The following is a 115,343-nucleotide window of genomic DNA, read 5'->3' as shown; positions in this document are numbered from 1 at the left end:
TTGCGGACCCAGCTCCGTAGCTGGGGCCGCAAGTTCCTCAACACCTAATCACTCGGGCTTGTGAAAATGCACATCCATTTGTGGGTATGGAATGCCGATGCCGTTGTTGTCTAGGGCGAGCTTGATTTCGCGCATTAGATCCCAGTACACGCCCCAGTAGTCGGTGCTTTTCACCCATGGGCGCACGATAAAGTCTACAGATGAGCTGTTTAGTGCATGTACTTGGATGTTCCAAGCGGGGTCTTTCAGCAGACGACTTTCAGCTGCCAGTACGCTTTCTAGCACTTCTTTGGTTTTGTGCAAGTCGGCGTCGTAGCTCACGCCAATCAGCAAGTCTACGCGGCGGGTGTCTTCGCGGCTGTAGTTGGTGATGGGCTGGCTGGTGATTTGTGCGTTTGGCACAAACACCACTTTGTTGTCTGGGGTTTTGAGCACCGTTTGGAAAATATTCACTTCGTTGACGGTACCAGATACACCACCGGCGTCGACGTATTCACCGGCGCGGAATGGACGGAATAAAATAATCAACACGCCCGATGCCATGTTCGATAGCGAGCCTTGCAGCGACAAGCCGATGGCTAAACCGGCGGCACCCAAAATAGCGATGAACGAGGTGGTTTCAACCCCTACTTGCGACAATGCCATTAAAATCGCGGCAATAAAAATCACCGATTTGACGATGGCGCTTAAGAAGCTGATCACCGCTTTGTCGGTGCCGCGCTTCTCCATGCCTTTGCCCATCATTTTTGCGACTGAGTTGGCAATCATTTTACCGACAATCAAAATGATGATGGCGACGATAAATTTCACGGTGTAGCTTAAAATCAGCTCTTGATTCTCGCTAATCCAAGTGACCACTTGATCCATACGTTACTCCTTGTTGCAGTTGTAAGGGCTGTTACTGTATTACTGCTGGCATACGCCTTACCAATTAAACGGAATGCGCCCCTGGCTATCCGGTTGACCGATAAAACTCACCAGTTCTGCCACCGGCTGTGGCGCCTGCGACGTGGGCTTGATGCTGCCCGTGACAGTTACTTGAGGGCGTTGCATTGAACCCGTTACTTGGGCGTCGACGATAAGCCCTAACCAATTGTTATCCTTGATTGTAGCAGAGATAGCTTGGTTAGTGGTACAGCCCAAGTGTAAGCGATAGTCGCCAAGAGCGTGCCAAGCTTGATTCAGCCGAATTTCGCTGGAAGTCCAATCTAACCTGCCTTGCATGCTGTCGCAGAAGCGACCGCTCGCCGCGTTACGATTACTGTACTCATCGAGCTGCAACTGCCACTCGCCCGCCACCGTCAACGGTACCGGCAAGCGCAATTGATTCACCGCCGCCTGCACGTTGCCCGCCAGCTCACCGCTGAGGTGAAGGACTTGCAGACCCACCTCCGGACCCCGCTCCGTAGCTGGGGCTGCAAGTTCCTCATCGGCGCTAACTGCAACTAGCTGCACTTGGCCTTCGAAAACGTTGCCGGCGGGGATGCTGAGTTGTAGGTCGAGTTTGCCCAGCAGCAGCGCCAGTGGGCTGAGCTGCCATGCTACTTGCTCGAGGTTGAGGCTGGCACCGGTGGGCAGTTGCGCCTGTAGGTTCATGGTGCCGCGCCACAAGGTACCTTGCAGTGGTGTGATGTGGGTGCCGGCTGGCAGCGCATCATTAGCAAGGCTGAGCCAACGCGCTGGGGCAGTGGCGAGTAAAATAATCAGATACAGCGGCAGTAACCACCACCATAATTTAAATAACTTCATCTTGGGCTTAAGCTCCACTTACTTGTAAACGTCGCACTCGCACCACACCTGGCTCATTCGCCGCCACCGCATCTACTTGCTCAACGGTTAGGCCGGCTTGGCTTTGCAATTGTTCTATCAGGCGCAGCAGGGTGTTAAATTCGATGCTATCAATCACCACAATCAGGCTGTTGGATTGCGGCTGCATGCGGGTGATTTCAATTTGATTGCGACTGGCCAATTGTGTAACTCGCTCGCTTAAACCGCCGCGGATGCTAGCGTTACTTGCGGTGTTAGCTGTAGTGCTGGACGCTTGGCCTTTAGCGGCCAGATAGCGACCGGTGTTTTCACGTACCCATTGCAGTAGCTCTTGATGCGCTTGAATCTGCAATTGACGGTCGCGCTTGCCATCGACGATCGGTTTATAGGCCAGAAAATACAGCAGGGTGATGAGAAATAAGGTACCGCAAACCACCACCAGCAGCCGCTCGCGCGAGTTCAGCTGGTGATAACGTTCTTGCCATGGCGCTAATGTCTTGTTGATAAAATCCATAGATGTTCCTGTGTTGCTCTTAGCCTGCACGTTTGATGGTGAGGTTGCCGTTAATCGCGCCATCTTGGTTACTGGTTGGCCCCTGCTCTACGCTTACCTGGCCGCCTTGGTTGGCTACTTTTCTAAAGTTTTCGAGGCTGGCAAAGCTTTCGGCACGTACTTGCAAGCGCAAGGTGTTGGCGTCGTAGCGCACCAACTCTAGTTTAATGTCTTGCTGTGCGTTAAAGGCGGGTTCGAGTGCTTGCAGCAAAGTAAGTGGTGACTCACTTGCGCCCTGACTACCGATACCACTGAGGTGTTGATTCAGCTGGCTACGTACATTGACGATACGGGTTTCGTTCGGGAACACGCCTTTATAAGTGTCTTCAATGGCTTGTTGCAAGGCGGTGGATTGCTGCCCTAATTGCACGTATTCAATCACTTGGCTGGTATAACCTAGCACCACCAAAATGCCGGCGGCGATGGCGGCTGATTTGTATTTAAAACTGCCGCCGCTGCTCTTTTTGCGTACCGGCTTGTAGCTGTGTTGACGGAGGTTTATCGGAGCGATTTGGCGCTGATAACGTACGCTGGCTTTCTTTTGATCAGCACTGGCATCAGTGCTGGCATCAGTGGCGGCATCAGTATCGTTCAGTTGATTATTGTAGGTCAGTGCCATCAACGAGAGCGGATGCTCAAGGTTGGCTGTTGGATCAATCAACGTGGCTTGTTGCACGCCTACTAGCTGGTCAAGCAACATCTGCGCGATGGCAGGCTCGGCACTAAAACCGCTGTATAGCCCGGTGCGCACCAGCTGCTCTTTGCCGAGTGGCCCTTCGATAATACAGGTGGTGATGATGGCTTCGGGCGTTGCTGCCACCGGCAGCATAAAGCTGTCGGCGTACATGGCATCGACGCTTAATCCCTGTGCTTCAAATGCCGCCAACCATTGCTCCATCTTGTCGTGGGCAACCACGTTTACCGGTATCGGCCCTTGGTGCTTGCGCGCTAGGCTTGGCCAGCAAAAATGCAGATCAGCGATATCCTGTGCTAGTTCGTCTTCTAAGGTGTTGGGGATAACCTGCGCCAGCATGCGCATGGCCGAAGCCGGCAGTTCTACTTGCGTTTGCAGCACTTCGGTGCTGGGCACATAGGAAATCACCCGGCGGTTGCGGCCCTGCTCGGTTAATTGGCTAAGCTGGTCGTTGTGGCTGATTTCGCCGCTGGCAATCAGCTCGCTCTGGCTGGCGTTCCAGCATAACCACTGCGCGCCCAGCAGAGGCTCGGCGCTGGGGGCGTTAGCACTAAGGCGAATAAATAGCTGTTCCATTACGGCTCTCCTAACCCGCGATACAGTACTTGGGTCTGCTCGTTGGTAATTAATAACTGGCTATGCGCATCTATCTCAAGGTCGCCGACCGTAATGCGGCTATGGACCTCAAAATATTTGCTTTTTACATCAAAATCTTCCAGCGCCCCACCCAACTTCTCGTTGGTTACACTGGGGTCGCGTGGTCCGCCACCAAAGTTTGGCCGAATTTGCCCTTGGGCGGCGTTATTCAGTACGCCATTGCCCTTAGCGTCTTCCACCGATTCATAGCCGGCTTGCGGACGATTATTAATAAAGCTTTTCGCATCTTCAAGGCTGAGCGCGCCTAAGCTGACGGCATGCAGCAAGTTCGCTTGCTCTGACGATACCGTATTAAGATTAATCTTCAAGCTGTTATCCCGTGGGATAACGCATACGTACGGCTTGATTTTGTGGTACAGCGGTGCGGTTACCCCGCGCACTAATCTAAATTCACTGATATGGTTCAGCCATGTATTACCGGCATTGTGCGGAAACTGCTGACTCTGGTAGTCACTGGTTTCGGCGCCATAGGTACCGCTACCACCGGTACCTATGTCATCATCAGGATCTAACCAATCGGCCAGTGAATCCACTATCACATCCGCTGCGTAGGCCTCCATGCTGTCGTCGATTGCCATCAGCAACATGCGCAGTTGCGCTTTACGCCGTACTAAGCGTATTTTGGTGGCTTCATCTAGCGCGCTGCCGTCTATGCCGCCGGGGTTGTTATTATCATTACTAGTGACCATGCGTAAAGAGTTCAGGTTAAAGCAGCTGTGTAAATCTTTAATGCGCCCGGCAATGCTGCCTCCCACCACGGGAAAGGCCACGCCGTTTTGGCTTTGCTGATACCACACTTGGTCTTGGCTGGCGATGCCTTCGCTATCGGCTAATTCGCGTTGTAATAATTCTCGTACCACTTCTTCGGCGCTTAAGCTGTACCAATAAGCTTGCTCTGCTTGTTGTAAATTTCCGGTGCGTAGAACGCTGGTTTGTAAGCGCCCACTTAAGCTAATAGCCAGCACGCTCACTAAGGCGACTACTAATAGCACCATTAACAGCGCTACTCCGCGCTGGCGTGAAGGAAGCTGCGCCCTAACTGCCCTAACCATTGTCGTCACCTGGTTGTTGCTGCTGCTCGGCCTCGCGGCGCTGAGTTTCTTCTGCTTCGCTCATTGGCGTCAGTAACAACACCCGTTCGATCACGCCCCAGCTGTTGGTGTGCACGCGCAGCAGCAGTGCTGGCGGTAATTCGCCGCTGGCTCGTTGGCTTTGAATATTGCGGCTACTACCAAACTCGTTGGCCTGGTCATTGAGTTCTTTGCTGTAGCCTAAGAACTCGACCTCTAGCGCAGTGACACCTTTCAACATCGGCCGTTTGGTAAAGGAGTCTTCGCCATCGGCTACATCCACAAAAATCGCTGATTGCCGCCACAAGGTATCCTCTTCAATGCGGTAGACAACCGGCTGCAATTCGCTGCGCGGAAAGATGCCAGCGGGGTTAAACCAACCGCTGCGGACAAAAGCTAACAGGTTTTCTTCGGCTAAGAGATAGAAATCGGTGCTGGTTTGGCGCGGTACTATGTGGCGGATATCTTGCTCAATCAGCAGCATGGTGTATTGCAGTTGTTCTAATTGGGCAATGGCTTGTTCGCTTTGCTCGCTGGTGCGCATCATGGCGTTCACCACGGCAGCGCTGGCTAGCCCGATTACCGCCATAATGGCAACGGTAACCAGCACTTCAACTAAGGTAAAACCAGCGCGGCGCATCAGTCGTCCCACTCGTTACTATTCACCGAGCGTTGATCGGTGGCAGATTGGGGGCCTAAAAAGCGTGCTAACTGATGCAACTCGCGGGCATCTGCAGACGGGCCACTAATCACAGAGCTTTCTTGGCGCGGCTCGTACACACTCACCACTACTTGATAGACGCCAGCAGTGGCGGTTTTGCTGACACTGGCGCGCCACGGCCAATACTGGTCAGCGATCAGCTCACTGCCGCTGTCACCATTCTCCGGTGGATAAGTTAGGGTCATGCGAGCTAACGCATTAGACGCGGCTAAGCGCGCCATAGTTTTTTCTTGCATGTAACTGAGGTTGCTCAGATGCTGACTAGAGGCCATCACCGCTGCCGTTGCTGCGAGCGCAAAGATGCTCAAGGCAATCATTACCTCCACCAAGGTGAAGCCGCGTGCTAACCTAGTCATCACGTACTCGCTCGAGGCTTAGCGCTAGGCCATCGCTGCTGTGAATGCGCCATGCGGTACCGGCGCGCAGCGCAAAATCATCCTGCAGCACCAGCTCAAAGGGCTGCATCTCGCCACTGCCAAAAATCATCAGTTGCGGCATTGGCTCGCTTTTGCGGCTTGCTCGCGCGCCTCGGCCCGCTTCATCGTCACCCGACTGTAATACATTGCCCCGAGCACTGCCATTGCTGGAATTACGATCCCCACTAGCAGTACTAGTAGATGAACTGGCGAAAGCGTCATCTTCAACTCCAAAAATATCCACTAAATCTATGTCTTCTTGCTCAAGTAGAGCAAGCTCGGTACTACTAATTTGCATCGAAAGCTGTTGATCTAACTGATGCGGACGTAACCCACGTTCGTTGATGTTCTGCCAAATGCCATCGCGGTACTGCACAAAGCGATAGCTGATGCCGTCATCAATACGTAGGCCTAAAATGGCATGACGCACCAGCGCATAGTCGCGGGCGTAATTTAACCTTTGATACAGCATCCGCGCTTGGTCTTCGACACTGGTATCACGCCGATCGGGCACCACAAAGCTGACGGTAAGGGCCAACATGGCAATAACCGCCAAAGTGACCATCACTTCAATTAAGGTAAAACCGCGGCGGCGCTGCATTCCCATCAGTTACTGGTATCCGCTACTGATCAAGGTTCCAGTTGCCGATATCGTCATCGGTACCAGGTTGACGATCTTCGCCGGCTGAAAAAATATCGATATCGCCATTCTCGCCTGGGCTAAGTAAGAGATAATCGCTGCCGTACGGGTCTTTCGGTAGGCGTTTAATGTAGCCACCACGGCGATAGTTACGCGGCGCTGGCTCGCTGGTTGGCTCGTTCACTAAAGCCTCTAAGCCTTGCTCAGTGGTAGGAAACAAACCGTTATCTAGGCGATACTGCGCTAAGGCATTCTCGAGCGAGATAATATCGGTTTTGGCTTTTTGGCGGTTGGCCTGTTCGCCGGCACCTAACACGTTGGGCAAAATCAACGAGGCTAAAAGACCCAAGATGGCGATAACTACCATCACTTCGATAAGACTAAAACCTGTTTGTTTTTTCATCGGATTCACCTCTAATAACAAGAATAATTACAAGCCGACGCTTTGATTAAGCGCCAAAATCGGCTGAATAATAGCTAGTACAATTAATAAGACCACGCCGGCCATGCCAACGATCAGTGCTGGCTCAAATATTTTTAGCGCAACGTTCATGGTGGTCTCAAAATCACGGTCTTGGTTATCCGCAGCCCGCCCGAGCAATTGCTCGAGTTCACCGGATTTTTCACCGGCCGCAATCATGTGCAGCATCATCGGCGGAAACAGTTTGCTCTGCGCCAAGGCGGCGCGCAAGCTACTGCCCTCGCGTACGCGGTCGCAGGCTTCGTCGATGGCGATTTGCATAGCGCGGTTGGTCATCACCTTGCCAGTAATTTTTAGCGCATCTAACAAAGGCACCGCCGACGCCGCTAAGATACTAAGGGTGCGGGCAAAACGTGCGGTATTCACGGCCTTGATCACCCGCCCCACTAACGGCACTTTCAATACAAACGCATCAAATTTATCGCGCCGTTCAGGTTTGCGCAGCAATTGTCCGCCCACTGCTAACCCGAGCAAGATCATAATCAAGGCGATCAGCCCATAGGCTTGTAAGAATTCGCTGGCCGCCAGCAAGAACCGGGTGGTAGCTGGCAAGGCTTGGTCTAGGTCGCTGAATTGTTCCACGATTTGCGGCACCACGCTCACCAATAAGAAGATAACCACGCCTATCGCCACTAAGGTCATGATCGCGGGATAAACCAGCGCTTGCACCAACTGCCCTTTGAGCCGGTTGCGTTGCTCAGTGTAATCAGCTAGGCGATTAAGCACCTCGCCAAGATGGCCCGAGCGTTCGCCAGCGGCCACCATTGAGGTGAATAACTTATCAAACACATGGGGGTATTCCGCCATGGCTTCGGCCAGCGAATAACCCTCAACCACTTTGGAGCGCACTGCCATCAAGAGTTTTTGCAGGCGGGCTTTGTCGGTTTGCTCGGATACCGCAAACAACGCCTGCTCCAGTGGTAACGCTGCACTTACTAAGGTGGCCAACTGGCGCGTGATCAGCGCCAAATCGCCGGCACTTACCCCACGCGTCTGCAACCTGGTTAATAGCGAGGGACTTGCAGACCCAGCTCCGGACCCGGCTGCGGAGCGAGCTCCAGAGCTGGGGCTGACAGTTTCTCCACGGGCGCGGCTGCGCCCTTGCTCGGCGAGCTCAACACTGACCGGGATCAGCCCTTGCTCGCGCAGTTGCGAGCGTACTTGGCGCTCGGTATCGGCTTCAATCACGCCTTTGGTTTTTCGGCCACTGGCATTCAGTGCCTGAAATGCATATGCTGCCACGCCCTACTCCTCGCGCGTTACCCGCAACACTTCTTCTAAAGTGGTGCGGCCTTGCAGCACCTTAGCTAAGCCGTCGTCACGGATGCTGGGAGCGTGTTTGCGGGCATATTTTTCGATAGCTTGTTCACCATGTCCGCTGTGGATAAGTTCACGGACTTTCTCGTCCACCACTAACAGCTCATGGATACCGGTACGGCCGCGATAGCCGGTGTGATTACACTTGTCGCAGCCCACCGCACGATACAAGGTTGCGCCTTTTTTCTTTTTAATCTCAAAGGCATCAGCCACGTAGGCCAGTTCGTCTGCGGTGGCGTCGTAGGCTTCTTTGCAGTCGTCGCACAGGGTACGTACTAAGCGCTGCGCCAGTACCGCCAGTAACGACGACGACAGCAAGAAGGGCTCCACGCCCATGTCTTCTAGCCGCGAAATAGCGCCAGCGGCGGTGTTGGTGTGCAACGTAGAGAGTACCAAGTGCCCGGTTAACGAGGCCTGTACACCAATTTGCGCGGTTTCTACGTCGCGGATCTCACCCACCATCACCACGTCTGGGTCTTGCCGCAAGATAGCACGCAAACCACGGGCAAAGGTCATATCAACTTTGGCATTTACCTGCATTTGGCCGATGCCTTCGATGGAATATTCAATCGGGTCTTCAACGGTCAAAATATTTCGGTCGCGCGAATTAATTTCCATCAAGCCGGCGTACAAGGTGGTGGATTTACCCGAGCCGGTGGGTCCGGTCACCAAAATGATGCCGTGTGGTTTGTTGATCAACTGCGAAAAGACCTTGCGGTTGGCTTCGGTCATGCCCAGTTGTTCGAGGTTCAAACGCGCATTGTTTTTGTCGAGCAAGCGCAGTACTACCCGCTCGCCATGGTTAGATGGCATGGTTGATACCCGCACATCTACGGCACGGCCGGCAATCAGCAAGCTAATACGGCCATCTTGTGGCACCCGCTTTTCTGCGATATCAAGCTGCGCCATGACCTTGATGCGTGACACCAACAGCGAGCTTAACTTGCGATTGGGGCGAATGATTTCGCGCAGTACGCCGTCTATCCGAAAGCGCACCAACAGTTCTTTTTCAAAGGTTTCGATATGGATATCTGAAGCGCCTTCTTTGATCGCCTCAGACAACATGGCGTTGATAAGCTTGATGATGGGCGCATCGTCTTCGCTTTCTAATAAATCTTCGGTTTGCGGTAGCTCATCGGCTAACGAGAACAGGTTGCTTTCGTTACCTATATCTTCCATCAGCTGTTTCGCTTCAGACGAATCGCGCTGATAGGCTTGGGTGAGGATGGCCTCAAACTCGTCGTTAGGGTGATACTCAATGGCAAAGCTACGCCCGAGCACCCGCCGTACTTCAAGCAAGGTGTGGGGGCTAACGCCCTGGCGCGCATGCACCACCGGCTTACTCGTGACCTCGGTGGATTCGTCGGCGGCTACATCAGTATTGTCAGGCGCGGACGCCGGCATGGCCACTATCACTCCGTGACGTTTGGCAAACGCAAACGGCAACCGCTTCGGTGCCACTTGCGCGGCAACATCAGCGATATCAGTCATTGTTATCCTGCTCCCCTTCCTCCAAACCCTGCTCCCAGTTCGGTGGCAAGATCAGCTCATCATTGTATTCTGGCAAGCGCGGCTGTGAGGTGAGTGGCATCAAGGCGATGCCCTCTTCGTCGCGCTGCAATTGCTGGGCCCGAATAAAGTTGTACTTACGGCTGGAGATCTGGCTTGCTACGCCACTATCGCGCACAATGCGGGGCCGTAAAAATACCATCAGGTTACGTTTTTGACGGGTGGTTGAGGTGCTCTTAAAGAGGTTGCCCAACCAAGGAATATCGCCCAACAATGGCACTTTGGAGACGGACTCTTGCACGTCTTCGTCAATCAGGCCGCCCAGCACTATGGTTTCGCCGTCTTCGGCCATCACCACGGTGCTCAGCTCACGTTTGTTGACAATGATATCGACGCTGGTAGCCCCACTGATGCTGGACACTTCCTGCTCAATCACCAATTGTACGGCGTTACCTTCGTTGATTTGTGGGGTGACTTTAAGCTTAATACCTACGTCTTCACGCTCTACTGTCTGAAACGGATTGTCGTTATTAGAGCCGGTGGTTGAGCCGGTAATAGTAGGTACCGATTGGCCCACCAAAAACGAGGCTTCTTCGTTATCCAAGGTCATGATGCTGGGCGTGGCCAAGATGTTCGAGTTGGTGTTGCTGCTCACCGCTTGAATGATAGCGCCCCAATCGTTACGCAATACGCCAACCATCATGCCGTTCACGTTACCTAATACCTGCGCCAATAACGAAGCATCGCCGGGAGTGTCCGGCTGACTGGTGGTTAATGGGTTGCCGGCATTGTCTATCTGGGTGGTGGTGGTTCCTTCACGCTCGCGCGCCATGTAAGCACCCAAAGCGAGCTGACCGATAGGCGCTTGGCGACCGTTGTTGTACTGCACCATGCCGCCGTCTTCGCTAATCCATTGCAGGCCTAAATCGATACCATCGCCTTCCATGATTTCTACGATAATGGCTTCTACATGCACTTGGGCGCGGCGAATATCTAACTGCCGAATCACGCTTTCTAGGCTAGTCAGCAAATCAGGCGCAGCGGTAATGACCAACGAGTTGCTGGCTTCGTGAGCGCTGATACTGATTTCGGCGCTGCTGCCACCGGTGCGGCGCGCGGCGGCTGCCGGCACGTTGCCACCACCCGAGGCAGCTTTTTCGGCTTGTAAGCTTTGGCTCACGCCTTGCAATACGTCCACTAAATCAGGCGCCTTAGCATATTTCAGGTAATAGACGCGGGTGTTACCTTCGGTTTTCAAATCTTGATCGAGCTGGTTGATGAGTTTCACCACTCGCTCGCGGGCGCGCGGCTCACCACTAACCACCACGCTGTTGGTACGTTCGTCGGCAACGATTTTAGGGATCAACAACGCAGGCGAGCCATCGTTGGTTTTTTCAAACAAAGCCGAGGCAATCCGCACCACCTCTGAGGCCGACGCGTACTCGAGTTTAATCACTTCAACGTCTTGGTTTCCGGCACGGTCGACGCGCTCAACAATCTCCACAATACGCTGCACAGTCTCGCTGCGGCCAGTAATGATCAGCACGTTCGACGAATCGTAGTTGACCACGTTGCCGCCGCCGGCTTGGTCATTGAGCAACCGCAATAATGGCGCTAGCTCTCGTACGGCCACGTTTTGCACCGGCACCACACGGGTGATCAAGGTATCGCCACCTAACGAGTTATCGTCAACTACCGGAATGGCACCGTTGCGTGCGTCTTTGTCGCGCATCACTTTAATCACCCCAGACTCCATGGTGACCGTGGCAAAGCCGTGCACTTCTAAGATATTTAAAAAGAACTGCCAGTATTGCGATTCGGTCATCACATCGTAGCTACGCACATCAATGCGGCCGCGCACGTCGGGATCGATGATGATGGTTTTGCCGAGGTTACGGCCCACCACCTGAATAAACTCAGTGATTTCGGTGTTTTTAAAGCTGGCCGTATATTCCACCGGTTTATCTTGAGCCTGCCGTGCAGCTTGCGCGAAGGCTTGCTCAGGAGCGGTGTAGGCAGCGCCGAGCGCGAGGCCCAAGGCGATAGCGACCGAAAGTGAGGTTTTACGCATACGGGTTCCTTTCATTACTCTTCACCTTGCGGTAAATCATTGATATCTAATCGCAAGTCGATGTATTCAGTGCCGCGCACCACGGTGACAGTGGCAGCGGTCATGGTCGCCAACTCATTAGTTAGTTTGATGGCGGTGGCGATGTTGGTTAAATCTTGGCCATTGATGGCCACGGCTAAATCGCCGCTTTTAAACCCGGCTTGGTTAAACAGCGCGGGGTTGGCTCCGGGCGATAGGCGATAGCCTTTTAAGCCGCTACCTTCGCGCACCGGCGCTATCCGAATAAAAGTAAGCAAGGCTTGCGCTTTGGCTTGGGCGGCGCCTTCAAGCTGTGGGCCTGGGTCAGTGGCGGGCACGCCGCGGTCGGTTGCCGTAGGCGGTAAGCCACCGGCGACGGGCCCGGCCGCAACGTTGGCGCCGGCTTGATTATTGTTACGCTGCATGTTCGCCATGGTTAGCGATAAGCCTTCGCTTAACTCACCTATGCCTTCTAGCTCTAAGGTTTCTAAGCGACCGTTGTTATCTAGGATCACGCGGTCGGCGTAAATTTCGTGAATACCCACCTGCGTGCCCGATAGTTTTTCGCCCACCACATAGACTTCTTGTTTACCGGTACGTTCAATGATGGCGGCCGAACGGCCGGGGTCAGAGGAGGCTGACACCCCTAACAGGCGCACATTCAAGGTGGTTTTGGGGGCGTTCTGAGCGGCCACTTGCGGCTGTTGTTTGACCTCGGCGCTGCCAAATAATTGCAGCCGCACGAGGCCACTGATGCTTGGCGCAACGTTGCTATTGGCACTGGCTGGCTGGCGAATCGGGCCGGTTGGCACCTCCGCGCGAGGTGTGATCAGCTGCCAGGTGAGCTGGGCGGCAAACCACACGGCAACGACGGCACATACGGCGGTAATAAGGCTGTTGCCGTAACGCTGCAACAGGGCAACGGCTTGATTATTCTGTATCTGCATGGATGATTAATGCGCTTTCGTTATAATTTTGTGACATCTGCATGGTTAGGTCATTCTAGCTTGCTCTGCGCCAAGTGAACAGATCAAAATTGCGGAATCTGGTATAATGCCTACAACTTCTTACATTAATATTACTGTTGTGGATGAACCTATGAATTACCCAACCGATCAGCTGTTACGCTACACCTTTATTGACCAAGATGTGCGCGGCGAATTAGTGCAGCTTACCAGTAGCTACCAGCGGATGCTACAAGGACATGATTATGCGGCGCCAGTACAACGCCTGTTAGGCGAATTGATGGCGGCCACCTCGCTGTTAACGGCAACCTTGAAGTTTGAAGGCCATATTGCGTTGCAGCTGCAAGGCGATGGCCCGATTAACTTTTTGGCGGTGAATGGTTCGCATCATCAGCAACTACGCGGTATCGCCCGCGTGCGTGAAGCCATCAGCGATGAGCAGACCGGGCTGCGTGAGTTGTTGGGCAAAGCGGTGATGGTGATTACCCTAACCCCACTTGAGGGCGAGCGCTATCAAGGGGTAGTGAGCGGTGATGGCGATAGCATTGCGGAAATTATTGAAAACTATTTTATGCAATCGGAGCAGTTAAACACGCGCTTGTGGTTGCACGCCGATGGCGAACATGCAGCGGGGATGCTATTGCAGGTGATGCCGGCGGCTGGCAAAGATTTGACTGGGTTTGAGCACTTGCAACATCTTACTGCCACCATGACCGCTGCCGAACTCTACAGTTTGCCTGGCACTGAAGTACTGCACCGCTTGTATCATGAAGAACAAGTAGAAGTGTATCCGCCAATGCCGGTTAGTTTTGAGTGTGGTTGTTCGCGTGAGCGTACGCTAGAGGCGTTAGCCACGGTAGAGCCAAGCGAGCTGCATGAGATTTTAACGCAAGATGGCGAAATCGTGATGACCTGCGAATATTGCAACGCACAATATGTGTTTAGTGAAGCCGATTTAGTGGGCTAAGTGCCGCCGAACATAACAACGCCGCTGTTATTGCTGTTTGAACTTCAGCAATTGGCGGCGTTCTTTTTTGTCGGGTTTGTGGTCGGGGTGCGGATTATAAAGCGCATTCATTTTGCGCAGCTCGGCTTCTTTTTCGCGCCGCTCGATGCTGGCTGGGGTTTCTCGGTAAAGCTCTTGGGCCAGCGGAGCACTGAGGCGGTTTTCGCTCAGACCTAACACTTCAACTTCAAATAGATCATGGCCGCGCGGGGCTTTGATCAGCTGCCCCACGTTGACCATTTTGGCTGGCTTACACTTCTGGCCATCTACCGATACTTTACCGGATTGCACCATTTGGCGTGCTAGCGAGCGGGTTTTGTAAAACCGCGCTGCCCATAACCATTTGTCGATGCGCACCATAGGCTACACCTACTTTCTCTTTTTAATAAACTTCATCAAGCGCTTACGTTTGCGCATTTGGGTCATGGTGAGTTTATTCTTGCGGCCGGCAAACGGGTTTACCGACTCTTTAAACTCCACCTTGATGGGGGTACCCATCACCGCTAAGCTCTTGCGGAAGTAGTTCATCAGATAACGCTTGTACGAGTTAGGCAGGTGATCCACTTGGTTGCCGTGTACGATTATACGCGGTGGGTTGTAGCCACCGGCGTGGGCGTACTTGAGTTTCACCCGACGTCCGCTCACCAACGGCGGCTGATGGTCATCGACAGCGGCTTCTAGAATACGGGTAAGTTTTGCTGTACCTACGCGCGCTGACGCCGAGGCGTAAGCTTCTAGTACCGACTCAAACAAGTTGCCGACGCCGCTGCCATGCAGTGCGGAGATAAAATGCACTCGCGCAAAATCAACAAAGCCTAAGCGACGGTCTAGCTCGCGTTTGATTTCTTCGCGCTGATCGTTCGAGAGGCCATCCCATTTGTTCACCGCAATCACGATCGAACGACCGGCATTTAAGGCAAAGCCAATCAGGTTCAGGTCTTGATCTGAAACGGTTTCGCGCGCATCCATCACCGCAATCACCACGTTGGCGTCTTCGATGGCTTGCAGGGTTTTGATGACCGAGAATTTTTCTACGGTTTCATCAATGCGGCCACGGCGACGTACACCGGCGGTATCAATCAAAATATATTGGCGACCATCGCGCTCCATCGGAATATACACCGAATCGCGGGTGGTGCCTGGCATGTCATACACCACCACCCGTTCTTCACCAAGAATACGGTTGGTTAGGGTCGATTTACCCACGTTAGGCCGACCGACAATGGCAAGTTTCAGCGGCAGTGCATCGTAATCAATTTCGTCGTGATCACGAGTACCCAGCTGACCGATGATGTTGCCTTCATGGTCAATAATATGGCCGTCGGCATCCACGATATTGCCTTCCGGGTCATAAATATTGCCATCTTCGTCGGGCTCAACCACGGCGCCTTCGGCATCAATCAGATTACCTTCAGCGTCGATATCTACCGCTTCGCCACTGGCAGCAACCGGAATTTTCACCTCGGGGTAAGCTTCTAATAACGGGTCAAAGCAGCCTTGTAGCAAGGCCTCTACGCCGCGGCCATGAGCCGCAGCAATGCCATACACTTCGCCTAGGCCTAGCTCGTAGAAATCCGCCCGTGCCGCGTTAGCGTCGATACCGTCGATTTTATTAGCAACCACGTAGGCCTGTTTGCCAATGCGACGCAAGTGTGCGGCAATGCCCATATCGGCGGCTGTGATACCATCGCGAGCATCCACCATAAATAGCACCACGTCGGCTTCGTCGATGGCCCGCAAGGATTGCGCCGCCATCTCCGCATCGATGCCTTCTTCGTCGCCGTGCACACCCGCGGTGTCCACCACAATAAATTGGTACCCGTCGTAGTTCGCCTGGCCGTATTTGCGATCACGCGTTAGCCCAGGAAAGTCCGCCACTAGCGCATCACGCGTGCGGGTTAAACGATTAAACAGGGTTGATTTGCCCACATTGGGGCGCCCGACCAGGGCCACTACGGGTAACATATAGGTTTAAATCCTTACCGCGAGTAACGTGCCGTCGCGTAATTGTAAATACAAGGTATCGCCATCGGCTACCGGCGCCACATAAACGCCTTCGCCTACTTCTAAGCGGCCCACGGTGTCACCGCTTAATAAATCTAAAAAGTGCAGGTAACCTAAGCTGTCACCCACCACAATGTAATTGCCAAAGCGCACCGGTGCGGTTAAGCCACGGCCGGTATAATCGGTGTTCGACCAGATCTCTACGCCGCCATCAGTGTTCACTGAGCTCACGGTGTCTTCATGGTCGGTTAAGAATAATCGGCCACCCGCCATGATCAGGTTTTGAAACGACGAGTATTCGCGCGTCCATACGGTACGGCCGGTACGCAATTCGATGGCTGCTAATTGGCCGTTGTAAGCTACGTTATAAGCTAAGCCACCCGATACCACTGCGGCCGAATCTAAATCCACCATGCGCTGTAATTCGGTATTGCCTTTAGGTACCGCTAAGCGCGCCTCCCAGGCTGGTTGGCCGTTTTCAGCGATAATAACCATCAACTTACCGGTCGCGGTGCCAACAAACACCCCGCCTGCGGTCATAACTGGTGCCGCCGTGCCACGAAGACTTAAGGCTGGCGATTCGGTGACCATGTCCCACACTTGCTCGCCGGTTTCTGCATCAAGCGCAATCACCTCACCGGTAGCGCCTTTGACAACCACCAAACCGTCGCCCACGGCCGGATCGGCTAAGATTTCACTATCAACTTGGGCATGCCAAATCAGCTCGCCGTTATCGGCATTTAGCACCACCACATCGCCATTCTCACTGGCTAGGTACAAGCGCCCTTCTGCTAAGGTCAAGCCGCCGCTGATTCGAACTGGTTCGCCGCTGCTCCAAAAACCGCCGCTTTCTAAACCTAACATATCCAGCAGGTTTACTTGCCAAATGGTTTGGCCGTTAGCTTTGTTTAATGCGGCTACTACGCCTTCGCGGTCGGCGGCAAAAATACGTTCAGCATCGGTCACCGGGTTTAGGTGCGAGAAAAAATCGCCCACGCCACTGCCTACCGACTCTTCCCACACTACCCGTGGCTGCACTTGCTGATCAAACGGCTGCAAGAACTTATAGGTAGGTTCTTCGTCGTCAAATATCGAGCACCCTGCTAGCACTAAACCAGCCAAGGCTACTGCGGTGAGTTTTGCTGTTACTGCTAATTTCATGATGCCGCCGGAATGCTTTTAAGTTTTAAATCAGCCAAGCTGTTCGGATTAGCCGCTACTGCTGCTTGATAGGCTGCACGCGCGCCGGCTAAATCGCCTTTAGCTTGCAACACATCCCCTTTAATTTCAGCTGCGATGGCCTGAAAACCTTCCATAGTTTCTGCGGCTTGCACGGCTGCTAAAGCTGCGTCATATTGCTCTTGGGCGAACAATAAGCGCGCCTGACGGATATCAGCAACGGCTTTCAAAGCGCCTTTGGCTTGGTCGCGCACGCTTTGCAACGCGCTTACTGCGGTAGCTAAATCGCCTTGTTTAGCTGCGGCACCAGCTAGTTCTAACGCCGCCAAATGGGCGTAGGTGCTGCCGCTGTTGGCGCTCATAAATTCTTGTGCCGCTACCGAGGCTTGCTCATCTTCGGCGGTAAGCTTAGCAACGATTTGAGCATAGTCGCTCGATTGCTGCTCTTGCTTGGCGATGGTTTGCGCATCGTAATAGCGCCATCCGTAAAACAGTGCAAAACCAATCACTAAGCCAGCAACGATGCCTTTACCGTGATCTTTCCAAAACTGTTTGATTTGTTCGACTTGTTGTTCTTCAGTTTCCATGTTTAACCTCGTTGGTAGGTTGTAAAAACCTAGCTGTTAGCTGTTAGCTATTGGATATTACAAAACCCGTTGCCGCAGCTGCTCGTGCCTAATGTCTAATAGCTAATGTCTAATAGCTCTTTTGCATTTCACCCAATAAATCCGGGATGGCGGCGGCGGTGACCGGCTCGGCATCACGGTTACGCAAATGCTTTAATTCATAATCGTTATCGCGTACGACTAGCGCAAAGGTGGCTCCAGATTTGTCCGCTTTGGCTAGCTTCTTCTTCATGTTCTGCGCGCCGCTGTGCAGTTGTACCATCAGTTGCGGCTGCAGGTTACGAATGGTTTCGGCAACGGCTGGGGCGTTAAGTTCCCCAGTTTCGGTAGCGCCCATCACGTACACATCAATGCTGGCAGCTGGTGGAATTTTACCTTGTGATTCCAGTAATAACACCAAGCGCTCCATGCCCATCGCAAAGCCCACAGCTGGGGTTGCTTTACCACCAAGCTGTTCAACTAAGCCATCGTAGCGACCGCCGGCACACACGGTGCCTTGCGCGCCAAGTTCGGTGGTGACCCACTCAAACACGGTGCGGTTGTAGTAATCTAGCCCACGTACCAAGCGTTCGTTCAGGCTGTAGTTAATGCCGGCAGCATCTAAGCGCTGGCATAAACCGTCAAAGTGCGCGCGTGATTCGTCATCCCAGTACTCGGATAAGCGTGGCGCGTTGGCCAAAATAGCTTGAGTTTCTGGTGACTTAGAATCCAATACCCGCAACACGTTGGTGTCTAAGCGACGCTTAGAATCTTCGTCGAGGTGCTCTTCGTGAGCGCGCAAAAACTCGCGTAAGGCGTCGCGATAACGGGCACGTGCTTCGTTGGAGGCTAATGAATTAAGCTGCAGCTCTACCTGGTCAGCAATGCCAAACAGTTGCCACAGACGGGCCGATAGCAAAATGATTTCAGCATCAATGTCTGGGCCTTCCATGCCAAACGCTTCAATACCAAACTGGTGAAACTGGCGATAACGACCTTTTTGCGGACGTTCATGCCGGAACATAGGGCCTAAATACCACAGCCGCTGAGTTTGGTTGTAGAGCAAACCATGCTCGTTACCCGCGCGGACACAGCTGGCCGTGCCTTCTGGCCGTAACGTGAGGCTATCGCCGTTGCGGTCATCGAAGGTGTACATTTCTTTTTCTACGATATCGGTAACTTCGCCAATTGAGCGCTTAAACAGGTCGGTACTTTCGAGTACCGGCATACGAATCTCTTGATACGAATACTGCGCCGCCACTTGTCGCAATACGCCTTCTACGTACTGCCAAGCAGGCGATTGGCTGGGCAAAATGTCGTTCATGCCCCGAATTGCTTGTATGTTTTTAGCCACGGTTATTCTTTCGCTTTCGTCGTAAACAGATAAAAAATGGCGCCTAGTATACCCTAGCTTTAGCCTTGCTTCACGGGAATCTGTTCGGCCGCTGCTCGTTTTTGCTGGCGTTCCACTTCAGACCGAATATGCTGCTCTAATCTGTCTACTAAGTTATTGTTATCTAAACGTTCTTTTTGGCGTTCGCCATTAAGGTAAAAACCACTCTTATTCTTGGCGCCGGCCAAGCCCACGTGCGAGATCAGCGCTTCGCCCGGCCCATTCACCACGCAGCCAATGATAGACACGTCCATCGGCGTGGTAATGTCTTCTAGCCGTTGCTCAAGGGCATTCACCGTTGCTATCACGTCAAATTCCTGCCGTGAGCAGCTCGGGCATGCAATAAAATTAATGCCACGGCTACGAATTCGCAGCGACTTCAAAATATCAAAGCCCACTTTCACTTCTTCTACGGGGTCTGCTGCTAAGCTGATCCGTAAGGTATCGCCGATACCCTCGGCGAGCAGCATGCCCAAGCCAATAGATGACTTTACCGAGCCACTACGCAAGCCGCCCGCCTCGGTGATACCCAGGTGTAATGGCTGCTCGATTTGCTTGGCCAATAAGCGATAACTTTCTACCGCTAGGAACACGTCTGACGCTTTCACACTTACTTTAAAGTCTTGAAAGTTTAGCCGGTCTAAAATGTCCACGTGGCGCATGGCTGATTCAACCAAAGCGGCCGGAGTGGGTTCACCGTATTTTTCTTGAATTTCTTTTTCGAGCGAGCCACCATTCACCCCAATGCGAATAGGAATGCCGCGGTCGCGCGCTGCATCAACCACTGCTCGAATGCGCTCTTCGTTACCAATGTTGCCTGGGTTAATGCGCAAACAATCGACACCGTACTCCGCTACTTTGAGCGCAATGCGGTAATCAAAATGGATATCTGCCACTACCGGAATGGGGCTTTGCTGCTTGATTAACTTAAAGGCTTCAGCAGCATCCATGGTGGGCACACTAACCCGCACCAAATCAGCACCAGCATTAGCGATGGCCTGAATTTGCTTCACCGTTGCTGCCACATCGGTGGTCTCGGTGTTGGTCATGCTCTGAACCGCAATCGGGGCGCCGTCACCAATAGGCACGTTGCCAACGTAGATACGGCGTGATGGTCGACGTTTTATTGGATTGTGATGCATGGGTTACCTATTTGAGTTCAAATTCGATAGTTAAAAACAAAAGCGATGTTAGCTATTGGATATTAGGGCTGCCGGCTCCTAGCTGATCGCTGTTGGTTGTTATTCGATGGTCATGGTAACGCTACGATTGCGGCGGTAGTTGCTTAGATCTACGGGCGCATCGTTATAGGTTATGGTGACCGCTTCGGGTTTACACAAAATCAAGTCGAACGGCGCATTGCCGGTAAGTGGCATGCGATAGCCGGGTTCTTTGACGCCAATGGCGATGTCGTTGCCGCCGGCTTCGGTTACTTTCACCCAACAGCGCTGACTGAATTCTAAGACTAGGGAGTCTTGGCCGGCGGTGGTGCTACCGGTGTTGCCGGAGCTGCCGGTATTGCTACCTGTGGTGCCGCTGGTGCTGTCGCTGGTATTTTCGCCAGAGGTGCCATCGGTGTTGGTTCCGCCGGTGCTATCGCTGGTACTTCCACCGCTGTTGTCGCTGGTAGTATCGCTGGTGCTTCCGCCAGAGGTGCCACCTGTGTTGCCACCGGTGCTATTGCTAGTGCTTCCACCGCTGTTGTCGCTAGTAATATCGCTGGTATTTCCGCCAGAAGTGCCACCTGTGGTGCCTCCGGTGCTATCGCCAGTGCTTCCACCTCTGTAGTCGCTAGTAATATCGCTGGTATTTCCGCCGTTACTGTCGCTGTTACTACCGCTGGTGCTGCTACCTGCGTTGCCGCTACTGGCATCGTTGGTGCCGATGGTGGTGCTGCCGGTGTCCAAGGGGACCGTGGTGGCGCGGCGGGCGTTGCCTTCAGGGCTGTTGGTTTCGGTGACTTCGCTGCGAGGCTCAACTTGCGCGTCGCTGTCGTTATTTTGTGAATCTTGCCACCACCAAGCTATGGCCATAGCAATCACAAGTGCGATGATGATGTAGCTAATGAGCATCAGACGGCTGTCATTACGCTCGCGGACTTTGCGGCGTGAGAAACTTTGCATTTTCAGCTCGGCGGCAGGCGCTTCACCAAAGCCTTGGGCTTGGTAGGCGGCAAAGACTTTGGCGGAGTCGACGTCGAGAGCTTTGCTGATGGAGCGTAAATAGCCACGTACGTAGGTGGCGGTGCCGAGTTTTTCAAAATCATCGGCTTCGATGGTTTTGATGACAATTAAGCGCAAGCGTAAGCTGTCGGCTACTTGTTGTTCGCTAAGGCCTTTGGCTTCGCGGGCGGCACGCAAGATTTGTCCAGCGGTTTCGCCGCTGTAGGCTGCTTCGCTGCTGCTTTGAGACTCGGTTTCTTGGCTGTGCTCTTGCCCGGCTTCTGAGCCGGTTTCTGGGCCAGAGTCTTGCGCGGCATCCGCAGGCGCGGTGCTTGCGCCAGCGTTAGCATCCTTGTGCTCGTCGGCAAAGATGTCGTCGGTTTGTGGCTTGGAGTTATTTGATTTCGATTGCTTATTTGTCATGCGGTGCCACTACTTATTAAGTTGTTGATAATTGCGCGCTTGGTCCGATTGCGGAAAACGCGACAACAAGAGCGCGCCAAACTCATCGCGTTTGTTATTGTTTCTTTGAGCGTGAGCTAATTGCACTTCTAGCCATAAATAACTTGCTGAAAGCTGAGGAAAATCAGCGCGTTGCGCGATAACCTCAGCAGCTTTGGGGTAATTGCCCTGAGCTAATAAAAAGGTCGCATAGCTTTCTAACATGGCAACGCTGCCGCCACTGTGGTTCAGCGCTAATTGATAATATTGGTCGGCTAATTGCCACTGCCCAGCTAGATTAGCACAGCGCGCTAAGTTCTCATATGTTCCTGCGACTTTAACGTAGCCAGGTTGGTCGATAGCCCGCAGAAATTGCTGTTCAGCTTCGGCAAAGCGGCCTTGGTTGCAGAGGAGCACGCCTAGGTTGTTGTAATTATTACCATCGGTAGGTTGCAGTTTGAGTGCTTGGCGGTAATAGGATTCAGCTTGCTGGGGGTCTCGCACCTGCTGATAGTAGAACGCAAGGCCCGTATAAACATCTGGATTATCAGGGGTATAGCTGAGGGCGCGCTCTAAATTGGCTTTGGCTTGTTCAAAGTTGCCGCTGCGCAAATACTGCAGGCCAAGGGCCAAGCGCGTTTGTGCTGCTTCTTGCGCATCAAATTGTTGAGCCGGCTGCGATTTGCCGTCTAGGGTACGCTGACTTACGCAACCATTGGCTAAGACCAGGCTGACGATCGCAATAAGCAGTGTGTACAGCTGTGTGCGCATGTAAATTCCCCCGTAAAGACAGCTATCTTAACCCGATTACCTTTCAGGTCAAGCGACAGCGCACGGTCGCGGGCTTATTTACAGCGCCTTGACATCGATGCCATCGCCACCGCGTTGGGCTTGCTGCTTTTTCAGAATCCGTTTGGTGCGGTCAATCACATCGCCGACTAACTGGCCGCAAGCGGCATCAATATCATCGCCACGAGTACGACGGACGACGACGATGTAGCCTTTTTCCATCAGCACTTTAGCAAAACGGTCAATGCGTGAGTTGCTGGAGCGCCCGTAATCAGAGCCTGGGAATGGGTTAAATGGGATCAGGTTGATCTTGCTCGGGGTATCTTTCAATAACTCGGCAAGTTCCGCGGCTTGTTCCATCGAATCGTTGATGTGGTCTAGCATCACGTATTCGATGGTGATGTTTTTGTTGGCTTTAGAGCCGTCGATGTAATCGCGGCTAGCTTTTAAAAACTCTTGAATATTGTACTTTTTATTGATGGGTACGATTTCGTTACGCAGCTCATCGTTGGGCGCATGCAAAGAAATCGCCAAGGCCACGTCGATTTGTTCTTTGAGCTTATATAAAGCCGGCACCACGCCCGAGGTACTCAGGGTGACGCGACGTTTGGACAAGCCAAAAGCGTTGTCGTCGAGCATCAGATCCATGGCTGGCACCACATTGGTCAGGTTGAGCAAAGGCTCGCCCATGCCCATCATAACTACGTTCGTCACGGCTTTCACGCCGGTATCGCCAAAGGCACCTAACAGTTTGTTTACCCGCCACACCTGGCCAATGATTTCGGCCACGCGCAAGTTCCGGTTGAACCCTTGCTGCGCCGTTGAGCAGAAAGTACATTCTAGTGCACAACCTACCTGCGAACTCACGCACAAAGTGGCGCGGTCACGATCTGGGATCCAAACCGTCTCCACGTCTTGGCCATCAAACAAGGTCATCGCGAACTTGATGGTGCCATCGGCGGACTGCTGTTGCAGTCGAACTTCCGGGGCACGCACCTCAGCAACTTGCTTAAGTTTTTCACGCAACGCCTTGTTAAGGTTGGTCATTTGGTCAAAATCATCGATGCAGAAATGATACAACCACTTCATCACCTGATCAGCGCGAAATGGTTTTTCGCCCAATTCTTGAAAGAACTCACGCATTGCGGCGCGGTTCAAATCGAGCAAATTCACTTTTTTATCAACTGCATTCATTTAATTAAAACCTTAGTGCGATATTGGATATTAGCTATTAGATATTGGGCCTGCCGATTTGGGCTCCTACTAATATCCAATAGCTAATAGCTAACAGCTCAGAGGCTCGGTAGGAGCCTCTGATGACTTACAAAATTATTAACGAGTACGAGCGCAGATTTCTTCGTCGCTGAAGAAGTAAGCGATTTCACGTGCTGCTGATTCTACTGCGTCAGAACCGTGTACTGCGTTCTCGTCGATAGATACAGCATAGTCTGCGCGCAAGGTACCTGCCAGTGCGTCAGCTGGGTTGGTAGCACCCATGATATCGCGGTGACGTTTAACCGCGTTGTCGCCTTCAAGTACTTGCACCATGATTGGGCCAGAGGTCATGAAATCTACCAACGCGCGGAAGAAAGGACGCTCTTTGTGTTCAGCGTAGAAGCCTTCTGCTTGCTCGGTGCTCAGGTGCATCATTTTAGCTGCAACGATACGGAAACCAGCAGTTTCGAAACGGTTGTAGATAGCGCCGATGACGTTTTTGCCAACAGCGTCTGGCTTGATAATTGATAAAGTGCGCTCTAAAGCCATGATTTTCTCCAATCAAGTTTAAAAGTTAAAGGGTCAAAATTTTAGTCGCGCGGATTATACATGAACGCCGCTGGCGCGGCTAGTGCGGGAGGAACTTGCGGACCCAGCTCCGGAGCTGGGTCCGCAAGTCTTTCAAGATTACTGCAATACGCGTGGGTAGTTTTGCAGTGGTGCCTCAAACTTCATTGGCTCTGTTGGTTCGATGGGATTGACCACTGGGTCTGGTGATACTCCGATCAAGGTTTGTAATTGATAGGACGTTTCTATGTAGCTAGGTACGCCAGCACTTTCCACTAAGTATTTCGAGGATTGCAGCACAGTATGAACACCAAGATCTTCGAGGCTGTCTAAGACCTGGTAATACCGGCCGGGGCATACTTCGGTGTTGGGGTTACAAGTTGCGCCGCCAACAAAGATAGCTGTGCCTGCGCGTTGCCACGGAGTGGTTGGCGCTAACGGCTGCCATATGTATTGGTCGTCAAGACACTTCGCGACGGTTTGCTCGAGTTCATGTGCTGATATAAAGTTTTCGCAAGTGAGCCGATGGGTAATAGCCACATTATCGCTAGAAAAGAGGTAGCCATCTGCCGGCGCGTTATCGTTGGGTACCCGTAGCAAGTTTGAGTAAACCATTCCCTTGTTGGCATCCCACAAATTTTGATGCGTACCAAGCATGTAGTTTATGACTGATGTTTCGCTAGTTGACAAGAGTACATCTGAGCTAACATTCTCCCCTGGCAACACTGCTGCTCGGCTTAAGATGTGCTGTTGTTTTGGGGTTCCGTATGAGTCAAAGTTAAACTCAGCGATCATGTCTTGAGCGTAGTCATCAAATTTACGCCAAAACAGTTTCGCTTCAAGGGTTGCAGGTACGGCACTAGGCGTGGTGTATGGCAACAATAGGGTTAGTTCACGCTGGTCGGCGGATAAGCTCCAACTGAACTCAACTTCACCCATTGTTGCGCGACCATTTTCATGCAGTGTCACCTCTTGCAAGGTCCCCAAGTTTGCGATGCCAATGCCCTCATTGGTACTGATTTGAGCCAGCGGTATTAGCAGTTGATTCATGCTGCTGATAGCAAACACAGGAGCTTGTTCGCGCAAGGTTGCCATATTCGCAAATACCAACGGATTTTTTTGATTGGACAGCACTACCGGAGGGAAAACGATATCTCGCTCTAGCAGAGTGGATGCAACCCGCTTTTCTTTCGTTGAATGACGAAAAGAATTAAGCACAGTGATAGAGCTTTCATCAGTGCTTAGGAGACGAAAATCGTGCTCGAAGATGGTTAAAAGATCGACGCTATTGGAGCCAAATTCCTCTTGGTAGGCGCTTATTTCTTCCGCCGATAGACCGAACTGTTCTAGGTCAACATCCAAGTAGATAGAATAAGCCGGCTCATCATCAGGCAATGCCAACACGCGACCATCTTCTTCGATAGCCACCGGAGTAAAGCCCTCTTTCATGAAGCCAGTTAATGCCACTTGCCCTGCTTCGAGGTAAAGCTTCAAGCGGTTATCTGCATCGCCAGTTTGCGGTAAATAGAATGCAGTAGGCTCTAGCTCGATGTATTCGCCTTCTAGGTTGGCCCAGTTAGCGTCGCCTAAGTAACTCGGGTCTTCGATGAGTAGCTGAACGCGTGCGGCAAGCTCATCCCCGTCCAGATCACCAAGCAGGCTGGTGTATAAATCAACGTTTAAGAGGATTTCTAAGGTGGTGAGATCAGCTGCTGCTAAGTCCTCCAGAAAATCTGCAATCAAGAGCTGTACCATTGCGGCCATTTCTAACTGCAACCAAATATCTTGCTCTTGTTGAATCAGCGCCAAAGTACTTGCGTTAATAGGCATGTCGCGGCTTAAGATCTGAATTTGCGCATCTCTGGCGGTGGTGAAAGCACCAATATTAACTTGGGCTAGCTCACTGGCATCGAGCACCCGATCCGACCCTGCCAGCTCAACTAGATGAGACAAGCCAACGAGGCGCGAACTCAACACCACCGGTGCCCAATCGTCTTGACCTTGCACTAAGAGCTGCAACGCAGTTTCAGAATCAGCTTCAACAGCACTGGCTGAAGAGGCCGTGGATAACACCAGCTCATAATAGCCATTGCCATCGATGGAACTACTGACAACACTGTCACTGTATGGCATCACCGTCAGGTTTGCATCGGTGCCGACGGGGTCAAAAATTTGCCCACGAATGGTTAAGGTTTCAAGGGTTGTGCAAACAATCGTTAAGTCATCGATATCAGCATCACTAAAAGTGAAGCTTGCCGCAGAAGTGATTTCACATGTTTGCGTCGGCGGCTGACTGACGATAGCCACATCGACTTCGTCTCCAGAACTAAATTCCGTAACAAAGGTGATATCACCATTTTCGGTTACGCTGAGTTCTTCGGTATTGGCGCTAATCACCAAGTCACCAGCTAAACCACTGACCGTTCCGCTCAAGCTATAAGTTACCGGCGGTGGCGGTGGTGGCGGCGGTGGTGGCGTAGGAATATCGGGGCTGCTATTGCCCCCACATGCTGCTAAGAACAAGGTCGCTGCAGTTACTGCCAAAGGCGGCAGAATTCTCAAGGAAGGCTTCATAGTCAAACTCCGTTTTTGTCAAATGACTTCTTTAATATCTAATTTAGTCATTGCTAAATCAATATGCATTTGGTGGTATTTTGTTCAGCGTTGTAAGCGTTTTGACCCCTTCTATCGTTACAACGTGAGCGACTTGCTTGAGGAACTTGCGGACCCAGCTCCGGAGCTGGGTCCGCAAGTCTTTCAAGAGGAGGTGGTAAAATAGCTGGTCGGTAATTCACGGCTGAGTGCAAAAAGCACGGCAGTGGCGGGATGTGGTTGCTGATAGGGATTGTTTGGTGGTGGGTGAAGCTGAGTGATTGGCTGCTTGTTGCGGCTGAATTTACGGTACTGGGGCGCTTACGGTTGTAGGTGGTTTGCGCCAATTACCGGCGCAGTTTGGCGGACATTGTGGCTTGTTACTAACTTACACCTGCACTTTTTATCATTAGAATAAGGATGTTATCTATGCATGGTTTAGGACGAGTTTTGGTGGTTGGAGCGCTGGCTTTGGCGCTGCAAGGGCTGGCTAGCGGCACTGCACAGGCACGCAGTTACGGCTATCGACCGGCGCCGCCACCTGCGCCCTCATTTGATTATGTGAGTGCCGGCTTTGCCAGTGCTAAATGGGGCGATGACTGGGCCAACGGCGCGATTGTGGGCGCATCTTTTATGTTGACCGATGCTTGGTTTGGCTACCTGAATGCGGACCGCGAGAGTTTGGATGACGCCTCCATGACGAGCCTTAATGCGGGCTTGGGTTACGCTCACAGTTACCGTCAGAACACCGTGATTTATGGCGGCTTTGGCTTTATTCAGGGGCGGATTGATTGGGGTGACCAAGCCGATGCTATTGGGGCGGTGACCGAGTCTGGCTACGAACTCAATGTTGGCGTGCGACATCGGGTGAATCAGCAGTTGGAGCTTGATGCGCGCTTTGGCCATGTGGATCTCGGCGCCGGAGACCAAAACTTGCGTTTGCTTGGGCGCTACTATGTGAATCAACGCTGGGCGGTGGAGCTCGGCTACACCTTTGTTAATTCCGACAGTGCTTTGGCGCAAGTCGGTTTCAGCTATCATTTTTAATTGGGTTTGATGTTTTCTACCGGTTGCGGTCGTCAGCACGACGGCCGCAGTTTTAAGTTTAAGCTCAGTTATAAGTTGAAACGTAACTGTACTTGTAAGCCACCGAGATGGCTAGGTCCCAAATGCATTTCCACGCCATACAAATGCGCCAGCTCGGCCGCAACCGTTAAGCCAATTCCACTACCCTGCACCGACATGTCATGACGTTTGCCTCTTGCTAAAGCTTGCTGGCACTGCTCGTCGGTCATGCCTGGGCCATCATCATCGATTTGTAGCAACAGCGTTGGCGGTGCTGCCGTGGCATCAGCCACGCCTTTAACGTTGCCAGTGACTGTGGCAGCGGTAGTGGTAGAGATAGTTGCGCTGAAACTCAGTTGCTGCTGCGAATATTTCAAGGCATTTTCTAACAGGTTGCCGACGATTTCTTGTAGATCCGGAGCCGCAACGCGTACGGCAATGGCAGTTAGCTGCGGCTGGTCAAGCTGGCTGTAACTGAACTTGCGTTGGCGCTGTTTGGCCATGCTGGCGATGGCTGCGAGGATCGGCTGTAGCGCTGCTTGCAGATTCGCATGAGCCGCAAGCTGGTGAGTACCTACTGCGGCTGCCCGCGCCAAGTGGTGCTGTACCACTTGGTCCATACGATGGATTTCTCGAGTGAATTCAGCAGCAAGCTGCGGCGGTAGTTCGGCTAGTTGGCTTTGCATCACCGCCAACGGCGTTTTGAGGCTATGGGCTAAATTCGCAGCTGCGGCGCGGCTGTGTTCAAGCAGCTTTTCATCGCGCTCAAGCACGTCGTTAAGTGCCTCAGCTAACGGTTTGAGCTCACTGCTTAGAGCGGCGCTATCGAGCCGCGATGAGGGACTTGCGGACCCAGCTCCGGAGCTGGGTCCGCAAGTTCCTCCATGGCGGAGCCGCTGCAGTTGGTGGCTGAGGCTGGCGAGGGGGGCGAGTACCCAGCGCAGTTGGACGGCGAGAAATAGTAGTAAGACGGCGGCTAGGCCGGCTAAAGCAAGCCACAACACTTGGTTAAAGGCGGCTACTTCGCGGTCTATTTCGGCCACGGGGCCGCCCACCATCACATGAATCGGCTGTTCGAGCTGAGCGAGCAAATAATCTCGTTCAGACACGCGTAAGGCTTGCTGCTGTGGGCCAATGCCGGGGCGCAAGATCAAGTTATTCACAACGCCATCAACGCTCGGTTGCAAGCGTTGGTCCCACAGCGATCGCGACAGCGCGAGGGTTTGTTCGGCACTGCTAATCTGCCAATACCACCCCGAATAAATCTCATGAAAACGATGGTCACCTAACTTATCTTGAACTTCTAACTCGCCCATGGCGTTCACTTCTAAGGCAGCCACCAGCACGTTTTGCCAAGCGGTGAGGCGAGCATCGAACGACGCGGTAACGGAGCGTTCGAAGGCATGACTGAGGGCCCATCCTGCGCTAGGCAGAGCTACCAAGAGCAACACCAGGCCTGCGATTATCGTGCGCTGACGTATGCTGATAGGTGGTACCGTGCGAGTCGCTTTTGGCATGTTAATCAACCGCTGGGGCTTGCACCCGATAGCCTTGGCCACGAATGGTTTCGATAAAATCACGGCCGAGTTTTTTGCGCAGCCGGGCAACTTGAACATCGATAACATTGGAGTCCGGCTCTTCGTCGCGGTCGTACACGTGGTCGTGTAACTCGGTGCGACTTACGATGCGACCGCTGGCATGCATTAAGTAGCTGATCAGCTTGGTTTCTTGTGCGGTAAGCTTAACCGGCATGCCCTGTTTACTGAGCTGATTGGTGAGGGTGTCGAAGACCACCTCACCAACGGTTAAATGTGGGTGAGCTTGGCCGTAACTGCGGCGGATAAGCGCCTTAACGCGCATTAATAATTCAGCCACCGCAAAAGGTTTTACCAAGTAGTCATCAGCGCCAGCATTAAAACCGCTAGCCTTATCAGCCCACGTGCCGCGCGCGGTTAAAATGAGCGTGACGATACCAATGCCAGCTTGACGCCAGCGCTGCAACCAATCGCTGCCTTGGCCGTCGGGGAGGCCCAAATCTAAGATCAGCAAATCAAACACTTCGGTGCTTAACAAATAGTCAGCCGCGGCGCCGGTACCGGCGTGGTCGACGTTATAGCCGGCCTCGGTCAGCACCTTGGTGAGGTTTTGCGCTAATTTGATATCGTCTTCCACAATCAAAATTTTCATGCAAGTTACTCATAACCGATGGTTCCTAGCTGATGATTTATAGCTGATGGTTCATAACCGATGGTTCCTAGCCCATCATTCATGGCCGATAACTCATGGCTGTTTGCTCATGGCTTTTAACTGACGCCCTTCTACGCTCATTAGCTCGCCAGTACGGGCGGCAAATTCAAACTCGGCCCGTTGCCCTTGGGGGCCGATCATCTCTATTTCGTAGACGAGCATACCATCATCGTCTTCTAATTCTATCTCCACGATTTCGCCGTCATAGCGCTCGCGTAAATACGCCAAGATCACTTCTAACGACACCACCTCGCCCGCTTGCACTTGTTGGTACAAACGTTGCTGTTGCTTGTTGTCGGGCCAGACGCCGGCGGGCGCAGCCAGAGCCGCTTGCAGGCCCCAACTAAGACTGGTGACAAAGATGAGATAAGATAACTTGTTCATGGTGCTAAGCTTACCCGAAAAACGGTTCACAAACATGAACCAAACATGAACGAGTGGTTCATACTAGGCTCATTGATAGGCTGATAGGATAGCTGCAACATCAACAAAGGAGTACAGACTATGACAAACAAAAGCTTGGTAGTAAGTTTAGCAGCCGTATTACTAATGGGCACAACTGCCGTAGTTGCAGCTAACTCAGCAGTTACCGCCAACAGCCAAATGGAGCAGTTGCAAGCGCTTAAGAATTACGGCTATACCCATATTAATGAGCTGGAGTGGGATGATCATCGCCCGCAACTGGAAGTGGAAGGTTGGCTAGCCGACAACTGGTTTGCCGAAGTGACGTTTCAGGGTGCCGGAGCCGCAGCTGAAGTAAAGCACGAGCGCAAAGAAAGTAAGATCGTACAGCCGTGGGGCTTGACCTTGGCGCAAGTTGAACAAGTGATGCAACAGGCGAATAGCCAAGGCATGGCGGTGTTTGAAGAGATCTCAATTGATGATAGCGGTCGTATTGAGATTGAAGGTGACAACGCCAACGGTCGTGAACTAGAGCTGCGTTTTCATATCCGCGAGCTGTAACTAACGCCCCCCTCTCAGCAACGATAACAGCAACGATAACAAACGGGTGGCCACGTGCGTGTGGTCGCTCGTTTTTGTTGCTGTGGCTTGATCAGAGGCTTTACAAACTATGGCTGCAGGCGTAAAGTAACACCATCTAATACAGGCATCTAGACGTCTATTCGTGGGATGTCTTTTCGTTCTTTTGCGACGGAGTTTACAAGTTATGACGCAACAAATTACGTTAGGCGGCGGTTGTTTTTGGTGCCTTGAAGGCGCCTTCAAGCAAGTGCGTGGGGTATTAAAGGTGCAATCGGGTTATGCCGGCGGCCATAAAGCCGAACCTACCTACGAAGAAGTCTGCAAGGGCGATACCGGCCACGCTGAGGTGGTACAAATCACTTTTGAGCCGACCTCGCTGAGCGTGCGCGAGATTTATGAGATCTTTTTTGCACTGCATGACCCCACTCAGGTCAACCGTCAAGGTAACGATATTGGCAGCCAGTATCGCACCTCGATTTTCTATCAGACCGATGAGCAGCAGCGTTTGGCGCAAGAAATCATTGCGGAAATGGAGCGCGAGCAAACCTGGGATGCGCCTATTGTGACCACCGTTGAGCCGCTGGAAAAATTCTGGCCGGCGGAGGAATATCACGACAACTACGTGGAGCGTAATCCTGAAAATGCCTACTGCCAAGCAGTGGTACATCCTAAGTTGGCGAAGTTTAAGCGGACTTTTGCTGAGAAACTTGACGGTTAATATTTGCGGTTAATATTTGCAGTTAATAAAAAAAGGGCTTACCCGATGGGTGAGCCCTTTTTGCTTTCCAACCTATTTTCCTAGTTGTTTTCCAAGCCTTTATTTCTCAGTTACTTCAGCAAACGGCTTGGTTAACCGCAGCGGGTCTGGCGTCCAGCTTGAGCTGCGCTGATAAGCTGCGGTTGGCACTTCAATCAAGCTAGCTGCAGCAACCGGTACCGGTTCTTCACCGGTTTCGCTGGCTTTGTAATAAGTCATTCCACCTGCCATAAAGTACATTTTGCCTGGCTCAACGTAAATATTGTAAGGACCAGTACCGTACGGGAACTTACTACTCGATAGCAGCGCCATCACACCATTATCGTAGCTCGCCACAAATCGACGGAAGCTACCACCACATTGGTCTTGATAGCAGCTCTTACCCACTAAAATACTATTGCCATCAACATCTTCCCAGTTCCCAGATGGCAAGCTACGTGGCTCGATGCTAGCCGAGAGGCAGTCGTCCCACATATCACCACCCGGTGCGACTTCATCACACTCAATATCGACGATATAATAGTTACCATCGCTGCTGTATCGATAGCCACCACCACCAATGCGAGCGGTTAATGGCGTTAACTTACCCTCGCCATTAACGCCATCCCAGATGGTCTTATCGGCAATCATGTTGGCGGTATCCAAGCTGTGATCGATGCTAGGCATATTGTTTGTATTCCAATTCTCACCGCCGTTTTTAAGATGACGCTTGGTAAGCACAATTTGCGCATGCTCTTGGTCGTCTAACAGATACAAATCTTCAGCGTAGTAATTCATGTTCGGATCGTTATAGGTGAGCGTTAACTTCGTTTTGTCTGGGCTTAACTCGTAGCTACCACCTTCGAGCACGTCGCGATCAAAAGTACCGCTAAATTCAGACGTGGGGTAAAAACTATAAGCCATGCGGGTAAAGTAATACACATCGTCGGGCAAACCATCAAACGTCAAGTTATTGTATCCGTAAAACTCACCGTAGTAGGCATATTCCGTTGGCGCTGATAGATCAAACGTGAGATCTTTAATCAAACTTTCAGCTCGCGTGTAGGTGTTGGTGTATGCACTCCCCTCGGGTGACACCGCAGGTAGTTCTAATTGCTCACCTTCGTATTCAAACGGAATAGGTGCCAACTCGAGTTCATACGATTCATAGATAGTCAGACTCGCACCCACTACACTTAACGGCATCGCTTCTAGATAACTACTCACAGTTAATGGCACACTGCCAGCGGTGGTTGAGCCTTCTTGGCTGGCTACAAATTTTGCTAGTAAATCAGCATCATAAAGATGGCCATAATTATTCACAAAGGAGTTTAATGGGATGAATCGGGCTGTTGTTTGCAACGGACCAACCCACTTACCATCAACAAAAGGCACATGCTCTGATTCACCATCATAAATGCCCTGTCTAAAGAGCGCGCCGTCTTCATCGATAGAGTAGCTGACATAGTTTTGGTGAGCATTGTAACGGTGGTAATTGTAGAACAGCATGTAAGCACCAGCGAGCTCGGTTGGATCAATGGCAGGTACTAATTCACTATCGGCTGCGGTGGCAGCAATCATGGCTTGTAAATCACCAGCGGCATCGGCCTGTGCCAACAACGTATTGTAGGCATCGGCATCGTTTAAAAAGTCAGCGATACTCGTGAAACCTTCCGGCAAACTATAATTTTCGTCATCGACTAACAGCTTAATCAGTGCTGCCATCTCCATGGTTAAGTAACCATCAAGTTGCATCAGCAACTCATTGAAATTAGCCGCTGTGATCTGAGCATCCTGCGCCAATACTTCTAATTGCTGGTTGATGGCAGTAGTGACGTGGGTGATCACCACGTTGCTTGATTCTTCCGCCGACAACACGCGGTCATCTCCTGCGAGCGCCAGGAGTTCAGCCACTGTGGTTAACCGCGAGTTCAAGGTGACATACTCTTGCTCACCGGCGCCGGTGGCAGTGATTTTAAGTACGGCATCGCTGCTTAAATCCAATAGTTCTAAATCTAAGCTGAAATAACCATCTGCATCGGCGGTGGTGGTGAACGTTTGCTCACCCACGGTTAAGGTGATGGTGGCATTGGCAATCGGCGAGTCAATAGCGCGACCAGCAATGGCAACCGTTTGCGCAACAGTCACAGTAACGCTGCCGGTGCCTTCGGCCTCACCGTCGGTACCTGTGTAGGTGAAGGTATCGGTGCCAGCAAACCCTGCAGCTGGAGTATAGACGATTTTGTTGTCTACAATTTCAGCGGTGCCGTGCTCAGGCTCGGTCACGCTGGTGATTGCTAACGCCACGTCCAGTTCGCTGCTATCGTTTGCTAACACATCGATGGTAACGGCCGTATCGTTACTGGTGCTGGCACTATCATCGGCCGGGGTATACAGCTCAAGATCTCGGCATTCGATGGTTAAATCATCAATATCAGCGTTGGCGAAAGTAAAGCTACTAGCTGAGGTGATGCTGCACGATTGCAACGTGGGAATAGCACTTAGTTCGACCGCTACTGTGTCACCACTATCGAATTCGCTGGTGAATTCGAAGCTTCCGTCGGCGCTTATGGTCAGGGTCTCATCAGCGGCGGTAACGCCTAGTTCGCCGTTAAGTCCACTCACGCTGCCGGCCAGAGTAAAGGGGCCTTGCTCTTCAAGAATGGGTGGATCGACATCATCGCTACTACTGCCGCCACAGGCGGTAAGCAGTGAGATACAGATAAGCGATAGTGCGAATTGATTGGTTTTTTTCATTTTTGCATTCCTATTGCCGGATTGATAACTGTTGTTCGTTGCTTACTATGTAGCCGTGTTAACAAGTTGTCAACCAATTAGTTACAAATAATTATATGCCGCGTAATAAATCCAGTTTTGCTGCTAGTTATAGCGACATTTGCCATCTTCACTAGGTGATTGATTTTTATCGCAGCTGATTAAAAAGCAAGCAAACCTGTCGGTTTTCTCGAACTCTTCAATCGATCTTTTCATGAGCTTGAATGCTTACATACATACACGAATGTATGTAAAATAGCGGCATCTCTAATCCTTGTTGCTATCGTTTGTTTTGAAGGATTCAACACCATGAATAAATTAAGAAAAACCCTATACAGCCTGCTGTTATTAGCAGTCTTTGCCAGTACCATGATCCTCCCCAAAAGTTATGCCGATGAACTGCATGTAGCAGTCAGTTATTCTGCTAGCAATATTGATGGCCTGCGTCTTGGTTATCGCTGGACCGATGCTTGGCAGCCGTTGCCAGCCAGCTGGTTAGCTGCGATAGGGTCGCCTCGGGTTCACTATGAGGCAGCCATCAACAGTTGGGAAAACACGCAAGAATCAAGCGAGCGTATCAATGCCCTCACCTTCAGTCCAGTCTTGCAATGGCGATTAACCGATTGGAAACAGCCACTGTATCTCGAAGCTGGCATTGGCGTGTCGCTATTTGATGAGCAGCATTTGGCGGGCCGTGAGCTTTCAATTTCATTCCAATTTGAAGATCGGATTGGTTTAAGTTGGGAATACGACCAAGAATCTAAAGCCCGGGTAAGTTTGGGCTACTCTCATTATTCCCAAGCGGATTTGGCGAAACCCAATGATGGCTTAGACTTATGGGTGCTCAGCTGGCATGTGCCGTTGTAGCTTGCTGGTGCTTGCAGCCCTACAAAGATAAGGCCGCCCATGGTGTCGAACCTATTCAAGCATACCATGAGCGGCGCCAGTGCCGTTACAGCCCATACTCCGCTGGGTCGACATACTTAAACAAGTGCAAACCAAAGGAATCATTCACCCTGGTGCCGAACGGCCGCACCGCAGGGCCATACTCCTCGGTACCAGCTGGGCTTTCGTCATGAAGATAGACCGCCACCAATTGTCGTTCGGGACTTACTCCGACTACTTGCCACAACTCACCACCGCAGCGGCCGTTAATACAATCGCCATTAAACAGTACCCGTGGCTGCTGATCGGGTAACTCGGGATCTTGATAACTGTGCCAGGTATCGCCCATGTCACTTGAAACTAGCTTGGCTTTAGTACAGGTAAGATCGTCTGTTGCTTCGGCGCACATCACACTAATAAATGGCGCATGATTATCTGCTCCCAATAAATAGACCTTAAGAAAACTGGATTGCTGCTCTAGAGGGGCTATATTTCCATCCTCATCTGTAACTAAAAAAGTATTTTTAAAGAGTAACTTGCCTTGCAGGGCTGCCACGCTATCAAGATTTTGCACCGCAGGCCAATAAACATCTACAGTAGGTTGCCAGATGGTGCCATCAGCCAGTTGCTGGATTTCAGTAATAAAAACTTTCGGTAAGCTTGGGTCATCACTGATATACCTTAATTGGTAGCTCACCGCAGACACGCTTGGGTCATCAAATTGTAGCGAGAGGATAGTTTTATCGGCATTCAGTTGATAGGTCCCCGAGTCTAAATGGCGACGGGTAAAGCTACCTGCGAACTCTGTTTGTGGATGGAAGGTTGCCAATAATGGGGAATACAGCAGCTCGCCAGCATCTGCAAGGGGGTCTTCGTTATTGTTGTACTCCCAAAACACACCTGGTATGACAAACTGACTCCCCTCGCTGATGTCGAAGGTTCGCGCTGATGCAAACATCGCCGTTGCTACGCCGTGCTCGATATAGGTGGTAGGGGGATTTACGGTTAATCGTGGTAGTTCGTAAGACACCCCCTGATAAGTGAACGGAATAGGTTTGAATTCACTCAGTACCTCAAACACCGCATAGATATGCCCGTTCTGGTATGACACAGGGCGGATTTCAACTCGGTCATCATCGATATCCTCAAGTGGTGTTTGCGGATCTAAGCTTGCTACGCTCTGCACAAACAAGTCGAACAAGGCCGGATCGTACTGATGAGCATGGTCGTCGATAAAGTTGGCAATGGTTCGGCTTACGTCAAAGCCAGCATACCTGAGCGTCCAGCCATTGCTCGTCCAATCAGCAAACCAGCCATCTGTGGGGAAATAGGTAAGGCGCTGGTGCTCATCGATGAAATAATAGAAGCCATTAAAATCAAAACCTTCATCTTGGCTACTTGCCATACGTACGTAGGTATCAGCCAAGTGGTTGATCTTATCCATCGGGATGGTGGGTGCAGTCATTAAAGATGCAGTTAGGGCAGGACCAAAATCATTGTGTTGTTTCGCCTGGGTCAATACTTCCGTTAACGCCTCAGAATCCGTGAAATACATGTACCAGGATGAATATTCGGGTGGCAGCGGGTAGTCTGGATGGGTACATAATAAATAAATTAACCCGGCTAGCTCGCTTAGTTGAGTGATATCAGAGTTATTCAGGGCGGTAGTGAGTTGCTGCAACGTATAGCTACTAGAGAAATCACTGGCCTGATAATACTGCTTAACCTGCATGCTTAGTGCGGTGCTCAACGGCGTGATAGCGAGCCCCGGCAATAGCTCTTGATTCAAGGTCGCGCCGGTAATGCTAGCGGCAGAATCGGCAAGCGTAACCTTGCCGGTGACGGCCTGTTGAAAGAGTTCGCTGATGGGAGCCAGCCCGGAAGCTAACTGTAAGGTCTGCCCCGCATGCTGGTCTGTGGCGAAGCTGGCTACCACTTCGACCATCTCTGTGGTCGCCAACTCGTTTGGCATACCGCCGTCATTGGCATCTGCCGTGCTTGGCAGGTAACCAATCAATAACTGATAATTACCCTGGGCATCGGCATAGCTACTAAAGCGACGACCATCGATCATGCTGCTGACTTCAACCGGTACAGACCCAGCCGTAGCCAAATTAGCTGGGCTAACAGTACCGCTCAATTGCAGGCTATCGAGCAAGGTTAAGGTGACTTTGGCGCTTACTTGTTCAGTGCCATCGCTCACTTGGTACCAGATTTCTTCAACGCCAACAAAATCGGCAGCTGGCGTGTAGTGTAACTGGCCACCGATAATCGTTACGGCACCCTGCAGCTGTTGCTCTGGTGCTGGGCCCGCTGCGACAAGGGTTAACTCGGCATCGCGTTTACTGCTGTCGTTAGCAAGCACATCTAACGATAACGGCTGTTGAAATAAAATGTCAGCGCTATCGCTGCTGGCATGGATAAGTTCACCACTGCCATCGCCGCTGTTACCGCTGCTGGTTTCATCTTCTGCACTACTGCAACCTGTCAAAATACCGACCCCGATTAAAATCGCCAGCAAGAATGTTGCTTTGTTCATTCGCCACTCCGTTTGTTTTAGTCTCTACTAGCTGAGCTAACTGCCGCTCCAACGGCGTTTGCGCTAAACCAGGCAAGCCCAAGGTTATGCTTAACTGAGATGGCAAGGTGCCAGCATCCTTGCTAGCTAGTGATTCTCGTCCTTGCTCTGCAGTTACCGCAACAGAAGCTGTACTTTTACTAACTTTGCTAAGGGGGTCAAAAGGATGTAAGCCATGCCGCGGTGCACCCATGAGTGCAGCGGCAATTGTTTAGGAGAGGTTCAGCAAGCTCATGGCAACTGCCCATAAATAGCAGGTAGAGCTTGGCTTGGCTGAGGTTTGGCTACGACAGGTGCGAGATGAAGCGGCTGGCTAACGGACAAACGACGGGGACAAAAAAAGCGCCATAACCAGCCGATAACGACCACCTATGTGCGCTTTTTCAGCAGCTGCTATCAGCCGCCAGTTCTTTGCAGCCAGCTATCCGCCGTCAGCTAATGATTTTCTTTGGCGTGGTTGATGCTGTATTTGGGGATCTCGACCACTAAGTCTTCGCCGTGCACTCGTGCTTGGCAGCTTAGCCGCGACTCTGGCTCTAGGCCCCAGGCTTTGTCGAGCATGTCATCTTCGTTTTCTTCGATATCATCTAACGAGTCGTAGCCTTCGCGCACGTACACGTGGCAGGTGGTGCAAGCACAAACTTTCTCGCAGGCATGTTCTATGCCGATACCATTGCGCAGCGCTACGTCTAACACGCTTTCGCCTTCGCTAGCTTCAACTGCAGCGCCTTCTGGACACAGCTCGTGGTGCGGTAAAAAAATAATTTTCGGCATACTGGTTAAACCTCAATTTCGTTATTAACTACTAGCTATTAGATATTAGCTATTAGAGACTCACAGCTCGGTGGCCTTTTTGCCCGAGAGCGCTTTGCGAATACTAGCATCCATACGACGGGCAGCAAATTCATCACTGGCTTTGTCGACCGCAGCAATGGCTTGTTCAATGGCCGCAGTGTCGGTGCCGTGGCGGGCTTCACGTAAGACGGCCATGGCGCTATCCAAGGTGGCGCGTTCGCTAGCTTCGAGCAACTCAGCATCGGCGGCTAGCGCACTGCTAAGTGCTTCCAACACACGGTCTGCTTCTACTTGTTGCTCGCGCAACATGCGTGCGGCCATGTCTTCTTTGGCGTTGCTCATCGAGGCCTGAATCATTTTAGTGATATCGTCATCGCCTAAACCGTACGACGGCTTTACCTGGATGGACGCACTGACGCCCGTAGATTTTTCCATTGCGGTGACGTTCAACAAACCATCGGCGTCCACTTGAAAGGTCACGCGTATATGTGCGGCGCCGGCGGCCATCGGCGGGATGTCGGTGAGCACAAAGCGGGCCAGGCTGCGACAATCATCAACCAGCTCGCGTTCGCCTTGCACCACATGAATCATCATCGCGGTTTGGCCGTCTTTAAAGGTGGTAAATTCTTGTGCTTTAGCGACCGGGATGGTGGTATTACGGCTGATGACCTTTTCGACCAAGCCTCCCATGGTTTCTAGGCCAAGAGATAATGGAATCACATCCAACAGCAACATGTCAGAATCGGGCTTATTGCCAGCAAGAATATCCGCTTGAATAGCCGCACCGATAGCCACCACTTGGTCAGGATCGATGGAGGTCAGCGGCTCGCGGGCAAAATACTCACCTACGGCTGTGCGTATTCGTGGTACGCGGGTTGAACCACCTACCATCACCACTTCTTGGATCTCATCCGCACTCACGCCAGCGTCTTTCAGAGCACGGCGACAGGTGGTCAAAGTACGCCGCACCAGCGGCTCAATCAGTTCGTTAAATAGGTCTCGGGTTAGCGTTAGCTGTTGGCTCGCAGCGGCGCTGCTAGCCTCAGTTTCAGCTTGCACCTGCACGGTGCCGGCGGCTGGCGAATCGGCTTCGGCCTGCCACGTGAGCGTCACTTGTTGGTGCTCGGTAAGCTGTTCTTTTGCAGCTTTGGCGGCATTGATCAGCTCGCGCTCCGTGCGCGCATCTACCGCACTCGGCAATTGCCATTGCTGTTTTAACCACTGCACTAGCAACTGATCAAAATCATCGCCGCCTAAGGCGCTGTCACCATGGGTGGCCAACACTTCAAAGACGCCGCCTTGCAGCCGTAAAATCGATAAATCGAAGGTACCACCGCCTAAATCGTACACGGCGATCAGGCCTTCGCGACCGGTATCTAAGCCATAAGCGACTGCGGCAGCGGTGGGTTCGTTGAGCAAACGTAACACGTTTAAGCCCGCGAGTTGCGCAGCATCTTTGGTGCTCTGGCGCTGAGCATCATCAAAGTAGGCAGGCACGGTGATAACGACGCCCGTTAACTCGCCGCCAAGAGAGGCTTCAGCGCGCGCAGCTAAGGTGCGTAAGATATCAGCTGATACCTCTACGGCGTTTTTCTCACCGGCAGCGGTGTGGAAAACCGGGACACCGTTGTCCGTTTCGCTCATGCGATAGGGTAAGTTACTGAAATTTTTCTGAACATCAGCGATGGTACGACCAATAAAGCGCTTCACCGAGACGATGGTGTTTTCAGTAGCGATGGCCTTGTCTTGGTGCTTGGCTATAGCGTCATAACCGGTAGCAATGGTGTCGGCACCGTAATACACCACCGATGGTAAAATCGCACGCCCGTGCTCGTCGACTAATACTTTAGCAGTGCCACTACGGACACTTGCCACCAATGAATTGGTTGTACCTAAATCGATACCAGCGGCGAGCCGATGCTGATGCGGTGCCGTGCTTTGGCCGGGTTCCGCAATTTGTAATAATGCCATGGGGCAACCTCAAATTCGTTTATCGTTATTCGCTTTTTTCTTCTAGCTCGTGTTCTAATTTTAACATGAACTTAAGCTTGCGAATGCTGTTGGCAGCGGCCTCATTCTGTTCGGCGTTAATGTGCTGCTCTAGCTCGGATTGTAAATCTCGACTTTCTACTGCTAATTCGCGCAAGGCGGCGTCAATTTCTTCCCAGTCGTTAAGCTCAGCGATACGCTCGCGCCATTCCATTTGCGCCATTAAAAACTCAGGATCTTGTAGGGTCGTTTGCTCGTGCGCTAGATCTAGCCCGCGCAGTTGCAGGATATACTCGGCCCGTAGCAGCGGGTTACGCAGGGTTTGATAGGCATCATTTAATTGTGCCGTGCGCTGCACCGCTAGCAATTTGTCACGTTGACTGCCATTGGCAAAGCGATCTGGATGCAGGGTTTGTTGCAACTTACGATAGCGCTGTTGCAAATCCGCCGCATCAAGATTGAATGCGGCGGGTAAATCAAATAGCTCAAAATGGTTCATGGTTACGCTTAACCTTTTACCGAACATGGGGGCAGCCACTAGCGGCTACCCGGCACTAAGGTGGGTTAGACGTTGAAGCTTTCGCCGCAACCACACTCACCTTTAGCATTGGGATTACGGAACTCGAAGCCTTCGTTGAGGCCTTCTTTAACGAAGTCGATTTCAGTGCCATCTAAGTACACTAAACTCTTGCCGTCAATAATGATATTCACGCCTTTATCTTCGATAACTGTGTCGCTGTCTTCTATCGAGTCAACGAATTCCATCACGTACGCGAGGCCAGAGCAGCCGGTGGTTTTAACGCCTAACCGGATGCCTACGCCTTTACCACGTTGTTCCAGAAACGCACGGGCGCGTTGCGCCGCCGCTTCGCTCATGCTAATTGCCATGCTTGAACCTACTTATTAATTTGCGTGTTTCTTTTTGTAATCTTCGATTGCCGCTTTAATGGCGTCTTCGGCCAAAATAGAACAATGGATTTTTACCGGTGGCAACGCTAACTCTTCAGCAATTTGGGTGTTCTTTAACTGGGCTGCTTCTTCAATTGATTTGCCTTTCACCCACTCAGTGACGAGCGAGCTAGAGGCAATGGCTGAGCCACAACCGTAGGTTTTGAACTTAGCGTCTTCGATGATGCCGCTGTCGTTAATTTTTAACTGCAACTTCATCACGTCACCACACGCCGGAGCGCCGACCATCCCGGTCGCAATAGAGGGATCGTTTTTGTCAAACGCACCTACGTTGCGCGGATTTTCATAATGGTCGATTACTTTTTCACTGTATGCCATAACTTGTTACCTCTGTTAGTGTGCCGCCCATTCAACCGAGTTCAAATCAACTCCGTCTTTAAACATTTCCCAAAGGGGCGACATGTCGCGCAAGCGACCAATTGATTTATTAATTTGCTCAATGGCGTGGTCAACTTCTTCTTCAGTGGTAAAACGACCGAAGCTGAAACGAATTGAGCTGTGCGCTAATTCATCGTTACGCCCTAGCGCACGTAATACATACGACGGCTCTAAGCTGGCGGAGGTACAAGCTGAACCTGATGATACGGCCAGATCTTTGAGCGCCATGATCAAGCTTTCGCCTTCAACAAAGTTAAAGCTGATGTTGAAGATGTGTGGTACGCCCTGTTCTTGGCTACCGTTGATGTACACTTCTTCGATATCTTTCACGCCGTTCCATAACCGCTCGTGCAGTTGTTGGAAACGCTTATACTCGGCTGCCATTTCTTCTTTGGCAATGCGAGCTGCTTCACCAAAACCTACGATTTGGTGCGTTGGCAAGGTGCCTGAACGCATGCCGCGCTCGTGGCCGCCACCATGCATTTGTGCATTTAAACGAACCCGTGGCTTACGGCGCACATACAAGGCGCCGATACCTTTCGGACCGTACATTTTGTGGGCCGAGAAGCTCATTAAATCGACCGGCAGACGCTCTAAATCGATATCGATTTTGCCAGCACTTTGGGCAGCATCGACATGGAAAATAGTTTTGTTCGCGCGGCACAAGTTACCGATGGTTTCGATATCTTGAATTACGCCGGTTTCGTTGTTCACGTGCATCACGCTAACCAACACTGTGTCTTCGCGTAAGGCGGCTTTGAACACATCAAGGTCTAGCAAACCGTCTTCTTTAACGTCTAAATAGGTGACTTCAAAGCCTTCGCGCTCCATCTGACGCGCAGTGTCTAGCACAGCCTTATGTTCGGTTTTCACGGTGATGATGTGCTTACCTTTTTTGCTGTAGAACTCAGCAGCACCTTTAATGGCCAGGTTATCTGATTCAGTTGCACCTGAGGTGAACACGATCTCGCGTGGGTCTGCGTTGACTAATTCAGCAATCTGATTACGCGCAATATCTACCGCTTCTTCAGCTTGCCAGCCGAACCGGTGCGAACGTGATGCAGGGTTACCAAACTGCCCGTCTGGCGTTAAAAACTGCATCATTTTCTCGGCTACCCGAGGGTCGACCGGGGTGGTTGCTGCGTAATCGAAATAAATCGGTAATCTCATCAGTGCTACTCCTTGGTTGCCATACAGCAAGCCGCTAAGGCTTATTGGCTTTGCAATGCAATGTTGTATTCGCGCTTTTTCTGCTCGCTCACCATCGCTGTTTGACGCTGAGCAACGCGGTTAATATCTTCTTGGGTGACCAGCTCCGCTAAGGTGATGCTGGTTAGAAAGTCTTCTATCCGTTCACTTAAGCCTGTCCAGAGCGAGTGGGTTAAGCAACGACTCCCACTTTGGCAGCCCCCTTTCCCCTGACAGCGCGTGGCATCGATGCTTTCATCAACGGCTTGAATCACCGCACTGATGGAAATATTGCACGGCTCTTGGCCCAATCGATAGCCACCACCAGGCCCACGCACACTGCTGACTAAGCCTTGTTTACGCAAGCGCGAGAATAATTGTTCAAGATAGCTCAGAGAAATGCCTTGGCGCTCAGAAATATCTGCCAAAGACACAGGTCCGTGAGCTGTATGCAAAGCTACGTCGAGCATTGCGGTGACCGCGTAGCGGCCTTTTGAGGTTAAGCGCATAGCCTTTCTGCCTCCTGTTAATTCTGGAAGCAATTTTGTCATACCCGAGTATTTTAGTCAAGTATTCAACAGGCCATTATCGGCACCGTCAGCAGGGCCCCAATAACAGCCGTGACGTTACTTCATCTTCTTGTCTACTGAGGTTAAAATGCCGCGCAAAATATTCAGTTCGGCCGCCTCAGGACGAGCACGGGTAAACAGCCGCCGCAACTTGGCCATCACTTGGCCGGGATGCTGCTTAATGATAAAGCCGGTGGCTGAAAGGGTCTGTTCTAGGTGCGTGTAAAAGCGCTCTAAATCCTCAACTAACGGGTATTCTACAACTTCTGCGGCAGGGTCCGTTGCTGCTTGCTGGCCTTCTAAAAACTGCATGCGAATTTCGTAGGCCAGGGTTTGCACGGCCATGGCCAAATTCAGTGAGCTGTAATCTGGATTAGAAGGAATATGCACATGGTGAGTACACTGCTGCAGCTCTTCGTTAGTTAAACCACTACTCTCGCGCCCAAACACCAGCGCAACAGGGTAGTTAGGCGCTTCTTGTAGCACTTGCGTGGCGGTTTGGCGCGGGCCTAATAACGGCCAGTCGAGCGTACGGTTACGTGCGCTGGTACCTACCACTAGCCCACAATCGCTAATGGCTTCAGCTAAGCTGCCAACAATCTTGGCGTTAAACAGCACATCGGTAGCACCAGCGGCTAGGGCCGATGCTTGGCTATCAGGCGCTTGCACCGGATCAACCAACGTCAGCTGCGTGAGCCCCATAGTCTTCATGGCACGAGCAACCGAGCCGATGTTACCGGTATGGCTGGTGTTGACTAACACAATCCGAATGTTATCTAGCATGGTTTTAAACCCCAACTTCGATATTAGCTATTAGCTATTAGCTATTGGATATTAGGTAGCGCCGGAGCGGCGCTAATGTCTAACGTCTAATATCGTGTTTGCTTTCCTACCGAAGTGATTCAGGTAAATGCGGACGCGCTTTGGTCAGAAGGTGCTGCACCACTTTCGGGTTACCTGCAACGGTGTGACCGCTGGTCATAAAGCTATGGCCACCAGCAAAGTCCGCCACAAGACCACCTGCCTCACGCACAATCAGTTGTCCGGCGGCAATATCCCAAGGCTTCAAACTGAATTCCCAGAAGCCATCGATGCGGCCTGCGGCAACATAAGCTAAATCAAGGGCGGCGGCACCATTGCGACGCATATCACCCACGTGCTCAAACAAGGCTGCGAATACCGCTAAGTATTCTTTGGTCATGTCTTTGCGTTTGAATGGGAAGCCGGTAGCTAACAAGGCACCGTTAAGGTCGCGCTGAGCTTTAACGCGTAACCGTTTGCCGTTTAGCTGTGCACCCGCACCTTTGGTAGCGGTAAAGAGTTCTTCGCGCAGCGGATCGTAAACCACGGCAACTTGTACCTGGCCTTTGTAGCTGTATGCGATAGAGATAGCGAAGTGAGGGATACCGCGCAAGTAATTGGTGGTGCCATCTAATGGGTCAATAATCCATTGATGATCAGCATCTTTACCCATCACTTCTCCGCTTTCTTCTGCTAAGAAGGAGTGATCTGGGTAGGCCTTTTGAATGGTGCGAATGATGGCACTTTCAGCGGCTTTGTCTAACTCAGTTACAAAGTCGTTCTGACTTTTAACTTCTACGTTGAGGTCAACTTCTACGCCGAAGTTTTTAACTAAGATTTTGCCGGCGGCACGCGCTGCGCGCACACCGATGTTTAACATGGGATGCATACCAAATTACCTGTGCTGTAAAAGAACGATTGTGGCCGCGGATTATACGTGGATTTGGGGTTTAAGACAAGAGCGCTATTGGCTATTAGACATTAGCTATTAGCTATTAGCTATTAGCTATTAGTAAAGGCGAGTGCGTGGACGGCACCAATATCTAATATCTAACAGCTAACAGCGCCTTTGCTTTTACCTGTTCACATTTCCATCAAGCCGTGTTATAAAAATGCTGCGCTACAAGTACAAGAGTACGATTCTTGTGCAAATTATTAGAACAACAACCAACAGAAAAGCCGGAGTGTCCCATGGATCATTCACAAGAGCTACAGCAAGTTGAATCTAAGTCTAGTAAACGCAGTGCCCCTCGCAAATGGCGAGAAATTGAAATGTTGAAGGAGAAGTATCGGTTACGCGATGAGCTTCGTGACATTGATTTCGATTTCGACGCCGATCTCGATGAATTGTAAGTAAGAGCAAATACGCTATTGGTCATTAGTCATTGGATATTGGTGCCGCCCGTGCACCATCCTTTGCTTTTGCCAATAGCTAATGTCTAACGGCTAACTGCGCTCTTGCCTTTGCTTTTGCTCTTGCCTTCGCTTTTGCCAATATCTAATGTCTAACAGCTAACAGCGCTCTTGCTCTTACTCAAGCAAATAACTCGGGGCCGGAGCGGTTGAGGAGTTTTGCTGTGGTGGCAAAATGCCCTGCGGTGAAGAAGCCTCGATGCGCTGATAACGGCGACGGATGAACGGTTTGCAGAATGGTGTGACGCGAGTCATCTATGAGCGCAGCCTTCTTCTGTGCGTGGGCGCCCCACAACATGAATACTACTCCTTCGCGTTGCGCTGATACGGCCTGAATAGCGGCGTCGGTGAAGTTTTCCCAGCCCCACTTGGCATGGGAGTGTGCTTTGCCATGCTCGACGGTGAGTACGGTATTTAGCAATAAGATTCCACGTTTGGCCCAGCCTTCTAAGTTGCCGCTAGAGGGTATTTGATAGTCGGCAAAATCATGTTTGATAGCTTTATAAATGTTACGTAGCGACGGTGGTATGGCGACGCCGTCGGCCACAGAAAAGGCTAAACCATGGGCTTGGCCAGGTCCGTGATACGGGTCTTGTCCGATAATGACCACTTGTACTTGGCTCAATGGCGTGAGCTCAAAAGCGCGCAACACTTGCGCTGCGGGCGGATAAACGAGGCTCTGTTGACGCGCTGCCTGTACCCGTTGTTGCAACGGTGGCCAATAGGCTTGCTGTTGTTGTTGCGCTAACCAAGGTTGCCAATCGTTGTCTAACGTAAGCTGCATAAGCCTTCTCTTTACTCTTTATTAGTAGTTATCGCACGTCATTATACGTAATTTAACTTGCAATTAACTGACTATTTTTACTGTCTAACTGGCTATAATGAGGGCCACAGCAAGCCGAAGACTTATCGAATCACGACAACTAATGAGGACGCTATGACAGCTTCTGCACAACAGCAACCCAACTACCCGCCCTTAAGTGTCTTTGTAATCACCTTGAACGAGGGTGAACACTTAGACGAGGTTCTTAGCAGTGTGGCTGGGGCCGATGAGATTGTAGTGGTGGATTCCGGCTCGACCGATGCGACCTTAGAAATTGCCAAGCATCACGGGGCGCGTATTGTCCACAATGATTGGCCTGGCTACTCCAAGCAAAAGGCTTTTGCTATTACCCAATGCAGCCACAACTGGATTCTGAACTTAGATGGCGATGAGGTGATGCCAGAGGGTGGCTTGCAGATGATTCGCGAACGGATTGCACAGGGCGATATCAATGGCATTTGGATTCATCATGATGACATTTTTATGGGGCATAGTCTGAAGAAGGCGCGCCATCATAAGTATCGGCGGGTGTATCGTCGTGATAAGAGCAAGATGGATACCAGTGTGATTGTGCATGAGCACATTGAGGTAGAAGAGCCGACCGCCTATTTGCCGATTTATTTAAAGCATTACGGTTACGATACCGCGCACGGCTATATGGACAAGCTGAATAAATACTCGTTGCTAAAAGCCAAGCAACGGCTGGAGCAAGGCCGGCCCTGCAGTTTGCCGCGTTTGCTGCTGATTTTTCCGTTGATGTTTTTAAAATTTTATCTGGGTCGACAAATGATTTGGTCGGGTTGGCGTGGCTTTATCAAAGCCAATATCGATGCCTTTCATTTTTTCTTAACCGAGGCCAAGCTCTACGAGATGGCGTACCGCGCGAAGCGTGAACAAAACCCAAAAAGTAACAAACCGTTAGAGAAATAACCCTATGCAGCAGTCGTTATCTGCACAGATTTTAGTGATTAATCTTAAGCATTCTACCGATAGATGGTTGAACGTGAGTAAGCAACTTGACCAATTAGGCATGCCCTATACCCGCATCGATGCGGTATGGGGCAAAGAGCTTACTCAGGAGCAACTATCGGCCGTCATCGATACCTCACGTAGTCAGCGCGAGTTTCATTATCAGTTAACGGCTGGTGAAATTGCCTGTTATTTATCGCACCTCAAGGCTTGGCAATACATTGTTGACCATCAACTTGATTATGCCGTGGTGCTAGAAGACGATGTTTGTTTTAGTTCGGACTTCAAAGACATCCATGAGGCTATTGCAGCAGTGTCTGAGCCGTGGCACGTGTTAAAACTTGCCGCTCCGTTTAAGCAACAGCCCGCTATTACAACCCGTGCTATCAAGCAGTTTGATTTGGTGCGCTATCGTAAGCCACCGATTGGTGCTTGTGCACAAGTCATCAGCTTGGCCGGAGCCAAACGGCTATTGGCCCAACGCCCACCTTTATTTCGCCCAATTGATGTAGATATGCAGTGGCAGCATGAACTGGGGTTACAGGTTTATGGATTATTACCGTACACGGTAGACAATACTCACACTCATGGCAGCGATATTAAGTCTGTAGCCGATCGGCGTCAGGTGAAACGTCACCCATGGCGACGATTAAAACATCAGCTGTTGCTTTACTTAGATGGTCGTAAAGCAGCAGCCGAGTTTGAGCACACTAATTAGCGCTTGGCTGGTGTTGCTCGAACCAATGCAGGATGTACGCTACTTTGGCCATTAGATTCGAGGGTCTGGCGTAGATGCCGTGAGGAGCATCTGGCACCCGCACCATAGCAGTTTCGACACCGGCTAATTTCAGCGCTTGGTAATATTGCTCAGATTCTGAAATCGGCGTGCGATGGTCGGCTTCACCGGTTAGCAACATGGTAGGCGTGGTCACGTTACCGACATAGCTGATAGGTGAATACTTCATGTAGTGCTCTTGGTGCTCCCAGGGCTTACCAGGGAACCAATACTTGCTGAAATAGTTATACATATCAGCAGTTAACACAAAGCTGTACCAGTTGATAACAGGTTTAGCTACTACTGCCGCAGCAAAGCGATCCGTATGCCCGACAATCCATGCGGTGAGCACTCCGCCACCGCTACCACCGGTAACATATAAACGTTGCTCGTCGATAAAGCCTTTGCTGATCACTGCATCCACACCATCCATGAGGTCGTTATAATCATGGCTTGGGTAATTGTGGTGAATTTCTTGGGCAAACTTTTCGCCATAGCTGGTGCTACCGCGCGGGTTGGTATAAAGCACCACGTAACCTTGCGCCGCCATTAACTGAATTTCTGCGGCAAAAGACCCTGCATAAGCTGTATGTGGGCCGCCATGAATTTCCAGAATCAGCGGGTATTTCTTGGTTGGGTCAAAGTTTGGCGGATAGGCAATCCAACCTTGAATTTTATGGTCATCGACGCTGCTGTCGTACCAAATTTCTTCGATACGCGCCAAGGTTTTATGATTCAACAAGTCATCGTTAAGCGCGGTCAGCTTACGAGTGATTTTACTGGTTTGTAGCACTAAATCGGCAGGACGATTGGCGCTCGCTAAGGTATAGACTAAATCACCGCTGCTGCTGACATCGAACTGACCGCCGCTATAGGGCCGAGAATAGCTTAAGCCTCCCATGCTATCCGTTAGCACGCGGCGTTTGCCGTTGAGATTCTGATAGGCTATGTGGCCCTTACCTTCGCGATCGTAGGCAAAATACAAGCCACGGCTGTCATCAGCCCACTTCACCTGCCCTACGCTGTAATCAAAATCTTGAGTTAACAGCTTAGGTGACTGGCCAGAAAGGTCCATCACGTATAGATGAGTGAGCTGATAGCTCTTGTAGGTATCATCGTAGCCTAACCAAGCTAACTTTTTGCCATCGGGGCTTATCACCGGTGAATGATCGGGCCCTTGACGATCGGTCAGTTGTTGAATATCACCGGTTGCTAGGGTGAGCTGATAGAGCTCAGAGTTATTGGGTTGCTCGAACGCATCAGCATGAGCATTAGCGGAAAAGATCAACTGCTTGGCATCGGCGCTCCACGCCAACGCGCCACCATGGTTGTAATCACCAAAGGTTAACTGTCGAGGTGACCCTCCGGTAGTAGGTACCACATAAATTTGGCTGTAACCATCTGGAGTGTAGCCAGCTCCGTCGGCGCGATAATTATCTTTATCGATGTAACGCGGTGGCTCAGCCCAATTAGCGCCTTGCGGCTTGCCCGGTAGGCTTACGGGCGCAGCTTTGTGCTGCGGCGTGAACATAGTAAAGGCCAACCATTTACCATCCGGTGACCAAGATAGGTTACTGGGGCTGCTGGTTAGGCGGGTAATAGGTGCATGCTCGCGTGTATCGGTCCAGTACAGGTGAATTTGGTTGCTGCCTGAGCGATTAGACACAAACGCTAATTGTTTGCCATCGGGAGACCAAGTGGGCGAATGGTCTTGCGCATCACCACCCGTTAGTGGCCGTAATTCGCCTTTGTTGTTTACCCTCCACAAGTTTCCTTGTTTGCGATCTGCCATGATGTTCATGAAGTTACGCACAAAGACTGTGTAATCGCCCGACGGGTGAATAGCTGGATTGCTGGCGTATTCTAATTGAAAGACATCTTCAAGTTGGAGCAACTGCTGTTTACTCTGCGCCTCACTATTGGCGGCTTGCGCTGGTGCGTAAACCAGAGCGCTGGCAACCAGGGCAAGGGCTGTTGTCATTATCGTTTTCATTGTTCACCGACCCTAACTGTTGGACTTTTATTGAACTAAAGACTACTTAGAAAAAAACCCGCCGAGGCGGGTTTTTGATTCATGTTGCTGTAGCCCGCTTGCTTAGAAGCTGTAGCTGAAGCTAATGGCTGCGAAATCACGGTCAGAAGCTGGCTCGTAATCACCGCCGGTATTGATGTTGTAACCAATACCAATTTTGTATGCGCTTAAGTAGCTGAAATCAACACTCAAACCGATGGTTTTACGACCTTCGATAAAGTTTGAGTTAGCTGAATAGCCTTTCACGTCGTGGCCTAACGCCAACGTTGGTTGCATGTTCCAACCCGCAAACACGTTGTTGTAGTCACCGACGATACGAGCACGATAGCCCCACGAGGTGCTGGTGACAAAGCCTTCACAGTTGATATCGCCCGCTGGAGCCGGGTTACCCAACTGCATTTGGTCAGCTACGCTCAAGCATTTGCCGTACACTGGGTTACGGCCGTAACGCTGTTCGTCTAAGCCGGCTAAACCGTGCACCTTGCTGATCGCAACTTCACCGATGAAGGTAACGCGGCTGGCACCTAACACGTTGTCTAGGAAGCGAATACCTGACATCTGCCACTGCGAGACATCGTATTCATCGTAACCGTGTTGCAGTTCGCCTAGGTTAGTAATCAGACCGTTTTCATCGCGTTGAATACGGTTGCTGAAAGTACTAGGAACACCTGCACGTAAACCGGTCGACAAAATCTCAGTGGTGTTGATTTGCACTGGCATATCGATGCGATAGCTCATTTCACCACCAACAGACCAGTCGCCTAAGGTAGTTGCTACACTGGCACCGAAGATTTTGGTGTCTTCAGGGAACTCAAGCACGTAATCAGGACCAGCAATTGGAATACCATCTGGGTGACTTAGCGCCGGAGTTGGCTGCTTGGTCCAGTTGTATGCTGAGATGATTGGCGTTTGTGTATGAATGTTCATGAAGTACAAGCCAAACTCAACGTCAATGTCGGTAGCATAGTGACGCATCGCGAAACCGTACTGGCCGCCATCGTCTGGCTCGATATCTGGCGCCCGCTCTAAGTAGGTACCGTACTGTACTGACTCAAGATCGCTTAGGTTAGAGTCTGGGTCACCAGGCACTAATTGCGGGTTCAGGGTCACTTTGTTACAGCCTGGGCCACCTAAAATATCAATGGTAGAGAAGAAAGTACCACAACCATCTAGTTTGTAGTCATCCCACTCATACTGATAAAACATATCTAAGCTGGTTTCGTCAGTTAAACCTATGTTTAGGTTCACCATGCCTACTGGCAACAAGGCTTCTTTAATTTCCACTCCTGGTCGACGAATTGCGTTCACGTCCACCGGGTTAATAGCGTTCACACCATTGAAGATAAAGGTACTTTCACCCCAGCTCAATACCTGACGGCCAACCCGCAAGTTAGCTGGCATATCACCGATATCAAAATAGGCGTATGCGAACGCATCTAACAACTCAAAACCAGAACCGGTTGAGTAGTCATCTAATGCATCGTTGTTCAGAGTAACATCTGAGAAATAGTTGGTACCCGTATGACCATGAGCTACGTTATTGTTCTTGATAACATCGTCATACCAGTATTTGAAACGGAAGAAAGCGCCGTAATCGCCGCCATCAATACTTAAATCGTGAACGCCCTTGAAAACTGACGACACCATGTCGCCTTTGTCGTAGTTCAAGTTACCGTCGTCGGCGACGCCAGATTGGCCTAAACCACCGACCATATTACCTGGGTGGATAACGCGCATATCGCGCTCTTCCATACGCCAAGCGGCGCCATAAGAAATGATTGAATCGAATTTGACTTTAACGTCACCAACATCGAATTCTGCTGCTTGTACGCCTGCTGTTCCTGCTAGTGCGAGCGTAATTGCGGTCGCGAGAGGTAATTTTTTTAGCATAGTTGTTCTTCTTTTCATGTTAGCCACCTAATCCTATTAGGATGTTATGCAGTCAATCATGTCCGATGAGTTAGAAATATGCAAGTGCTTCGTTAAAAAAGTAGCTGGATAAGAGCAAGGGCGCTGTTAGATATTAGCTATTGGATATTAGAGCAAGGGCGCTGTTAGATATTAGCTATTGGATATAAGAGCAAGAGCGCTGGTAGATATTAGCTATTGGATATTGGAGGGGGCGCTGGTAGATATTAGCTATTGGATATTGGAGCAAGAGCGCTAATAGCTAATATCCAATAGCTAACAGCGCTCTTGCTTTCATCTACAACGCTTGTTCTAACTGCGGCAACACATCAAACAAATCAGCGACCAAGCCGTAATCTGCTACTTGGAAGATCGGTGCTTCTTCGTCTTTGTTGATGGCGACGATGACTTTTGAGTCTTTCATGCCTGCTAAGTGCTGGATAGCACCGCTGATACCAACAGCGATATACAGGTCTGGGGCAACGATTTTACCGGTTTGACCCACTTGCATATCATTTGGTACGAAGCCGGCATCTACGGCTGCACGAGATGCGCCCACTGCTGCACCTAGTTTGTCTGCTACTTTTTCGAGTAACTGGAAGTTTTCGCCGTTTTGCATGCCGCGGCCACCTGAAATAACCACGCTGGCGGCGGTTAGGTCTGGGCGTTCAGATTGAGCTAGCTCTTCGCCAACAAATTCAGCTTTGTCTGAGTTAAAGACGGCGTCGATGGCTTCTACGCTGGCACTGCCGCCTTCGGCTGCTACCGCATCAAAGGCGGTACCGCGAACGGTGATGACTTTGATGGCATCGGTAGCCTGTACGGTGGCGATGGCGTTACCTGCGTAAATCGGACGCTTGAAGGTATCGGCGCTTTCTACGCTAATGATGTCTGATACTTGAGCAACATCTAGCAGAGCGGCAACGCGCGGCATGAAGTTTTTGCCGGTGGTGGTTGCAGCAGCCAGAATATGGCTGTAGTTCTTACCTAAATCAGCTACTAAATCGCCTAAGTTTTCAGCTAAGAAATGACCATAAGCGGCATTATCTGCGAGCAATACTTTGCTCACGCCAGCAGCTTGTGCGGCTTGTTCTGCGACCGCTTGGCAGCCTGCGCCAGCAACTAGCACGTGGATGTCGCCACCGATTTGTTGGGCAGCGGCTAGGGTTTTTAGTGTAGCTGCGTTTAAGCTAGCGTTATCGTGTTCGGCAATGAGAAGAATGCTCATATCACTTTTGCCTCATTTTTTAATTTTTCAACTAACTCAGCAACGTCGGCCACTTTGATACCGGCACTACGTTCTGCTGGGGCTTCAACTTTTAATAAGTTTACGGTACGGGCTACGTTGACGCCTAAATCGGCGGCGCTCATCACATCTAGCGGCTTCTTCTTCGCTTTCATGATGTTTGGCAAAGATGCGTAGCGCGGCTCATTTAAACGTAGGTCGGTGGTGACGATAGCTGGCAATTGCAGCTTCACCGTTTGTAAGCCACCGTCGATTTCACGAGTGACCTGCACACTACCTTCAGCAACGTTCACTTTTGAGGCAAAAGTACCTTGTGGCATACCGGTTAAGGCGCCAAGCATTTGCCCGGTTTGGTTGTTGTCTGAATCGATAGCTTGTTTACCTAGAATCACCAGCTGTGGTTCTTCTTTGGCAACCACGGCTTGCAATAACTTAGCTACCGCAAGTGAGTCTGGTAGTTCATCAGTTTCAACTTGAATAGCACGGTCGGCGCCTAGCGCTAAGGCGGTACGCAGTTGCTCTTGCACTGCTTTAGGACCAATACTGACCACCACAACTTCGGTGGCATGGCCTTGCTCTTTAAGACGAACAGCTTCTTCTACCGCAATTTCACAGAACGGGTTAAGAGCCATTTTGACATTGGCTAGATCAACGTCTGATTGGTCCGCTTTGACGCGAACTTTAACGTTGTAATCAATGACGCGTTTCACCGCCACTAATACTTTCATGGTGTCGTTCCTGTTGTGTTATTTTCAGTTCAAAAATGGATTTAGACTCTGCAAGATTAACATTTTTCGCAGCAAAAATGGTACTCTTACCGCCATATTTCTTAGCAAGGTTTGTTTCATATCATGTACGGCATCCTCTCTGAATCCGATCTCAAGCAACTGGCGACGAGTTTTGTGAAGCCCGATCAGCGGCTGCGCGAATTGGTGCTGTTAGCTAAGCAGACGCCCCTTACATCGGCCTTGCAGCAGCCGCAGTTTGAGGTGTTTGGCTGCGAAGCTAAGGTATGGTTGCAATGCCAATGGCTGGCGAGCACCAGCGGCCCCGCCACTCCAACCGCTGCACCGCAGACTGCGTCCTTACAGCTTGAGCTTGGTAGTGAATCGCGCACCGTTCATGGTCTATTACAGCTGATCAAGCAAGCGTTGCAAGGCGCCAGCCCCACGCAACTAGAAGCGTTTGATTTGGTGGCGTATCTGCGCGCGTTACACTTAGATGACTACATCAGTGAGTCGCGACGCGATGGTTTGCAGGCTGTGGTGGCTGCAATCAAGGGTAAAGCTTAGGTAAAGTCATCATCTATTGGTTGTATTAAAGCGTAGATCAGTTCGTAATGATTGCATTGTAAAGACCCTAGTAACTAGCTGGTTTGCTTGAAGAAGCATTTTTTTAAGAAGCAGCTAGACTGAGTTGAGCAAGTATTCTGACTCGATAACCTGATGGAGCTGATATGACCGATCAGATGTTCCAATACATTCCAACCATGCTGCTGCTGATGTTAGGGCTATGGCTGACGTTGGTAGTGCTGCTCGCCTTTGAAGCACTCAGCCACCGGTGGACGCTACGTTCTATTCCCATTCGCATTCATGTGAATGGCACCCGTGGCAAAACTTCTGTCACTCGTTTAATTGCCGCCGGTTTGCGTGGTGGTGGTATTCGTACCTGTGCCAAAACCACCGGCTCAGCCGCAGCGATGACCGACCCTGATGGCCGTGAGTTTCCGATTTATCGGATTGCTGGAGCCAATATTCTAGAGCAGATGCGCTTATTAAAGCGGATGGCGGCACTCAAACCGCAAGCTGTGGTGATTGAGTGCATGGCCCTGCAGCCTCATTATCAATCGCTGACTGAGCTGAAAATGGTGCGCTCTAATATAGGCGTGATCACCAATGCGCGGCCGGACCATTTGGACGTGATGGGCCCGAACGAAACGGATGTTGCTTTGGCGTTAGCCGGCAGTACCAGTGTGCGCGGCGATATGTTTACTGCCGAACGCGATTTGCTCGCTATTCTTAGTGATGCCGCGGCGGATAGGCGCAGCACCATGCACGCGGTGAGCTTAGCTGAGGTAGAGGCGATTGATGCTGACACCATGAGTCAATTTAAGTATCGCGAGCATGCCGAAAACGTCGCTTTAGCACTGAAGATTTGTGAGTTTGTTGGGGTCGACCGGCAACAAGCGCTGCAAGGTATGCTGGCCCTCGAGCCCGAAGCCGGCGCCATGCAAATCTTAAAAATCAGCTACTTTAATCGTCACTTGATGTTCGTCAATGCCTTTGCTGCTAACGACCCTGAATCTACCGGGTCGATTTGGGAGAACATTCTTAAACAGCATGCGCCAGCACAAACGGAAGATGGCGAACCGCGCAAACGTATCGCACTGATTAACTGTCGGGCCGATCGCCCCCATCGTAGTCAGCAAATGGCTGAAGCTGCAGCGGAATGGACCCCGGCCGATAAATATTTGCTGATTGGTAGCGGTACCTTGTTATTTGTGCGAACGGCGCTGAAGCACGGGATCCCGCCGGAGCGGTTATTGGTGTTAGAAAACGCACCTGTGACCGAAGTTATTGAACATATTTTAGAGCAATCTGGGCAGCATGCGGTGATTGTAGGCATGTGTAATATTCACGGTGGCGGCGAACAAATCGCGCGCTTTTTCCATAACCGTGCAGTTGAAGAGGTTCACGTATGATAGCACTCAACATTTTGGCCGTTGCCATTGGTATCGGTTTATTCTTTGCGTTGTTTTTAAGCCAAATGCTGGGGTTAGCAGCAGGTGGTTTAGTGGTACCAGGCTATATGGCGCTGCAACTCACCAATCCGATGAGCATAGCGTTAACCTTATTTGCTGCCCTACTCACCTATTTGATTGTGCGCACCGTGGCTAGTTTTGCGGTGATTTATGGGCGTCGGCAAACCATCATCATGATTTTAACCGGTTACTTAATTGCCGGCCTGTTTGATGTGTTTTTAGCTAATTTGGTCACTTGGGTTGATCTCGACATGGTGGGCAGCACCTCAGGCGAAGGCGAAGCGCAAGTCGCGATGCTGGAATCAAATCTACTGATGTCGGTGATGGAGACTAATTTGATTGGTTACATCATTCCGGGCTTGATTGCCATTTGGTTTGACCGCCAAGGCGTACTGCAAACCCTCTGCGGTCTTGCAGTGACCGCAGTGCTGGTACGCTTAAGTTTGATTATTTTAATGCCCGATCAACTGGCCGCTTATGAAGCCAGCCAAGCCTTTCAGATGCCAGGTTGGTAAGGAGTAACAGATGGCGAAATATACGAAAATTTATTGGCGCTCGAGTGGCGTACCTACCTGGGGTTTAGTGTTTCTGACGATTGCCGCTTTGTCTGCCTTTTTGCTGGCAGAAAAGCTACAACAGCGCGACCCCGTGGTAGAGGAGAACTACACCACCATGGTTACTGCAGCTCGCATCATGCGTGATGCCATGGATACCTTGCAGCCGATTCGGGCCCAGCGTGAACCGATTAATCCGGAATTTGATCCGCAGCGTTCTGGCTTGATTGGGGTATCGACCAGCCCGGTAACCACTACTCGTGGTGGCCGTGAAAGCAAACAAACCACCATTAACCCGAACTGGGCGGCAGTGGCAGTGAAGTTGATGAAGCAAGCCGGCGTTGAACAAGGCGACAAGGTGGCGGTGACCGTATCTGGCTCGTTTCCGGCCATGAACCTTGCGGTGTATTCAGCTATTGAAGCGATTGGTGCCGAGCCGGTCATCATTGCTTCGGCTTCGTCTTCACAATGGGGCGCGAACGTGCCGGGCTTGCTCTGGATTGATATGGAACGCGAGCTACGCCAACGCGGCAAGCTCTCGTTAAAACCTATTGCGGTATCTATCGGTGGCGTAGAGGACCGTGGTGTGGATCTGTCGGCAGAGGGGATTGCGCTGATCAAACAAAGTATCGATCGCGCTGATATTCCGTTATTAGAGCCACAAGATTACCAAGAAGCCGTTGCTGAACGCGTTGCCCTGTTTCGTGAATACGCTGAAGGTGAGAAGTACAAAGCCTTTATTAACGTTGGTGGTGGTGCCACCATCGTGGGCCCGCCAGGGATTGATGATCAGTTTAAATCAGGGCTGATTTACGATGCTCCAGCGCGCGCTTTTGCGGTAGAAACCGTGATGGGACACTTTATTCGCGAAGGCACGCCGGGTATCCATATGATTGGTATCAAAGGCTTAGCCGAGCGCTATAACTTACCGTTGGCGCCACTCGAGCCCGTCGCTGTGGGTAATGGCGGGGTCTATAATGCCACCACTTATCGGCGTTGGTTGGCGGCGGTGTTAGGCCTTGGTTTGTTTGGCTTAACTTGGCTGATTGTCCGCAGCGCACGGATCAACAGCGTGTTCCAGCGTACCGGTGAAGATGGCAAGAGTGTGCGGCCGATGGTGTAAGCTGAATGGTGTAAGCCGTTAGTTCGTGTTCAGGAACTTTCGTTAGCCGCCTTAAGCCTTGGCTTTGGCGGCTAATTTATTGAGCAATAAAGCGACTGCATGCATCGCAAAGGTGCAGGTAACTGGCATGGCCGCGCCAAAGCCGGTACTGCAATCCATGCGCATACTGCCAGCGCCAGGTTTAGCATGCGACCATTCTTGGCTGCCATCCGCAAGGATGGCGGGATAGCGTAGCTGCTCGGTGGAATAGACCGCAGTAACACCAAAACTGCGTTTAGGATTCTTCGAGAAGTTGTAATTACGGCGCAACATAGAGCGCACTTTAGCTAGCAAGGGATCTTGCGTGGCTTTGGCTACATCAGCTGAAGTTACTTGGCTCGGATCCACTTGGCCTCCGGCGCCACCGCAAGTCACCAGAGGCAATTTGCGCCGCTTACACCAAGCAATCATGGCCGCCTTTACGGTCACACTATCGATAGCATCCAGCACTCCGCTCACGCTACCACCCAAGCATGTTTCAAGATTGTCAGCAGTTAAAAAATCATCGATGATATGCACTTGGCAGTCAGGATTAATCTCCCGTACCCGGGCTGCTAACACTTCCGTTTTGAGCTGCCCGACGGTACTGGTAAGCGCCGGCAATTGGCGATTGATGTTGGTGATACAAACATCGTCCAAATCAATCAGGGTTAACTGCCCTACGCCACTGCGAGCTAAGGCTTCAACCGCCCACGAGCCGACTCCACCCAGCCCAACCACAGCGATATGTTGCTGGCTAAAGTGGTTAGCAGCCTGCTGGCCATACACCCGCTGAATTCCTGAAAATCGTTGCTTACTCAATGCTGATCTCCTGTGACAAGCAAATGGCGTGTTAGCTATTAGCTATTAGCTATTAGCCAAGACCGACGTTGCCGGCCTTAGACGCTGAACGGATACTTGATGGGCGGATGACATTGATAGCCTTCAACGGCGAAATCATCCAGCGTGACCCAGGTTTCCAGATCGTCGAGGCTTTTGATATCCGGGTTAATGCGCAGTTGCGGCGAGGCAAAAGGTTCGCGCTTGAGCTGCACATCGCGCATCAGTTGCAACTGGTCTTCGTAGATGTGTGCGTTTACAATTTTATGGTAAGCAATGCCCGGTTTATGACCGGTGATTTGCGCCATGAGCGCCAGCAACGTATACACCTGTACTTGGTTAAAGTTTAGCCCCAGTGGCACATCGCACGAGCGCTGATAGCTAGTGAGATACAAGGTGTCGCCTAACAGCGAAAAGTTGTGGGTGTGCATGCACGGGCGCAGGCAACCGTAATCAAATTCACCGGGGTTGTAAAAACTGATGATTTCGCCGCGATCATCTAAGCCCTTGCTGAGGTTGTCCACCACTTTGCGCAGTTGGTCCACCGTGCCCCCATCGGGCTTCGCCCACGCTCGGCCTTGTACCCCATACACTCGGCCCATATCGTCGGTACCGCGACGATGAGGGTTGTTAAGCCAGGCTTGGTTTTCATTCGCGTTGGCATCCCAAGTAGGTGCACCTAAGGCGCGAAAGTCAGCGGCACTGGAATACCCGCGCAAATAGCCAAGTAGTTCCGCAATTGCCGCTTTCCAATAGCTTTTGCGGGTGGTGACTAAAGGTAACTGATTCAAATCGACGCGGTAATCTAAATCCGCATTGATGACTGTCAGGCAGCGTTTGCCGGTACGCTCGTTGGTGACCCAGACGCCCTCATCGACAATACGTTGGCATAAATCGAGGTACTGTCTCATCGGTTTGCTCCTTTGCTCTTGCTAGCGCTGGTACCTGCACCCGCACGATAGGCATAGATCATTAAGCCGACGCCGGCCAGCACCATAGGTGCGCTTAGCCATTGTCCCATCGACCAACCAAAGGCGAGGTAACCCAGATGTTCATCGGGTTGGCGAGCATATTCCACGACGAAGCGGGCTAACCCGTACCCCACTAAAAAGAGGCCACCAATGGCACCGGTAGGACGTGGTTTGCGGCTGAACAACGCCAACACCACAAACAGCAACAGGCCTTCGAGAGCGGCTTGGTACAACTGCGACGGATGCCGTGGTAAGTCACCGGCCCCGCGAAATACCATGGCCCAAGGCACATCACTGACGCGCCCCCAGAGCTCGCCATTAATAAAGTTACCGATGCGCCCTGCCCCCAACCCTACGGGCACCAGCGGCGCAACAAAGTCACCAATAGCTAACAGGCTCTGCTGACTGCGTTTAGCGAAAATCCACAAGACGGTAATCACCCCCAGCAAGCCGCCATGAAAAGACATGCCACCACTGGTGATATCAAATAAATATAGGGGATTATCAATAAAGTAGGCCCACTGATAGAAAATCACATAGCCAACTCGGCCACCGATAATCACGCCCATGAAGCCCCAGAACAGTAAATCGCTGAAACGCTGTTCGGTCCAACCTTGGGCGGCATAATGAGACATTTTACATTGGCGATTGCCCCACCACCAAGCAAACAAAAAGCCCACTAAGTACATCAGCCCGTACCAACGTAAATCTAAAGGCCCAACACTAACAATGATGGGGTCGATGTAAGGGTGGTGCAAAACTTCGGATGACATGAATTATCCTATAACTAATTTTAACGAGATAATAACTAAGAAAATGGCGAACCCACGCTGCAGGTGTTTGACCGGCAGCTTTTGGGTTAAATGGGCGCCCAGCGGGGCGCACAGCATCGAGGTAATCGATATTGCCAGCCACGCCTGCACATGCACATAACCTAACAAGCCATGGGCATTGTCTAGCTGTTGCCCCAAAATAATAAACGCTAGTGCGGCACTCACGCCGATGCTCAAACTACCCACCGATGATACAGCGATGGCTTGTCGAATAGGCACTCGTAAACGTTGTAACAGCGGCACAGTAAGCGAGCCACCGCCGATACCAACCAGCGCCGATAAGGTGCCCATGGCCGCGGCAATCACCGCCATCAAACGCTTAGATACGTCAGTAAGAGGCTCTCCGCCACGCTGTGGAATCAGCATGCGGATGGAAAGCAGCATCAGCACCACCGCAAATATACGTTGCAGCCATTCGGGTTTCAGCAAGGTGGCTAACCAAGCTCCGATCACCGCGCCTACCATCAACCCCGGAATTAAGCGCCGTACCCAAAACCAGCTGACTTGGCCATGCTTGAGATGCGAGCGGGCTGAACTGGAGGTGGTCATGACGATGGTGGCGAGCGAGGTTGCCACCGCCATTTGCACCACTAAATCAGGGGCAACGCCGAGTAACGGCAGCAAATAAATCAGTAACGGAACTATCACCAGGCCGCCGCCAATACCCAGCATGCCGGCTAATAAGCCTGCCACCATGCCTCCGGCTAAACACCATAACCAGCCTGATAGTAACACTCCTGCTCCTTAGTTTTTAACTTGAACTTGCGCGTTATGCGCCAGCGCGAACAAAGCCGCCTAAGCCTGCATTTTCTAGGGCTAAGATAACCCGTTGCCGCACCTGTTGGGGGCTGCGAGCAGCCAGCACTTGGCGCAACAACTCGGGCAAATCGGCCGCAGCTATGTGCCTTATTATCCAGCGAATGCGATCTATGTTGTAGCTATTCATGCTTAAATTGCGATAGCCCATGGCTAATAGCAAGATGGCGCCACCTGGCTCGCCCGCAAATTCACCACACACAGATAGCGGTTTATTCAGCTCTTGGCAGCGTAGAGCAATTTGCTGCAGCGCATGCAGTACCGCCGGATGATAGGTATCGTATAAATCTGCTACCCGCGAATTATTGCGATCCACCGCCAGCATGTACTGCGTTAAATCATTGGTGCCGACCGAGAAAAAGTCCACTTTGTCAGCCACTAAATGCAACTGATAAATCATCGCTGGCACTTCTATCATCACCCCAATTTGCGGCTGATAGAGTTGTTCGTCCACACTGCATTCTAGCTCTTCTGCCACTTCGTGGTAAGCCTGATGAATCATTCGCACGGCTTCATCGACTTCGTCGGCGCTGGTGATCATCGGCAATAAAATACGTAAGTTGTTGCGCCCTACGGAAGCTCTCAGCATGGCCCTGATTTGTACCAAGAAAATATCTGGATGGTCTAAGGTCATACGGATGCCGCGCCAGCCCAAGAAGGGATTCTCTTCGCTCATAGGCAAATAAGGCAGGGGTTTGTCGCCGCCCACATCAAGGGTGCGCATCACTACCGGGGCACCACGAAATTGTTCGAGTACCTGTCCGTACAAAGCCACTTGTTCATGTTCTGTGGGCAGACGCTCTTGCATCATAAAAGGAATTTCAGTGCGGTACAGGCCCACCCCGTGCACGTTCAGCTCACTGAGCCAATCCCGCTCGGTGTTCAGGCCCACATTCAGTTGCAATTGTACCCGTACGCCATCGGTGGTTTCAGCAGGCAAATGGCGCCCTTGCATCACTTTTTGCCGCAACGCCAGCTCTTCGTCGGCCAGCAATTGGTATTCGTGTTCCACTTGCAAAGGCGGATTAACAAACACATCGCCGTTGTAGCCATCCACGATCAGGGTTTGCCCGCCTAGCTCACTGATGTCTAAATCGGCTAAGCCTAAGACTGCTGGGATGCCCATGCTACGCGCCATGATGGCGGCATGGGAGTTACCGGAGCCGCGTACCCCAACCATGGCAATAATGTCGCTATGGGGGAGCTCGGCCAGCATGGTGGCAGTAACATCATCGGCCACCAAGATGCATTTGGCTGGGGTTTCAAGATGGCGGCGACTGCGATCTTGCAGGTGCGACAAAATACGCTGACCCAGATCACGAACATCACTGGCCCGTTCACGAATGTAGTCGTCATCGAGGTTTTCAAATTGTTCTACGAGCTGCTCTACGACTTTTTTTAGTGCCGTTTGCGCACGCCAACCTTCGTTAATGGTTTGCTCAACTTCTTGTCCCAGCGAGGCCGAATCAAGCATGGCGTGATAGACCTCAAAAATCGCCAAAGATTCTTCCGCCACTTGATGCTTCATGCGTTCGCTGAGTTCGTTGAGCTCTTGCCGGGTACGGGCTACGGCCGAGCGAAAGCGCCGTACTTCGTGCTCCGGCATATCGGTACGCTTGGGCGTGACTTCACTTAAACGAGCCAGCGGCGTCACCACATAGGCTTCACCAATGGCTACCCCGGGCGCGGCCGGATGGCCTTTAAAGGTTTCTAGCCAGGGCGATTGTTTAAACTGATGTAACAAACCCTTGGCTTCAGCATGGGCAATAACCGCCGCTAGCTGAGCCGCTAAGGTCACCACAAAGGCTTCTTCATCGCTAGTAAAGGCGCGCGCTTCATGTTGTTGCACCACCACCACGCCTAACACCCGACGCCGATGAATGACGGGCGCAGCCAGCATGGCTTTGTACTGTGATTCAATCACTTCTGGGATGTGAATAAAAGCTGGATGGCTGCTCGCATCGGCAAAGTTGAGTGGTTCTTCGCGCCGGGCAGCCAAGCTGATCACACCTTCGCCAAAGGCAATTTTAATGGGGGTTTCGGAGCGGATTTCGAGCCCATCTGTGGCCGCCATCACGAACATTTGTTGGTCGTGATCAGCCACATAGACAGTACAAGAATCCGTATCCAGCGCCGCTTTAATTTGGCGCACCATGGTACGTAGCGCCAGTTCAAAGTCTGGCGCTTGATTCACAGCTTCAACAATACGTTGTAAATCACGCAACATGGTTGGCATAAGCGGCCTTCGTACTTGTTTCGGAGCAGTCGACGCCTACCGACGGCGGCGTGCTGGCCGAGGTTTCTTGGCTGACGGGGCCAAGGCAAAAGGGGCAAATTCTTTCATCACGCGGCGGTAAACATCGCGCTTAAAAGACACCACTTGTCGCACTGGGTACCAATAACTCACCCACCGCCAACCATCAAATTCTGGATGCGACGATTGCATCACATCAACATCTTTATCCTGACATTTTAACCGCAGTAAAAACCATTTCTGCTTTTGCCCAATACAGGTTGGCCGCTGCTCTTTACGAACCAATCGTTTAGGTAAACGATAACGGAACCAATGGCGACTGGTGTAGACAATCTCTACTTGTTCGGGTTTTAATCCGACTTCTTCCCAGAGTTCACGGTACATAGCTTGTTCAGCATTTTCGCCGTCATCTATTCCACCTTGCGGAAACTGCCAACTATGTTGGCCCAACCGCCGTGCCCAAAACACCTGACCGTGCTCATTACAGATGATGATTCCCACGTTGGCGCGAAATCCTTCAGCGTCTATCACGCGAGCGCCCTCATAAATTCGACTTATGGAATAGATTTTTCCATAATCAAGCTAATATTAAAAGAAATAAGGTACCGCATACGCGCCATGGCAACAACAATGGATTTAAAACAACTCTTCGAAAAGGCCAGCGCCTTGGCCGGATATAGCTTTGCCGAAGTGGCTGCAGCGCATGGTTTGACGGTGCCGGCCGACTTACGCCGTAACAAGGGTTGGGTCGGACAATTATTAGAGGCGGCCTTAGGTGCAAGCGCCGGTTCACAGGCGTTACAAGACTTTCCGGAGCTAGGCGTGGAGCTTAAAACCATTCCGCTTAATGCTGCCGGTAAGCCACTCGAGACCACCTTTGTGTGCACCACACCGCTAACTCAGGTGACCGGATTAACTTGGGCCGACAGTAATGTGCGCAATAAATTACAATGCGTGCTGTGGATTCCGATTGATGGCCGGCGCGAGGTCCCGCTCGCGCAACGCTGCATTGGTACAGCTTTTTTGTGGCAGCCTACTGCTGCAGAAGAACACTTGTTGCAACAAGATTGGCAGGAACACATGGACCGCATTGCCCTAGGCCAAGTGGAAAGTATCACGGCACACCAAGGGCAAGTGCTGCAGTTACGACCGAAAGCCGCCAATAGCCGGGTGTTGACGGATGCGATTGGCCCCGAGGGCGAACTCATTCAGACGTTACCGCGGGGCTTTTATTTAAAAACCCAATTTACCGAACAGATCATTCAACGCATTTTTGCACGGTAATTCTGTGCGTTATTAGCAAACAATTGAGCAAACAATGATAAACTGCTGAGTATATGCAGCAGCAGAGAAGGAAATTTTCATGGATACACTCGGTTGGCGAGAGTGGGGAGCACTGCCGGAGCTGGGCATTAGTGCCATAAAAATGAAAGTAGACACAGGCGCTCGGACGTCTTGTTTACATGCGTTTAGGTTAGAACCTTTTAACAAGCAAGGTGAAGAATGGCTGCGAATTTGGTTGCACCCCGAGCAGCACAGCGATCGTGAATTGGTTTGCGAAGCCAAGATTCATGACCAACGCGAAGTCACAGATTCTGGTGGTCATACCGAGATGCGCTATGTTATTTTAACGCGCCTGCACGTGGGCAACTTCGATGCCCCGGTAGAATTAACCCTAACCAATCGCGACACCATGAAGTTTAGAATGCTATTAGGCCGCCAAGCCATGCGCGGCCATTTTGTTGTCGACCCTGATAAATCTTATTTACTTGGCCAGCCTGGAGCCACCGCATGAGAATTGCCATACTATCGCGTAACGCCAAATTATATTCAACGCGCCGCCTCATTGAAGCCGCCGAACTGCGCGGCCACACTGTGGATGTGCTCGACCCCTTGCGCTGTTATATGAACATCAACGCACGCGAGTCGTCAATTCACATGAAAGGTAAGGATTTACCGACCTACGATGCGGTGATTCCTCGTATCGGGGCCTCGATTACTTTCTTTGGTACGGCGGTACTGCGTCAGTTTGAAATGATTGGCACGTACCCGCTCAACGAAAGTGTGGCGATTTCTCGTAGCCGCGACAAACTGCGCTCGTTACAGCTGTTAAGCCGCAAAGGCATTGGCTTGCCAACCACCGGCTTTGCTAGTCAGCCGCAAGATATTCCTGATTTAATTGACATGGTGGGTGGCGCCCCGCTGGTGATTAAATTACTGGAAGGCACCCAAGGTATTGGCGTGGTGTTAGCAGAAACTCGACAAGCGGCAGAGAGCGTAATTGAAGCCTTTATGGGCTTGGAATCGCACATTATGGTGCAAGAGTACATCAAAGAAGCAGGCGGAGCGGATATTCGCTGCTTTGTGATTGGCGATAAAGTGATTGCCGCTATGAAACGCCAGGCCAAAGCCGGTGAATTTCGTTCTAACTTACACCGAGGCGGTACCGCCAGCTTAGTTAAATTAACTCCTGCTGAACGTGCTACTGCGGTTAAAGCAGCTAAAACCATGGGCTTAAATGTTGCAGGGGTGGATATTTTACGCTCTAACCATGGTCCGTTGGTGATGGAAGTGAACTCGTCGCCTGGACTGGAAGGGATTGAAGCTGCGACTGGCAAAGATGTTGCTGACCAAATAATTTCGTTTATAGAAAAAAACGCAGCCGTCAATAAAACTCGTACCAAGGGGCGCGGCTAAGTCCGCTCCCGCCTTTTGACTTAGGGTTTCTGCATGAAACAACGCTCGTTTGAATTAGCTGGCAAAAAAATAGCTCCAGGCTCGCGCCATAGCGTCAAAATCCCAGCCGCGCGGCTCTACAACGATACCCCGATGGATTTGCATGCTGAGGTGTTTCATGGCGTTAAGCCGGGCCCTTGTTTGTTGGTCTGTGCCGCCATTCATGGCGATGAGCTGAATGGCATTGAAGTATGCCGACGCTTGATGGGCATTTTAGATGCTAAAGAATTAGCCGGCACCGTGATTATTGTGCCGGTGGTGAATGTATTTGGTTTTATTCAGCAATCGCGCTACTTGCCCGATAGACGCGACTTGAATCGCTGTTTTCCGGGCTCTGAGCGGGGTGCTTTAGGTAGCCGCTTAGCCTTCTTGTTTAATGAAATGTTAGTGCAAAACGCTACCCATATTATTGATTTGCATACCGGTGCCATTCACCGCAGCAACTTGCCGCAAATTCGCGTCGATACCGATAACGCTGAAGCGTTAGATATGGCGGAGGCTTTTGGTACGCCGGTGATCTTGCACTCAAAAGAACGCGATGGTTCGCTACGCTCACTGGCCACCGAACTTGGTATTCCGCTGATTTTATACGAAGCCGGCGAGGCTCTACGCTTTGACTATGCAGCCATAAAAGCCGGGGTAACCGGCGTGCAGAACGTGATGAAGTCGTTGAAGATGCTTAAAGGCCGGCGTAGTCGGAAAAAAGTACGACCCGTGGTAGCCCATCGCAGTGGCTGGGTGCGCAACGAATACGATGGGTTGGTGATCCCCAAAATTGAATTGGGCCAAACCATTACCAAGGGCCAAGTGATTGCGCAAACCGTAAACCCTCACGGCGAAGAGCTGCATGCGATTAAAAGCCCCTATCATGGCATCGTGATTGGTATTAGTAACATCCCGGTGGCTAATGAAGGCGAGGCGCTGTTTAATGTGGCGCAATTTGATAGTGAAGTGATTGAGCATGCCAGCGAAAACGTTGATGTTTTTGCTGAAGCCTATGCGCAGAAGCCCATTTAACCGCGAGTAAGAAACTTATGCAGGCATTGCAGCCACCCTCACAACTTGTTCTGCGCCAACAGCAGCAGTTTACTCAGCAACCCTTGTTGCTAGTTAACGCTCCTGATGCCAGTGTGGCAAGCGAACTTAACGTAGCGGGAGTATGGCATTTACATGCAGGTTATGCAGCGCAGTGGCAGGCCCAGCAACCGCACGTGGCTCAGCATTTTGGCGCGCAACCACCGTCGTTGACGGACGTGCCAGCTGCCGCAGCTGCGTTGGTTTGGTTACCTAAAGAAAAGGTCCTGACGCTGTTTCTGCTCGATGCGCTGCGAGCTTTGTTCCCAGTCGGCACTGATATTTGGTTGGTTGGTGAAAATCGTGGTGGTATCAAAAGCATTCATAAGAACTTACCAGCGTCAGTTACAGCCGCGCATAAGGTCGCTAATGGAAATCACTCGCTGTTGCTGCACTGTCAAATCAGCGAGCCACTCGCCCAGTTTGAGCTAGCTGATTATCTTGTTTACACGACTTATCAGGGCGCTACTGAGCAAGCGCCGTTAACTTTAGCTAGTTTACCTGGGGTGTTTGCGTTTCCGAGCATTGATGAAGGTAGCGCTATGCTGCTACAGCATTTGCCCCGCATCAGTCACGGCCGGGTGCTGGACTTTGCCTGTGGTCATGGCGTACTGGGGGCGGTGCTGCAACAAGCACAACCGCAGTTAGAGGTGAGCTATTTGGATGTCAGTGCAATGGCCTTGGCCGCCTGTGCTGAAACCCTTCGTAGCAACCAGCTGAAGGGCCATTTGATTGCTGCTGATAGCTTAATGGCAGCGAGCAAAGAGCCCAGCTTTAAACATGGCTTTAACTATGTGGTAAGCCATCCGCCTTTTCACACGGGCACAGCCACGGATTACAGCATTGGCCAGCAGTTTTTACAGCAGGTTAATCAGCATTTGTGTCAAGGCGGCGAGTTATGGGTGGTGGCAAACCGCTTCTTACCTTGGCCAGAGCTGATAGAGCAAGCTTTTGGCCATTGTGAACGGGTTGCCCAAGATAATAAGTTTGCCGTCTACAAGGCGATTAAATCCGTGCGCCGCGCCAGCCCCAGCAAGCCCAAACCAGCACCAGCAGCAAGCCGTCAGCGCAAGCCACGCCAGCGGCAGTGGCAATAGCGGTTAGTTTATTATGGTCAATTATCAGATCGGCTCCATCAAACGCAGCGTCACGCAACTGGTGATTCTGATTACCACCTTGTTGGTGACAGCTGCTAGTGCCACCCTAAGTTTGATGTATATTCGTGATATTGACCAAAGCCTTCGCCAAGACACGCGTAATCTGGTGGCTTATGTGGAGCGTAATGTTACCCCGGCGCTGGTTTTTGCGCAGCCGGAACAAGCCGATACTTGGCTAACCAGCCTCACCTATCTGCCTTTGGTGCAGCATGTACATGTCTATAAATTTGAGCCTATCAGCGAAAGCCTGACGTTTTTTGCGAGCTTTTACGCCGAGCAAAGCAGTCCGATCCCGGTGCGTTATGACCGCGCCCAAGAGCTGTCACAGCCGGTACGCAGCGAGCGTTATTATGAGTTTGCCAAACCTATCCTGCTCGATGGCAAGTTGCTCGGTTACGTCTATTTACGCAGTTCGCGTAGTGAGCTAGACCATGCCATAGCGCTGAGCACCGGGCTTACTCTAGCGGCTATCTCAGCGGGCTTTGCCCTGAGCTGGACCTTAAGCCTGTGGTTGCGTCGACGTATTACTCAGCCCTTGGATAGCATGGTAGCTGATATCAACGCCATTGCCCGTAATCGCGACTACAGCTCTAAGTTAGCCGAAGTGCAGTTGGCAGAATTAGACCAAGTGAGCCACGCTTTTAACTCGCTGTTAGAGCGCATTCAGCAGCATATCGAAAAACAAGATATTGCCGAGCAGCGCGCTAGCGAACTCAATAAAGAACTTGAGCGCCAGGTTGAGGTACGCACGCAACAGCTGCGCGCGGCTAACCAAGATCTAACCGACGTGGTAGATGAGTTGCATCAGTATCAGCATGAGATTGTCGAGGCACGCAAGATGCAATCGCTCGGCCGCCTGATTTCAGGGATCTCCCACGAGATGAACACACCGGTGGGTTTGGCGGTGACGTCCAGTTCTATTTTGCAAGACAAGCTGGAGGCCCTTGCAGCTAAGTTCAACGAGAAAAAACTGACAAGCGACGACATGCAGCGCTTTTTAACCTCGTTTACGGAAAACTTAGAATTGGTAACTCGCAATCTTGGTCGTACCGCTGATATTGTCAATGCCTTCCAGCAGTTAGGGCTAGAGCAGTACAGTGATTCAGAGCGGGCAATTACCCTAGGTAGCTTTAGCCAAGATATTTTGCAGCAGCTGCATAGCCGTTATCCAGAATTAGACCGCGTGCATATCGTCATTGATGTGTCTGCGCAGCTTACCGTGCGTTGTTTGGCTGGCCCGCTGGCCTCGGTGATTTCACAGCTGTTCCAAAATTCTGCACAGCATGCTTTTCATACCGTTGAAAACCCACACATTCATCTCCATTTCAGTTTTGTACCGGATAACAGCAGCAGCAACCATAGTGGCCGGTTACTGATCCACTATCGTGATAATGGCGAGGGAATTCCTGAGTCTATTAGTGGTCATATCTTTGAGCCGTTTGTAACTAGTAAACGTGGTCAAGGTGCGACCGGCTTAGGCATGCATTTGGTGTATAACCTGGTGCATCAGGTTTTAAAAGGGACCATAGAAATCGACCCGATTGCCAATCACGGTGCGGCTTTTAGAATTTCCATACCGGTAGAGTTAGTGGCTAATTAAACACATTTGGCTAGCGCCGATTAGGCCCGATGAAAATTTCGATTGGCATTATCGAACAGCTGTACGAAAAAAATTGGGCGATATGTTAATTTACATGCTACACTATTTTCCTATTACCAAATTTCAACACATGTTAACAGAATTCCTGGACCGACATTATGAGCGCAAGACTACTGATTGTTGAAGACGAAGTTGTCACCCGAAACACTCTTACCCGCTTGTTCCAACAAGAGGGCTACGATGTATTTGATGCTGCCGACGGCATGCAAATGCAGCGTATTATGGCGCGTCAGGCAATCGATTTGGTGATCATGGACGTGAACCTACCAGGCAAGAGCGGTATCGAGCTTGCTGAAAAGTTACGTGAAAACGATAACATCGGGTTAGTGTTCTTAACTGGCCGTGATGCTGAAGAAGATCGTCTGCTTGCGTTAGAGCTGGGTGCTGATGACTACCTCATCAAGCCATACAACCCTAAAGAATTGATTATTCGCGTACGCAACTTGTACCGTCGTATTGAAGCCTTGAAAAGCCAACAGAAAGCCGTTGGTCACGACAGTATTGTGTACGACTTTAATGGCTGGCGCCTTGAAAGCGATAGCCGCTGCTTGTTCTCACCGGATGGTAAAATGTTCCGGTTACCGAAGAGCGAGTACCGCGCGATGGAATTATTCCTGACCAACCCAGGTAAAATTTTAGACCGCGAAACCTTAGTTAAGAAGATGCTTGATCGTGAATTACGTCCGAATGACCGCACCGTTGATGTTGCCATTCGTCGTATTCGTCGTCACTTTGAAAGTGATACGACCTCGCCAAACTTAATCACCACCATTCATGGTGAGGGTTACCGTTTTGTCGGCGACGTCAATATCAAACATTTAGAACAACCGTCACTCAATTCCCCGAGCCTTTAACCAGTGACGTAGTTGATGTTGGTGCAGTGGTAATTCCAAAACCCACTGTGCCAACATGTCATCCACTTGATCCCAGTGCCACTCTTCGCGTTCCAGCCATTCCATGTTTGCCGCCAATTGGCGTAAACCAAGCGTACGACACGCGCCTTTAACTTTGTGCGCCTGCGAGCGGGTTTGCTCTTCATCACGAGCTTTGATCAGCCGGGTGAGGTAATCGACATAACCGCCAATATTGCTGGCAAAGGCTTCGTACATTTCTTGCACGCCTTCGTTGCCAAGTAGTTCGTGATACTGCGTGAGTAATTTTTCGTCTAACATCTTGTCCGCTTCCTTGTGCTATGGGATGGGATTTTCGATATCCCCAATCGATAAAGTTTAACCTAAAAAATGAACCAAGTATGGCAAACTACCGTAATCAGCTTGAATCTAGTATAATACCGACCCTTTTTGGGTACATCAGCTAATTTGTAACGTTTGGAGCCGTACAGCATGCCAACAGCAACCCCTACTATGATGCCAGATATCGCCAATCAAACCCGCGCGCAAACCGAGGGTAAGCTTGATTGGGTTGGCATGAGCAACATCGAGATGCCGCTGGTAGTCGGTGCCGCCAACGAGCCAGAGCGCCCCGTCAGCGCTCGCGTTGATGCCTTTGTGAATCTGACCGATCCGAAAGCGAAAGGCATTCACATGTCTCGTTTATACCTGTTACTGGAAGATTTATCCAATAACGATGTATTAAGCCATCAATCGTTGCGCACATTATTGCACGATTTTATTGATAGTCACGAAGGTTTGGCCGATCAAGCCTATGTAAAATTTAGTTTTGACTATCATTTACGCCGCAAGTCGTTGATCAGCAAAAAGCAAGGTTGGAAAGCCTATCCTGTGACTGTAGTTGGTCGCTACGATAATGGCAACCTGCAGCTTGAGCTTAGCGTTGAAGTGCCCTACTCGTCTACCTGCCCATGTTCGGCAGCGTTGGCGCGGCAATTAATTCAAGAAGCTTTTGCCGAGCAGTTCGGCACCGAGCAAGAGGTTGATGCCGAGTTAGTACATCGCTGGTTAGGCACCACCCAAGGTATCGTGGCAACCCCACATAGCCAGCGCTCAATCGCCCAAGTGAAAGTAGCTTTAGCGGAGCAAGCCAACGAGTTACCGATTATCATGTTGATTGATGCCATTGAAGATGCCTTGAAAACTCCGGTTCAAGCAGCGGTTAAACGCGAAGATGAGCAAGAGTTTGCCCGCCTCAATGGCCAAAACTTGATGTTCTGTGAAGATGCCGCACGGCGCTTACAACATGAGTTGCATCAGCACGCTGGGTTTGCCGACTTCTGGATTCGGGTAAACCACTACGAATCATTGCATGCGCATGATGCGGTAAGTATTACCACCAAAGGTATCCCAGGCGGCTTTAAAGCTTAAGCCAAAATATCGACCTACCAATCCGGCTGCGGTATACTGTGCGGCCGGATTTTTTTGTTTTAGAACCTTACATGACTGCCCGATTGAGGACAAGATGGAACCTATTGATATCGTTGGTATCGGCAACGCGCTCGTCGATCAAGAATTTGAAGTAACCGATGAGTTTTTGCAGCAGCATCAGATCGAAAAAGGCATGATGACGCTGATTGAAGACGCCGACCAAGAACGTTTAATCGCTGAACTAGCTAACCGCGGCGAATTAAAGAAACAATCGGGTGGTGGCTCTGCTGCTAACTCTTTAGTGGGCTTTGCCCAATTTGGTGGCAAAGCCTTTTATTGCTGCAAAGTAGCCGACGACGAAGCCGGTAAGTTCTATTGCGAAGACCTAGAAGCCGTAGGCATCACCACTAACACCGGCAGCCAGAAGCACGAAGGCAAAACCGGTCGTTGTTTAGTGATGGTCACGCCTGATGCCGAGCGCACCATGCGTACCTATCTAGGTATCACTGCCGACTTATCCGTAGCTGAATTAGACGAAGCGGCCATTGCCCGTGCCGAGTACCTTTATATTGAAGGTTATTTGGTGACGTCGCCGATTGCTCTAGAAGCCATTGCCCGGGCGAAAGAAATCGCGCGCGCTAACGGTACCAAGATTGCCATGACCTGCTCCGATCCTGCCATGGTGAAATACTTTGGTGACGGCATCGAAGCCATTCTTGATGGTGGCGTAGACGTGATGTTCTGCAATCAAGAAGAAGCACGGATCCTAACTGGTACTGATGACGTACAAGAAGCCATGCAGCTATTGCAGCAGCGCGCTCATTTAGTGGCTATTACCTTAGGTAAAGACGGTGCCCTACTCGGCGACGGTACCCGCCAAGTGGCGGTGCCTGGCGTGAAGGTTAAAGCAGTCGACACCAACGGTGCTGGCGACATGTTTGCCGGCGCTATGATGTACGGCATCACCCGCGGCTATAGCCTAGCCGCTTGCGGACTATTGGCAAGCCATGCCGCAGCTGAGGTCGTTTCTAATTTTGGCCCACGCCTGAGCCCCGATCGCCAGCAACAGCTGCTGATCCGATTACAGCATCAACCTGAATTCGCAGGCTAATATCTAATATCTATTAGCCAACATCGCTTTTGAATTTGAAGAGGTTTTACATGCAAGATTACAAAGTAGCAGATATTAATTTGGCCGCTTGGGGCCGCAAAGAAATTGCCATTGCTGAGACAGAGATGCCAGCTTTGATGACCATTCGTCGCAAATACGCGGATAGCAAGCCACTGGCTGGTGCGCGTATTATTGGTTGTATCCATATGACCATTCAAACGGCGGTGTTGATTGAGACCCTGATTGAATTAGGCGCACAAGTGCGCTGGTCGTCGTGCAATATCTTTTCTACCCAAGACCACGCTGCGGCAGCTATGGCGGCAGCTGGGGTGCCAGTATTTGCATGGAAAGGCGAAACCGAAGAAGAATACGAGTGGTGTTTAGAGCAAACTTGCCACGAGAACGGTGAGCTGTGGGATGCCAACATGATCCTTGATGACGGCGGCGATTTAACCTTGCTGATCCATCAAAAATACCCACAAATGCTAGACAAGATTCATGGTATTACCGAAGAAACCACTACCGGTGTGCATCGCTTGTTAGAAATGTTGAAGCATGGTGAGCTGAAAGTACCTGCGATTAACGTGAACGACTCTGTCACTAAGTCTAAAAACGATAACAAATACGGCTGCCGCCATTCTTTAAATGATGCCATTAAGCGCGCTACTGATCACTTGTTGGCCGGTAAAAAAGCGTTAGTTATTGGCTATGGCGATGTGGGTAAAGGTTCTGCCGCAAGCCTCCGTCAAGAAGGCATGATTGTTAAAGTAACTGAAGTGGATCCGATTTGTGCGATGCAAGCCTGTATGGATGGCTACGAAGTAGTATCACCTTACCTGAACGGTGTTAACACTGGCAGCGCTGATGGCATTAACCGCGATTTGTTACAAAACACCGATTTGCTAGTCACCACCACGGGTAACGTGAATGTGTGCGACAAGCACATGTTAGCGGCGCTTAAATCAACTGCTGTGGTCTGTAACATTGGTCACTTTGATAATGAAATTGATACCAAGTTTATGCGTGACAACTGGCGCTGGGAAGAAGTGAAACCACAGGTTCACAAAATCTATCGTAGCGATGATGCTAGTGACCACTTACTCTTGTTGTCTGAGGGACGATTGGTGAACTTAGGCAATGCCACTGGTCACCCAAGCCGAATCATGGATGGTAGCTTTGCTAACCAAGTATTGGCGCAAATGCATTTGTTTAGCGAGAAGTTTGCTGACTTGCCTGCTGCCGATAAAGCGGCACAATTGCGAGTAGAAGTGTTGCCTAAACAGTTAGATGAAGAAGTAGCGCGTTATATGGTGCAGGGTTTTGGTGGGGTTATGACTAAACTTACCCAGCAGCAAGCAGACTACATTCATGTGACGGTTGACGGGCCATTTAAATCTGACGATTACCGTTACTAAGCAAGCGAAAGCTGATTCGTTGAAGGCTGCCGTTCAGGTTCTGGACGGCAGCCTTTTTTTATCGAGCGATTGGGCGTAGGTAAAAAAACAATGATAAACTAGCGCGCTAAACTGCAGTTTACATTTACTTGCTTAGCAAGGTAGCTATTTATGGTTTCATATAAACAACTTACCGCGGCTGATTTCGACGCCGTGATAGAACTTGGCAACAAGGTTCATGGTGATAATTATCTTACCGATGAATCATTGGCTGATTATGCCGAGCGTGGCATCAAAGATGGGGTTAACCTCAATTGGTTGGCGTTTGTGGATGGCCAATTAGCGGGCATCCGATTGACCTTTGCGCCGGGTAACTGGGAGTTAGATGACCACTGTACACCGGCAGAATGGCCGGTAGCCCCCGAGCAGATGTGCTACTTTAAATGCGTGGCGGTGGATCCTGATATTCGCGGCGCTGGTATCGGTCGCGGCATGCTAGAGCGCAGCATTAACGAAGCGAAGAAGCTTGGCTGTCGTGCCGGCTTAGCGCACATTTGGATGCAAAGCCCAGATAACGCTGCCTTTGAATACTTTACTCGTTGCGGCGGTGAGCTTATCGAAGAGCATGGTAAGCGTTGGTACGATTTATCCGTCAACGATGGTTATCATTGTCCGGTGTGTGACGGTATTTGTTACTGTAGCGCCGGCGAGATGATCTTGAGATTTAAATAATGATGTACGACCCGCTTCATGATTCGTGTCCGGGTCCGCAGCAACCCCCTGCGCCAAGCTATTGGCAAGATCACAGTCACACCAGTTGGCCCGCAACCGCGGGTCCGTTACCAAACTACGCTGATGTGGTGATTATCGGTGGCGGTTACACCGGGCTCAATGCCGCGCTAGAATTAGCTGAGCGCTATCAGCAGCAGGTGGTGGTGTTAGAAGCCAACCAACTGGGCTGGGGGTGCTCTAGCCGTAATGCCGGCTTTGCCATGCCAGGTACCGGCCGCTTAGGTTATGCGGCGTGGGCACAACGCTTTGGCGAAACCACCGCACGTGGCATTCAAGCTGAATATCAGCAGGCCTTTGCCCGGCTCGCTCGGCATCAAGCAGCCTGCCCCGAGCAGTTACAGACACAACCGGGTGGCTACCTCAAAATTGCCCATACGGCTAAAGCCGTAGCTACGCTGCAACAGCAATATCAACAGCTACAACGGTTTGAACCCGCCACGCGCTGGCTCAACCAGACACAGTTGCAAGATGAAATAAACAGCCCCCATGCTCATGCTGCTATCCATTTTCCGCAAAGTTTTGGCTTAAACCCGCTATTACTCGCTGCTAGCGTTGCTCGTCAGGCCGACCAGGCCGGCGCCCAACTATACAGCCATACTCCGGTGCAACACTGGCATACCGATCCGCAGCAACAGCATCATCTTAGTACCCCAGCGGGCACCATTCGCTGCGCCAAAGTGATTATTGCTAGCAATGGCTACAGCGCCCAGAACTTACATCCAAGTGTTCAGGGGCGCACCCTGCCGGTGTTATCGAGTGTGGTGGTGACGCGGCCGCTAACCCCAACTGAGCTAGCCACCATCAAACTGACGAGTCAACGCTTGGTAATGGATACCCGAGCGCTGAAATATTATTTTAGATTGCTGCCAGATCAGCGTCTCTTGTTTGGCGGACGTGGTGCCATTACCGGCAAAGATGCGGATAAACCACGCTATCGTGAGCACTTACTAGCCGCCTTGGCCGATACCTTCAGTTGTTTGCGTGGTATTCAAGCCGAGTACTTTTGGAGTGGCTGGGTGAGTGTGGCCTTGGATGACTACCCGCGGATTTACTCACCAAGCCCGGGAGTTTTTACTAGCATGGGTTACTGTGGGGCGGGCGTGACTTTTACTCAGTTAGCGGGGCAACGGGTAGCTCAGCTGGCCATGGGCGCTGAGCTACCGGCACTGCCGTTTTATCAGTCGGCGTTACCGCGCTTTCCATTCGCGCGGTTTCGCCGCCTCGGCCAACGCCTTTATTACTATGCTCATCGTTAGTTGTTAAAGCCCGAACACGACTTTTTCGCTGGCCAGCATCTTACCAATCAAGCGCATCAACACCCAAGATACCACCAGTGTCGCTAAGGCACTTAAACCCAGCGGCAGCCATTGTAATGACTCACCTTTGATTAAATCTAACAGGGCTTGATGCTGTCCGGTAACGGGTAGGTAGTAAAGTGCTGGGCTTTTCAAGCGCGCAAACTCTACCCCAAACACGGCAATCATCGGCACCATCAATAGTAGCGAGATGTAGGTTTGGGCCTCTTTGAAGCTCTTGGCGCGGAAACTCACAAACAATTGCAGTGCCGTAGCCAGTAATGCTAAGGGGGCTAACAGGGCAATGATGAGCAGTAGATCAGCGGCCGACAAGGACACACTCATGCCGATTTCGTGGAGCGGCAAAAATTGAAACACTAAAGGCGTTAACAACACGCACAACACGCCCCCGAACATCGCAAAGCAACTAGCTGCCAGCGCTTTGCCGTACACCAATTGGTGACTACTTAACGGCTGCGCTAGCAGTAGTTCCAGGGAATTGCGCTCGCGTTCGCCAGCACTGATATCTATCGCTACGTTCATGCCGGAGAAGAACACTGACATCAAGAAGAAAATCAGCACACTCCCCATCAACAATGCTGCACGCGAGCCTTGAGTAGCAGTGTCATGCTTTATTAAAGTAATCGGATTAGCGACATTTGGATCAATTCCGCGCATTTGTAATCGCATAAAAGCAATTTGGTTGCCGTAAGCCGAGATGGCTTTTTCCAGACGACGCAAATCTGTGGTCTGCTTCTGCGCACTGAAATCCGCGGTAATGATCACTTCAACGGGGATACCTTTGCCGATTTGCTCGCCCCAGTTGGCGGGAATCTCCAGCTCAATAGGAGTAGTACCGGCAGGCCAAGGTTTGTCGCGTTGGACGATACCCTGTTGATTCAGGTGTTCGACCAGCGCCGGTGCGTGATCCGTGCCACTGATATCAATTTCGACATCACTGGGGTCGGTTAATTGGCTGATAAGAAAGTAAAAGGCCACGGCCATGAACAGCGGACCAAAAAAGGCATAAGACATCGCCGCCATCACCGAGCGTTTATCACGCAGGGCATCTTTCAGTTCTTTACGCCATACAGTTGCAATGGGGTTGCTCATGCCGCAATGCCCTCGTCAGTTCCGATAATTTTAACAAAGGCTTCTTCTAAAGCCGTTTCGCCCGTGAGTTCGCATAATTGCTCGGTGGTACCTTGTGCTGCTACTTTACCGGCAGCTATCACCACCACTTGGTCGCACAGTGCGGCGACTTCTTGCATTACATGGCTAGAGAACAGGATACTGGTGCCTTGGGCTCTTAAATCACGTAGCAGATCACGCAAAATACGTGTGCTCATAACATCTAAGCCGCGGCTTGGTTCGTCTAAAATCAGGTGCTTGGGCTGATGCACAATAGCCTGTGCCAGCGCGACTTTCATTCGCTGACCCTGCGAAAAGCCTTGGGCTTTACGGTCGGCGATGGCGCTCATATCTAAGCGGTCAATCGCGGTTTGGGTTGCTTGTTCAAGCTGGCCACCACTAAACCCGTGCAAGGCTGCGAAATAAGCGATTTGCTCGCGCGCGGTGAGCCGCTCATAGAGCCCGAATTTATCCGGGAAGATGCCAATATTGCGACGCGCTTCAAGGGGTTGCTTACTGGTATCTATGCCATCAATAAGGGCATGTCCGCTATCGGCCTTAAGCAAGCCATATATCGTACGCAAACAGGTGGTTTTGCCGGCGCCATTAGGGCCAAGCAAGCCGGTGATTTGCCCTTCTGGGGCCACAAAGCTTAAGCCATTGAGGGCATTCACCTTACCGAAGCTTTTCCGTAGTTCAGATACTTCAATCATGCTAGCCCCCTATAAGCCTTTGCCGTTGCTGTTTAAAATAAAAGGTACGGCCTTTTTAGTTTCAATACAGCTGGTGTCTAACGCGGCTGGGTCTGCAGTTTCCAAGAACTTGGCCACCAATTGGTTAGCACAGGTGTGGCTAACAATAGTGTGTGAACCATGCTCAGCAATCACGTGACGGCTGTTGGTTAAGGTCTGCGCCGCTAAGGCACCCCAGGTAGGTGGCGTGACCGGATCTAAGCGGCCAGACAACAGCAACGTTGGAATATCACTTGCGACTGGGGCGAACCATTCGCTCGGCCGCTCGGCCTGTGGCCAAACGGAACACATTTGTACAAAAGCATCGCCGGTGCGGCTACCGATAAAATCATTATCGCCGTCGGCAGCAAGCAGCTCTGGGGTTGCGCGGGCAAGATCTTCGCTACAAAGCACCGACAGCATCAGGCCCATGTAAATTTCTGCCTGGGCAGTAGTGGTGCCTAACAAGCCCACTAACGGGGTGTAATTAGCTTTGGCGGTTTGATCAATCACGTACGGCAACATTTGGCGGGTGGTGGGATGATACAAACCCACCCGCATGACGCTACTAAAACGCCCGGCGGTGACCATGATCTCTAACGGCTCATTAGTGAGCGGGTCTTTAATGCTAATCAGTTGCGGCTGTTGCTCTAGCTGCTTTAACACCTGCACGTAAGTATCGCCCAAGTTAGGGAAGGTATCCGCACAGGCACTACTCGCACTGCATTGCTCTAATAATTTATTGAAGGCATCAGCGCCATGACGACCAAAGGGGCCAACTACAACTTCAGGTGGTGCCACCGCATCTAACACTGCGGTACGGACAGATTGCGGAAATTCACGCAGGTAGATTAAGCCGGCGCGGCTACCGTAAGAGCCGCCATAGAGGTTAACTTGTTGATAACCCAAATGTTGGCGTACTTGCTCAAAATCTTTAATCGCATGCAAGCTGTGGAACTGAGTAAGATCGTATTGCTCAAACTGCGCCAAACACTCACGCGCCATCTCATCTAGTTTTACATCATCATCGGTTTTTACCAATTCTTGCTCGTGACTCAGGCTACAGCTCAGTGGCTCGGATTGACCGGTACCGCGCTGGTCGATAAGCAAAATATCGCGACGTTTGCGCACCTCAGCGAAGATGCGATTAATCATGGGCGCCAACTCAACCGCTGCTTGGCCGGGACCACCAGCTAAAATCAATAAGGGGTCGGGACGTTTACTTTCGCTGACGGCTGGTAACACTGCGTAATTAATGGTCAGTTGTTTAGCGTCTGGCGCCGCATAATCTTGCGGTACCGATAAACTTCCGCATTGTACCTGCTCGCTGATCCCTTTGAGGTAGCAGCCGGTTAATTTGCTGGTGGGAGTGCTGCTAGTAGCAGCTGTACTGTCGGCTTCAGGTGCGGTTTGTGCAACGGCGGGCAACAGCAAACTCATCAATAAGCTAGACGCCACTGCTAGTTTGGTCAGCAGCATGGTGGACATTCCGTTCGTTCTCATAGGTTGTTATCCGATTGTAACAAGTTGCCTAAGTGTAACGAGAAGCACAGAGTCTGGGAAGCGTTAAACTGTAAATGATTATTTAAGCTGGATGGTTATTCTTGGGAGTAGTCAGCGATGCGCTGCCGTAACAGTTCAATGACATTACCGTTAGCCAAACTGCTGGTAGGTTTTTCTACACTGCTGCTATGTTGCCGCACCCAATCGACATCGCCATTGGCGGCTAAATCACGTGGGCTTATGCTTAACACCAAAAGGCGGCCGATGTCATCGGCACGATGTTCGATTGCGAATTGGATCATGGTGCTATGGTTGCAACGCACGTCACTATAGATATCGCGGATACGTAGACGGTAGTCTCGCAGCTTGTCGCGAAAACCTATGCTATCGTTGGCGCGCACATAACTGCATAGGCTAAGAACGAGGTTTTCGTCGTAAGGTTGCAACAGCGGTTTGGCCTGCGCCGGGCGCACAGCCACAAGTGTCGTTAGCACCACGGCTAACATGACTGTCACTTGAACTGCATAATAACTAGAACGCTGCACCGCAACCCTACCCTTCACATCTTCAGCTAAACTTTTCGCTGATTTTAGCTATCAACTGTTTCAATCATATTACTGAGCGTGGCTAGGGCTTGCAACGGAATAAAATGTTAACTAATACGGAGGTCTTTACAGAATAATTACACTTTAAAGGCGCTGCGTTCCGATCTCGCCGTTAACTCTTGCGTAGGTAAACTTCTGTTACAAATGCGTGCGGGTTACTGGCATCGGCGGGGTGTTCAACGGCTTCGATGAGGTCCCAATCTGCCACGGCTTGGTAATCAGGAAAATAGGTATCGCCGGCGGTGTCTAAATCGATTTTGGTGAGGTAGAGTTTGTCGGCACGAGGTAAAAACTCAGCATACACATGGCCGCCGCCGATAACCATCAGCTCATCGGCATGGCCGGCAGCTTGCACCGCATAATGCGGGCTGTTCACCCAAATCACGCCTAGTTCATCGGTATGAGGCTGCTGATGCTTACGGCTTAAAACAATGTTGGTGCGCCCGGGTAATGGGCGCCCAATAGATTCATAGGTGGTACGGCCCATCACCACCGGCTTGCCCAAGGTTACTTGCTTAAAGTGTTTCAGCTCAGCTGGCAAATGCCATGGCATATCGCCATCTTTACCGATCACACGATTGGCTGCCATCGCAGCAACAAGAGCAATTAACATGGGCTTTCCATCCTATTTCTGGTAAACGACCTCGACATCATAATCATCGTCGTCAAAATCGTCATCATCGTCTTCGTCATCGTAGTCATCTTCATAAGCTTCTAATTGCTGCTTATGATAGTCATCCCACTTAAACTCGACGTTAGCTTTAGCCTCGGCTTCCATTTCTTCTGGAGTTGGCTTAGGCAGTGCCTCTAAGTAATTGACGATCTCTTTACACAGAGCGTCCGTGTTCACATGAGCTAAGCCGGAGATCTGATAAACTGGGCCGTCCCATTGCAAAGCTTCCTTCACTCGAGCAATGCCTTCAGCTATTTCTTCTTCAGACAGCAAGTCTACTTTGTTCACCACCAACCAACGCGGTTTAGCAGCCAACTCAGGGCTGTATTTCTCTAACTCTTGCACGATCGTTACTGCTTGCTCAGCTGGATCTGTCTCATCATAGGGAGCCAAATCAACAAGATGTAATAACAAACGGCAGCGTTCAAGATGCTTTAAGAAACGAATACCTAAGCCAGCGCCTTCAGCAGCACCTTCGATCAAGCCTGGAATGTCTGCGATCACAAAGCTCGCATGTGGTACCGGACGTACCACGCCTAAGTTAGGCACCAAGGTGGTAAACGGATAATCCGCTACTTTAGGTTTCGCTGCTGACACCGAACGAATAAAGGTAGATTTGCCAGCATTTGGCATGCCCAGCAAACCAACGTCAGCCAACAGCATTAATTCTAACTTGAGGTTACGAATTTCACCCGGCGTACCCATGGTTTTTTGCCGTGGGGCGCGGTTGGTTGAGCTCTTAAAACGAGCGTTACCAAGACCGTGAAAGCCGCCCTTGGCGACCATTCTACGTAACCCATGGCGAGTTAAATCGCCCAGCACTTCACCGGTTTCGATATCAGTAGCGCGGGTACCCACAGGCACCTTCAGCACCAAATCTTCACCACGCTTACCGGTACAGTTTTTGCCTGAACCGTTTTCACCGCGCTGAGCCCGATGAAAGCGCTCAAACTGATAATCAATTAAGGTATTGATATTTTCATCAGCTTCTAGATAAACGTCACCGCCATCGCCGCCATCACCCCCATCAGGTCCCCCTTTTGGGATGTATTTTTCACGGCGAAAGCCTACCACGCCGTTACCGCCGTCGCCTGCTTCTACGCGAATTTGAACTTCATCTACAAACTTCATGATTACCTACCTGCTTACATGAAAAAACCCCGCCACATCGGACGGGGTTTCTTATTTCTTTCGCGAGCTCGTTTAAACTGAAATTATTCAGTAACGATGCTTACGTATTTGCGGTTTTTAGGACCTTTTTCCGCAAAAGAAACTTTGCCGTCCGCTAACGCGAACAAAGTATGGTCACGACCGATACCTACGTTGTCACCAGCGTGGAACTTAGTACCACGTTGACGAACGATGATGCTGCCAGCTAATACTGATTCACCACCAAAGCGTTTCACACCCAGACGTTTACTTTCTGAGTCACGACCGTTACGAGTTGAGCCTGCGGCTTTCTTGTGTGCCATTTGTCGTTACTCCTTAATTAACCGTTAATACCAGTGATTTTCACTTCGGTGAACCACTGACGATGACCTTGGCGTTTCATGTGGTGCTTACGACGACGGAACTTGATAATGTTCACTTTGTCTGCACGACCATGATTGATAACTTCCGCCTTGATAGATCCACCAGAAACAAAAGGTGCGCCGATTTTAACGTCGTCACCGTTCGATAGCATTAATACTTGATCGAACTCAACCACATCACCGGTGGCTGCTTCCAGCTTTTCCAGGCGGACGATTTGGCCTTCAGTTACACGGTGTTGCTTACCGCCACTTTGGAATACTGCGTACATAGATTTTCTCCGATTGATCCTCACCGAGGTGGTGAGGGTTTCTTTATTTAAATCTGGGCGCGAATTGTACATAAACTCGCGAGGCGAGTAAAGTGCAAATACGATGTTAGCTGTTAGCTATTAGCTATTAGCTATTAAGTGCGACACAAAACCGCTCTTGCTCTTCAAACCAATAGCTAATGACTTATAGCCAATCGCGCTCTTGCTCTTAAAATTACGCAATTCGGTCCACGGCGATGGCGGCGAGAGCGTGCAGTGCGTCGCGATAGGGCGATGGCGGTAGCTGTTGTAATTGTTGTTGGGCTAATTCGGCTTCGGCCAAGGCGCGGTTACGGGTGTATTCTAGTGCGCCGGTGCGCTGCATGGCAGCTAGTACCGCGGCTAAATGCTGGCGGCCATTGCCCTGCTCGATGGCTTGGCGAATCAGGTTAGCTTCGCTATCGTTGCCGTGCCACATGGCGTACAACAGCGGCAGCGTTGGCTTACCTTCGGCCAGGTCATCACCGGCTTGTTTACCCATAGTGTCGCTATCGGCGGTGTAATCCAACAAGTCATCGACCAGCTGGAAAGCGGTACCAAGGTGGCGGCCGTAGGCTGCTAACGCAGCTTCGACGGGCTCCGGCTGAGCTGCCAGTACCGCGCCTAACTGAGTGGCCGCTTCAAACAGTTTGCCGGTTTTGCCGTAAATCACCTCAAAGTAGCTGGTTTCTGTAGTGTCCGGGTCGTTACAGTTCATCAACTGCAGCACTTCGCCTTCAGAAATAATATTGGTGGCGTCAGCTAGGATTTTCATCACCTTCATGGAGTTTAAGGTGACCATTAATTGAAAGGCGCGCGTGTATAAAAAGTCACCAACCAGCACGCTGGCTTCGTTACCAAACACGGCGTTGGCGGTTTTTTCGCCGCGGCGTAATTCAGAAGCATCAACCACATCGTCATGTAACAAGGTAGCGGTGTGGATAAACTCGACGATAGTGGCTAACGTGAGATGGCCATGGCCTTGGTAACCCACGGCACGTGCGGCAGTTACTGCTAACAGTGGGCGCAAGCGTTTGCCGCCACTATTCACAATGTATAAGCCGAGTTGGTTAATCAGTGCTACATCTGACTGTAATTCGCTGCCAATTAATTGATTGACGCCGGCCATGTCTTCGGCCATTAACGCATTGATCTGTTTTAGGTTCATTGCTTAGTGCTGCTTAGCTGCCACAAGTAAAATCATGGCGCAGATTGTACACTATTTTTTGCTTGGGAGCAGCGAAAAACCACCAGCGCTAGCACAAATCCACTGACGATACCGCCACTATGGGCGTACAGTGCTATGCCTTCAACCAAGCTAGGAAAGCTAAAATCAAGCAGGCTTTTGATCAGGATACCTAGCACGATAGCAGCGCCGATCCATTGTTTAGCCAACGCATCTTGCAACGCGGCGTAGGCGAATAAGCCATACAAGGCGCCTGAAAAGCCGGCATAGATTTCGTGGCCTGGGGCAAACCAGAGTTGGCTCAGGCTACTTACGATGGCTACTGGGAGCAGGACCCACCAATCTTGATTTCGTTGCAATTGGGCCGGAAATAACAGCCAAGCAATCCAAATGCCAGCCACATTGAACCACAAATGGGCTTGGTCATGATGCATCAGGTTCGCGGTGAGGGGTTGCCACCAAGCGCCTGCATAAACTTGCGCGGTGACCATAAACCAGGCGGAATGCCAAGGTGTTAGCAGGTAATAACAGATAACAAGCAGAGCGCTAAGTGCACTAGGTACCATTAGGCTCTGCTTGAACGTCTTCAATGGTTTAGCTTACTTAACGAAGTCTAAACCAATTTGGATGTCGTTTTTCAAACCGTCTAACATGTCGGCTTTGGCTTTTTCTTCGTAAGCGCTTAATTCGCCGTAAGACAGGATTTCTTCAACACCGTTAGCGCCAAGGCGAACTGGGTGAGCGAAGAACAAGGCATCTTTACCGTCGGTTTCAACGTAAGTGCACTCTACAACGCTGTTGTCGCCTTGCAGTGCCTTCACCAGTGACAAGCAGAAGCGCGCTGCTGCTTGGCCCATAGATAAGGTAGCAGAGCCGCCGCCAGCTTTAGCTTCAACCACTTCAGTACCCGCATTTTGAATACGCTTAGTTAGCGCTTCAATTTGCTCGTCGGTAAAGCTTAGGCCTGTTTGTGACAACAATGGCAGGATGGTGGTGCCGCTGTGGCCACCAATCACAGGAACTGTGACTTCAGCTGGGTTTTTACCGTGAATTTCAGCCACAAACGTTTCTGCACGAATCACGTCTAAGGTAGTCACACCAAACAATTTGTTTTTGTTGTAAACGCCTTTTTTCTCTAACACTTTTTTAGCGATAGCAACGGTAGTATTCACTGGGTTGGTGATGATGCCGATGCAAGCCGTTGGGCAGTTGTCCGCAATAGCTTCGATCAGGTTAGCAACGATACCAGCGTTGATGTTGAACAGGTCAGAACGGTCCATACCTGGCTTACGTGGTACACCAGCTGGGATTAATACGATGTCGCTGCCCACTAACGCAGAAGCTAGGTCGTCTTTGCCGTAACCTTTTACGCTAACCGCCGTTGGGATGTGGCTGAGATCGACAGCAACACCAGGAACAACTGGCGCTACATCGTATAAAGCCAACTCTGTACCAACTGGTAATTGGGTTTTCAAAAGTAATGATAGTGCTTGACCGATACCACCGGCTGCACCTAAAACTGCAACTTTCATCTCAGACTCCATCCATTTATGTGGGGAAATTTAGGCCAAAAACTCTACTCTCTTTTAGCGAAAAATACAACGGGCGACCGCCTGACTAGGCGCTTATCTTGTATTGCTGTACACTCAGCAGCTACTCTGTAAATCCATAATAATAACTAGCAACCAGAAAATCATAGAGAGATATACCCATGGCCGACCCTAAAGCTGCTGATTTAATTGAAGCCTTCAAAGCGCTACTCAAAGAGGAGTGTTATGGCTCGCAGGGAGAGATTGTTGAACAGCTAAAAGAGCTTGGTTTTACTAACATTAGTCAGTCTAAAGTGTCGCGCATGTTGAGCAAGTACGGCGCCGTGCGCACCCGCAATGCGCGCCAAGAAATGGTCTATTGTTTACCCGCAGAATTAGGCATCCCGAGCACCCATGCGCCATTAACGCAGCTTGTTTTAGATATTCAACACAATGATGTGATGGTGATCATTCGAACCACCCCTGGCGCCGCCCAGTTGATCGCGCGGTTGTTAGATTCGGTGGGCAAGCAAGAAGGCGTACTCGGCACCATTGCCGGCGATGATACGATTTTTATTGCCCCGGTGAAGGTTGCGCAGATTGAAGAAACCATGCGCAACGTGCAACAGTTGTTCGATAGCGTCAGTTAGAGCTGTCCTTGCTGCTGTAAGAAATCAACGGACGGGGCAAAGTAAGCACTATTGCTGATGGCCTCGATGTAATCTAGCAGCGGATCGTAATCGCCTTGGCTATCGGCCAGATAACGTTGTTTGAGCCAGGTATGCAGATGGCTGGGTTGGCCGGTGCAATACAAGCCTAACAAGCCCTGCTCGCGCAAATTTCCCCATGGCATGTTCTGTCGTAGCAGCTCTAACGGTTGCTCGTTGGCATCCAGTAACCGCGCGGCACGGCTGTGGCTGACTTGGCTTAGCAAGGCTTCACTGATGCGCTCGCCGGTGACTTTTTTGCGCCCCATCACATGCTCTTGCATATCGGTGCTGAGCTGTTCCCAGCGGCGCAAATCGTGCCGAAATTTCTGCAAATAAATGTAGCTACCGGCGGCAAACACAGGATCATCCTGTACCAGTGCCACTTGGCGACGGCGCAGCCCCCGTGGATTATCAGGCGCTTCTATAAAGCCCAATAAATCACGGCCATCCATAAATCTGAAGGTGGTGATTTGCTCAACAAGCTCGACGTCATGACCAAGCCATTCAAGTAAGGTGCGAGCGGCTTGAAAGTTAACATCAAACCGATCCGAACGAATGTTGAGTAATAAATCGAAAGACTCCCGTGGCGCTTGTCGGTCGCCATCGCTCACCTCAGGAAAGCCGGTTAATTGTAACGGCCGCACATGACTGTAAAGAATATCCCAATAATCACTACCGATGGCCACCATGCCATTGAGCATGGCTTCAGAGAAACGTGCATCTAGGCCTTCGAGCAACATGGGAATCCGCGCCAGCTTACGCCGCACGGTATCCACCTCATCAGTCATCACGTTCAACAGTAACGTGATGCCGTGCAAATTAGGTTCTGCGTATACGCCTGATTGTGCTTGTGCCGTCATGGTCGCTTACCTACCTGGTAAATTCCTCGAAAAAAAACGCGTATCGGTCGATTAATGTTTGCAATTATCCGTTGGCCCCGCACAATGTTATGTTTGGTTAGTCTATTCTGCCAAGCTTTGTAGCAAAAAAGTAGTGTAGCAAAATAAATGTCTTTTTGGAGAACCTATGCGTACCCCTTCGTCTTACTTATCAACGGCTTTAGTTGCTGCCTTAGCGGTAACCCTTTCAGGCTGTGCTAGTAGTGGTGCTGGTACTGCTAGCGCTGATGCGCCAGCCGCCACTGCGGTTACCCGCGCGGCTAGTGCTGATCAAGCTTTTAGCGAGCTCGCTGATAGCATTTATCAGGCTTATTTGAACCAAGGCCGCGGAGTAGAACTAACGGATATGAGCCCAGTGGCGGTAACCGCACGCGCTGAGCAACAACGGCAATGGTTACAACAGTTGCAGCAAGTACCGGTAGCTGAGCTATCGCGCCAGCAGCAAATTAACCACCGAATGCTGGTTTATCGGCTCCAAAATGCCGTTGATAGCTACGATTACAACGACCATTACCAACCGCTCAATGCCGAGGGTGGCTTTCATAGCAATCTTAGTTTTATGGTTAGCAACACCGCCTTTCGCAGCGCCCAAGACTATCAAGATTACTTAACTCGGCTGCAATCTATTCCGCGTTATTTAGAGCAACAAACTGCATGGTTGCAACGCGGCTTGGCGGCTGGTTACAGTCAACCACAAGCGGCTATGAAGGGCTTTGAAGAAAGTATCAGCGCCTACATTGTGCAAGACCCAAGTGAGAGCGTGTTCTTTGCCCCTTTCACCGAAGCCAAACCAGCGTTTGTTAGCGACCAGCAGTGGCAACAATTTGGCGCTCGCGCGCAAGACATCATTGACGACGAGGTGGTGCCTGCCTATCAGCAATTGTTTAATTACATGGTGATGGATTATTTACCCAATAGTCGCACCAGCATCGGTGCGAGTGAGCTACCAAACGGTGCTGATTATTACCAAAACCGCATCAAGCATTACACCACTTTAGATTTGACCCCTGCTGAGATCCATCAAATGGGCTTAGCCGAAGTCAAACGTATCCGTAATGAGATGGCGTTAGTGATTGAAAAAACTGGCTTTGAAGGCAGTTTTGCAGAATTCACTGATTATTTACGCAACGACCCGAAGTTTTATCCGCAAAGTGCCGAGGAGCTGCTGCAATACGCGTCTTATATTGCTAAGAAGATGGATGGTGAGCTTCCTAAGTTCTTTAAATTGCTGCCGCGCCAGCCCTATGGCATAGCCCCGGTGCCAGCAGAGATTGCGCCTAAGTACACCACCGGCCGCTATGCTGGCACCAGTCGTGATGACCGTGCCAGCTTTTATTGGGTCAATACCTATGCACTGGAGCGCCGCCCGCTGTATCAGATGGAGGCGTTAACCTTGCACGAGGCGGTACCTGGACATCACTTGCAAGGAGCGCTAGCGCGTGAAATGGAAGACTTACCAGCTTACCGTCGCCACACGTACATTTCTGCTTTTGGCGAAGGTTGGGGCTTGTATGCCGAGTGGCTAGGTAAAGAAGCTGGTTTTTATCAAGACCCTTACAGTGACTTTGGTCGGCTCAGCTACGAAATGTGGCGTGCCGCTCGATTGGTGGTAGATACCGGCATGCACGCCATGGGTTGGAGCCGTGACCAAGCGATGGAGTTTATGGCTTCGAATACGGCACTAAGTATGCATAACGTGCAAACAGAAATTGATCGATACATTACCTGGCCTGGGCAAGCTTTGTCTTACAAACTAGGTGAGATGCTGATCCGTAAGCTACGCATTGAAGCCGAAGATGCCCTTGGTGCTCATTTTGATATTCGCGAGTTTCACCATCAGGTGCTGAAAAACGGCAGTGTGCCGCTCGATATTTTGGAACAAGAAGTACGGGCTTGGATTGATGCTAGCGTGCAAACGCAAGCCAACAGCTAACGCACCGGAAACACCCAAGTCGCCGGCAATTCCTGATCGGGAACTAAGCCGGTGCCTTCGGGTAACGCCTGACCATGACCGTCAAGCAGGGTGGCTGGGGCGTACATAGAGACCCCGATGATCCAGCCGTTGGGTAGGCTCTTCACAATGGTTGGCGAGAAGGCCCCGCGAGTGGTTTGGCCATGCAAGCTAAAGCCGCGTAAACGCAACGCTTGGGCTAAATGTTCAGCGGCACTGGCGGTTATTTCACTCACTAACACCCGCCCCCCTTGATACAGACGACTCAAATCGGGACGCCGTTGCTCGGTTAGCTGATGCTGATTGATACTCGCAAAAGGCAAAGGTTGCGCTTGCAAACTCAAGGCTAGTTGGCTGGCCAGTAGCAGGCTGCCACCTTCGTTGAAACGCAAATCTATGAGTAAGCTGGGGGGCTTGCCAAGGCTCTGACTGGCTTTTTTGAGATCGCTGGCGAGCTTATCTAACGCGCGTTGTAAGCAGCGCTGACCAGCCTCGCTATAACTCACTTCAACTTGCTGCAGGCCTTGTTGTGCGCTGGTAAAACCATGCAGCCGTAACACGCCCAGATAATATTCGCCAGAGCTCAGCAATCCCCACCACAAGGCTTGTTCGCAATCGTTATAGAGTACACTTTGTTGCAACTCCTGCTGCCATTGCTGGCGGGATAGTTCGCGTTGCGCCTCGCCCACAGTAAATGGGTTAACGCGATAATAAGCTCCAAGCTCGCGCGCCAGCACAAAGGCGTGGCGATCATCGCTATCTACCAAGACTTCGCGCACCAGTTGATACAAAGCGACGGACTTATCCGTATCGGTAAGGTTATGTTGAGCATCCAGCCGTTGCGCCTGATAGCGCCAGCGCAATAATTCCGTTTGGCTTAGGCCATGCTGAAACTGCGTAAGTACCTCGGCTAAGGTATCGATGACGGCGCTGGCGGAGGCCTCGGGTGGTTGCCGACAAGGAGCGGGTAACAAGGGTTCACGGGTAAAAAATACCGGTATGCCATCAGATAATCGGCGTAACACCAAGGTGTTGCGGCCCGCCCCCACCCATTCGTGCTGGCCCGGGTTGTAAGCACTAGAAAACACCCGTGGCAGTAAGCCGGCATCGGCACTCCAGCATTGGCTGGGCGTATATTGATAACGCGTTAACAGGCCGTCTTTGGCTTCAAGGTAGCTGTGGTAGTGGGCTGACCAATACACCCCATCGGCAATCTCTAACTGTTGTGGGGCTAAATTAGCCGTGCACCCACTGAGCGCCAGCAACAACCCGCCCAGCGCTAGTCTGCAGCGTTTAGAGATACCTGTCATACAATAACTGCAACGTTGCCTCTGCTGCTCGTTCACCTTGTTCTGCCCAAATTTCCAGCGGTTGCTCGATAACTTGATAACCGCCACGGTTTGCGCTCACACCTGCCACTTGGCGCTCACGCTCTAAATTGTAGCCACCGGCACGACCACGGTAAGACTGTGCTGCCTGTGGAATTTTAATGCGCTCGTCTGCCAGCAAGGTGGCATCTGTCATGGAGGTCATGCTGATATGGTAACCAATCGGTTCATAGTTCAACGTTTGCTCGCGGTAGGGCAAGACTTCTATCAACAGCTTAGTATGTTTACGCAGCATGTCCATTTCTAGGCGCTGCTGGTCATCCTGCGGATTACGCTCGGTACTAGAGCGGATTTCGGCGTCTAGCAGCCGCATGGCCACCGCCCGATTTACCAAACGCACCCCGTATTTAAGCAAGGTGCCTTGATAGCCGCGTTGATACTCTTGCCATTGTGCCGGCGTGAGCATAGGGTCGCGATAATCACCTTGGCTACGTCGCTGCTCTACCCCAATCTGGATATCTTGCGAGCTGGGTGTAAAGGTGCCTTCGGTACCTGTAGCTTGGCTATTGATACTTACCCGCCGTTGCATCTGCCAATCCGACACCATGGCACTGAAGGGCTCACCTACTAACATGATCAGTTGCGGGCGCCCTGCTGCGTCATAGGCTGCACGAAAGGTCGCCTCATCTACCTTGATTAAGGACTTAGGAGCAGCTCGTTCTGCGCGAGCACGATCAAAATAAGACTCTTTAAGCATAGGTTGGGCGGGAGCATCTTGTTGCTTTAGTGGAGTACTGGCTACGGGCCAAGTCGCCAGGCCTAGCCCCAAGGCCGCCAACAGCAACTTGGTGGGCCCTAAAAACTTACCAGTAACACTCGAACGATCAGCATACCTGTTCATGTTAGCGTCCTTCGCGTAGCTCAACTAAAAAGTAGGCGGCACGGTCGTTCAGTGAAGTTTCTTTATAGATAGCCGTGCCATTGGCTGGTACATACACCCGCCGCCACATAGTTTCATCCATCAAAGGCGCTTGGTTGGCATCAAAAAACAACGCCTTGCCTTCAATTTGTAAATCGTAGTCGGTACGGTTACGAATCATGGTCCAGACTTCTAATTGCCCAGTTGCGCTGTTACTGATGCCGCTGCGATCAAGAGTTACTTTAACCGTATCTTGTACCCGCTCACCAAAGATGGTTTTGGTGATATCAGTGCGGTTAAGCTGATGATCAATAAATACTATGGTGTTCATTTCATTGGTGGTGGTGCGCTGCACTGGGTGCGCGCCTTGGTAGCCGTTTTGGGTGGTACTGCCGCAGCCTGCTGCCAGCAAGGTGACCGCTGCAATAGCTACTAACTTGGTGCCTAAATGACTGTTCATTGTTGTTATCCTTCTGCTGCCGATGCCATCATCTTGTTTAGAATGCTGACTCAGCGCGCGCGTGAGCTATGCCAAATCAGATGATTGCCACGCTGATCTTGATAATGCCGAAACACCCCGGACGGGAGTGAGACCGGCTGTCCGTCTAAATCTGCATAAGTTGCCTGCCAATCACTAATATCAGTGGGCGAGCCGGAAAAGGTGCTGACATGAATGGCATCCGGCAAACTAGCCCAGTAACGCGTGTCTGCGCGCGGTTTAACATTGGCCGATAACGCCATGCTAGCCACCCCAATCAAGGCCAAAGTATTACCCACCTGCCCGCTACTGCCGCCAACTGCCGGTGACCAGACTCGTGCCGCTACCCCTAACTTAGCTAAATCCGCACCAATATCCGCGGTGGTATTGGCAAAACTAGCTTTGCCTTCAATAATCGCATCTACTGGCCTACCGCCACGTGAGGTGGCTTGCCAGTAAACACTCTCAATAGGAGCTAACTGTTGCGTTTGCCCCGCCATGGTTAGGGTGACTTGTTTCTCGGTGAAATTTTTACCCGGGCGAAACACCAGCTCGTAATGGCCCATACCGTCGGCTAATTTACGCGGCGCAAAGCCCGTTTCAGCTAGCACAAGTACATTATCGTTGGCATCAGGAATGACGATATCTGGCCGCAATTGCTGTAACTCAGCGTACGCCTCAGCGGCTAAGCCGGGGCTGCCCATTTTTTGCGCCGACCAGCCGGCCAGCAACAATAGCACCGCAAAATCAGCACGATTCTGTTCTTCTTCGGCAAAGGCATCTTGCAACAGCCCGCTGATAAAACTGGCGCGAGCATTGTCGTACTCACCGTCAGCTAGGTAAATCAGGCCACGATAGTAGTAGGCCATAGCACGTTCGTAGGGCTCACCTTTGAAGTCTTTGCGGCCTTCTTCGTGCCACAGGCTGCGCGCTTGAAGTGCGGCTTGGTTATCTGCATACACAGTTTCAATCACCGCTAGCGCAGCATCAAAGTTCTCGCGGGCAAGATCGAGATCGCCCCGATAAAAAGCAGCGGTTCCTATCTCCATGCGGTTGAGTACTTCGTTACGCTTACCCTCGGCAAATAGCTTTTGATACTGTGCTTGGGCATAGCTGGGTTGCTCTGCCACCCTGCTTTGCTCTTGCTGATTAAGCTGCAAGGGTTGGTAAGTAGCTGGCCCCGTGGCTCCACAGGCGGCTACCGCTAAACTGACAACGGCCAGCCCCGCCAGCCGCACCGTCTGCTTTGCCGTATTAGCGGTAGATGATGTCATCTTGCGCGGTTTTCTGGAATTCATACATGCCGCTCCACACATAAGTGCCAAGTTCTAGATCGATTAACTCAAAGGTAATTTGATGGTAACGCGAGCGCTCTTGGCTACGGGTATCCATCGCATCAAGGGACATGATCCGCCCTACTAAGCGAAAATCTGCGCCAGCAGTAGCTTGGGTGCTACGAATGGTACCGCCATCCACCACGCCCATCCGCTTCAGTTCACGCTCTTTCTCAACCATATCGGCAAATTCCCGGCCGACGAAGGTTAGTCGACCATTGGCGGCACGATTCAGGTTGATGCGTAAGCGGTCGGTGAGCATGTTTTTGTTGATGCGCGACGAGCTCTCGTTGGTAAAATATTCGCTGTCGATAATGATGCGGGGGGCGATCTCGCGATTCACCAATTGCGGGTTGCTGAGCATATCGCGCATCATTTGGTCGGTGACCGCCATGATGTCTTGGGACTCAACCCCTACCCCTTGGATTTTGCCCGGTGACCGCGCATCTTCATAGACGGTGGCGCGGCCGGCACTGTTATCAATCTTGGTGGCACCGCAGCCGGTGAGCAAGAGCCCACCGATCAGCGTGATGCCGGTTAATACGAACTGTCTCATGGTAACGTCCTCATTGCAGCTTGTTTGATAGGCTGACGGGTAGGATTAAGTTAGTAACTGACACCCGCCCCAGCTGAGGCGTTATAAAGGTACTGCATGTAGTTGGTTTTCATCTCTGGATAAATCGACATCACTGAATTAAGCGCATCTTGATAATGCGGATGCGAGGAATGATTCACATACATCCAAACCGCTAAATCTTGCAGCGAGTTAAACGAGATATCTGAGCTACCACGAATCACTTCTTCGCCACCGGCCATCTCTAGCGCCACTTCGCGGCCGATACTTTCACCCACAGCCTGACCAAGCATGCCACCAAAGAAAGGAATATTTTCAGCTAGTTTTTGGCCTGCATAGGCTCCGGCCATACCACCGATAGAGCTACCCATTTCGGCATTTCGGGCGTTATTAACCCACTCGGCTAGCACCCCGTCTGAGGTGTAGGGACTCATGTAACTACCACTGTTACCTTGAATTGGGGTTGGTGATCTTAGTTGATTAGGTTGGGCCAATTGCGGCCCCATAGCACAGGCGGTCAGTAACAAAGATAGGCATACGGCAAGTAGTAATTTGATGTTGTTCATAACAGCTCTCCATTGAGCTCAAAGTTTTGTCTAGTCGTTATGATTTAATAGGAGATTTTAATCAAACAGCCGTAAAACCTAGGATTAATCATAACTTTTGTTATTGGCACTGCTTAATTTACAGGCAGCAAAGTAAAGATTATGCAAAGATTCTATTTTATCAAGGCGATAGCCATCACAAATGTTTAACCGTTTGTTTTGTTATCAGTTTTAATTATCAGTTATGTCTTGCTTGTTTAGTATTCATCATGTTTATCGCAAAAATATGCGTGAAAACACTTATGCCAATTCAAATATGTAACAAAAGCCCGTATAATTCGTGGCACTTTATTAACCGCAACAGCAAAAGGGGTACCCAGTGCTGCAAGAATATCGTAAGCATGTCGAAGAGCGGGCCGCAGAAGGCATTCCGCCAAAGCCACTGACAGCAGAGCAAGTTGCTGATTTAGTAGAATTATTAAAAAACCCACCAGCGGGCGAAGAAGACTTCCTAGTCGAGCTAGTGTCTGAGCGTGTACCGCCAGGCGTAGACGAAGCTGCTTATGTTAAAGCCGGCTTTTTATCAGCCATCGTTAAAGGCGAAACCAGCAGCCCTATCATTAGCAAAGAAGCCGCTGTTGCTTTGTTAGGTAACATGCACGGTGGTTATAACATCGTGACCCTAGTAGAGCTGCTAGACGACGCTGAATTAGGCGAGTTAGCCGCAGAAGAATTGAAGCATACCCTACTGATGTTCGATGCCTTCCACGATGTGGAAGAGAAAATGAAAAAGGGTAACCAGCTAGCCAAGCAAGTGATTGAATCATGGGCTGAGGCTGAATGGTTTACCAGCCGTGATGAATTGCCTGAAGCAATCAAAACTACCGTCTTCAAAGTCACTGGTGAAACTAACACCGACGACTTGTCACCAGCGCCAGACGCTTGGTCTCGTCCAGATATCCCATTACATGCTAAAGCCATGTACAAAATGCCACGCGAAGGTATTACTGACGCGGCTAAGCAAATTGAAGAGCTGAAGCAAAAAGGCCACCCAGTCGCATTTGTAGGTGACGTGGTTGGTACAGGTTCATCACGTAAATCAGCCACCAACTCAGTGTTGTGGTTTATTGGTGAAGACATGCCTGGTACGCCAAACAAGCGTGCTGGTGGTATCTGTATTGGTGGCAAAGTAGCGCCAATCTTCTTCAACACCATGAAAGACGCCGGTGCGTTAGTGTTTGAAGCAGATGTAGAAAAAATGAACATGGGTGATGTGATTACCATCTACCCTTATGCTGGCAAAATTGAAAACGAAGCTGGCGAAGTGATTGCTGAGTACGACTATGCCTCGCGCGTGATTTTAGACGAAGTACGCGCTGGCGGTCGGATCAACCTGATCATCGGTCGTGGTTTAACTGAAAAAGCTCGCGAAGCTCTAGGTTTAGGTCCGTCTGAGCTATTCTTGAAGCCAGAGCAGCCAGCAGATACAGGTAAAGGCTACACCTTAGCGCAGAAAATGGTCGGTAAGGCTTGTGGTATGGCTGGCGTCCGTCCGGGTACTTATTGCGAGCCGAAAATGACCACCGTGGGCTCACAAGACACTACCGGCCCAATGACACGTGACGAGCTGAAAGATTTAGCTTGTTTAGGCTTTACTGCTGATTTGACCATGCAGTCATTCTGCCATACCGCGGCTTATCCAAAACCTGTTGATATTGAAACCCAGCATACTCTGCCTGATTTCATCATGAACCGTGGCGGCGTAAGTTTGCGTCCAGGGGACGGAATCATCCACAGCTGGTTAAACCGCATGTTGTTACCTGATACCGTAGGTACTGGTGGCGACTCACACACCCGTTTCCCGCTAGGTATTTCATTCCCAGCAGGTTCAGGCTTGGTTGCTTTCGCAGCTGCTACCGGCGTCATGCCACTAGATATGCCTGAATCAGTATTAGTGCGCTTTAAAGGCGAGATGCAGCCTGGTATCACCTTACGTGATTTGGTTCATGCCATTCCTGCCTTTGCTATCAAAGAAGGTTTATTGACCGTAGAAAAACGCGGCAAGAAAAACATCTTCTCTGGCCGCATCTTAGAAATCGAAGGCCTTGATCACTTAACCGTTGAGCAAGCCTTTGAATTATCTGATGCGTCAGCCGAACGTTCAGCTGCGGGTTGTACCATCAACTTGTCAGAAGAGTCGGTCGCTGAGTACTTGCGTTCTAACATCACCATGTTGCGTTGGATGATCAACGAAGGCTACGGCGATGCCCGTACCCTTGAGCGTCGCGCACGTAAAATGGAAGAATGGTTAGCGAACCCGCAATTAATGCGTGCTGATGCTGACGCTGAATACACTGCGGTTATCGAGATCGATTTAGCTGACATTAAAGAGCCGATTGTTTGTTGTCCGAACGACCCAGACGACGCTAAATTCTTAAGCGAAGTTGCTGGCGATAAAGTAGACGAAGTGTTTATTGGTTCTTGTATGACCAACATTGGTCACTTCCGTGCGGCTGGTAAGTTGTTAGAGAAAAACACCGAAGAGCTCAACACGCGTCTGTGGATTGCGCCGCCAACCAAAATGGACGAAGCGCAACTACGTGAAGAAGGTTACTACAACATCTACGCAAACAATGGCGTGCGCACTGAAATGCCAGGCTGTTCATTGTGTATGGGTAACCAAGCACGAGTAGAGCCAGGTGCAACGGTATTATCTACCTCTACGCGTAACTTCCCGAACCGTTTAGGCGACGGCGCTAACGTGTACTTAACTTCAGCTGAATTAGCTGCCGTGGGTGCGATTTTAGGTAAATTACCAACGCCTGCAGAGTACATGGAATACGCTAAAGATATTAACTCAATGGCTGGTGAAGTTTATAAGTACTTAAACTTTGATCAAATGGATGCCTTCCGTGCGGCTGAAGCTGCGGCGAAAGCAAACATCATTCCGACCATTAACCTAGGTTAATGTAAGTAAAAAAAAGAGCTGGCCCCAGGTCAGCTCTTTTTTATTGCGCGATCTGTAAATCATTTGCCTTCGCTATTCTTGTTTGTTATTTTTTAAAAAAATATAACAATAACGACAAGGATTTCTCATGCATCTCATGGTTCGCAATTTGCTATTAAGCGCAGGGTTACTTGGTGCTTCACTCATGGCCCCGCAAGCGCTAGCTGAGACTGCAGCCAAGACCAGCGCAGCAAACGCCTTTGAGCAGGCCTATGCTGCCTTACAGCAAGCGCACCAGCAACAACTCCCTAGCCACGAGCTAAGAAGCTACGCGCAAAGCGCCTATCAAGCGGCCAGTGCCTATTTTGGTGACGAGCACATCAATACGGCTAAAATGAAACTGTCCTTTCTGAATGTGTTAACTCCGAGCCAGCACAGCAGCGGTGATTTTGCTGACCTTGCTACCAGCGTGCTCGATACCTACGAAAGCGAATACGGCGCCGACGCCGATGAACTGATCCCGGCGCTGATGATGGTGTTACGAACGCAACCCGTGCGCGCTCATTTACGCAAAAACCGAGCCCTATTTGAACGCTTAATCGAAGCGGCAGAACGCTCTCCTAGCCTTAGCGTTGAACAACAACTACGACTCAAAATTGACGCTGCCACCTTGTTGTTGGCACAAGGCAACCCAGCTAGTCGAGCCCTGCTTGATTTTCCTGAACAAGCTCAGCAACAGCTTGGCGCAAGCCATGACTTAACTTTGTTGGCAGAGTTCTCAGCGGCTCGTTATTTAGAAGTGAACCAACAAACCCGAAGTGCAACTGACTACTTTGAGAAAATCAGCCAACACCCATTTACTGAGCAAGCCTCAGAGACCCAACTGAGTATCAAGTACATGAGCCATGCGCGTTTGGTTGCTACGTATGAAGGCATTGGTGAAAGCGATAAAGCCACCAAGCATTGTTTAGCTATTGCCGCTATGGGGCGCGGTATTGGTGACGAAGAAGAACCGACCCCGATTTATCGAGTGAACCCGAAGTTTCCGCCTAGCATGGCGCGTGACGGTCATAGCGGTTCAACGGTCTTGATGTTTGATATTAATAAGCTAGGCATGGTGGAAAATATTCGAGTCGAAGAAGCCAGCCATAAAGCTTGGGCTCGGGCCGCCACCAAAGCCTTGCAGCAGTGGCGCTATGCACCGCGGTATGTGAATGGGGCCAGTGTCGATACCGTCAATCGCAAAGTTGTCTTTGACTTTAATATTCGCCGCTAGCATCACTACTAGTATCACCATGAGCACCAGCAAAATACTGCCAAATCAGCCGTTCAGCTGGGCCAGCTAAGCGTTCCGCTGAACGAACCATGTGTACCTCTAGGTTCACCTGATTAATAAAACCCGGAATATCAATAGGCCGCAACATCTGTTGTGCGATGGCATCACCGACCAGATCGCCGGGGATGATCCCCCATCCCATCCCAGCTAGCAATAACTCGCGTTGGGTGATGGAGTCATTCACCCGAATTCGCTGCTGACCGGGCATCCGTAAAATAATATCAAGATCAATACCAACATCTTGATTTTGCGGGATCAACATGGGCAAATCCAGCAAGTCTTGGCGTGATACTTTTATTGCTGCAGGATGAATTGCCGCGGGGTCAACTAAACCAGCTTGCTGCAACAGCGCTGGTGCTACCACAATCAGTAATTCAAACGGTCGCACCCTTACCGTCTCAAAATCACCGTGCTGACGAAACACAGGTAACCAAGGGCACAGCGCCAATTCAGCTTCGCCGTCGCGAATTCTGCGTAACGAGCGCAACTGGGAATCGCCGCTTAGCAATAACTCCGTTGCCGGAAAGGTCTGCTGTAACTGCTGCAGCGCGGGAAATAATACCGCCGGTGCACAGGTGTAGTCATAAGAAATCCGTAACTGCGGCTCAGCCCCGGTGCGTAATTGCTGGGTGAGTGATTGCAGTCGTTGATTTTGCCGAATCACCTCACTGGCCTGGCGCAGAAACTGTTGGCCACGCTGTGTAAGCGCTAAGCGATAGCCACTGCGATCCAATAATTTGAAACCAGCTTCCTGCTCGAGGTTTTTTAGTGCCATACTGACCGCAGCTTGGGTGCGATGCATGCGTTCAGCAACGGCTTGCACCGAACCGACTTCAGCCAAATGAATGAGCATTTCTAGTTGGTTCAGCTTCATCGTTAACCCTATAAGTTTTTCTTAATATGTTTTTAATTTTTATTCAGTACTACTTTAGCTTTGCTTTGGCTAAAATAACAGCCTAAGTTTTATCAAACGCTTGGAACATTCCACGCTGAGGTTACTCTATGAACTATCCAGCTCGTCTAGTTACTTGGTCTTTGTTCGCGGTTGCTGTTCTCAGCACCAGCGCATGTTCTCCAGCTCCAGAAGCAGCTGCGCCAACGGCTGTCGCTCAACCGGTGAAGTTAATGACGGTTAGCTACGGTCAGGGAGAACGGATTCGCCGCTTCCCAGCTGTGGTTGAAGCTGCGCAAGTGGCACAACTGGCATTTCGAGTCGCTGGTGAAATTACCGAGTTTCCGGTCAAGGCTGGTCATGATGTGAGTCAGGGGCAGTTAATTGCCAAGCTAGACCCAACTGACTACCAATTGGTGCTCGACCAAGCACAAGCTCGGTTTGAGTTAGCCCAAGCACAATTTACTCGTACTGAGAATTTGGTGGCGCAAGGGGTGATTTCACCGCAACAGTTTGATGAAGTTAAATCTAACCTCGAAGTGGCCCGCGCGAACCTAGAGACGGCCAAGGCGAATGTGCGATACACCGAATTACGCGCGCCTTTTGCCGGTACCGTGGCTCATGTTTTTGTTGAGCGTTACGAAACCGTGCAACCCCAGCAAGCTATTGCCACTATTCAGCTCAGTAATGCCGTAGACGTGAGTATTCGGGTGCCTGAGAGTTTATTTGCACGTGTACAAAGACAGACAGATTATCAACCGGATGTGATCTTTGCAGCAGCCCCAGAGCGTCGTTTCAAAGCCACTCTTAAAGAATGGGATGCTACTGCAGACCCGGCTACCAACACCTATAAAGTGGTGTTCACCTTACCGGTACCGACAGACTTAAACGTACTCCCAGGCATGTCTGCCGCCCTTGAGGTAGACGCTAGCGCCATTGCTCAACAAGCAGCAGCGGCCATTATTGTGCCTAGTTCAGCGGTGTTTTCACCAGCCACCCAAGCGGCTAGCAGCGGTCATGCCGTATGGGTCTATCAGCCAGAGGCCGGCGTGGTTGAGCTACGTCCGATTACCATAGGTGCGGTAACCAATCACGGCATTGAGGTGACCGCAGGCCTAGTCGATGGCGAGCAAATTGTCGTTGCTGGAGTGCATGCATTAACAGACCAGCAGCAGGTACGGCCATGGACTAAAGAGCGAGGTCTGTAATGAATATCGCTCGTTACAGTATGAAGCGCACCACCACCAGCTGGATGGTGCTATTTATTCTCTTACTTGGCGGGATTATCGCGCTGCTTAATATTGGTCGCTTAGAAGATCCTGAATTTACGCTGAAGCAAGCCATGGTCATTACCCAATACCCTGGCGCAACGGCGCAACAAGTTGAGGAAGAAGTCACCTACAAGCTGGAAAATGCCATCCAGCAACTGGCCAATGTTGACCACATTACTTCGGTCTCTAAACCCGGGCTTAGCCAAATCACCGTAGAAATGCAAAGTACCTTGCGCAAACATCAGATGCCACAGGTGTGGGATGAGTTACGGCGCAAGATTAACGATGCCCAGCCTCAACTTCCGCCCGGCAGTGGGGTGCCCATGGTGAAAGATGACTTTGCGGATGTGTATGGCATGACTTTTGCGATTTCCGGCCCCGGCTACAGTTATCAAGACATTGCTGATTACACCGATTTTTTACGCCGCGAACTGGTGCTAGTGAAAGGCATAGGTAAGGTGATGGTAGCCGGCAAACAGAACGAGCAAGTGATTGTCGAAGTGTCGCGCGAGAAGCTTGCTAACTTTGGTATTGCTCCACAGCAGTTGGTGAATCTACTGCAAACACAAAATGCGGTTAGCGATGCCGGCCGCGTGCAAATTGGTGAGGAGCGCATCCGTTTGCAAACCAGTGGTGAATTCCAAGATGTCGCCGCACTCGCTGATTTGATGATCAGTAACCCAGGCGCAGAAGAGCGGATTTTATTACGCGATGTGGCCACTGTAACTCGCGAATATCAAGAAATCCCAACCCATATGGTGCGTTACAACGGGCAAGAATCTTTATGGCTAGCACTGTCTTTTGCTCCTGGCGTGAACGTGGTGGAAGTAGGTGAACGCGTTACTGCTAAATTGGCTGAGTTAGAATACGCCCAACCGGTCGGCATGCAGATCAGCAACATCTACGATCAACCCAGTGAAGTGGATAAATCTGTCACCAACTTTCTTATCAACCTAGCCGAAGCCGTGGTGATTGTGGTGGTAGCCTTGTTGGTGACCATGGGGCTGAGATCTGGCGTGTTGATTGGTAGTGTGCTGCTAGTGACCGTGCTCGGTAGTTTTATCTTCATGTATTTAATGGATATTCAGCTGCAACGGGTCTCTCTTGGCGCTTTGATTATTGCCTTAGGCATGTTAGTTGATAACGCCATAGTCGTGGCCGAAGGTATGCTGGTTGGGGTGCGACGTGGTTTGTCGCGGATTCAAGCCGCCAGCGACGTGGTGCAACAAAATTTATGGCCACTGCTGGGGGCGACAGCGATTGCCATCATTGCCTTTGCGCCGATTGGGCTATCTAAAGATGCTAGCGGTGAATACGCCAACTCGTTGTTCTGGGTGCTGTTCATATCGCTGCTATTGAGTTGGTTTACTGCCATCACTCTCACGCCGTTCTTGGGTAATATTCTGTTTCGCAAAGATGCTCGCGCGCGTAGCGCTATCGAACAGCCCGAAGATGATGACCATGTTTATCAACACTGGGTATTTCTAGGCTACCGCAAGCTTTTGCTGGGCTTTTTAAGTTGGCGAAAAACCACGGTAGCCGTGATGTTGGCGCTGTTGGTGCTGGCTGGATATGGTTTTACTAGCGTAAAACAGTCTTTCTTTCCGCCCAGTACCACGCCGATGGCCTTTATTGATTTATGGTACCCGCAAGGAACCGATATTCGCTCGACCTCACAGCAGGTGAAACAGCTTGAACATTACTTGCAACAAGAGTACTTGCAACAAACAGAAGCAGGCCAAGAAGCTGCTGGCTTAGATTTTGTTGCCACCACCATAGGCCAAGGCGCTCCTAGGTTTACCCTCACCTATATGGTCGAAAAATCCTACGAAAGCTATGCCCAGTTGATTCTGCGTGGTACCGATAATCAGCATTTGCAACGGATACTCGAGCAATTTGAAGGCTACCTGCAACAGCAGCAGCCCGATGTTGAATTTAAGATCAAGCCCATTGAAATGGGCCCCTCCCAAACAGCGAAGCTCGAAGCGCGCTTCAGCGGCCCTGACCCGTTAGTGCTGCGTCAACTTGCAGACCAGGCTCGGCAGATTATGGCAGCCGATGCTGGGGTTCATAATCTGCGCGATAACTGGCGCCAACGCACCAAAGTGCTCGAAGTAGACTTTAATGAAGCCGCGGCGCGACGGTTAGGCATTACCAAACAAGACGTTGATGATGTACTTAAACGTAATTTCACCGGGCAAACGGTGGGAGTCTATCGCGATGGTACCGAGTTACTGCCGATTTTGGTTCGAGCGCCAGCACCGGAACGTAGCGATCTCGATAACTGGTTTGAGCTGCAAGTTTATAGCTCGGCGTTGCAACAGCATATTCCGCTGGGTCAGGTGGTGCATGGCATTCAGCTTGCCGCCGAAGATTACCTGATTGTGCGACGCGACCGGAAAAGAACCATCACAGTGATGGCTGATCATGATATTTTCTCTGGCGAAACGCCCGCTATGGTGTTAGCCCGAGTGCGCCCAGATATTGAAGCCATTCCCTTGCCGCTCGGCTATGAGTTAAGCTGGGGTGGTGAGTTTGAGGCATCACAAAAAGCCACTGGCGCAGTGTTTCAAGCCTTGCCATTGGCGTTTTTGGTGATGTTCATTATTACTGTGTTGCTGTTTAGCTCTATCCGTCAAGCTGGGGTACTGTGGACCACAGTTCCCTTGAGTCTGATTGGGGTTACTCTGGGGCTGTGGCTCACTGATCAGCCCTTTGGTTTTATGGCGTTATTAGGCTTTTTAAGTTTATCGGGCATGTTAGTTAAAAATGGCGTGGTCTTATTAGAACAAGTGCGCGTAGAATTAAGTGCTGGTAAAGCAGCCATAACGGCACTGGTGGACGCCTCCGTGAGTAGGGTGCGCCCCGTCGCTATGACTGCCGCCACCACGATTGTGGGGATGATTCCGCTGCTGTTTGATGACTTCTTTGTGAGCATGGCAGTGGTGATCATGTTTGGCTTGGGCTTTGCAACCTTACTTACCTTGGTTGTGGTGCCGGTGATGTATGCGTTGGTGATGCGAGTAAAATGAATATAGCAGTGTTAGGAGCAAGTGGTGGCCTCGGTGGCATGACCGGTAGTACCTGTGTGCAAGTTTCAGAACGTATTCTGATTGATGTAGGTACTGGTGTCAGCCAATTGTTGTTAAAGCAGATGCAGCAAGTGCGGCATATTTTCATTACTCACAGCCACAGTGATCATATCGCTTGTTTACCTATGCTGTTAGGTAACTTATTTAATGTTGCTGATGCTGGTGAACCTGTGACCGTCTATGGCTCGGCCGATACTATTGCGGCTATCCAAGCGCATGTGTTTAATTGGGTCATCTGGCCCGATATGCAGGAACTACCCAGCAAAGCAGCACCACTGTTGCGCTTACAAACCATCACTGCAGGCCAAACCATTGCTATTGATGGCATTAGCCTGACCCCTTTTGCCACCTATCATACGGTGCCAACCTTCGGTTATTCTATTTGCAAAGAGCAGCAACACACAGTGTATGTGGCCGATACCGGCTATGCCAGCAGTCTGGTTGAACAGATTAATCAGCTGGGAGTGATTGACGATATTATTCTGGAGTGTAGCTTTCCTAATGAGTTGGCAGCAGTGGCCAAGCAAAGCTGTCATTTGACCCCACAGCTATGTTTGCAACTCTTAGCTGAGTTGACGCAACCGCCAAAACGGGTATGGATCAATCATTTAAAACCAGATGTGGCGGATGAAGTACATAAACAATTGCGGCAGCAGCACCCACCACAGGGCTGGCAGGTGCTGCTATAACTTGCCGCTCAACAATGCGTGTTCAAGCTAGGTTAGTAGGTGCTTACTTTAACGTTTGAATCACCCACACCTAGGTTGATAGAGACTACCGCGGTACCCGCACCACGACCTTTGCTGCTGGCGGTCATCAAGAAGCGGTTGTTCTCGACTTCCGCTACGCCCTTTACCTGGCTGTCGCCGATGCCAATATCGCTGGTGATGATGGCTAGGTCGCCGCGTAACTCAAGGTCCACTTCGCCTACGCCCACATCCAGATTGATGTCGGTCGTCCACATCTCACCACCGATGGTGCCTACCCCCAAATCTGCATCTACGGACGCAATCTTGGGCAGCTGAATCACCCAATCAAGCTTAACGTTATCTTGCTCTGGTACGCTTAGCACCAAACGGTCAGCGTCTTGATTTGCAGTTAATTGAACCGCCTCAAGGTCACCGTCGTTCCACATTTTGTCGCTATCAGCTTTGGCTGTTAGGGTAACTGACAGGGTGTCGCCAGAGGTCGCAATAAACTTAATTTCTCCAACGCCAGAATCTAAACTGAGCTTAGTGCTACTGGTGACTTGATATTCGGCACTCATGGTTTTTTGCTGTTCAGTAGTAGCAGCGGCTTGAAAGGGCATGCTGGCTAACGTTACCAAGGCGATTAATCCAGTCGCAAAGTTCCATACAACCTGTTGCTTTTTCATTGTTTTATTCCTTTTATCCATGTTGGTTATGAGACCGGTTGCAGCTGCTAAATTACGCTGCAACCTTTGGTCTGAATTTTTAATCACTTGCTAAGACTTAAGCAAATGCTGTGCCAACTTTGATAAACGCCTATAAAACAACAAGTTAAGTCGCAACCCTTCGAGATGAGGAATGGTTACTTAAGCTATTTCACTAGTTTTTAGTTAAATTTATACTAACTAAACGGCGATTTTCACCGCCGCTTTAAGTACAACCAATACACTGCTGGTATCACCAACAAACTCAGCAATGGCGCTACAATCATGCCGCCTATCATAGGCGCAGCGATACGCTGCATCACTTCGCTACCGGTACCTCCGCTCAGCATAATCGGCAACAACCCAGCGATAATAGTGAGCACCGTCATGGCTTTGGGCCGCACCCGCTGTACGGCGCCCTGCATAATCGCCTGCTGCAGCTCAGCCAAGCTAGGCTTGCTGTTAGCACGGCGAGCCTCAGCTAGGGCCTGATTCAAATACAGCATCATCACTACCCCAAATTCTGCTGCCACCCCCGCCAAAGCAATCATACCCACTCCTACTGCAGTAGATAAGTTAAAGCCTAATCCCCATACCAACCAAAGACTACCACTGAGTGCTAGAGGCAGAGTGACCATGATCAGTAAGGCTTGTTTGAACGACTTAAAAGTGACGTACAGCAGCATAAAAATAATCACCAGGGTGATTGGCACCACCGTCTTCAGCTTATCTTGTACCCGTTGCATGGATTCATACTGACCCGACCAACTGACACTGTAGCGTGGCGGCAACTGATAGCTAGCCACCAAAGGTTGCGCGGCCGCTAACACATCACTGACGGCGGTATTAGCATCCACATCAACGAAAACCCAGCCGGTTGGGCGGGCATTCTCACTACGGATCATCGCCGGCCCACTGGTTACTCTTATGTCGGCCACCTGTTCTAGCGTTAACCAAGTGCTGTTGTCACTATTAGTTATACTGACAATGGGGAGTTGCTGAAGCCGTACCAGATGATCGCGATACACCCGTGGGTAGCGCAGCGTAATAGGATAGCGTTCAGTGCCCTCAATGCTTTCAGTTACCGTAGCGCCCCCGATGGCATACCGAATGATCCGCTGCAAATCCGCTTGGCTTAACCCGTAACTGGCCGCCTTAGCTAGATCTGGACGAATTTCAATATAACGACCGCCGGCAGGACGCTCAGCGAAGACTGAACTCACCCCAGGTACATCTTGCAACAGCTGTTCTAGTTCAGCCCCAATTTGCTGAATCTGCTGTAAATCGGGCCCTGCAATTTTTAGTCCTAGCGGGGTTTTCAGCCCTGTTGACAGCATATCAATACGGGTTTTTATGGGTTGAACCCAGGCATTCGTGATCCCCGGTAATTGCACGCGTTGATCAAGTTCTGCAATGATGTCCTTGAGCTCTAGGCCAGGCCGCCACTGCTCCTGCGGGTGCAGTTGAATGGTGGTTTCAAGCATGGTTAACGGGGCGGGGTCGGTGGCCGAGTCCGCACGCCCTACCTTACCAAACACGGATTTTACTTCTGGTACTTGCTTAATCAGACGATCGCTTTGCTGTAGTAGGCGCCCAGCAGCTTCTGGACTGATACCCGGTAAGGTGGTGGGCATGTACAGCAAATCCCCTTCGTGCATTGCTGGCATAAATTCATAGCCCAGCTTTTGCCAAGGATAATAAGCGCTGAGTGCTATCACAGACGCCACCGCCAGTGTCGTTTTGGGCCACCGCAATACCCATGTTAACAACGGCTGATACACGGCAATCAGCCCGCGGGTGAGCGGGTTGGCTTGTTCGCTACGAATACGCCCTCGCAATAAATATCCCATTAACACCGGTACCAAGGTAATCGCAAGTAACGCTGCCGCTGCCATGGCGAAGGTTTTAGTGTACGCCAGCGGCGCAAACATGCGGCCTTCTTGTTGCTCTAAGGCAAATACAGGTAAGAAGCTTAAAGTAATAATAAGCAACGAGAAAAATAACGCTGGCCCCACCTCTGCGGCAGCGGTACCTATCACTTGCCAATGCTGCCGACCTTGAGCTGGTTGGCCATGTTGCTGCTGATACCGCAACAAATGTTTATGGCCATTCTCAACCATCACAATCGCGGCATCGACTAAAGCCCCAATGGCAATGGCGATACCCCCTAGGCTCATGATGTTGGCGTTAATATTGAGCGCTCGCATAGCAATAAAGCTAATCAGAACCGCTAAGGGTAAGGTAATAACCGCCACGAATGCTGAGCGCACATGCAGTAAAAAGAGGCCGCTAATCAGCACCACAAAGATCATTTCTTCAATCAGCTTGTGGCTTAGGTTATTAACAGCTCGTTCTATCAGCTGCGAGCGGTCATACACCGTCTCTATTGCCACCCCATCAGGTAGCCCTTGGCGAATACCATCTAGCTTAGCTTTCACACGGGCAATGGTTGCTTGCGCATTTTCGCCTTGGCGCATCACCACAATTCCGCCCACTACTTCGCCGTCACCATTCAGCTCAGCGATACCGCGACGGCTTTGGGGGCCACGTCTAATGGTAGCAACGTCTGCCAGGGTTACGCTCACATTGTTGGCACTGCGAACGGGCAGCGGCAACTGCTTTAAATCTTCAATGCTTTGTATGTAACCGGTGCCACGAACCATATATTCAGCCTCAGCCATAGCAACAATACCACCGCCAACTTCATTATTGGCTTGGGCAATGGTCTGTTCAATTACCGCTAAGGATAACCCGTAAGTTTGTAGCCGCTGTGGCTCCACCACCACTTGGTAAGCCGGCACCATACCGCCTACAGTAGCGATTTCTGCAACGCCGGGTACGCTTTGTAGCTCTGGTTTGATAAACCAGTTTTGTAAACTGGTGAGCTGGCCCAAATCATGCTGCCCGGTGGGGTCAACCAAAGCATATTGGTAAACCCAACCAACGCCGCTGGCATCCGGCCCTAACTGGGGTGTAACACCGTTTGGCAGACGTTGCTGCGCCTGATTTAAATACTCCAACACCCGGCTTCGTGCCCAATAGGGGTCGGTACCATCAGCAAATAAAATGTACAAATAAGAGTCACCAAAAAACGAATAGCCACGGACATCAGTGGCACCTGGCACAGCTAACATGATATTGGCTAAGGGCCAGGTCACTTGTTCTTCGACCAACTGCGGCGATTGTCCAGGATAAGAGGTCTTCACAATCACCTGCACGTCTGATAAATCCGGAATGGCATCTAACGGCGTTTGCATCATGGCGCGCCAACCTAGCCAGCCCAACAAGCAAGCCAGCAAGATCACCATCAGGCGCTGGCGCAACGCCAGCTTAATGATGTTGGTGAGCATCGACGGCCTCCTGCTTGTTAGCGTTGTTGTGCATGCCCTGCAAAGTTGCTTCTGAATCCAGCAAGAACTGCCCCGACACCACCACCCGTTCGCCCGCGGCTAGACCGGCTATAATTTCGGCTTGGTCACCAACGATTAAACCTACCTCAACGGGCCGTTGTACAAAGGTATTATCATCGGTTTGCACCAGCACTCGGTTGCTACCGCTGCCGTGACTGTCACCGGTAACGATCAGACTTGCGAGAGGAACAGCCAAAACCTCCCGTTTGGGGCCTCCGAAGAGTTCCACCTTGGCTTGCATGCCCACCAACAGACCCGGCTTAGCAGGCAGTTCTATTCTTAAGCGCTGACTGCGACTGCGCACATCCAACTCGGGGTAGACATAACTGACGCTGGTCTCGTAATCCGTAAGGCCTAGTTGAGCGATGGTAATATCGGCTGGCGTGCCTTGGCTAAACCAGTGGCTGTATTGCTCGGGCACATCAGCTTCCAGCCAGAGTTGCTCAGTACCTGTGATGGTCATGATCTCGAGGCCCGGCTCAACATACATCCCTTGCGCACTATTGAGTTGCGTTACCACTCCAGCTTTCGGCGCAAAGACAGGTACGCGATACAAGATTTCTTGGCGCTGCTCCAGTTGCTCGATGAGGTGCGGGGCAAAGCCCAGTAACTCCAGTCGTAACCGGCTATCATTGAGCAACCGTTGGGCTGACTGTGGTGATGACTGCTGCGATACCTGCTGCGATGACTGCTGCATAAGTAGACTGGACGCCTGCAGATAATCTTGCTGAGCAACCACCAATTCGCGACTATAGATTTCATACAGCAGCTGTCCTTGGCTCACCGTTTGCCCCTCACTGCGCACGTGCAGACGCTCAATCCAGCCGCTGGCACGCGCATGCACATGATGACGAGCATTATCATTCCATTGCACCTGTCCCTGGGTGACCAAATAGCGCCACAAGGTGGTGTGAGAGGCGACCGCAGTACGCACTCCCATGCTTTGTTGCATCGCCGACGATACCTGTGCCTGTGGCTGCTGATGGCTCTGCGGCCGCTGGGGCACTAAATCCATGCCACAAATCGGACAAGTACCCGGCTCTTCACTGGTGATATGACTGTGCATAGGGCAGATGTATTGTATTGGCTCGGCTTCGTTCAAGCTGAACGAAGGCGCTACGGTACTTTGCGAGTGCTGGTGCGTTTGCGCCGGAACCAAGGCAGAAGCCACAGGAGCAAGCAACCAGCCAGCCATCAGCAAAATGGCTAACCATGCCCGGCCTAAAGCCACAACAGCAGCAGGCCCAGAAGGACCAAAAAGGTAATAAAACATGAGCGAATCCTAATCTAAATCAGTTGGTTATAGAAACATTCAACGACGTAAGATTAGAACCCCATAGGTGGGCGTAACAATGGGCTTATTAAAGCTTTTATTAGACTATTGCTGCTGCGCCAAGCTGGCTGCTGCAGCAATGGTAGAGAAGTGATGACTTGACTTATCATGGCGCTATTAGCGTGACTACAGCCATGCTGGCAATCACCGCACTGGCCGCCACAATCGGTGTCGAGCTGGTTGCTCGGCTCTCCATCACAGCAGGAATGACTAGCATCCATCTGCTGGCTGCTATCCATGTGCATGCTGCTATGACTCGCTGCGCCATCCATGTGCATGCTACCTTGCTGTTGGAACTGAGCAAAGTTGTCATAGCTGCCCGCTGCCGAGGCCGTGAATGGCGTCAACATAAGGCTGAGCATAGTAAGCATGACGATTAATTTCTGCATGCTCATAATATAGCGCTATTTTTGCGGTGAAGCTAGCCGTAGGTAAGAGCTAGATTCAACGATTGCAGCAGGTCAGTCATGCTATTTCACCTTGACACTCCCCCCTCTGCTGCTTAAATTAAACTTCAACTTAACATTTTTTAACCAGTTGTACGTTGAACGCCCATTATTTCATCGATACAAAGGATGACTCATCATGACATTGCCCGTTAAATCATTAGTGCTCATGGCTATGCTGTCGTTACTAGGCGCTAGTTCTGTGAATGCCAAATCTGCCAGTAATAAAGAACAGCCCAGACCCGATCCAGGAGCAGAAGTCATCTATCTTGTCGCATCTACCATCGGGTTCTCATTAGATGAATTGAACCGTTCTTTTAATGTGATCTCAGATTTTCAAGCCGGTAAGTTTACCCTACCAGAACTAGATTCACTTTCTGATGATGAGCTGCTGCTCATGATTGATAGGTCTGCAGAACCCTTCGCCAGTCTCGACAACCAACAACTCATGCTGGTGGCGCAACGTTACCTGATTGAAACCGAGCTATTGGCTGCTCGCGCTGATGTTGACGTTGACAAGTTTCGTCAGTTCTATCGTACCTTTGATAGAACCATTACGCTGGCGCTGCGCGTCAATAAGTATGTTTCAGTAAAGCAGCGTAGCAGTCTCTCCCCTGATGCGTCACTCACTTATATGGATGTGGATAACTTTGATGGCCCTATCATAGCTTGCGATCGTTCTTGCCGGGTGGTGCAAGAGCAAGTTTGGGAAAACATGCTTGGGCAACTTTACATCATGGGCGATATGCAGAGCTGGGAGGAGCAGCATGGCTCGCAGCCATTAGGAACTGTTGCACGTATTGTTGATCATGAATCAGGTAAGTTTATTGAAATAAGAAATCAGTCTAGCTCGCTGGCGTGGAGGTCAGTCATTGATGGCAGTGACTGCGGCGCTGCTTCTTGTATTTAATGCATTGATAAAAAAGCTGAAACAGCGATAAAACTGTTTCAGCTTGGGTTAAACCATTTGAGACTACGGCTTACCAGATTTTTACGCGTTGCTCTGGTGGCAAGTACAGGTCATCACCTGGTTGCACATCAAAGGCTTCATAAAAGGCTGGCACGTTTACCACAGTGCCATTCACACGGTAATCAGCGGTCGAGTGTGGACCACGCACTACTTGGTTACGCACAAACTCATCACGCATTTTGGTTTTCCATACTTGCGCCCAGCCTAAGAACACGCGCTGCTCACCGGTGTAGCCATCCATGACTGGAGCTTCTTCACCAGCTAAGGCATTTTTATAAGCACGGTAAGCAATGGTTAAACCGGCTAAGTCACCGATGTTTTCACCTAAGGTGAGTTTACCTTGCAAGAAGGCACCCGGAATGACTTCGTATTGGTCTGTTTGTGCCGCTAACATGTTGGCACGTTCTTCAAACGCTGCGCGGTCTGCTTCAGTCCACCAGCTGCTTAAGTTACCATCGCCATCGTATTTAGAACCTTGGTCGTCAAAACCATGACCTAGTTCGTGACCAATAACAGCACCAATACCACCGTAGTTCACTGCATCTTCAGCATTCATATCAAAGAATGGTGGTTGCAAGATACCAGCCGGGAACACGATTTCGTTACGCACTGGGCTGTAGTATGCATTGACGGTTTGTGGCGTCATGCCCCACTCTTCTTCTTTAACCGGCGCGCCGATTTTAGCTAACTCTTCATTGTACTCAAACAACGCTGAACGCTTGTAGTTACCTACCAAGTCATTGTCTGCAATGGTTAATTCAGAATAGTCACGCCACTCGCTTGGATAGCCGATGTAAGGCGTAAACTTGCTCAGTTTTTCCAATGCTTTAGCTTTAGTGTCGGCACTCATCCACTCAAGATCTTGAATAGATTCACCGTAGGCCGTAATCAAGTTAGCTACCAGTTCTTCCATGCGCGCCTTGGCTGCCGGTGGGAAGTATTCAGCGACGTATAATTGGCCCAAGACTTCACCTAACACGCCATTGGTAGCGTTAACGCCGCGTTTCCAGCGTGGTTCTTGCGCTGGAGTACCATTAAGCACGGTACCGTAAAAGGCAAAACGACGGTCGTTAATTTCTTCAGTTAAGGCACCAGCATAACGCTCAACGGTTTTGATGGTTAAATAATGCTGCCAAGTTGTCACATCAACATCGGCGAACATGTCACCAAAAGCTTCAAAATAGCTAGGTTGACGAACAATCACATCAGCCGCTTTTGCGACGCCGGTGGCAGCAGCGTAAGCATCAAAATCAAAGCTACCTAAGGCCTCAGCTAATTCTGCTTTGGTCATTTTGTTGTAGGTTTTATCCGCGTTACGGCTTTCAATACGAGTCCACTGGGCTTCTGCTAATTTGGTTTCTAACGCCAAAATAGCTTCAGCGGCGGCACTGGCTTCAGCATAATCGACTAACCCTAAGATATCAGCGAGGTAAGTTTGATACTGCTGACGGATCTCAACGTACTTCTCATCATCGCTCAAGTAATACTCACGATCGGGTAAACCTAAACCTGATTGTGACATGTAAATAGCGTTAACTTCAGGGTCTTTCGCATCTGGATAGACATAAAAACCAAACGGTGAGCTCACCCCATATTTAGCTAGCTCGGCCATCCGTGCGACCACATCCGCATGAGTTTTAACCTCTGCATTGGCTTGTAAATCTGCGGCAATCGGTTTGTAACCAAGGCTGTTTAGAGTTTCAACATCCATAAAGCTATTGAAGAAATCACCAATTTTTTGCGCATTAGTGCCAGCTTCCGCACTACTAGCGGCGGCTTCTTCAATAATGCCACGCAGACGTTCTTGGTTTTGTTCTGCTAAATCTAAGAAGCTACCGATGCGTGATTTATCTTCTGGCATGTCGGTGTTCTTATGCCAAGTACCGTTCACAAACATGAATAAATCATCTTGCGGACGAACACTGGTATCAAAGTTTTCTAACACTAAGCCAGAGGTCAGTTGCTGTTGTGGCTGTTGCTGTTCTTGTTGTTGTTCTTGCTGTTGCGGTTGCTGGGGCGAACACGCAGCCACCCCTAGGGCTAAGGCGACGCTTAGCGCTAACGTGCTTACTTTATTCATAAAATCCTCATTGCTGGATATTGTTGCTAAGTTATCCTTTCTACCTTAAGCCAAGGTGCGGCGTGGTACAACAAAAATCCCTACAACTACCCGCATCCATCGGCTTATTTGTCGCAAAACCCGCTCGTACAAAAGGCAAAAAAAATCCGCAGCTGCTGAGCAACTGCGGATTCTTGGCTGCGGCATAATGCCTACAGCTTATTTTTTCTTGGCTTTTTTGTTTGGCAGGTCAGTAATAGAGCCTTCAAACACTTCAGCTGCTAAGCCCACAGACTCATGCAAGGTTGGGTGCGCATGAATAGTCAGCGCGATGTCTTCTGCATCACACCCCATCTCGATGGCTAAACAAATTTCGCCTAACAACTCACCGGCATTAGAACCAACGATAGCACCACCGATAATACGGTTGTTTTTATCAAACAATAGCTTGGTGAAGCCGTCTGTAGCACCTTGTGCGATAGCACGACCTGAAGCGGCCCACGGGAATACTGCTGCTTCGTATTCGATGCCTTGCTCTTTCGCTTCTTTTTCAGTTAAGCCAGCCCATGCAACTTCAGGATCCGTATAAGCAATAGAAGGAATCACTTTCGGATCAAAGTAATGTTTCTTGCCGGCAATCACTTCTGCTGC

The 115,343-nt window shown here is 50.8% G+C and carries 107 protein-coding genes (1 of these 107 running past the window's edge); 33 read left to right on the top strand and 74 right to left on the bottom strand.

From position 1 onward, the window contains the following. Positions 1-48: 48 nt before the first annotated feature. From AB8S08_RS02410 to gspC, 13 genes are read right to left on the bottom strand one after another with little or no spacing between them, the layout of a single operon-like run. A complete protein-coding gene (locus AB8S08_RS02410; RefSeq protein WP_369743366.1) occupies positions 49-867 on the bottom strand; it encodes a mechanosensitive ion channel domain-containing protein in 819 nt (272 codons plus the stop codon). 57 nt (positions 868-924) lie between these two features. Continuing rightward, complete coding sequence (gene gspN / locus AB8S08_RS02405) at positions 925-1,749, bottom strand: type II secretion system protein N (RefSeq protein ID WP_369743364.1); 825 nt, start codon at positions 1,747-1,749, stop codon at positions 925-927. 7 nt (positions 1,750-1,756) lie between these two features. Next, on the bottom strand, positions 1,757-2,281 hold the full coding sequence (gspM, locus tag AB8S08_RS02400) for a type II secretion system protein GspM (RefSeq protein ID WP_369743363.1): 525 nt from the start codon (positions 2,279-2,281) through the stop codon (positions 1,757-1,759). Positions 2,282-2,300: 19 nt separating this feature from the next. Beyond that, positions 2,301-3,590, bottom strand: a complete 1,290-nt coding sequence (gspL, locus tag AB8S08_RS02395; RefSeq protein ID WP_369743361.1) for a type II secretion system protein GspL — start codon at positions 3,588-3,590, stop codon at positions 2,301-2,303. Next, positions 3,590-4,723, bottom strand: a complete 1,134-nt coding sequence (gene gspK / locus AB8S08_RS02390; RefSeq protein WP_369743359.1) for a type II secretion system minor pseudopilin GspK — start codon at positions 4,721-4,723, stop codon at positions 3,590-3,592. Before gspK ends, gspL begins: the two co-directional genes overlap by 1 nt. Continuing rightward, a complete protein-coding gene (gspJ, locus tag AB8S08_RS02385) occupies positions 4,716-5,381 on the bottom strand; it encodes a type II secretion system minor pseudopilin GspJ (RefSeq protein WP_369743357.1) in 666 nt (221 codons plus the stop codon). The genes gspK and gspJ overlap by 8 nt, the downstream gene beginning before the upstream one ends. Next, entirely contained in the window at positions 5,381-5,818 is a 438-nt protein-coding gene (gene gspI / locus AB8S08_RS02380) for a type II secretion system minor pseudopilin GspI (RefSeq protein ID WP_110076526.1), read from the bottom strand. Before gspI ends, gspJ begins: the two co-directional genes overlap by 1 nt. Continuing rightward, a complete protein-coding gene (locus tag AB8S08_RS02375) occupies positions 5,811-6,485 on the bottom strand; it encodes a Tfp pilus assembly protein FimT/FimU (protein WP_110076525.1) in 675 nt (224 codons plus the stop codon). The genes gspI and AB8S08_RS02375 overlap by 8 nt, the downstream gene beginning before the upstream one ends. 16 nt (positions 6,486-6,501) lie before the next feature. After that, a complete protein-coding gene (gene gspG, locus AB8S08_RS02370; RefSeq protein ID WP_369744175.1) occupies positions 6,502-6,930 on the bottom strand; it encodes a type II secretion system major pseudopilin GspG in 429 nt (142 codons plus the stop codon). A gap of 18 nt (positions 6,931-6,948) precedes the next feature. Next, positions 6,949-8,241: a type II secretion system inner membrane protein GspF gene (gspF, locus tag AB8S08_RS02365; protein WP_369743354.1), complete on the bottom strand. Its 1,293-nt coding sequence runs from the start codon at positions 8,239-8,241 to the stop codon at positions 6,949-6,951. Positions 8,242-8,244: 3 nt separating this feature from the next. After that, entirely contained in the window at positions 8,245-9,807 is a 1,563-nt protein-coding gene (gspE, locus tag AB8S08_RS02360; protein ID WP_369743352.1) for a type II secretion system ATPase GspE, read from the bottom strand. Beyond that, positions 9,800-11,911: a type II secretion system secretin GspD gene (gene gspD, locus AB8S08_RS02355; RefSeq protein WP_369743351.1), complete on the bottom strand. Its 2,112-nt coding sequence runs from the start codon at positions 11,909-11,911 to the stop codon at positions 9,800-9,802. The genes gspE and gspD overlap by 8 nt, the downstream gene beginning before the upstream one ends. After that, the gene (gene gspC, locus AB8S08_RS02350) at positions 11,911-12,861 is read right to left on the bottom strand and encodes a type II secretion system protein GspC (RefSeq protein WP_369743349.1); all 951 of its coding nucleotides are present in this window, start codon (positions 12,859-12,861) and stop codon (positions 11,911-11,913) included. Before gspC ends, gspD begins: the two co-directional genes overlap by 1 nt. A gap of 151 nt (positions 12,862-13,012) precedes the next feature. On the opposite strand from gspC, the gene hslO reads away from it, so the two are divergent. Then, positions 13,013-13,846, top strand: coding sequence for an Hsp33 family molecular chaperone HslO (gene hslO, locus AB8S08_RS02345; RefSeq protein ID WP_110076550.1), 834 nt, complete (start codon positions 13,013-13,015; stop codon positions 13,844-13,846). A gap of 27 nt (positions 13,847-13,873) precedes the next feature. Here hslO and AB8S08_RS02340 read toward each other — a convergent pair whose 3' ends face one another. The 11 genes from AB8S08_RS02340 to AB8S08_RS02290 form a co-directional block, all read right to left on the bottom strand. Continuing rightward, on the bottom strand, positions 13,874-14,245 hold the full coding sequence (locus tag AB8S08_RS02340; protein ID WP_110076519.1) for an RNA-binding S4 domain-containing protein: 372 nt from the start codon (positions 14,243-14,245) through the stop codon (positions 13,874-13,876). Between the two features lie 9 nt (positions 14,246-14,254). Next, positions 14,255-15,850 (bottom strand): ribosome biogenesis GTPase Der, encoded by a 1,596-nt coding sequence (der, locus tag AB8S08_RS02335; protein ID WP_369743348.1) that lies wholly within the window; start codon positions 15,848-15,850, stop codon positions 14,255-14,257. A 6-nt stretch (positions 15,851-15,856) separates the two neighbouring features. After that, positions 15,857-17,050 (bottom strand): outer membrane protein assembly factor BamB, encoded by a 1,194-nt coding sequence (bamB, locus tag AB8S08_RS02330; RefSeq protein ID WP_369743346.1) that lies wholly within the window; start codon positions 17,048-17,050, stop codon positions 15,857-15,859. Then, positions 17,047-17,655 carry a tetratricopeptide repeat protein gene (locus tag AB8S08_RS02325; protein WP_153826851.1) on the bottom strand — a complete coding sequence of 203 codons (609 nt, stop codon included), beginning with the start codon at positions 17,653-17,655 and terminating at the stop codon, positions 17,047-17,049. The genes bamB and AB8S08_RS02325 overlap by 4 nt, the downstream gene beginning before the upstream one ends. 109 nt (positions 17,656-17,764) lie before the next feature. After that, complete coding sequence (hisS, locus tag AB8S08_RS02320) at positions 17,765-19,027, bottom strand: histidine--tRNA ligase (RefSeq protein ID WP_369743344.1); 1,263 nt, start codon at positions 19,025-19,027, stop codon at positions 17,765-17,767. A gap of 59 nt (positions 19,028-19,086) precedes the next feature. Continuing rightward, positions 19,087-20,208, bottom strand: a complete 1,122-nt coding sequence (gene ispG, locus AB8S08_RS02315) for a flavodoxin-dependent (E)-4-hydroxy-3-methylbut-2-enyl-diphosphate synthase (RefSeq protein ID WP_153826852.1) — start codon at positions 20,206-20,208, stop codon at positions 19,087-19,089. Positions 20,209-20,307: 99 nt separating this feature from the next. Next, positions 20,308-21,651 (bottom strand): RodZ domain-containing protein, encoded by a 1,344-nt coding sequence (locus AB8S08_RS02310; RefSeq protein ID WP_369743342.1) that lies wholly within the window; start codon positions 21,649-21,651, stop codon positions 20,308-20,310. 9 nt (positions 21,652-21,660) lie between these two features. Further along, positions 21,661-22,440, bottom strand: coding sequence for a type IV pilus biogenesis/stability protein PilW (gene pilW, locus AB8S08_RS02305; protein WP_369743340.1), 780 nt, complete (start codon positions 22,438-22,440; stop codon positions 21,661-21,663). Positions 22,441-22,518: 78 nt separating this feature from the next. Continuing rightward, complete coding sequence (locus tag AB8S08_RS02300; protein ID WP_369743339.1) at positions 22,519-23,652, bottom strand: bifunctional tRNA (adenosine(37)-C2)-methyltransferase TrmG/ribosomal RNA large subunit methyltransferase RlmN; 1,134 nt, start codon at positions 23,650-23,652, stop codon at positions 22,519-22,521. Between the two features lie 138 nt (positions 23,653-23,790). Further along, complete coding sequence (gene ndk / locus AB8S08_RS02295; protein WP_153826856.1) at positions 23,791-24,222, bottom strand: nucleoside-diphosphate kinase; 432 nt, start codon at positions 24,220-24,222, stop codon at positions 23,791-23,793. A 138-nt stretch (positions 24,223-24,360) separates the two neighbouring features. Then, positions 24,361-26,814, bottom strand: a complete 2,454-nt coding sequence (locus AB8S08_RS02290) for a hypothetical protein (protein WP_369743337.1) — start codon at positions 26,812-26,814, stop codon at positions 24,361-24,363. Positions 26,815-27,261: 447 nt separating this feature from the next. Between AB8S08_RS02290 and AB8S08_RS02285 the strand changes: the two genes are divergently transcribed. Continuing rightward, on the top strand, positions 27,262-27,879 hold the full coding sequence (locus AB8S08_RS02285; RefSeq protein ID WP_369743335.1) for an outer membrane beta-barrel protein: 618 nt from the start codon (positions 27,262-27,264) through the stop codon (positions 27,877-27,879). Between the two features lie 68 nt (positions 27,880-27,947). Here the strand turns inward: AB8S08_RS02285 and AB8S08_RS02280 are convergent, their stop codons facing one another. The 3 genes from AB8S08_RS02280 to AB8S08_RS02270 all read right to left on the bottom strand — a co-directional run bounded on the left by AB8S08_RS02280 (position 27,948) and on the right by AB8S08_RS02270 (position 30,528). Next, a complete protein-coding gene (locus tag AB8S08_RS02280; RefSeq protein WP_369743333.1) occupies positions 27,948-29,414 on the bottom strand; it encodes an ATP-binding protein in 1,467 nt (488 codons plus the stop codon). Position 29,415: 1 nt separating this feature from the next. Further along, positions 29,416-30,084: a response regulator transcription factor gene (locus tag AB8S08_RS02275; RefSeq protein WP_110076507.1), complete on the bottom strand. Its 669-nt coding sequence runs from the start codon at positions 30,082-30,084 to the stop codon at positions 29,416-29,418. Between the two features lie 93 nt (positions 30,085-30,177). After that, entirely contained in the window at positions 30,178-30,528 is a 351-nt protein-coding gene (locus tag AB8S08_RS02270) for a PepSY domain-containing protein (protein WP_313933009.1), read from the bottom strand. A 120-nt stretch (positions 30,529-30,648) separates the two neighbouring features. Here AB8S08_RS02270 and AB8S08_RS02265 point away from each other — a divergent pair, with 120 nt between their 5' ends. After that, the gene (locus tag AB8S08_RS02265; RefSeq protein ID WP_369743330.1) at positions 30,649-31,107 is read left to right on the top strand and encodes a hypothetical protein; all 459 of its coding nucleotides are present in this window, start codon (positions 30,649-30,651) and stop codon (positions 31,105-31,107) included. Between the two features lie 205 nt (positions 31,108-31,312). Further along, positions 31,313-31,846 carry a peptide-methionine (S)-S-oxide reductase MsrA gene (gene msrA, locus AB8S08_RS02260; protein WP_313933007.1) on the top strand — a complete coding sequence of 178 codons (534 nt, stop codon included), beginning with the start codon at positions 31,313-31,315 and terminating at the stop codon, positions 31,844-31,846. A gap of 99 nt (positions 31,847-31,945) precedes the next feature. On the opposite strand, the gene AB8S08_RS02255 is transcribed toward msrA, so the two are convergent. Beyond that, entirely contained in the window at positions 31,946-34,621 is a 2,676-nt protein-coding gene (locus AB8S08_RS02255; RefSeq protein WP_369743328.1) for an Ig-like domain-containing protein, read from the bottom strand. Between the two features lie 327 nt (positions 34,622-34,948). Here AB8S08_RS02255 and AB8S08_RS02250 point away from each other — a divergent pair, with 327 nt between their 5' ends. Further along, on the top strand, positions 34,949-35,506 hold the full coding sequence (locus tag AB8S08_RS02250) for an acyloxyacyl hydrolase (protein WP_369743326.1): 558 nt from the start codon (positions 34,949-34,951) through the stop codon (positions 35,504-35,506). Between the two features lie 85 nt (positions 35,507-35,591). Here the strand turns inward: AB8S08_RS02250 and AB8S08_RS02245 are convergent, their stop codons facing one another. The 10 genes from AB8S08_RS02245 to suhB all read right to left on the bottom strand — a co-directional run bounded on the left by AB8S08_RS02245 (position 35,592) and on the right by suhB (position 45,680). After that, complete coding sequence (locus AB8S08_RS02245; protein WP_369743324.1) at positions 35,592-38,063, bottom strand: Ig-like domain-containing protein; 2,472 nt, start codon at positions 38,061-38,063, stop codon at positions 35,592-35,594. A gap of 474 nt (positions 38,064-38,537) precedes the next feature. Further along, positions 38,538-38,876 (bottom strand): ISC system 2Fe-2S type ferredoxin, encoded by a 339-nt coding sequence (gene fdx / locus AB8S08_RS02240; RefSeq protein ID WP_153826866.1) that lies wholly within the window; start codon positions 38,874-38,876, stop codon positions 38,538-38,540. A 60-nt stretch (positions 38,877-38,936) separates the two neighbouring features. Beyond that, positions 38,937-40,868: a Fe-S protein assembly chaperone HscA gene (gene hscA, locus AB8S08_RS02235; protein WP_369743322.1), complete on the bottom strand. Its 1,932-nt coding sequence runs from the start codon at positions 40,866-40,868 to the stop codon at positions 38,937-38,939. Between the two features lie 25 nt (positions 40,869-40,893). Then, the gene (hscB, locus tag AB8S08_RS02230; RefSeq protein ID WP_369743321.1) at positions 40,894-41,385 is read right to left on the bottom strand and encodes a co-chaperone HscB; all 492 of its coding nucleotides are present in this window, start codon (positions 41,383-41,385) and stop codon (positions 40,894-40,896) included. A gap of 65 nt (positions 41,386-41,450) precedes the next feature. Beyond that, positions 41,451-41,774 (bottom strand): iron-sulfur cluster assembly protein IscA, encoded by a 324-nt coding sequence (iscA, locus tag AB8S08_RS02225; RefSeq protein ID WP_369743319.1) that lies wholly within the window; start codon positions 41,772-41,774, stop codon positions 41,451-41,453. A 15-nt stretch (positions 41,775-41,789) separates the two neighbouring features. Continuing rightward, a complete protein-coding gene (gene iscU, locus AB8S08_RS02220; RefSeq protein ID WP_369743318.1) occupies positions 41,790-42,173 on the bottom strand; it encodes a Fe-S cluster assembly scaffold IscU in 384 nt (127 codons plus the stop codon). A 15-nt stretch (positions 42,174-42,188) separates the two neighbouring features. After that, a complete protein-coding gene (locus AB8S08_RS02215; RefSeq protein ID WP_110076495.1) occupies positions 42,189-43,403 on the bottom strand; it encodes an IscS subfamily cysteine desulfurase in 1,215 nt (404 codons plus the stop codon). Positions 43,404-43,444: 41 nt separating this feature from the next. Then, positions 43,445-43,930 carry a Fe-S cluster assembly transcriptional regulator IscR gene (iscR, locus tag AB8S08_RS02210; protein ID WP_110076494.1) on the bottom strand — a complete coding sequence of 162 codons (486 nt, stop codon included), beginning with the start codon at positions 43,928-43,930 and terminating at the stop codon, positions 43,445-43,447. Between the two features lie 117 nt (positions 43,931-44,047). Then, positions 44,048-44,773, bottom strand: coding sequence for a tRNA (cytosine(32)/uridine(32)-2'-O)-methyltransferase TrmJ (gene trmJ, locus AB8S08_RS02205; RefSeq protein WP_369743316.1), 726 nt, complete (start codon positions 44,771-44,773; stop codon positions 44,048-44,050). Between the two features lie 106 nt (positions 44,774-44,879). Continuing rightward, complete coding sequence (gene suhB, locus AB8S08_RS02200; RefSeq protein ID WP_313932997.1) at positions 44,880-45,680, bottom strand: inositol-1-monophosphatase; 801 nt, start codon at positions 45,678-45,680, stop codon at positions 44,880-44,882. 302 nt (positions 45,681-45,982) lie between these two features. Here suhB and AB8S08_RS02195 point away from each other — a divergent pair, with 302 nt between their 5' ends. Next, entirely contained in the window at positions 45,983-46,144 is a 162-nt protein-coding gene (locus tag AB8S08_RS02195; protein WP_369743315.1) for a DUF3545 family protein, read from the top strand. A 181-nt stretch (positions 46,145-46,325) separates the two neighbouring features. Here AB8S08_RS02195 and ung read toward each other — a convergent pair whose 3' ends face one another. After that, positions 46,326-46,988 (bottom strand): uracil-DNA glycosylase, encoded by a 663-nt coding sequence (gene ung / locus AB8S08_RS02190; RefSeq protein WP_369743313.1) that lies wholly within the window; start codon positions 46,986-46,988, stop codon positions 46,326-46,328. 153 nt (positions 46,989-47,141) lie between these two features. On the opposite strand from ung, the gene AB8S08_RS02185 reads away from it, so the two are divergent. Together AB8S08_RS02185 and AB8S08_RS02180 are read left to right on the top strand one after the other, a co-directional pair. Next, positions 47,142-47,957, top strand: coding sequence for a glycosyltransferase family 2 protein (locus AB8S08_RS02185; RefSeq protein ID WP_369743311.1), 816 nt, complete (start codon positions 47,142-47,144; stop codon positions 47,955-47,957). A gap of 4 nt (positions 47,958-47,961) precedes the next feature. Next, on the top strand, positions 47,962-48,714 hold the full coding sequence (locus AB8S08_RS02180) for a glycosyltransferase family 25 protein (RefSeq protein WP_369743310.1): 753 nt from the start codon (positions 47,962-47,964) through the stop codon (positions 48,712-48,714). Here AB8S08_RS02180 and AB8S08_RS02175 read toward each other — a convergent pair. The 4 genes from AB8S08_RS02175 to AB8S08_RS02160 all read right to left on the bottom strand — a co-directional run bounded on the left by AB8S08_RS02175 (position 48,707) and on the right by AB8S08_RS02160 (position 54,685). Then, a complete protein-coding gene (locus tag AB8S08_RS02175; RefSeq protein WP_369743308.1) occupies positions 48,707-50,764 on the bottom strand; it encodes a prolyl oligopeptidase family serine peptidase in 2,058 nt (685 codons plus the stop codon). The two genes, AB8S08_RS02180 and AB8S08_RS02175, sit on opposite strands and share 8 nt — an antisense overlap. Before the next feature lie 102 nt (positions 50,765-50,866). Continuing rightward, positions 50,867-52,693, bottom strand: coding sequence for a DUF1302 domain-containing protein (locus tag AB8S08_RS02170; protein ID WP_369743306.1), 1,827 nt, complete (start codon positions 52,691-52,693; stop codon positions 50,867-50,869). A gap of 316 nt (positions 52,694-53,009) precedes the next feature. After that, positions 53,010-53,939 (bottom strand): electron transfer flavoprotein subunit alpha/FixB family protein, encoded by a 930-nt coding sequence (locus AB8S08_RS02165; protein ID WP_110076673.1) that lies wholly within the window; start codon positions 53,937-53,939, stop codon positions 53,010-53,012. Further along, positions 53,936-54,685, bottom strand: a complete 750-nt coding sequence (locus tag AB8S08_RS02160) for an electron transfer flavoprotein subunit beta/FixA family protein (protein WP_110076674.1) — start codon at positions 54,683-54,685, stop codon at positions 53,936-53,938. The genes AB8S08_RS02165 and AB8S08_RS02160 overlap by 4 nt, the downstream gene beginning before the upstream one ends. 123 nt (positions 54,686-54,808) lie before the next feature. Between AB8S08_RS02160 and AB8S08_RS02155 the strand changes: the two genes are divergently transcribed. The 4 genes from AB8S08_RS02155 (at position 54,809) to pgsW (ending at position 58,395) form a co-directional block, all read left to right on the top strand. Further along, entirely contained in the window at positions 54,809-55,249 is a 441-nt protein-coding gene (locus AB8S08_RS02155) for a SufE family protein (protein ID WP_369743304.1), read from the top strand. 164 nt (positions 55,250-55,413) lie between these two features. Then, entirely contained in the window at positions 55,414-56,658 is a 1,245-nt protein-coding gene (gene pgsB / locus AB8S08_RS02150) for a poly-gamma-glutamate synthase PgsB (RefSeq protein WP_369743302.1), read from the top strand. Further along, a complete protein-coding gene (gene pgsC, locus AB8S08_RS02145; protein ID WP_110076676.1) occupies positions 56,655-57,233 on the top strand; it encodes a poly-gamma-glutamate biosynthesis protein PgsC in 579 nt (192 codons plus the stop codon). The genes pgsB and pgsC overlap by 4 nt, the downstream gene beginning before the upstream one ends. A gap of 10 nt (positions 57,234-57,243) precedes the next feature. After that, the gene (gene pgsW / locus AB8S08_RS02140) at positions 57,244-58,395 is read left to right on the top strand and encodes a poly-gamma-glutamate system protein (protein ID WP_369743300.1); all 1,152 of its coding nucleotides are present in this window, start codon (positions 57,244-57,246) and stop codon (positions 58,393-58,395) included. Positions 58,396-58,446: 51 nt separating this feature from the next. Here pgsW and tcdA read toward each other — a convergent pair whose 3' ends face one another. The 6 genes from tcdA to rppH form a co-directional block, all read right to left on the bottom strand. Next, positions 58,447-59,235: a tRNA cyclic N6-threonylcarbamoyladenosine(37) synthase TcdA gene (tcdA, locus tag AB8S08_RS02135; protein WP_369743299.1), complete on the bottom strand. Its 789-nt coding sequence runs from the start codon at positions 59,233-59,235 to the stop codon at positions 58,447-58,449. Between the two features lie 77 nt (positions 59,236-59,312). Then, on the bottom strand, positions 59,313-60,164 hold the full coding sequence (locus AB8S08_RS02130) for a thymidylate synthase (RefSeq protein ID WP_369743297.1): 852 nt from the start codon (positions 60,162-60,164) through the stop codon (positions 59,313-59,315). After that, positions 60,161-60,997: a prolipoprotein diacylglyceryl transferase gene (lgt, locus tag AB8S08_RS02125; RefSeq protein ID WP_369743295.1), complete on the bottom strand. Its 837-nt coding sequence runs from the start codon at positions 60,995-60,997 to the stop codon at positions 60,161-60,163. The genes AB8S08_RS02130 and lgt overlap by 4 nt, the downstream gene beginning before the upstream one ends. 3 nt (positions 60,998-61,000) lie before the next feature. After that, positions 61,001-61,792, bottom strand: coding sequence for a sulfite exporter TauE/SafE family protein (locus AB8S08_RS02120; RefSeq protein WP_369743294.1), 792 nt, complete (start codon positions 61,790-61,792; stop codon positions 61,001-61,003). Between the two features lie 34 nt (positions 61,793-61,826). Next, the gene (gene ptsP, locus AB8S08_RS02115; RefSeq protein WP_369744174.1) at positions 61,827-64,100 is read right to left on the bottom strand and encodes a phosphoenolpyruvate--protein phosphotransferase; all 2,274 of its coding nucleotides are present in this window, start codon (positions 64,098-64,100) and stop codon (positions 61,827-61,829) included. A gap of 45 nt (positions 64,101-64,145) precedes the next feature. Beyond that, positions 64,146-64,658 carry an RNA pyrophosphohydrolase gene (gene rppH / locus AB8S08_RS02110; RefSeq protein WP_110076682.1) on the bottom strand — a complete coding sequence of 171 codons (513 nt, stop codon included), beginning with the start codon at positions 64,656-64,658 and terminating at the stop codon, positions 64,146-64,148. Positions 64,659-64,736: 78 nt separating this feature from the next. On the opposite strand from rppH, the gene mutH reads away from it, so the two are divergent. The 7 genes from mutH (at position 64,737) to arcA (ending at position 71,608) form a co-directional block, all read left to right on the top strand. Continuing rightward, positions 64,737-65,411, top strand: a complete 675-nt coding sequence (gene mutH / locus AB8S08_RS02105) for a DNA mismatch repair endonuclease MutH (RefSeq protein WP_369744173.1) — start codon at positions 64,737-64,739, stop codon at positions 65,409-65,411. Between the two features lie 79 nt (positions 65,412-65,490). Next, a complete protein-coding gene (locus tag AB8S08_RS02100; RefSeq protein WP_369743292.1) occupies positions 65,491-65,922 on the top strand; it encodes an ATP-dependent zinc protease in 432 nt (143 codons plus the stop codon). Then, entirely contained in the window at positions 65,919-66,824 is a 906-nt protein-coding gene (rimK, locus tag AB8S08_RS02095; protein ID WP_110076685.1) for a 30S ribosomal protein S6--L-glutamate ligase, read from the top strand. The genes AB8S08_RS02100 and rimK overlap by 4 nt, the downstream gene beginning before the upstream one ends. A 33-nt stretch (positions 66,825-66,857) precedes the next feature. Continuing rightward, positions 66,858-67,880 carry a succinylglutamate desuccinylase/aspartoacylase family protein gene (locus AB8S08_RS02090; RefSeq protein ID WP_110076686.1) on the top strand — a complete coding sequence of 341 codons (1,023 nt, stop codon included), beginning with the start codon at positions 66,858-66,860 and terminating at the stop codon, positions 67,878-67,880. A gap of 17 nt (positions 67,881-67,897) precedes the next feature. Continuing rightward, positions 67,898-69,034 (top strand): methyltransferase, encoded by a 1,137-nt coding sequence (locus AB8S08_RS02085; RefSeq protein WP_369743290.1) that lies wholly within the window; start codon positions 67,898-67,900, stop codon positions 69,032-69,034. A gap of 13 nt (positions 69,035-69,047) precedes the next feature. Further along, positions 69,048-70,694 (top strand): ATP-binding protein, encoded by a 1,647-nt coding sequence (locus AB8S08_RS02080; RefSeq protein ID WP_369743288.1) that lies wholly within the window; start codon positions 69,048-69,050, stop codon positions 70,692-70,694. A 155-nt stretch (positions 70,695-70,849) separates the two neighbouring features. Next, the gene (gene arcA / locus AB8S08_RS02075) at positions 70,850-71,608 is read left to right on the top strand and encodes a two-component system response regulator ArcA (RefSeq protein WP_110076689.1); all 759 of its coding nucleotides are present in this window, start codon (positions 70,850-70,852) and stop codon (positions 71,606-71,608) included. Here arcA and AB8S08_RS02070 read toward each other — a convergent pair. Then, on the bottom strand, positions 71,585-71,926 hold the full coding sequence (locus AB8S08_RS02070; protein ID WP_369743286.1) for an Hpt domain-containing protein: 342 nt from the start codon (positions 71,924-71,926) through the stop codon (positions 71,585-71,587). The two genes, arcA and AB8S08_RS02070, sit on opposite strands and share 24 nt — an antisense overlap. Positions 71,927-72,097: 171 nt before the next feature. Here AB8S08_RS02070 and folE2 point away from each other — a divergent pair, with 171 nt between their 5' ends. From folE2 to AB8S08_RS02045, 5 genes are all read left to right on the top strand, one after another. After that, positions 72,098-73,036 carry a GTP cyclohydrolase FolE2 gene (folE2, locus tag AB8S08_RS02065; protein WP_228759493.1) on the top strand — a complete coding sequence of 313 codons (939 nt, stop codon included), beginning with the start codon at positions 72,098-72,100 and terminating at the stop codon, positions 73,034-73,036. A 94-nt stretch (positions 73,037-73,130) separates the two neighbouring features. After that, entirely contained in the window at positions 73,131-74,147 is a 1,017-nt protein-coding gene (locus AB8S08_RS02060; RefSeq protein ID WP_369743284.1) for an adenosine kinase, read from the top strand. 50 nt (positions 74,148-74,197) lie between these two features. Next, positions 74,198-75,562, top strand: coding sequence for an adenosylhomocysteinase (gene ahcY, locus AB8S08_RS02055; protein ID WP_369743283.1), 1,365 nt, complete (start codon positions 74,198-74,200; stop codon positions 75,560-75,562). Positions 75,563-75,712: 150 nt separating this feature from the next. Next, positions 75,713-76,273 carry a GNAT family N-acetyltransferase gene (locus AB8S08_RS02050; protein WP_369743282.1) on the top strand — a complete coding sequence of 187 codons (561 nt, stop codon included), beginning with the start codon at positions 75,713-75,715 and terminating at the stop codon, positions 76,271-76,273. After that, a complete protein-coding gene (locus tag AB8S08_RS02045; RefSeq protein ID WP_369743280.1) occupies positions 76,273-77,589 on the top strand; it encodes an NAD(P)/FAD-dependent oxidoreductase in 1,317 nt (438 codons plus the stop codon). The genes AB8S08_RS02050 and AB8S08_RS02045 overlap by 1 nt, the downstream gene beginning before the upstream one ends. A 3-nt stretch (positions 77,590-77,592) precedes the next feature. On the opposite strand, the gene AB8S08_RS02040 is transcribed toward AB8S08_RS02045, so the two are convergent. From AB8S08_RS02040 to mdh, 11 genes are all read right to left on the bottom strand, one after another. Further along, a complete protein-coding gene (locus tag AB8S08_RS02040; RefSeq protein ID WP_369743279.1) occupies positions 77,593-78,741 on the bottom strand; it encodes an ABC transporter permease in 1,149 nt (382 codons plus the stop codon). Next, positions 78,738-79,472, bottom strand: coding sequence for an ATP-binding cassette domain-containing protein (locus AB8S08_RS02035; RefSeq protein ID WP_110076696.1), 735 nt, complete (start codon positions 79,470-79,472; stop codon positions 78,738-78,740). Before AB8S08_RS02035 ends, AB8S08_RS02040 begins: the two co-directional genes overlap by 4 nt. 9 nt (positions 79,473-79,481) lie before the next feature. After that, complete coding sequence (locus AB8S08_RS02030; RefSeq protein ID WP_369743277.1) at positions 79,482-80,969, bottom strand: alpha/beta hydrolase; 1,488 nt, start codon at positions 80,967-80,969, stop codon at positions 79,482-79,484. 119 nt (positions 80,970-81,088) lie between these two features. Then, entirely contained in the window at positions 81,089-81,538 is a 450-nt protein-coding gene (locus tag AB8S08_RS02025; RefSeq protein ID WP_369743276.1) for a DUF3718 domain-containing protein, read from the bottom strand. A 172-nt stretch (positions 81,539-81,710) separates the two neighbouring features. Continuing rightward, positions 81,711-82,211 (bottom strand): type 3 dihydrofolate reductase, encoded by a 501-nt coding sequence (gene folA, locus AB8S08_RS02020; protein WP_313932972.1) that lies wholly within the window; start codon positions 82,209-82,211, stop codon positions 81,711-81,713. Between the two features lie 12 nt (positions 82,212-82,223). Then, positions 82,224-83,402: an Obg family GTPase CgtA gene (cgtA, locus tag AB8S08_RS02015; RefSeq protein ID WP_313932971.1), complete on the bottom strand. Its 1,179-nt coding sequence runs from the start codon at positions 83,400-83,402 to the stop codon at positions 82,224-82,226. Between the two features lie 83 nt (positions 83,403-83,485). Further along, complete coding sequence (rpmA, locus tag AB8S08_RS02010; RefSeq protein ID WP_055439238.1) at positions 83,486-83,743, bottom strand: 50S ribosomal protein L27; 258 nt, start codon at positions 83,741-83,743, stop codon at positions 83,486-83,488. A gap of 17 nt (positions 83,744-83,760) precedes the next feature. Next, the gene (gene rplU, locus AB8S08_RS02005; protein WP_055439239.1) at positions 83,761-84,072 is read right to left on the bottom strand and encodes a 50S ribosomal protein L21; all 312 of its coding nucleotides are present in this window, start codon (positions 84,070-84,072) and stop codon (positions 83,761-83,763) included. 214 nt (positions 84,073-84,286) lie between these two features. Continuing rightward, complete coding sequence (ispB, locus tag AB8S08_RS02000) at positions 84,287-85,258, bottom strand: octaprenyl diphosphate synthase (RefSeq protein ID WP_313932970.1); 972 nt, start codon at positions 85,256-85,258, stop codon at positions 84,287-84,289. Between the two features lie 32 nt (positions 85,259-85,290). Continuing rightward, positions 85,291-85,842 carry a rhomboid family intramembrane serine protease gene (locus tag AB8S08_RS01995; RefSeq protein ID WP_369743273.1) on the bottom strand — a complete coding sequence of 184 codons (552 nt, stop codon included), beginning with the start codon at positions 85,840-85,842 and terminating at the stop codon, positions 85,291-85,293. A gap of 33 nt (positions 85,843-85,875) precedes the next feature. Further along, complete coding sequence (gene mdh / locus AB8S08_RS01990) at positions 85,876-86,808, bottom strand: malate dehydrogenase (RefSeq protein WP_110076703.1); 933 nt, start codon at positions 86,806-86,808, stop codon at positions 85,876-85,878. A gap of 179 nt (positions 86,809-86,987) precedes the next feature. On the opposite strand from mdh, the gene argR reads away from it, so the two are divergent. After that, positions 86,988-87,455, top strand: coding sequence for a transcriptional regulator ArgR (gene argR, locus AB8S08_RS01985; RefSeq protein ID WP_110076704.1), 468 nt, complete (start codon positions 86,988-86,990; stop codon positions 87,453-87,455). Here the strand turns inward: argR and AB8S08_RS01980 are convergent. Further along, positions 87,452-88,375, bottom strand: coding sequence for a Dyp-type peroxidase (locus AB8S08_RS01980; RefSeq protein ID WP_369743272.1), 924 nt, complete (start codon positions 88,373-88,375; stop codon positions 87,452-87,454). The two genes, argR and AB8S08_RS01980, sit on opposite strands and share 4 nt — an antisense overlap. Before the next feature lie 166 nt (positions 88,376-88,541). Here AB8S08_RS01980 and AB8S08_RS01975 point away from each other — a divergent pair, with 166 nt between their 5' ends. Continuing rightward, entirely contained in the window at positions 88,542-90,347 is a 1,806-nt protein-coding gene (locus tag AB8S08_RS01975; RefSeq protein ID WP_369743271.1) for a DUF885 family protein, read from the top strand. Here AB8S08_RS01975 and AB8S08_RS01970 read toward each other — a convergent pair. The 6 genes from AB8S08_RS01970 to AB8S08_RS01945 are packed head-to-tail and all read right to left on the bottom strand — an operon-like array spanning position 90,344 to position 95,564. Continuing rightward, entirely contained in the window at positions 90,344-91,675 is a 1,332-nt protein-coding gene (locus AB8S08_RS01970) for a S41 family peptidase (RefSeq protein WP_369743269.1), read from the bottom strand. The genes AB8S08_RS01975 and AB8S08_RS01970 overlap by 4 nt on opposite strands. Next, positions 91,659-92,594 (bottom strand): hypothetical protein, encoded by a 936-nt coding sequence (locus tag AB8S08_RS01965; protein ID WP_369743268.1) that lies wholly within the window; start codon positions 92,592-92,594, stop codon positions 91,659-91,661. The genes AB8S08_RS01970 and AB8S08_RS01965 overlap by 17 nt, the downstream gene beginning before the upstream one ends. A 1-nt stretch (position 92,595) precedes the next feature. After that, on the bottom strand, positions 92,596-93,072 hold the full coding sequence (locus AB8S08_RS01960) for a hypothetical protein (RefSeq protein ID WP_369743267.1): 477 nt from the start codon (positions 93,070-93,072) through the stop codon (positions 92,596-92,598). 50 nt (positions 93,073-93,122) lie between these two features. Further along, positions 93,123-94,388 carry a hypothetical protein gene (locus tag AB8S08_RS01955; RefSeq protein ID WP_146204101.1) on the bottom strand — a complete coding sequence of 422 codons (1,266 nt, stop codon included), beginning with the start codon at positions 94,386-94,388 and terminating at the stop codon, positions 93,123-93,125. After that, positions 94,345-94,980 carry a penicillin-binding protein activator LpoB gene (locus AB8S08_RS01950; RefSeq protein ID WP_153826399.1) on the bottom strand — a complete coding sequence of 212 codons (636 nt, stop codon included), beginning with the start codon at positions 94,978-94,980 and terminating at the stop codon, positions 94,345-94,347. Before AB8S08_RS01950 ends, AB8S08_RS01955 begins: the two co-directional genes overlap by 44 nt. Before the next feature lie 50 nt (positions 94,981-95,030). Continuing rightward, positions 95,031-95,564: a hypothetical protein gene (locus AB8S08_RS01945; protein WP_369743266.1), complete on the bottom strand. Its 534-nt coding sequence runs from the start codon at positions 95,562-95,564 to the stop codon at positions 95,031-95,033. Positions 95,565-95,922: 358 nt separating this feature from the next. Here AB8S08_RS01945 and acnB point away from each other — a divergent pair, with 358 nt between their 5' ends. Further along, entirely contained in the window at positions 95,923-98,511 is a 2,589-nt protein-coding gene (gene acnB, locus AB8S08_RS01940) for a bifunctional aconitate hydratase 2/2-methylisocitrate dehydratase (RefSeq protein ID WP_369743265.1), read from the top strand. Positions 98,512-98,638: 127 nt separating this feature from the next. Continuing rightward, on the top strand, positions 98,639-99,766 hold the full coding sequence (locus AB8S08_RS01935; protein ID WP_369743263.1) for an energy transducer TonB: 1,128 nt from the start codon (positions 98,639-98,641) through the stop codon (positions 99,764-99,766). Here AB8S08_RS01935 and AB8S08_RS01930 read toward each other — a convergent pair. Next, positions 99,750-100,700, bottom strand: coding sequence for a LysR family transcriptional regulator (locus AB8S08_RS01930; protein WP_369743261.1), 951 nt, complete (start codon positions 100,698-100,700; stop codon positions 99,750-99,752). The two genes, AB8S08_RS01935 and AB8S08_RS01930, sit on opposite strands and share 17 nt — an antisense overlap. Before the next feature lie 128 nt (positions 100,701-100,828). Here AB8S08_RS01930 and AB8S08_RS01925 point away from each other — a divergent pair, with 128 nt between their 5' ends. Genes AB8S08_RS01925 through AB8S08_RS01915 form a run of 3 tightly spaced genes read left to right on the top strand, consistent with a single transcriptional unit; the run spans position 100,829 to position 105,770 of the window. Then, on the top strand, positions 100,829-101,926 hold the full coding sequence (locus AB8S08_RS01925; protein ID WP_369743259.1) for an efflux RND transporter periplasmic adaptor subunit: 1,098 nt from the start codon (positions 100,829-100,831) through the stop codon (positions 101,924-101,926). Then, positions 101,926-105,021 (top strand): efflux RND transporter permease subunit, encoded by a 3,096-nt coding sequence (locus AB8S08_RS01920; RefSeq protein WP_369743258.1) that lies wholly within the window; start codon positions 101,926-101,928, stop codon positions 105,019-105,021. The genes AB8S08_RS01925 and AB8S08_RS01920 overlap by 1 nt, the downstream gene beginning before the upstream one ends. Then, complete coding sequence (locus AB8S08_RS01915) at positions 105,018-105,770, top strand: 3',5'-cyclic-nucleotide phosphodiesterase (RefSeq protein WP_110075924.1); 753 nt, start codon at positions 105,018-105,020, stop codon at positions 105,768-105,770. The genes AB8S08_RS01920 and AB8S08_RS01915 overlap by 4 nt, the downstream gene beginning before the upstream one ends. A 32-nt stretch (positions 105,771-105,802) precedes the next feature. Here the strand turns inward: AB8S08_RS01915 and AB8S08_RS01910 are convergent, their stop codons facing one another. From AB8S08_RS01910 to AB8S08_RS01900, 3 genes are all read right to left on the bottom strand, one after another. Continuing rightward, the gene (locus AB8S08_RS01910) at positions 105,803-106,456 is read right to left on the bottom strand and encodes a hypothetical protein (protein WP_369743256.1); all 654 of its coding nucleotides are present in this window, start codon (positions 106,454-106,456) and stop codon (positions 105,803-105,805) included. A 233-nt stretch (positions 106,457-106,689) separates the two neighbouring features. Further along, positions 106,690-109,824, bottom strand: a complete 3,135-nt coding sequence (locus AB8S08_RS01905) for an efflux RND transporter permease subunit (RefSeq protein WP_369743255.1) — start codon at positions 109,822-109,824, stop codon at positions 106,690-106,692. Beyond that, positions 109,805-111,157 (bottom strand): efflux RND transporter periplasmic adaptor subunit, encoded by a 1,353-nt coding sequence (locus AB8S08_RS01900; protein ID WP_369743253.1) that lies wholly within the window; start codon positions 111,155-111,157, stop codon positions 109,805-109,807. Before AB8S08_RS01900 ends, AB8S08_RS01905 begins: the two co-directional genes overlap by 20 nt. Before the next feature lie 182 nt (positions 111,158-111,339). Here AB8S08_RS01900 and AB8S08_RS01895 point away from each other — a divergent pair, with 182 nt between their 5' ends. Beyond that, positions 111,340-111,597 (top strand): hypothetical protein, encoded by a 258-nt coding sequence (locus AB8S08_RS01895; RefSeq protein WP_369743251.1) that lies wholly within the window; start codon positions 111,340-111,342, stop codon positions 111,595-111,597. Between the two features lie 205 nt (positions 111,598-111,802). Further along, positions 111,803-112,573, top strand: a complete 771-nt coding sequence (locus AB8S08_RS01890; protein WP_369743249.1) for a hypothetical protein — start codon at positions 111,803-111,805, stop codon at positions 112,571-112,573. A 70-nt stretch (positions 112,574-112,643) separates the two neighbouring features. Here the strand turns inward: AB8S08_RS01890 and AB8S08_RS01885 are convergent, their stop codons facing one another. Both AB8S08_RS01885 and lpdA read right to left on the bottom strand, forming a co-directional pair. After that, positions 112,644-114,713, bottom strand: a complete 2,070-nt coding sequence (locus AB8S08_RS01885; RefSeq protein ID WP_369743248.1) for a M13 family metallopeptidase — start codon at positions 114,711-114,713, stop codon at positions 112,644-112,646. A 198-nt stretch (positions 114,714-114,911) separates the two neighbouring features. After that, positions 114,912-115,343, bottom strand: the 3' end of a protein-coding gene (lpdA, locus tag AB8S08_RS01880) for a dihydrolipoyl dehydrogenase (RefSeq protein WP_369743246.1). Its footprint extends 996 nt past the window's final position; 432 of the gene's 1,428 nt are visible here — the last part of the coding sequence; its start codon lies beyond the right edge, outside the window — the gene reads right to left on this strand; its stop codon occupies positions 114,912-114,914.

Source organism: Pseudidiomarina sp. PP-1MA, assembly GCF_041200125.1.
GTDB lineage: Bacteria > Pseudomonadota > Gammaproteobacteria > Enterobacterales > Alteromonadaceae > Pseudidiomarina > Pseudidiomarina fusca.
The sequence above is the reverse complement of the archived record's forward strand: the minus strand, read 5'-3'. Positions and strand labels throughout refer to the sequence as shown.

Bases quoted from the DNA above. Each gene is read 5' to 3' on its own strand.
- ndk (WP_153826856.1), bottom strand. From the start codon at position 24,222: ATGGCTTTAGAGCGCACTTTATCAATTATCAAGCCAGACGCTGTTGGC.
- hscA (WP_369743322.1), bottom strand. From the start codon at position 40,868: ATGGCATTATTACAAATTGCGGAACCCGGCCAAAGCACGGCACCGCAT.
- der (WP_369743348.1), bottom strand. From the start codon at position 15,850: ATGTTACCCGTAGTGGCCCTGGTCGGGCGCCCCAATGTGGGCAAATCA.
- AB8S08_RS01905 (WP_369743255.1), bottom strand. From the start codon at position 109,824: ATGCTCACCAACATCATTAAGCTGGCGTTGCGCCAGCGCCTGATGGTG.
- AB8S08_RS01970 (WP_369743269.1), bottom strand. From the start codon at position 91,675: ATGACAGGTATCTCTAAACGCTGCAGACTAGCGCTGGGCGGGTTGTTG.
- mdh (WP_110076703.1), bottom strand. From the start codon at position 86,808: ATGAAAGTTGCAGTTTTAGGTGCAGCCGGTGGTATCGGTCAAGCACTA.
- AB8S08_RS02030 (WP_369743277.1), bottom strand. From the start codon at position 80,969: ATGCTGCTGACCAAACTAGCAGTGGCGTCTAGCTTATTGATGAGTTTG.
- AB8S08_RS02410 (WP_369743366.1), bottom strand. From the start codon at position 867: ATGGATCAAGTGGTCACTTGGATTAGCGAGAATCAAGAGCTGATTTTA.
- hslO (WP_110076550.1), top strand. From the start codon at position 13,013: ATGAATTACCCAACCGATCAGCTGTTACGCTACACCTTTATTGACCAA.
- iscA (WP_369743319.1), bottom strand. From the start codon at position 41,774: ATGGCAATTAGCATGAGCGAAGCGGCGGCGCAACGCGCCCGTGCGTTT.
- folE2 (WP_228759493.1), top strand. From the start codon at position 72,098: ATGCCAACAGCAACCCCTACTATGATGCCAGATATCGCCAATCAAACC.
- AB8S08_RS01950 (WP_153826399.1), bottom strand. From the start codon at position 94,980: ATGAGACAGTTCGTATTAACCGGCATCACGCTGATCGGTGGGCTCTTG.
- AB8S08_RS02070 (WP_369743286.1), bottom strand. From the start codon at position 71,926: ATGTTAGACGAAAAATTACTCACGCAGTATCACGAACTACTTGGCAAC.
- ung (WP_369743313.1), bottom strand. From the start codon at position 46,988: ATGCAGCTTACGTTAGACAACGATTGGCAACCTTGGTTAGCGCAACAA.
- gspL (WP_369743361.1), bottom strand. From the start codon at position 3,590: ATGGAACAGCTATTTATTCGCCTTAGTGCTAACGCCCCCAGCGCCGAG.
- AB8S08_RS02270 (WP_313933009.1), bottom strand. From the start codon at position 30,528: ATGAACAAGTTATCTTATCTCATCTTTGTCACCAGTCTTAGTTGGGGC.
- AB8S08_RS02195 (WP_369743315.1), top strand. From the start codon at position 45,983: ATGGATCATTCACAAGAGCTACAGCAAGTTGAATCTAAGTCTAGTAAA.
- AB8S08_RS02275 (WP_110076507.1), bottom strand. From the start codon at position 30,084: ATGAAAATTTTGATTGTGGAAGACGATATCAAATTAGCGCAAAACCTC.
- AB8S08_RS02290 (WP_369743337.1), bottom strand. From the start codon at position 26,814: ATGAAGCCTTCCTTGAGAATTCTGCCGCCTTTGGCAGTAACTGCAGCG.
- gspJ (WP_369743357.1), bottom strand. From the start codon at position 5,381: ATGCGCCGCGCTGGTTTTACCTTAGTTGAAGTGCTGGTTACCGTTGCC.
- gspI (WP_110076526.1), bottom strand. From the start codon at position 5,818: ATGACTAGGTTAGCACGCGGCTTCACCTTGGTGGAGGTAATGATTGCC.
- gspN (WP_369743364.1), bottom strand. From the start codon at position 1,749: ATGAAGTTATTTAAATTATGGTGGTGGTTACTGCCGCTGTATCTGATT.
- AB8S08_RS02325 (WP_153826851.1), bottom strand. From the start codon at position 17,655: ATGGAAACTGAAGAACAACAAGTCGAACAAATCAAACAGTTTTGGAAA.
- AB8S08_RS02130 (WP_369743297.1), bottom strand. From the start codon at position 60,164: ATGAGACAGTACCTCGATTTATGCCAACGTATTGTCGATGAGGGCGTC.
- AB8S08_RS01885 (WP_369743248.1), bottom strand. From the start codon at position 114,713: ATGAATAAAGTAAGCACGTTAGCGCTAAGCGTCGCCTTAGCCCTAGGG.
- msrA (WP_313933007.1), top strand. From the start codon at position 31,313: ATGACGCAACAAATTACGTTAGGCGGCGGTTGTTTTTGGTGCCTTGAA.
- AB8S08_RS02185 (WP_369743311.1), top strand. From the start codon at position 47,142: ATGACAGCTTCTGCACAACAGCAACCCAACTACCCGCCCTTAAGTGTC.
- pgsW (WP_369743300.1), top strand. From the start codon at position 57,244: ATGGCGAAATATACGAAAATTTATTGGCGCTCGAGTGGCGTACCTACC.
- AB8S08_RS02080 (WP_369743288.1), top strand. From the start codon at position 69,048: ATGGTCAATTATCAGATCGGCTCCATCAAACGCAGCGTCACGCAACTG.
- AB8S08_RS02085 (WP_369743290.1), top strand. From the start codon at position 67,898: ATGCAGGCATTGCAGCCACCCTCACAACTTGTTCTGCGCCAACAGCAG.
- gspM (WP_369743363.1), bottom strand. From the start codon at position 2,281: ATGGATTTTATCAACAAGACATTAGCGCCATGGCAAGAACGTTATCAC.
- AB8S08_RS02255 (WP_369743328.1), bottom strand. From the start codon at position 34,621: ATGAAAAAAACCAATCAATTCGCACTATCGCTTATCTGTATCTCACTG.
- pgsC (WP_110076676.1), top strand. From the start codon at position 56,655: ATGATAGCACTCAACATTTTGGCCGTTGCCATTGGTATCGGTTTATTC.
- rplU (WP_055439239.1), bottom strand. From the start codon at position 84,072: ATGTACGCAGTATTCCAAAGTGGCGGTAAGCAACACCGTGTAACTGAA.
- AB8S08_RS02045 (WP_369743280.1), top strand. From the start codon at position 76,273: ATGATGTACGACCCGCTTCATGATTCGTGTCCGGGTCCGCAGCAACCC.
- folA (WP_313932972.1), bottom strand. From the start codon at position 82,211: ATGTTAATTGCTCTTGTTGCTGCGATGGCAGCCAATCGTGTGATCGGT.
- AB8S08_RS02215 (WP_110076495.1), bottom strand. From the start codon at position 43,403: ATGAGATTACCGATTTATTTCGATTACGCAGCAACCACCCCGGTCGAC.
- AB8S08_RS01945 (WP_369743266.1), bottom strand. From the start codon at position 95,564: ATGAACAACATCAAATTACTACTTGCCGTATGCCTATCTTTGTTACTG.
- AB8S08_RS02180 (WP_369743310.1), top strand. From the start codon at position 47,962: ATGCAGCAGTCGTTATCTGCACAGATTTTAGTGATTAATCTTAAGCAT.
- AB8S08_RS01975 (WP_369743271.1), top strand. From the start codon at position 88,542: ATGCGTACCCCTTCGTCTTACTTATCAACGGCTTTAGTTGCTGCCTTA.
- AB8S08_RS01925 (WP_369743259.1), top strand. From the start codon at position 100,829: ATGAACTATCCAGCTCGTCTAGTTACTTGGTCTTTGTTCGCGGTTGCT.
- AB8S08_RS02265 (WP_369743330.1), top strand. From the start codon at position 30,649: ATGACAAACAAAAGCTTGGTAGTAAGTTTAGCAGCCGTATTACTAATG.
- bamB (WP_369743346.1), bottom strand. From the start codon at position 17,050: ATGAAATTAGCAGTAACAGCAAAACTCACCGCAGTAGCCTTGGCTGGT.
- AB8S08_RS02170 (WP_369743306.1), bottom strand. From the start codon at position 52,693: ATGCTAAAAAAATTACCTCTCGCGACCGCAATTACGCTCGCACTAGCA.
- pgsB (WP_369743302.1), top strand. From the start codon at position 55,414: ATGACCGATCAGATGTTCCAATACATTCCAACCATGCTGCTGCTGATG.
- AB8S08_RS02090 (WP_110076686.1), top strand. From the start codon at position 66,858: ATGAAACAACGCTCGTTTGAATTAGCTGGCAAAAAAATAGCTCCAGGC.
- fdx (WP_153826866.1), bottom strand. From the start codon at position 38,876: ATGCCGAAAATTATTTTTTTACCGCACCACGAGCTGTGTCCAGAAGGC.
- AB8S08_RS01980 (WP_369743272.1), bottom strand. From the start codon at position 88,375: ATGACGGCACAAGCACAATCAGGCGTATACGCAGAACCTAATTTGCAC.
- AB8S08_RS02160 (WP_110076674.1), bottom strand. From the start codon at position 54,685: ATGAAAGTATTAGTGGCGGTGAAACGCGTCATTGATTACAACGTTAAA.
- gspC (WP_369743349.1), bottom strand. From the start codon at position 12,861: ATGCAGATACAGAATAATCAAGCCGTTGCCCTGTTGCAGCGTTACGGC.
- AB8S08_RS01890 (WP_369743249.1), top strand. From the start codon at position 111,803: ATGACATTGCCCGTTAAATCATTAGTGCTCATGGCTATGCTGTCGTTA.
- pilW (WP_369743340.1), bottom strand. From the start codon at position 22,440: ATGCGCACACAGCTGTACACACTGCTTATTGCGATCGTCAGCCTGGTC.
- AB8S08_RS01910 (WP_369743256.1), bottom strand. From the start codon at position 106,456: ATGAAAAAGCAACAGGTTGTATGGAACTTTGCGACTGGATTAATCGCC.
- AB8S08_RS02375 (WP_110076525.1), bottom strand. From the start codon at position 6,485: ATGGGAATGCAGCGCCGCCGCGGTTTTACCTTAATTGAAGTGATGGTC.
- AB8S08_RS01935 (WP_369743263.1), top strand. From the start codon at position 98,639: ATGCATCTCATGGTTCGCAATTTGCTATTAAGCGCAGGGTTACTTGGT.
- AB8S08_RS02040 (WP_369743279.1), bottom strand. From the start codon at position 78,741: ATGAGCAACCCCATTGCAACTGTATGGCGTAAAGAACTGAAAGATGCC.
- AB8S08_RS02300 (WP_369743339.1), bottom strand. From the start codon at position 23,652: ATGAATGCAGTTGATAAAAAAGTGAATTTGCTCGATTTGAACCGCGCC.
- ispG (WP_153826852.1), bottom strand. From the start codon at position 20,208: ATGCATCACAATCCAATAAAACGTCGACCATCACGCCGTATCTACGTT.
- AB8S08_RS02340 (WP_110076519.1), bottom strand. From the start codon at position 14,245: ATGGTGCGCATCGACAAATGGTTATGGGCAGCGCGGTTTTACAAAACC.
- gspK (WP_369743359.1), bottom strand. From the start codon at position 4,723: ATGGTTAGGGCAGTTAGGGCGCAGCTTCCTTCACGCCAGCGCGGAGTA.
- AB8S08_RS02100 (WP_369743292.1), top strand. From the start codon at position 65,491: ATGGATACACTCGGTTGGCGAGAGTGGGGAGCACTGCCGGAGCTGGGC.
- AB8S08_RS02050 (WP_369743282.1), top strand. From the start codon at position 75,713: ATGGTTTCATATAAACAACTTACCGCGGCTGATTTCGACGCCGTGATA.
- AB8S08_RS02280 (WP_369743333.1), bottom strand. From the start codon at position 29,414: ATGCCAAAAGCGACTCGCACGGTACCACCTATCAGCATACGTCAGCGC.
- ahcY (WP_369743283.1), top strand. From the start codon at position 74,198: ATGCAAGATTACAAAGTAGCAGATATTAATTTGGCCGCTTGGGGCCGC.
- AB8S08_RS02060 (WP_369743284.1), top strand. From the start codon at position 73,131: ATGGAACCTATTGATATCGTTGGTATCGGCAACGCGCTCGTCGATCAA.
- AB8S08_RS01915 (WP_110075924.1), top strand. From the start codon at position 105,018: ATGAATATAGCAGTGTTAGGAGCAAGTGGTGGCCTCGGTGGCATGACC.
- AB8S08_RS02245 (WP_369743324.1), bottom strand. From the start codon at position 38,063: ATGAACAAAGCAACATTCTTGCTGGCGATTTTAATCGGGGTCGGTATT.
- AB8S08_RS02285 (WP_369743335.1), top strand. From the start codon at position 27,262: ATGCATGGTTTAGGACGAGTTTTGGTGGTTGGAGCGCTGGCTTTGGCG.
- AB8S08_RS01960 (WP_369743267.1), bottom strand. From the start codon at position 93,072: ATGAACAGTCATTTAGGCACCAAGTTAGTAGCTATTGCAGCGGTCACC.
- ispB (WP_313932970.1), bottom strand. From the start codon at position 85,258: ATGAACCTAAAACAGATCAATGCGTTAATGGCCGAAGACATGGCCGGC.
- argR (WP_110076704.1), top strand. From the start codon at position 86,988: ATGGCCGACCCTAAAGCTGCTGATTTAATTGAAGCCTTCAAAGCGCTA.
- AB8S08_RS01920 (WP_369743258.1), top strand. From the start codon at position 101,926: ATGAATATCGCTCGTTACAGTATGAAGCGCACCACCACCAGCTGGATG.
- lgt (WP_369743295.1), bottom strand. From the start codon at position 60,997: ATGTCATCCGAAGTTTTGCACCACCCTTACATCGACCCCATCATTGTT.
- AB8S08_RS02155 (WP_369743304.1), top strand. From the start codon at position 54,809: ATGTACGGCATCCTCTCTGAATCCGATCTCAAGCAACTGGCGACGAGT.
- gspD (WP_369743351.1), bottom strand. From the start codon at position 11,911: ATGAAAGGAACCCGTATGCGTAAAACCTCACTTTCGGTCGCTATCGCC.
- AB8S08_RS01955 (WP_146204101.1), bottom strand. From the start codon at position 94,388: ATGAATTCCAGAAAACCGCGCAAGATGACATCATCTACCGCTAATACG.
- suhB (WP_313932997.1), bottom strand. From the start codon at position 45,680: ATGCATCCCATGTTAAACATCGGTGTGCGCGCAGCGCGTGCCGCCGGC.
- rpmA (WP_055439238.1), bottom strand. From the start codon at position 83,743: ATGGCACACAAGAAAGCCGCAGGCTCAACTCGTAACGGTCGTGACTCA.
- AB8S08_RS01930 (WP_369743261.1), bottom strand. From the start codon at position 100,700: ATGAAGCTGAACCAACTAGAAATGCTCATTCATTTGGCTGAAGTCGGT.
- AB8S08_RS02165 (WP_110076673.1), bottom strand. From the start codon at position 53,939: ATGAGCATTCTTCTCATTGCCGAACACGATAACGCTAGCTTAAACGCA.
- cgtA (WP_313932971.1), bottom strand. From the start codon at position 83,402: ATGAAGTTTGTAGATGAAGTTCAAATTCGCGTAGAAGCAGGCGACGGC.
- AB8S08_RS02035 (WP_110076696.1), bottom strand. From the start codon at position 79,472: ATGATTGAAGTATCTGAACTACGGAAAAGCTTCGGTAAGGTGAATGCC.
- AB8S08_RS01900 (WP_369743253.1), bottom strand. From the start codon at position 111,157: ATGTTTTATTACCTTTTTGGTCCTTCTGGGCCTGCTGCTGTTGTGGCT.
- rimK (WP_110076685.1), top strand. From the start codon at position 65,919: ATGAGAATTGCCATACTATCGCGTAACGCCAAATTATATTCAACGCGC.
- AB8S08_RS02310 (WP_369743342.1), bottom strand. From the start codon at position 21,651: ATGACAAATAAGCAATCGAAATCAAATAACTCCAAGCCACAAACCGAC.
- gspE (WP_369743352.1), bottom strand. From the start codon at position 9,807: ATGACTGATATCGCTGATGTTGCCGCGCAAGTGGCACCGAAGCGGTTG.
- AB8S08_RS01995 (WP_369743273.1), bottom strand. From the start codon at position 85,842: ATGGTACCTAGTGCACTTAGCGCTCTGCTTGTTATCTGTTATTACCTG.
- trmJ (WP_369743316.1), bottom strand. From the start codon at position 44,773: ATGCTAGATAACATTCGGATTGTGTTAGTCAACACCAGCCATACCGGT.
- AB8S08_RS02175 (WP_369743308.1), bottom strand. From the start codon at position 50,764: ATGAAAACGATAATGACAACAGCCCTTGCCCTGGTTGCCAGCGCTCTG.
- hscB (WP_369743321.1), bottom strand. From the start codon at position 41,385: ATGAACCATTTTGAGCTATTTGATTTACCCGCCGCATTCAATCTTGAT.
- iscR (WP_110076494.1), bottom strand. From the start codon at position 43,930: ATGCGCTTAACCTCAAAAGGCCGCTACGCGGTCACCGCAATGCTCGAC.
- AB8S08_RS02250 (WP_369743326.1), top strand. From the start codon at position 34,949: ATGAATAAATTAAGAAAAACCCTATACAGCCTGCTGTTATTAGCAGTC.
- ptsP (WP_369744174.1), bottom strand. From the start codon at position 64,100: ATGTTGCGTGATTTACAACGTATTGTTGAAGCTGTGAATCAAGCGCCA.
- AB8S08_RS01965 (WP_369743268.1), bottom strand. From the start codon at position 92,594: ATGAACAGGTATGCTGATCGTTCGAGTGTTACTGGTAAGTTTTTAGGG.
- iscU (WP_369743318.1), bottom strand. From the start codon at position 42,173: ATGGCATACAGTGAAAAAGTAATCGACCATTATGAAAATCCGCGCAAC.